The 115343-nt window shown below is 60.8% G+C and carries 82 protein-coding genes and 3 pseudogenes (2 of these 85 cut by a window edge); 41 read left to right on the top strand and 44 right to left on the bottom strand.

Features of this window, described 5'->3' with window-relative positions:
- A protein-coding gene (locus tag ACSC1S_RS20135; protein ID WP_435365880.1) for a cytochrome P450 crosses the window boundary here: on the bottom strand, positions 1–709 show its 5' portion. 602 nt of this gene lie to the left of the window's left edge; 709 of the gene's 1311 nt are visible here — the first part of the coding sequence; the start codon lies at positions 707–709; the stop codon falls past the left edge of the window.
- 77 nt (positions 710–786) lie between these two features.
- A complete protein-coding gene (locus ACSC1S_RS20130; protein WP_435365879.1) occupies positions 787–2121 on the bottom strand; it encodes an MFS transporter in 1335 nt (444 codons plus the stop codon).
- A 138-nt stretch (positions 2122–2259) separates the two neighbouring features.
- Here ACSC1S_RS20130 and ACSC1S_RS20125 point away from each other — a divergent pair, with 138 nt between their 5' ends.
- The 6 genes from ACSC1S_RS20125 to ACSC1S_RS20100 all read left to right on the top strand — a co-directional run bounded on the left by ACSC1S_RS20125 (position 2260) and on the right by ACSC1S_RS20100 (position 8254).
- Positions 2260–3987 carry an adenosylcobalamin-dependent ribonucleoside-diphosphate reductase gene (locus ACSC1S_RS20125; RefSeq protein ID WP_435365878.1) on the top strand — a complete coding sequence of 576 codons (1728 nt, stop codon included), beginning with the start codon at positions 2260–2262 and terminating at the stop codon, positions 3985–3987.
- 49 nt (positions 3988–4036) lie between these two features.
- Positions 4037–4258: a hypothetical protein gene (locus ACSC1S_RS20120; RefSeq protein ID WP_435365877.1), complete on the top strand. Its 222-nt coding sequence runs from the start codon at positions 4037–4039 to the stop codon at positions 4256–4258.
- A 342-nt stretch (positions 4259–4600) separates the two neighbouring features.
- On the top strand, positions 4601–5026 hold the full coding sequence (locus ACSC1S_RS20115) for a DUF4870 domain-containing protein (protein ID WP_435365876.1): 426 nt from the start codon (positions 4601–4603) through the stop codon (positions 5024–5026).
- Positions 5027–5199: 173 nt separating this feature from the next.
- Positions 5200–5730 carry a DUF3592 domain-containing protein gene (locus ACSC1S_RS20110; RefSeq protein ID WP_435365875.1) on the top strand — a complete coding sequence of 177 codons (531 nt, stop codon included), beginning with the start codon at positions 5200–5202 and terminating at the stop codon, positions 5728–5730.
- A gap of 61 nt (positions 5731–5791) precedes the next feature.
- Positions 5792–6790, top strand: a complete 999-nt coding sequence (locus ACSC1S_RS20105) for an MBL fold metallo-hydrolase (protein ID WP_435365874.1) — start codon at positions 5792–5794, stop codon at positions 6788–6790.
- 90 nt (positions 6791–6880) lie between these two features.
- Positions 6881–8254, top strand: a complete 1374-nt coding sequence (locus ACSC1S_RS20100) for a nicotinate phosphoribosyltransferase (protein WP_435365873.1) — start codon at positions 6881–6883, stop codon at positions 8252–8254.
- A 45-nt stretch (positions 8255–8299) separates the two neighbouring features.
- Here the strand turns inward: ACSC1S_RS20100 and ACSC1S_RS20095 are convergent, their stop codons facing one another.
- From ACSC1S_RS20095 to ACSC1S_RS20055, 9 genes are all read right to left on the bottom strand, one after another.
- Positions 8300–8920 carry a hypothetical protein gene (locus tag ACSC1S_RS20095; protein WP_435365872.1) on the bottom strand — a complete coding sequence of 207 codons (621 nt, stop codon included), beginning with the start codon at positions 8918–8920 and terminating at the stop codon, positions 8300–8302.
- A gap of 80 nt (positions 8921–9000) precedes the next feature.
- Entirely contained in the window at positions 9001–11919 is a 2919-nt protein-coding gene (locus ACSC1S_RS20090) for a lamin tail domain-containing protein (protein WP_435365871.1), read from the bottom strand.
- A complete protein-coding gene (locus ACSC1S_RS20085) occupies positions 11916–20387 on the bottom strand; it encodes a hypothetical protein (RefSeq protein WP_435365870.1) in 8472 nt (2823 codons plus the stop codon). The genes ACSC1S_RS20090 and ACSC1S_RS20085 overlap by 4 nt, the downstream gene beginning before the upstream one ends.
- Positions 20384–23026 carry a hypothetical protein gene (locus ACSC1S_RS20080; protein WP_435365869.1) on the bottom strand — a complete coding sequence of 881 codons (2643 nt, stop codon included), beginning with the start codon at positions 23024–23026 and terminating at the stop codon, positions 20384–20386. The genes ACSC1S_RS20085 and ACSC1S_RS20080 overlap by 4 nt, the downstream gene beginning before the upstream one ends.
- Positions 23019–23171 (bottom strand): hypothetical protein, encoded by a 153-nt coding sequence (locus ACSC1S_RS20075; protein ID WP_435365868.1) that lies wholly within the window; start codon positions 23169–23171, stop codon positions 23019–23021. The genes ACSC1S_RS20080 and ACSC1S_RS20075 overlap by 8 nt, the downstream gene beginning before the upstream one ends.
- Positions 23171–27322: a hypothetical protein gene (locus ACSC1S_RS20070; protein ID WP_435365867.1), complete on the bottom strand. Its 4152-nt coding sequence runs from the start codon at positions 27320–27322 to the stop codon at positions 23171–23173. The genes ACSC1S_RS20075 and ACSC1S_RS20070 overlap by 1 nt, the downstream gene beginning before the upstream one ends.
- A gap of 93 nt (positions 27323–27415) precedes the next feature.
- On the bottom strand, positions 27416–31138 hold the full coding sequence (locus ACSC1S_RS20065) for a DUF6603 domain-containing protein (RefSeq protein ID WP_435365866.1): 3723 nt from the start codon (positions 31136–31138) through the stop codon (positions 27416–27418).
- 1 nt (position 31139) lies between these two features.
- Positions 31140–34088, bottom strand: coding sequence for a hypothetical protein (locus tag ACSC1S_RS20060; RefSeq protein WP_261652894.1), 2949 nt, complete (start codon positions 34086–34088; stop codon positions 31140–31142).
- Positions 34089–34146: 58 nt separating this feature from the next.
- Positions 34147–37641, bottom strand: coding sequence for a PKD domain-containing protein (locus tag ACSC1S_RS20055; protein ID WP_435365865.1), 3495 nt, complete (start codon positions 37639–37641; stop codon positions 34147–34149).
- Between the two features lie 575 nt (positions 37642–38216).
- Between ACSC1S_RS20055 and ACSC1S_RS20050 the strand changes: the two genes are divergently transcribed.
- From ACSC1S_RS20050 to ACSC1S_RS20040, 3 genes are all read left to right on the top strand, one after another.
- The gene (locus ACSC1S_RS20050) at positions 38217–39908 is read left to right on the top strand and encodes a bacterio-opsin activator domain-containing protein (protein ID WP_435365864.1); all 1692 of its coding nucleotides are present in this window, start codon (positions 38217–38219) and stop codon (positions 39906–39908) included.
- 1508 nt (positions 39909–41416) lie between these two features.
- Positions 41417–42244 (top strand): ParA family protein, encoded by an 828-nt coding sequence (locus tag ACSC1S_RS20045; protein WP_435365863.1) that lies wholly within the window; start codon positions 41417–41419, stop codon positions 42242–42244.
- Positions 42237–42698 carry a DUF7970 domain-containing protein gene (locus tag ACSC1S_RS20040; RefSeq protein ID WP_435365862.1) on the top strand — a complete coding sequence of 154 codons (462 nt, stop codon included), beginning with the start codon at positions 42237–42239 and terminating at the stop codon, positions 42696–42698. The genes ACSC1S_RS20045 and ACSC1S_RS20040 overlap by 8 nt, the downstream gene beginning before the upstream one ends.
- A 767-nt stretch (positions 42699–43465) precedes the next feature.
- On the opposite strand, the gene ACSC1S_RS20035 is transcribed toward ACSC1S_RS20040, so the two are convergent.
- Entirely contained in the window at positions 43466–44803 is a 1338-nt protein-coding gene (locus ACSC1S_RS20035) for a hemolysin family protein (protein ID WP_435365861.1), read from the bottom strand.
- Positions 44804–44989: 186 nt separating this feature from the next.
- Between ACSC1S_RS20035 and ACSC1S_RS20030 the strand changes: the two genes are divergently transcribed.
- The gene (locus tag ACSC1S_RS20030; RefSeq protein ID WP_435320358.1) at positions 44990–45226 is read left to right on the top strand and encodes a hypothetical protein; all 237 of its coding nucleotides are present in this window, start codon (positions 44990–44992) and stop codon (positions 45224–45226) included.
- Positions 45227–45414: 188 nt separating this feature from the next.
- On the top strand, positions 45415–46539 hold the full coding sequence (locus ACSC1S_RS20025) for a mechanosensitive ion channel family protein (RefSeq protein WP_435365860.1): 1125 nt from the start codon (positions 45415–45417) through the stop codon (positions 46537–46539).
- 77 nt (positions 46540–46616) lie between these two features.
- Here the strand turns inward: ACSC1S_RS20025 and ACSC1S_RS20020 are convergent, their stop codons facing one another.
- Together ACSC1S_RS20020 and ACSC1S_RS20015 are read right to left on the bottom strand one after the other, a co-directional pair.
- Entirely contained in the window at positions 46617–48887 is a 2271-nt protein-coding gene (locus tag ACSC1S_RS20020; protein ID WP_435365859.1) for a heavy metal translocating P-type ATPase, read from the bottom strand.
- A gap of 400 nt (positions 48888–49287) precedes the next feature.
- Positions 49288–49698 (bottom strand): ester cyclase, encoded by a 411-nt coding sequence (locus tag ACSC1S_RS20015; protein ID WP_435365858.1) that lies wholly within the window; start codon positions 49696–49698, stop codon positions 49288–49290.
- Between the two features lie 320 nt (positions 49699–50018).
- Here ACSC1S_RS20015 and ACSC1S_RS20010 point away from each other — a divergent pair, with 320 nt between their 5' ends.
- Positions 50019–50627 (top strand): helix-turn-helix transcriptional regulator, encoded by a 609-nt coding sequence (locus tag ACSC1S_RS20010; protein ID WP_435365857.1) that lies wholly within the window; start codon positions 50019–50021, stop codon positions 50625–50627.
- A gap of 53 nt (positions 50628–50680) precedes the next feature.
- Positions 50681–50851: a hypothetical protein gene (locus ACSC1S_RS20005; RefSeq protein ID WP_435365856.1), complete on the top strand. Its 171-nt coding sequence runs from the start codon at positions 50681–50683 to the stop codon at positions 50849–50851.
- 58 nt (positions 50852–50909) lie between these two features.
- Here the strand turns inward: ACSC1S_RS20005 and ACSC1S_RS20000 are convergent, their stop codons facing one another.
- Positions 50910–52721, bottom strand: a complete 1812-nt coding sequence (locus tag ACSC1S_RS20000) for a hypothetical protein (protein WP_435365855.1) — start codon at positions 52719–52721, stop codon at positions 50910–50912.
- A gap of 255 nt (positions 52722–52976) precedes the next feature.
- Between ACSC1S_RS20000 and ACSC1S_RS19995 the strand changes: the two genes are divergently transcribed.
- From ACSC1S_RS19995 to ACSC1S_RS19985, 3 genes are all read left to right on the top strand, one after another.
- Positions 52977–53402, top strand: a complete 426-nt coding sequence (locus ACSC1S_RS19995) for an ester cyclase (RefSeq protein ID WP_435365854.1) — start codon at positions 52977–52979, stop codon at positions 53400–53402.
- 380 nt (positions 53403–53782) lie between these two features.
- Positions 53783–54109: a hypothetical protein gene (locus tag ACSC1S_RS19990; protein ID WP_435365853.1), complete on the top strand. Its 327-nt coding sequence runs from the start codon at positions 53783–53785 to the stop codon at positions 54107–54109.
- A gap of 66 nt (positions 54110–54175) precedes the next feature.
- Complete coding sequence (locus ACSC1S_RS19985) at positions 54176–54502, top strand: SHOCT domain-containing protein (RefSeq protein WP_435365852.1); 327 nt, start codon at positions 54176–54178, stop codon at positions 54500–54502.
- A 9-nt stretch (positions 54503–54511) separates the two neighbouring features.
- Here ACSC1S_RS19985 and ACSC1S_RS19980 read toward each other — a convergent pair whose 3' ends face one another.
- Positions 54512–54895 carry a DUF411 domain-containing protein gene (locus ACSC1S_RS19980; RefSeq protein WP_435365851.1) on the bottom strand — a complete coding sequence of 128 codons (384 nt, stop codon included), beginning with the start codon at positions 54893–54895 and terminating at the stop codon, positions 54512–54514.
- Between the two features lie 300 nt (positions 54896–55195).
- Here ACSC1S_RS19980 and ACSC1S_RS19975 point away from each other — a divergent pair, with 300 nt between their 5' ends.
- Complete coding sequence (locus ACSC1S_RS19975; RefSeq protein WP_435365850.1) at positions 55196–55591, top strand: DUF302 domain-containing protein; 396 nt, start codon at positions 55196–55198, stop codon at positions 55589–55591.
- A 53-nt stretch (positions 55592–55644) separates the two neighbouring features.
- Here the strand turns inward: ACSC1S_RS19975 and ACSC1S_RS19970 are convergent, their stop codons facing one another.
- Positions 55645–56538 carry a hypothetical protein gene (locus ACSC1S_RS19970; RefSeq protein WP_435365849.1) on the bottom strand — a complete coding sequence of 298 codons (894 nt, stop codon included), beginning with the start codon at positions 56536–56538 and terminating at the stop codon, positions 55645–55647.
- 63 nt (positions 56539–56601) lie between these two features.
- Complete coding sequence (locus tag ACSC1S_RS19965; protein WP_435365848.1) at positions 56602–57981, bottom strand: hypothetical protein; 1380 nt, start codon at positions 57979–57981, stop codon at positions 56602–56604.
- A gap of 321 nt (positions 57982–58302) precedes the next feature.
- Here ACSC1S_RS19965 and ACSC1S_RS19960 point away from each other — a divergent pair, with 321 nt between their 5' ends.
- The gene (locus tag ACSC1S_RS19960) at positions 58303–58893 is read left to right on the top strand and encodes a hypothetical protein (protein WP_435365847.1); all 591 of its coding nucleotides are present in this window, start codon (positions 58303–58305) and stop codon (positions 58891–58893) included.
- A 54-nt stretch (positions 58894–58947) separates the two neighbouring features.
- On the opposite strand, the gene hepT is transcribed toward ACSC1S_RS19960, so the two are convergent.
- The 3 genes from hepT to ACSC1S_RS19945 all read right to left on the bottom strand — a co-directional run bounded on the left by hepT (position 58948) and on the right by ACSC1S_RS19945 (position 60959).
- Complete coding sequence (gene hepT / locus ACSC1S_RS19955) at positions 58948–59394, bottom strand: type VII toxin-antitoxin system HepT family RNase toxin (protein WP_435365846.1); 447 nt, start codon at positions 59392–59394, stop codon at positions 58948–58950.
- The gene (locus ACSC1S_RS19950; RefSeq protein WP_435365845.1) at positions 59394–59870 is read right to left on the bottom strand and encodes a nucleotidyltransferase family protein; all 477 of its coding nucleotides are present in this window, start codon (positions 59868–59870) and stop codon (positions 59394–59396) included. Before ACSC1S_RS19950 ends, hepT begins: the two co-directional genes overlap by 1 nt.
- Before the next feature lie 87 nt (positions 59871–59957).
- Complete coding sequence (locus ACSC1S_RS19945) at positions 59958–60959, bottom strand: BtrH N-terminal domain-containing protein (RefSeq protein ID WP_435365844.1); 1002 nt, start codon at positions 60957–60959, stop codon at positions 59958–59960.
- Between the two features lie 359 nt (positions 60960–61318).
- On the opposite strand from ACSC1S_RS19945, the gene ACSC1S_RS19940 reads away from it, so the two are divergent.
- Together ACSC1S_RS19940 and ACSC1S_RS19935 are read left to right on the top strand one after the other, a co-directional pair.
- Positions 61319–61960 (top strand): MaoC/PaaZ C-terminal domain-containing protein, encoded by a 642-nt coding sequence (locus tag ACSC1S_RS19940; protein WP_435365843.1) that lies wholly within the window; start codon positions 61319–61321, stop codon positions 61958–61960.
- Between the two features lie 112 nt (positions 61961–62072).
- A pseudogene (locus tag ACSC1S_RS19935) lies at positions 62073–62486 on the top strand (MFS transporter); the annotation flags it as partial.
- A 486-nt stretch (positions 62487–62972) separates the two neighbouring features.
- Here ACSC1S_RS19935 and ACSC1S_RS19930 read toward each other — a convergent pair.
- Positions 62973–63425, bottom strand: a complete 453-nt coding sequence (locus ACSC1S_RS19930; RefSeq protein WP_435365842.1) for an OsmC family protein — start codon at positions 63423–63425, stop codon at positions 62973–62975.
- A 248-nt stretch (positions 63426–63673) separates the two neighbouring features.
- Positions 63674–64735, bottom strand: coding sequence for a zinc-dependent alcohol dehydrogenase family protein (locus ACSC1S_RS19925; protein ID WP_435365841.1), 1062 nt, complete (start codon positions 64733–64735; stop codon positions 63674–63676).
- 98 nt (positions 64736–64833) lie between these two features.
- Here ACSC1S_RS19925 and ACSC1S_RS19920 point away from each other — a divergent pair, with 98 nt between their 5' ends.
- Positions 64834–65034, top strand: a complete 201-nt coding sequence (locus tag ACSC1S_RS19920) for a hypothetical protein (protein ID WP_435365840.1) — start codon at positions 64834–64836, stop codon at positions 65032–65034.
- A gap of 141 nt (positions 65035–65175) precedes the next feature.
- Here ACSC1S_RS19920 and ACSC1S_RS19915 read toward each other — a convergent pair whose 3' ends face one another.
- Positions 65176–65799, bottom strand: coding sequence for a universal stress protein (locus ACSC1S_RS19915; protein ID WP_435365839.1), 624 nt, complete (start codon positions 65797–65799; stop codon positions 65176–65178).
- A gap of 140 nt (positions 65800–65939) precedes the next feature.
- Between ACSC1S_RS19915 and ACSC1S_RS19910 the strand changes: the two genes are divergently transcribed.
- Positions 65940–66728, top strand: a complete 789-nt coding sequence (locus ACSC1S_RS19910) for an N-acyl homoserine lactonase family protein (RefSeq protein ID WP_435365838.1) — start codon at positions 65940–65942, stop codon at positions 66726–66728.
- A gap of 105 nt (positions 66729–66833) precedes the next feature.
- On the opposite strand, the gene ACSC1S_RS19905 is transcribed toward ACSC1S_RS19910, so the two are convergent.
- Complete coding sequence (locus ACSC1S_RS19905; RefSeq protein WP_435365837.1) at positions 66834–67106, bottom strand: HalOD1 output domain-containing protein; 273 nt, start codon at positions 67104–67106, stop codon at positions 66834–66836.
- 102 nt (positions 67107–67208) lie between these two features.
- The gene (locus tag ACSC1S_RS19900; RefSeq protein ID WP_435365836.1) at positions 67209–67754 is read right to left on the bottom strand and encodes a hypothetical protein; all 546 of its coding nucleotides are present in this window, start codon (positions 67752–67754) and stop codon (positions 67209–67211) included.
- 166 nt (positions 67755–67920) lie between these two features.
- Here ACSC1S_RS19900 and ACSC1S_RS19895 point away from each other — a divergent pair, with 166 nt between their 5' ends.
- Positions 67921–68286, top strand: a complete 366-nt coding sequence (locus tag ACSC1S_RS19895) for a hypothetical protein (protein WP_435365835.1) — start codon at positions 67921–67923, stop codon at positions 68284–68286.
- A gap of 97 nt (positions 68287–68383) precedes the next feature.
- On the opposite strand, the gene ACSC1S_RS19890 is transcribed toward ACSC1S_RS19895, so the two are convergent.
- The 3 genes from ACSC1S_RS19890 to ACSC1S_RS19880 are packed head-to-tail and all read right to left on the bottom strand — an operon-like array spanning position 68384 to position 71099.
- Positions 68384–69235 carry a DUF7982 domain-containing protein gene (locus tag ACSC1S_RS19890; protein ID WP_435365834.1) on the bottom strand — a complete coding sequence of 284 codons (852 nt, stop codon included), beginning with the start codon at positions 69233–69235 and terminating at the stop codon, positions 68384–68386.
- Positions 69232–69690: a DUF8163 family membrane protein gene (locus ACSC1S_RS19885; RefSeq protein WP_435365833.1), complete on the bottom strand. Its 459-nt coding sequence runs from the start codon at positions 69688–69690 to the stop codon at positions 69232–69234. The genes ACSC1S_RS19890 and ACSC1S_RS19885 overlap by 4 nt, the downstream gene beginning before the upstream one ends.
- Positions 69687–71099, bottom strand: coding sequence for a DUF58 domain-containing protein (locus ACSC1S_RS19880; RefSeq protein WP_435365832.1), 1413 nt, complete (start codon positions 71097–71099; stop codon positions 69687–69689). Before ACSC1S_RS19880 ends, ACSC1S_RS19885 begins: the two co-directional genes overlap by 4 nt.
- A gap of 98 nt (positions 71100–71197) precedes the next feature.
- Between ACSC1S_RS19880 and ACSC1S_RS19875 the strand changes: the two genes are divergently transcribed.
- Positions 71198–73261 (top strand): hypothetical protein, encoded by a 2064-nt coding sequence (locus tag ACSC1S_RS19875; RefSeq protein ID WP_435365831.1) that lies wholly within the window; start codon positions 71198–71200, stop codon positions 73259–73261.
- A 48-nt stretch (positions 73262–73309) separates the two neighbouring features.
- On the opposite strand, the gene ACSC1S_RS19870 is transcribed toward ACSC1S_RS19875, so the two are convergent.
- Together ACSC1S_RS19870 and ACSC1S_RS19865 are read right to left on the bottom strand one after the other, a co-directional pair.
- On the bottom strand, positions 73310–73813 hold the full coding sequence (locus tag ACSC1S_RS19870) for a hypothetical protein (protein ID WP_435365830.1): 504 nt from the start codon (positions 73811–73813) through the stop codon (positions 73310–73312).
- Between the two features lie 111 nt (positions 73814–73924).
- A complete protein-coding gene (locus ACSC1S_RS19865) occupies positions 73925–75235 on the bottom strand; it encodes a serpin family protein (RefSeq protein WP_435365829.1) in 1311 nt (436 codons plus the stop codon).
- A 480-nt stretch (positions 75236–75715) separates the two neighbouring features.
- Here ACSC1S_RS19865 and ACSC1S_RS19860 point away from each other — a divergent pair, with 480 nt between their 5' ends.
- From ACSC1S_RS19860 to ACSC1S_RS19850, 3 genes are all read left to right on the top strand, one after another.
- Complete coding sequence (locus ACSC1S_RS19860) at positions 75716–76741, top strand: DUF8471 domain-containing protein (RefSeq protein WP_435365828.1); 1026 nt, start codon at positions 75716–75718, stop codon at positions 76739–76741.
- 548 nt (positions 76742–77289) lie between these two features.
- Positions 77290–78618, top strand: a complete 1329-nt coding sequence (locus tag ACSC1S_RS19855; RefSeq protein ID WP_435365827.1) for a glycosyltransferase family 2 protein — start codon at positions 77290–77292, stop codon at positions 78616–78618.
- A gap of 255 nt (positions 78619–78873) precedes the next feature.
- Entirely contained in the window at positions 78874–79752 is an 879-nt protein-coding gene (locus ACSC1S_RS19850) for a glycosyltransferase family 4 protein (RefSeq protein WP_435365826.1), read from the top strand.
- On the opposite strand, the gene ACSC1S_RS19845 is transcribed toward ACSC1S_RS19850, so the two are convergent.
- Entirely contained in the window at positions 79747–80421 is a 675-nt protein-coding gene (locus ACSC1S_RS19845; protein WP_435365825.1) for a hypothetical protein, read from the bottom strand. The two genes, ACSC1S_RS19850 and ACSC1S_RS19845, sit on opposite strands and share 6 nt — an antisense overlap.
- 1019 nt (positions 80422–81440) lie before the next feature.
- Positions 81441–82838 carry an oligosaccharide flippase family protein gene (locus tag ACSC1S_RS19840; protein ID WP_435365824.1) on the bottom strand — a complete coding sequence of 466 codons (1398 nt, stop codon included), beginning with the start codon at positions 82836–82838 and terminating at the stop codon, positions 81441–81443.
- A 57-nt stretch (positions 82839–82895) separates the two neighbouring features.
- Here ACSC1S_RS19840 and ACSC1S_RS19835 point away from each other — a divergent pair, with 57 nt between their 5' ends.
- Genes ACSC1S_RS19835 through ACSC1S_RS19820 form a run of 4 tightly spaced genes read left to right on the top strand, consistent with a single transcriptional unit; the run spans position 82896 to position 87500 of the window.
- Complete coding sequence (locus tag ACSC1S_RS19835) at positions 82896–84305, top strand: sulfatase family protein (RefSeq protein ID WP_435365823.1); 1410 nt, start codon at positions 82896–82898, stop codon at positions 84303–84305.
- Positions 84274–85431: a glycosyltransferase gene (locus ACSC1S_RS19830; protein WP_435365822.1), complete on the top strand. Its 1158-nt coding sequence runs from the start codon at positions 84274–84276 to the stop codon at positions 85429–85431. Before ACSC1S_RS19835 ends, ACSC1S_RS19830 begins: the two co-directional genes overlap by 32 nt.
- Positions 85428–86525 (top strand): glycosyltransferase family 4 protein, encoded by a 1098-nt coding sequence (locus ACSC1S_RS19825; protein WP_435365821.1) that lies wholly within the window; start codon positions 85428–85430, stop codon positions 86523–86525. The genes ACSC1S_RS19830 and ACSC1S_RS19825 overlap by 4 nt, the downstream gene beginning before the upstream one ends.
- A 54-nt stretch (positions 86526–86579) precedes the next feature.
- A complete protein-coding gene (locus tag ACSC1S_RS19820; RefSeq protein WP_435365820.1) occupies positions 86580–87500 on the top strand; it encodes an NAD-dependent epimerase/dehydratase family protein in 921 nt (306 codons plus the stop codon).
- A 624-nt stretch (positions 87501–88124) separates the two neighbouring features.
- Here ACSC1S_RS19820 and ACSC1S_RS19815 read toward each other — a convergent pair.
- On the bottom strand, positions 88125–89615 hold the full coding sequence (locus ACSC1S_RS19815) for a sulfatase-like hydrolase/transferase (RefSeq protein ID WP_435365819.1): 1491 nt from the start codon (positions 89613–89615) through the stop codon (positions 88125–88127).
- Between the two features lie 19 nt (positions 89616–89634).
- A pseudogene (locus ACSC1S_RS19810) lies at positions 89635–89733 on the bottom strand (IS1595 family transposase); the annotation flags it as partial.
- 88 nt (positions 89734–89821) lie between these two features.
- Here ACSC1S_RS19810 and ACSC1S_RS19805 point away from each other — a divergent pair.
- The 4 genes and pseudogenes from ACSC1S_RS19805 to glmU all read left to right on the top strand — a co-directional run.
- A pseudogene (locus tag ACSC1S_RS19805) lies at positions 89822–90055 on the top strand (IS630 family transposase); the annotation flags it as partial.
- 69 nt (positions 90056–90124) lie between these two features.
- Positions 90125–91318: a sugar phosphate nucleotidyltransferase gene (locus ACSC1S_RS19800; RefSeq protein ID WP_435365818.1), complete on the top strand. Its 1194-nt coding sequence runs from the start codon at positions 90125–90127 to the stop codon at positions 91316–91318.
- Between the two features lie 21 nt (positions 91319–91339).
- Complete coding sequence (gene glmS, locus ACSC1S_RS19795) at positions 91340–93151, top strand: glutamine--fructose-6-phosphate transaminase (isomerizing) (RefSeq protein ID WP_435365817.1); 1812 nt, start codon at positions 91340–91342, stop codon at positions 93149–93151.
- A gap of 48 nt (positions 93152–93199) precedes the next feature.
- Entirely contained in the window at positions 93200–94396 is a 1197-nt protein-coding gene (gene glmU, locus ACSC1S_RS19790; RefSeq protein ID WP_435365816.1) for a bifunctional sugar-1-phosphate nucleotidylyltransferase/acetyltransferase, read from the top strand.
- Between the two features lie 51 nt (positions 94397–94447).
- On the opposite strand, the gene ACSC1S_RS19785 is transcribed toward glmU, so the two are convergent.
- The 4 genes from ACSC1S_RS19785 to ACSC1S_RS19770 form a co-directional block, all read right to left on the bottom strand.
- Positions 94448–96088 (bottom strand): sodium/phosphate symporter, encoded by a 1641-nt coding sequence (locus ACSC1S_RS19785; protein ID WP_435365815.1) that lies wholly within the window; start codon positions 96086–96088, stop codon positions 94448–94450.
- 582 nt (positions 96089–96670) lie between these two features.
- Entirely contained in the window at positions 96671–96952 is a 282-nt protein-coding gene (locus tag ACSC1S_RS19780) for a hypothetical protein (RefSeq protein WP_435365814.1), read from the bottom strand.
- Positions 96953–97300: 348 nt separating this feature from the next.
- Positions 97301–98461: an outer membrane protein assembly factor BamB family protein gene (locus ACSC1S_RS19775; RefSeq protein ID WP_435365813.1), complete on the bottom strand. Its 1161-nt coding sequence runs from the start codon at positions 98459–98461 to the stop codon at positions 97301–97303.
- Between the two features lie 433 nt (positions 98462–98894).
- The gene (locus ACSC1S_RS19770) at positions 98895–99884 is read right to left on the bottom strand and encodes an MBL fold metallo-hydrolase (protein WP_435365812.1); all 990 of its coding nucleotides are present in this window, start codon (positions 99882–99884) and stop codon (positions 98895–98897) included.
- Between the two features lie 389 nt (positions 99885–100273).
- Here ACSC1S_RS19770 and ACSC1S_RS19765 point away from each other — a divergent pair, with 389 nt between their 5' ends.
- On the top strand, positions 100274–101746 hold the full coding sequence (locus ACSC1S_RS19765) for a S8 family peptidase (RefSeq protein WP_435365811.1): 1473 nt from the start codon (positions 100274–100276) through the stop codon (positions 101744–101746).
- Positions 101747–102031: 285 nt separating this feature from the next.
- The gene (locus ACSC1S_RS19760) at positions 102032–102514 is read left to right on the top strand and encodes a hypothetical protein (RefSeq protein WP_435365810.1); all 483 of its coding nucleotides are present in this window, start codon (positions 102032–102034) and stop codon (positions 102512–102514) included.
- 941 nt (positions 102515–103455) lie between these two features.
- Here ACSC1S_RS19760 and ACSC1S_RS19755 read toward each other — a convergent pair.
- Together ACSC1S_RS19755 and ACSC1S_RS19750 are read right to left on the bottom strand one after the other, a co-directional pair.
- Positions 103456–106953, bottom strand: coding sequence for an ATP-binding protein (locus tag ACSC1S_RS19755; RefSeq protein WP_435365809.1), 3498 nt, complete (start codon positions 106951–106953; stop codon positions 103456–103458).
- A 107-nt stretch (positions 106954–107060) separates the two neighbouring features.
- Positions 107061–107489, bottom strand: coding sequence for a DUF5518 domain-containing protein (locus ACSC1S_RS19750; RefSeq protein WP_435365808.1), 429 nt, complete (start codon positions 107487–107489; stop codon positions 107061–107063).
- Between the two features lie 281 nt (positions 107490–107770).
- Here ACSC1S_RS19750 and ACSC1S_RS19745 point away from each other — a divergent pair, with 281 nt between their 5' ends.
- Together ACSC1S_RS19745 and ACSC1S_RS19740 are read left to right on the top strand one after the other, a co-directional pair.
- Complete coding sequence (locus ACSC1S_RS19745; RefSeq protein WP_435365807.1) at positions 107771–108292, top strand: hypothetical protein; 522 nt, start codon at positions 107771–107773, stop codon at positions 108290–108292.
- Positions 108293–109658: 1366 nt separating this feature from the next.
- Complete coding sequence (locus ACSC1S_RS19740) at positions 109659–110150, top strand: hypothetical protein (protein ID WP_435365806.1); 492 nt, start codon at positions 109659–109661, stop codon at positions 110148–110150.
- Between the two features lie 246 nt (positions 110151–110396).
- Here ACSC1S_RS19740 and ACSC1S_RS19735 read toward each other — a convergent pair whose 3' ends face one another.
- Positions 110397–111251, bottom strand: coding sequence for a VIT1/CCC1 transporter family protein (locus ACSC1S_RS19735; RefSeq protein ID WP_435365805.1), 855 nt, complete (start codon positions 111249–111251; stop codon positions 110397–110399).
- A gap of 475 nt (positions 111252–111726) precedes the next feature.
- On the bottom strand, positions 111727–111900 hold the full coding sequence (locus tag ACSC1S_RS19730; protein WP_435365804.1) for a hypothetical protein: 174 nt from the start codon (positions 111898–111900) through the stop codon (positions 111727–111729).
- A gap of 672 nt (positions 111901–112572) precedes the next feature.
- On the opposite strand from ACSC1S_RS19730, the gene ACSC1S_RS19725 reads away from it, so the two are divergent.
- Positions 112573–113289 (top strand): single stranded DNA-binding domain-containing protein, encoded by a 717-nt coding sequence (locus tag ACSC1S_RS19725; protein WP_435365803.1) that lies wholly within the window; start codon positions 112573–112575, stop codon positions 113287–113289.
- Between the two features lie 43 nt (positions 113290–113332).
- Here the strand turns inward: ACSC1S_RS19725 and ACSC1S_RS19720 are convergent, their stop codons facing one another.
- Positions 113333–114478 carry a Fic family protein gene (locus ACSC1S_RS19720; RefSeq protein WP_435365802.1) on the bottom strand — a complete coding sequence of 382 codons (1146 nt, stop codon included), beginning with the start codon at positions 114476–114478 and terminating at the stop codon, positions 113333–113335.
- Positions 114479–115025: 547 nt separating this feature from the next.
- On the opposite strand from ACSC1S_RS19720, the gene ACSC1S_RS19715 reads away from it, so the two are divergent.
- Positions 115026–115343, top strand: the 5' portion of a protein-coding gene (locus tag ACSC1S_RS19715) for a DUF5789 family protein (protein ID WP_435365801.1). It continues 15 nt past the right edge of the window; the window shows 318 of its 333 coding nt (coding positions 1–318); the start codon lies at positions 115026–115028; the stop codon falls past the right edge of the window.

The raw sequence follows: 115343 nt of genomic DNA, 5'->3' as shown, positions 1-115343 counted from the left end.
TCTCGTCGAAGCCCGAGTCCGGGTCGTCGCGCAGCGCCGCAAGTCGCGCGAGGAGGCTGTCTTCGGCGTCCCCGTCACCCGAGTTCTCGAGGATGCGTCGCGCCCGGTCGCGGAGTTCTCGTTCACCCCGGTGGAAGCCTCGCCGGGCCGGGGTCGGAATCCAGTTCGGAAGTGCCCAGGTGGCGGGTTCGAACCAGAGGTTGAGGGCGTAGGCGGTCTCGGCGAGGTCGTCGGCTTCTGCCTCCGAGAGCGACTGCCCGAGGACGACCTCGAACAGGTTGTGCAGGGCGAGGGATTTCATCTCCTCGTCGATGCGGACCGTCTCTCCCGAGGGCCAGCCATGGACCCGGTCCGCGGTGATGTCGACCATGGTTTCGGCGTACTCGTGGATACGGGTGGGGCTGAAGAACGGCTCCATCGCGTGGCGCTGTCGTCGCCACTGTTCGCCCTCCACCGCGAGCAGTGCATCGCCGAAGGCGACCTGGAAGTCGTCGAGCTTCGCGAACGCCTCACGGTTCGTCAGGCTCGTCTCGATGTGGTCCGGGTGGGCGAGGACGTAGACGTCTCGGCCCGGAAAGCGCATCTGGAACGCGTCGCCGGTCGACTCGACCGACCGTTCGATGAAGCCGAACGGGTCGCTGGCGAAGGAGGCAGCGTGGCCGACCAGCGGGAGGCCCGATGGGGCGGGCGGGGTACGACCCTGTTTCATTCGTTCCCCCGGTTGGCGCGTATCGACAAAACAGTTCTTCTCCGTCGACAGGTCATCGATGGCGCGGTCGTCGGCCCTCAGCCAGCCACGGGCTGCACGCGTTCCCGGGCGATCCGGCCGAGTAGCAGGAGGATGGGGACGAACAGCACGCCAGCGACGAGGAACGGAGTCCAGTACGCGACCGCGACGTACAGCAAGCCTGCAAGCGCGGGCCCGAACGTTCGAGCGAGGCTCCCCGCGGACTGTGTGAGGCCGAACGCGCCGCCCTGCTCGTCGGACCCGGCGTTCAGCGAGACGAGCGCGTTCAGGGAGACGTTCGTGAGGGCGTTGCCGAACGCGAGCGGGGTCGAGACCGCGGCTAGCGCGACCGCGCCCGACTCGACCGGTCCCAGAGCGGGGAACACGGTCGAGGTCACGGCGAAGGGGACGAGCGGCAGTGTGACGACCTGGATACCGGTGCCGGCGAGTGCGAGTCGGTACTCGCCGAAGCGCTCGGTCAGCGGGCCGACCAGCCCGCCCTGCACGATAGCGATGAGGACGCCGATGTAGGTGAGTAAGACGGCGTTCTCGGCCGTCCCGTAGTCGAGCTTGTCGTTCGTGAGGAAGATGAACTGGCTCTCGAACGCCGAGAAGGCGAAGCTGGCGAGGAAGAAGGCGATGACGAGTGAACCGATGTCCGGCGAGGTGACCGCGTCGTAGAGTTGGCGAAGGCGAGAGTCGCCTCCGGCCGCAGTCGTGGGCTCGCGCCGGGGCGGCTCGGGGAGAACGACCGCGGCGAGGGCGAGGTTGGCTGCGGTCAGCACGGCCGCGGTGAACGACGGCATCGTGAACTCCGTGACCGGGATGGCGGCCGGGAGTACGTCACGGAAGAGCGCCAGGGCTGCCCCGCTGGAGACGACGCCGGAGATGGCCGGCCCGAAGACGAACCCGAGGCCGAAGGCCGCCCCGAGGATGCCGAGCCCCTTCGCGCGGTCCTCCGGCGGCGTGATGTCCGCCATGTAGGCGTTCGCGGTCGCGATGTTGCCACCCATCGCCCCGGCGAGTGCGCGGGCGATGAAGAGCACGATGAGGCCGTTCGTCGCACCCAGTACCGGGCCGAGTTCGCCTGCGATGCCGAACAGGGTCCACGCGAGGACGCTCCCGAACAGCGAGATGAGGAGGACCGGACGACGACCACGTTCGTCAGAGAGGCGGCCGAGGAGGGGCGCACCGGCGAACTGGAACAGGGAGTAGGTCGCGATGAGCAGGCTCCCGGTGAACTCGTTCGCTCCGAACGCCTTCGCGTAGAGCGGGATGACGGGGATGAGGATGCCGAACCCGAGGAGGTCGATGAAGATGACGAGGAAGAGCGTCCCGACCACGCGTCGCCGGTTCATGCCAGCGACGGTCGACTGGTCGTCCTCGTCTGCCATATCTGTCGATTCGAGGCCCGCTACCTAACCGTTCTCACTTGGGTGTCGACGTTGCCGTCGCCGCAGTCGACCGGTCTCCTCAGTGGGGCGTGGAACACCGTTACGCTTCCAGCACGCCATTATCGGGTGTGAACAGCCGTGTCGACGCTCAGTGACCCCGACCCGGTGGCACGGACCGTCCTCGAACAGCGGTGCCTCCGCCGTGACGACCGGGGGAAGGTTGCCGAGACGCCTGGGGAGCTACTCGAACGCGTCTCGAAGACCATCGCGAGCGTCGAAGCGCGCTACGGGAACGACCCCGCGGTCGTCGCCGACGAGTTCGCGGGGATGCTCGACGCGCTCGAATTCCTGCCGAACTCGCCGGTCCTGATGAACGCTGGGACCCAGCGCGGCCAGCTCGCCGCCTGCTTCGTCCTCCCCGTCGAGGACTCGCTCGACTCGATTTTCACCGCCGTGAAGGACGCCGCGCTCATCCACCAGAGCGGGGGTGGGACCGGGTTCTCGTTCTCGAAGCTCCGGCCACAGGGTGACGTTGTCAAGGAGACCGGTGGCGTCGCCAGCGGCCCGGTGAGCTTCATCCGCATCTTCGACGTTGCGACCGAGCAGGTGAAACAGGGTGGTCGCCGTCGCGGGGCGAACATGGGGGTGCTCGCGGCCTCACACCCCGATATCGAGGCGTTCGTCACCGCGAAGGCCGAGGAGGGCATTCTCAGAAATTTCAACCTCTCCGTCGCGACCGACGAACGGTTCTGGGACGCGCTGGAACGGGGCGAGCAGTACGACCTCCGCAACCCGCGGAACCGCGCGGTCGTCGGCCGAATCGACCCCGACGCGTTGCTGGACGACATCGCGGCCGCTGCCTGGGCCGCGGGCGACCCCGGTCTCGTCTTCCTGGATACCGTCAACGCCGCGAACCCGACACCAGCGATCGGGCGCATCGAGGCGACGAATCCCTGCGGAGAGACGCCGCTGTTGCCCTACGAGGCGTGCGTTCTCGGGTCGGTCAACCTCTCGCGGATGACTCGTGACGGGGCCGTGGACTGGGACCGGTTGGAGCGGACGGTCCGCCTCGGCGTCCGCTTCCTCGACGACACCATCGATGCCTGCGAGTTCCCGCTCCCCGAGATAGCGGATATCGTCTCGCGGAACCGGAAGATAGGGCTGGGCGTGATGGGATTCAGCGACCTGCTCGTCGACGTGGGTATCCCGTACGACTCCGCGGACGCGGTCGCGATGGCCGAGGAGGTGATGGGATTCGTCTCGGAGACCGCCTGGGACGCGTCGGCCACCCTCGCGGACGAGCGCGGGGAGTTCCCGAACTTCTCCCGTTCGGTGCTGGAAACGCCGGTCCGCAACGCCACCACGACCGCCATCGCACCCACGGGAACCATCTCGCTCATCGCTGGCTGCACCTCTGGTATCGAGCCAATCTACGGCGTGAACTACGAGAAACACGTCCTCGGCGGGCTGGATATCCTGAACTCCAGGTTCGTCCGGCTCGCGAAGGACCACGGCTTCTACTCGGAGTCACTCCTGGAGTCGCTCCGGGAGCAGACCTCGATACAGGACGTCGAGGTGATACCCGGGGAGGTTCGGGAACTCTTCCAGACTGCCCACGACGTCCCGGGGATGCGCCACCTCGAGATCCAGGCCGCCTTCCAGCTTCACACCGACAACGCGGTGAGCAAGACCGTGAACCTGCCCGAGTCGGCCACACCCGAGCACGTCCGTGACATCTACGAGCAGGCCCGCGACCTCGGCGTGAAGGGTATCACCGTCTTCCGGAGCGGCTCACGGCGCGAGCAGGTTCTCGGTGGCGACCCCCTGAAGGAGGAGTGCGTCTCCGAGTGCGTCGAGTTCGCGTGAGAATCTCAAGGACGCCGATTTGAGTCCTCGGCTCCTACATTCAGGAGCTATGAGGACCGTAGACGCGCTCAAACCAGTGTTCCTCGAACCGCGCGACGACTACTGGGAGATACACGACGCAGATAACGTCGCCGTCGACAACCAGCGCGAGTACACCCTGGTCCCGTTCGGGACGGCACAGCAACTCCAGAACGCGTTCTTCTGCGAGGACTGCTTCCCGCACCGGGCGGCGAAGGAGCAAGACGAGCGCAAACGGGCCCCGTCGGCCTGAACCTCCGGTTTTTCGGTCTCGAATCGCCGCCAGCAGCCGCTCCATCTCCGTTTCGACCCACGCCGCGAACTCGGGTTCTGGCTCGTCCACGAACTCGCGGTCGGGGCAGGCGACGTCGACGACCGACGCGAGTCTGGGGTCCATGGCAGGGACCGTACACCCCTGAAACGTGTTTTCGGATGGTTTGTGGCGGTTTGACGGGGGCTGGGACTCCCGACACGAAGTACGTCGCCTCGCGTTAGAAGCCGGTGGGGGTGAAACGCAGTGGCATATGAGCCGAGTACTCATTCAGACAGCCGGCGAACGAGGGCGTGACTACCGCGGTTCCGAGGGGCGCTGACGATGGCAGCCGACAGCCAGCAAACGGTCGACCCCGAATACGGGAGCGGCGACCCGACGATGCGGACGAATGCGGGCGGCTCCGGCCTCTCGCCCAACGTCGCGGGAGCACTCGCGTACGTGTTCGGGCTCCTGAGCGGAATCGTGATGCTCGTCGTCGACGGCGACGACGACTTCGTGCGGTTCCACTCGATGCAGAGCATCGGCCTCTCGGTCGTGATATTCGGCCTGTACCTCGCGCTCGGCATCCTCACCGTCGTGCTGTCGTTCGTCCCGGTGGTGGGGCGGATACTCAGTGCGTTGACCGGCCTGCTGTTCCCGCTGCTCGGGTTCGGCGGCTTCCTGCTGTGGGTGTTCCTGCTGTACCAGGCCTACCAGGGCAACCGGTTCGAACTCCCCATCATCGGCCCGTTCGCGGCGTCTAACTGACCAGCGACCCGTTTTTCCACGCAGTGTGACACACGAGGTACTTCGAGTCCGGCTATATCGTGGCTGCACGTCGAGTACTGGGCGATGTCGATGCAGCAACAGTCAGTCGGCGTGCGATTCACCCCGACTACCAGTGGATTCCGACCGGACGAGTGTGTCGAGAGGCAGGTGCGATGAGTGTGCAATGGAGCGGCGTCGTGTTCGGACTCCTGTTCCTTGTGGCCGGCGTCGGCGTGGCCGGCTTCACCGTCTACGGCGAGTACCAGGACCAGCAAATCGCGGACAACGCAGCGAGCGTCACCGGGTCGGTCGTCGGGACCAACATGGAGTCCGCGACCGAGGTCGACGACGGCGAGACGGAGGTCGAGTACTACCCTCGCGTCGACTACGAGTACTCGGTCGACGGAACTGCCTACAAGGGCTGGCGGATCTACGCGACCACCGACCTCGACAAGGAAGCAGGGGAGCTGCCGGGCCGTGACTTCGACTCGCGGTCCACCGCCCGGAACGTCCTCGCACAGTTCCAGGGACAGGACACCGTGACGGTCTACTACGACCCGGCCGACCCCAGCGTGGCGTTCCTGATTCCCCCACGGTTCGACCTGTTGACCGCCCTGGGCGGCGGGGCGTTCGGTGCGATCTTCTCGTTCGCAGGCATCGCGACCGCGATTCAGGCCTTCCGCGGGAAGCTCGACTCGAACTGACCGACGTACCGCCTGCGCCGAGCGGAACACGTTTGCCACGGGGCCACCGAGTTGGGGGCGAATGCCCGACGTTCGACGCATCTCGGTCTCGACCGATTCCAGTGGCAGCCCCGAGGGCGGGAACAGCGCCTACCTGCTGCCCGAGCGTGGCGTCCTCGTCGACCCGGGACCACCCGGAGACGAGACGTGGGACCGGCTGCGAGACGGTATCGAAGATGCAGGGCTGGGCCTCACTGCTATCGAGCACGTCCTGGTCACGCACTGGCACGCCGACCACACCGGGGCCGCCCCGCGACTCGCCAGCGAGGCCGACGCGACCCTCTGGATGCACGAGGTCGATGCACCCTTGCTCTCCGACTACCGCGAGGCTCGAGCGCGCCGACTCGAGCGCGATGCTGGCACCCTGGAACTGTGGGGCGTCCCCCGCGACCGCATCGACCCGCTCGTGGAGTTCGATTCGCGGTCACCCATCCCCGACTCCGTCCCGGTCCGTGAACTCGGCGACGGCGAGTCCGTGGAGGGTGTCGAGGTACTGCATACGCCGGGCCACACCGCTGGCCACGCGGCCTTCGTGCTCGGAGACGAGGCGTTCGTCGGTGACGCCATCCTCCGAACCGTCACACCGAACGTCGGTGGTGGTGACACCAGACAGGAGAACCCGCTGTCGCGGTATCTGGAAACCCTCTCGCGACTCGAAGAGCGCGTTGCGGTCGCGCATCCCGGCCACGGGGGCGAGTTTGCGCTCTCCGACCGAACTGCGGAACTCAGGAGCCATCACTTCGAGCGGGCCGAGCGTGTCTTCGAGGTGCTCGTGAGCGACGACACGGGCGAGTCGGTGACTCCCTGGGAGGTGGCGACGGCGCTCTTCGGCGAGATGGCCGGCTACCACGTCAAGTTCGGCGCGGGCGAAGCGTTCGCGCACCTGGCGCATCTCGAGGACCTCGGGCTCGCCGAACGCGTCGCTTCGGACCCCGTCAGGTTCGCGCTCTCAGACGAAGCAGCGACGGGAACCGCCCCGGTTCGACAGGCCTGGAACGGAGAACCGAAGGCCCGAGACTGATTCTGGCGGCGGTCACTGGAATCCAGTGCCACTCCGGGCGTCGACAGTCAGGCACGCGGTTTTGCCCGCGGACGAACTAGGTCTCCTACGATGTCGTCCCCGACGTTCGGCTATCTCACGCCCGAGAACCTGGCCCTGTTCACGGACCGCTACGAGCTGACGATGCTGCAGGCCTATCACGCCCAGGGACACAACCCCAGGGCCACCTTCAGCCTGTTCTTCCGTGACCTCCCGGACCAGCGAGGCTATGCCATCGCGGCCGGGCTCGAACAGGTGCTCCACTACGTCGAGACGCTCGAATTCGGCGACCGGGCGCTGACGTACCTCGCGGAAGCGGGCTTCTCGGACCCGTTCCTCGACGAACTCGCGGACTTCTCGTTCTCCGGTGAGATATGGGCGGTCCCGGAGGGCATACCGGTGTTCCCGGACGAACCGATTCTGGAGGTGACGGCCCCGATATTCGAGGCACAGCTGCTGGAGACGGCGGTCATCAACCAGGTGGGTTTCCAGACGCTCGTCGCCACGAAGGCGCGGCGGATGCGCGATGCGGTCGAGCGCCTCGGAGACGGGCAATCGCTGGTCGACTTCGGTTCGCGGCGTGCCCACGGGACCGACGCCGGGCTGAAGGCGGCGCGAGCAGCCTACATCGGTGGGTTCACCGGGACCTCGAACGACGCGGCTGCAGAAGCGTTCGACATCCCGGCGTTCGGCACGATGGCGCACTCGTGGATCCAGAGCTTCCCGACCGAGCGCGAGGCCTTCGTCGCATTCGTCGAGGAGTACGGCGCAGAGAGCACGCTGCTCATCGATACCTACGACACGATTGCCGGGGCCGAACTGGCCGTCTCGGTCGCCGAGGAGCTGGGTGTTCCGCTGGGTGGCGTGCGCCTGGATTCCGGTGACCTCGTGGCGCTCTCGAAGGAGGTCGCCGACATCGTGGGCGATGCGGACATCTTCGTCTCCTCGGGGCTGGACGAGTTCGAGATAGCCGAGTTCCTTGCACGGGGCGGCGTGGCCGACGGTTTCGGGCCTGGCACGAAACTGGTCACCAGCGCGGACCAGTCCTCGCTGGACGCGGTCTACAAACTCGTGGCCGTCGAGCACGATGGCGAGATGCAGCCGACCATGAAGCTGTCCTCGGGGAAGGTGACCTACCCCGGGCCCAAGAGTGTTCGGCGCGTCGAGGAAGACGGGAAGCCGGTCGAGGACGTGCTTGGAATCCGTGGCGAGGAAGGGCCGGGAGCGGAACTGCTGCAGCCCGTCGTCGAGAACGGGACCCTCGTCGGCGAGAGTCCCTCGCTCGACGTCTGCAGGGACCGCGCACTCGACCAGCTGCGACGGTTCGACGAGCGATACCGGTCGCTGGAGCGCCCCGAGCGGTATCAGGTCAGGGTAAGCGACGGTCTCTCGTCGCTGACCGACGAACTCCAGCAGGCGCTGGAAGCCCAGCTGGAACGACGCTGAATCGGCTTTTCACGCTGACTCCCGACGGGTCTGCGATGCCGTCGGTCAGGCCATCGAGAGCACGCCCGCGACGAGACTCGGCTCCATGAGGAACACGGCGAAGCCGAGCGCGCCACCTCCTGTGAGCGCGAGCAGGGCGTACCAGGGCTCGTACCGGATGGTCTTGAACGCCTTGCTGCTGTAGCGTTTGTAGCCGAGGCTCCCCATCACGAACGCGACGACGATGGTCGTCACCACCTCGGTCTGGCCATGTGCGTACAGCCAGGTGCCAACCAGCCCGACGACCACGCCCAGTTCGAGCGCGTGTATCTCGTTGTGGGTGACACTCCGAACGCCCTTCGAGAGCGGGATGAACGACGGGAGGGTGAACGCGACGTTGTGCTTCGAGGTGCCAGAACTGGTCGTCGTGACGGCCGCCTGGCCACCACCACCGCCACCGCCACTGGTACTGACGTTCGTCCCACCGGCCGCGTTCTTCAGGCTGCCGCCAGCGCGGCGCTTGACGAGCCAGCGGACGCTGGCGACGCTCAGCAGGCCGCCGCCACCGTACATCGCCGCCGTCGTGGGGTTGAGTGTACCCCGGACCTCGTTCACCATCTCGGCCAGCTCCGGCGGGAGCGACTGGAGTGGGACACAGAGCGCGGAGAGGAGCGTCGCGAGCAGCATTGGGTACAGAGTTCTTTGCAGGGTGGAAATAACGGGACGCTACGTGCTTCGTGTCGCGACGAAACCGGAGAAGGAAGGCCTCAGTTGCGGTTTCCAGCCGACACGTCGGTCTCGTCGGGTTCGACGAGGTCGTCGTACCGGAGTCGACTCGCGGACTCGCCGCGGCCGGTCGAGACGCGACGACTCGACCAGAGGTGGGTGCTGCCGTCGGTCCAGCGCGCCAGCTGGTAGTGTCGTTCGACCTCCCGACCGGCCCGGGTGACCTCTTCCTCGTAGAGTCGGAGTGGTTCCTCGGTGTCGAGGATGCGACCGCGGGGCGTCGGCAGTCGCTGCAGTGGGTCGCCCATGGAGTCGGCGTCCAGGAGGAGCGAGAGCGCGAGCCGGTAGGTGTCCGAGGCGTGTTCGTCCGCCTGCGAACCGGTCTTCGGCCGCACCGGCTTCATCGCGAAGAAGTGATCCGGCACCGAACTGGCCAGTTCGTACTCGGGCAGGTCGACGGGCGAGTGGGTGACGACCGACCGCGTCACGAAGCGCTCGTCGGGGCTGCCATCGCCGGCACGCCGAACGACGGCGGTCCCGACTTGCTGGTCCCAGATCGGCGCGGACAGGCTCTGGTTCTCGGAGAGCCCGCCGAGGTAGACGTGGTCGTCCTCGGGCAGTCCCTCCGGCGCTTCGCCGGTGTGGATGGTCACGCTCTCGTCGGCATCGAGCGTCACGGACTCGTCGGCTGCGGGCGCGAACCGGTACAGTTCGTCGGTTGCCGCCCCGACCTTCGTCGTGCCGACCGTGGCTTCGACAGTCCAGTCGGTCACGTTGAGGGGCGCGTCGCCCACGTTCCGGAGGATGAGATGCTCGTCGGCCACGTCGGGACCGGCGACGACCCGGTCGATGGCGAGGTCTGGCTCGCGGAACTCCTCGCGCTCGAGGGGCGAGCCGACCGGGCTCTCGACGCGTTCTTCGACCGCGAAGGCCAGGTTCGCCATCTCGTCCCGGGTGAAGGTCACCCGCTCGACCGCGTCGCTGGTGCGGCTCTCCGAGAGCGTCGGCGGGAGGAACAGCCCTGGCTCTCCGTCGTCGGTGACCGACTCGGGCAGGTCGGTGAACGAGAACGCGTTCCAGCGGTCGGTCGATTTCGTCGCGGCTTCGAGCGTCGTCGTCTGGCCGAACGTGTCCGTGACGGTGAGGTCGGTGATGCGGTTCAGCGTCCCGATGGGCGTCGGCAGCGAGAACAGGAACCAGTCGTCGCTGTGGACGAGACTGAAGTCGAGCAGGAGGAGCTTCGACAGCTCTTCGGGGCCGGCCGGAATCTCGTCGAGGTTCACGGCACCGTCCTCGAACTCCCACCAGCGCGAGGCGGGCATCCCGCGGTAGCGCAGCCGGCTCAACGTCACGTCCCTGGTCTCGGACTCGGTGAGCGTCCGGTCGGTGTCGGCTGCGGCCGGGGGCGAGAGCGTGTCGAGGGGGCCGCTGGCGACCGAGAACGAGTGCCAGTCGAGGTGGCCGCCGGGGTACTCCTCGGCCTTGAGGACGGTCTCGCTGTCCGCCGGGCCGGTCGCGACCGAGAACTGGTGTTCCTGTCGGTCGTCCTGCCACGACGGGTTCGCCCCGGACTCGGGCTCGTCGTAGAGGTCCGCGTACCAGTCGACGTAGCCCGTCGCAGCTCGCTTGAAGCCGTCAGAGAGGGACTCTCCAGACGGAAGCGGCAGGTCGGTTCCCGAAGACGGCCACGAGGGCGCTTCCCAGCCGGGGGCGTCCCGGATGCCCGGAACGCCCGCAACGAGCGCCCGGTAGACGAGGTGGCCGTCGACGGCCCGCCCGTCCGTGAGGGAGACGAAGCGACGGTCGGCCGGGTCGAGCGATTCGTCTGGCTCCGCGAGCAGGAACCGGTCCGGATCGTTCGCGTTCGGGTCGATGAGGTCGCCCGCCGCGTAGCTCTCGCCGTCGGCAGCTGGCGTCACGCCCTCCTCGGCGAGGAACCGGAGGTAGGTCTGACCCGCGTCGGCCCGGAGGCGCGCGGGTGGCGCGTCGTCGTCGATGAGGCTGGTCGTGACGGGCTCGCGTTCCACGAGCACCTCCAGCGGTTCGCCGCGGTAGGGTTCAGCATCGCCGGTGACCGTTTTGTCCGGCCCCGACTCGTCCCCTGTGCCATCGTCGCTTCCGTCTTGCATCGCCTCGTAATCGGCGAGCACCACCTGGGCGATGCGAAGGACTTCCAGCAGGTGTCCCGTGGTGTCCTGCGAGCCCGCCTGCACGAGGACGGCGAACGTCGTCACGGCGGGTTGCCAGTTCGTCTGGTTCTGGGCGTAGGCCACGAGTTCGGAGACCAGCTGGCTGACACTGTCGCCACCGACGGTCCGTTCGCCGCTCGGCTGGCCGGCGAGGTAGTTCGTCGCCCGGTCGAGGTACGCGGTGTCACCCGGTTCACCGGCTTCCGGCAGCGGGGTCGTCAGGTACGCAAGGGCCTGTTGACGGGCAGACGGGGTCTGGCCATCTTCAGCCTGCAGGTACGATTCGAACGCCGCCTGGGCAGCCTGGGGCTTCCCGCTGCCGTCGCCCTGCGCAGTCCGGTGGGCTTCGAGTGCCGCGGTCACGGCGTCGAGCCGGGAGCGCTCTTCGGCGACCGGCACGGAGCCGCCACCGAGTGCGGGCGGTGGCGTGATGGGCAGGTCGAGACCGTCCTCACCCGGGAACACCTCGGAGGCGTCGATGCCGCCGAGTTCGTACCGGCTCAGGTAGTCACGGGCGTACGACACCGCCGCCGTGACCGGCGAGCCGGCGTCCTCACCCTGGAACTCGCCGACCTGCCACTGCCGACAGAGGAGCCACGCCGGGTCGTGGACCTCGGCCCGCATGGGGCGATTCAGCCGGGTGTCCCGGGCCCGCGGTTCGAGCCGGGTCCAGAACGTCGCGGAGTCGGTCCACGCCTCGACGTCGAGGGGGCTTGCGGTCCCGGTGGTGTTCACCTGCTGTGGGTCGAGGTCGAGTTCGTCCCCGCTCATTCGCCATCACCTCCGTTGGCCGCCCCGCCGAACTGGCTGGCGAGGTCGGAATCGAGGTCGAAGTCGACCGTCGGCGTGTCGGGCACGTCACGGGTGTTGTGCGGGAACGCCAGCGCGGGCAGCAGGTGGCCGAGAACTCGCTGTCTCGGGTCGCTCCGTGGTTTCCCGATGACGTTCAGGTCGACCCCGCGCATCTTCGCGAGGTCGATGCTCTCCAGGATGGTCCGCAACAGGGCGTCCGTCGACCACGGCGCGTCGCCGCCTTCGGGCGGGACCGCGAGCAGGATTGACTGTGGCGGCTCCGTACTCGGGTCGTCGTAGTTGACGGCGACGCCGGTCTTCTCCTCGGTCGAAGGCACGGATTCGCGCCAGTCGTCGACGAGGAAGCCCGCGAGGTGTGCGCCGGGCTGACCGTCGGAGCCGCCCGGACTCGGCGCGACCGGGTGCTCCTCGTGGAACACCGTCGGGAAGGTTGTGACCATCGATACCTGTCCGCGCTCCGGGGTCTCGTCCAGGCCGTCGATGCCGACCCAGTCGTCGGTCTCGCGGTAGGGCAACTGGCCGACCGTGAGGCCGTCCCGGAGCAGCCGACCGGAGACCATCTCGGCGTACGACAGGGTCTGCTGGAGTGCCGCCGGGCGCTCCCGGACCCGGGCCGCCCGCTGGAGCCACGTCTCGGTCTCCATCGGGGCGGCATCGGCGAGCAACTCGTCGACGTGCGCCGTTGCGAACGTCTTCGAGAGCTCTGCCTGGTTCGGCGGCGACAGCGGTGGGAGCACGACGAACGACTCGCCGAACAGTGCCGACAGGCGGTCCAGTTCTCGCTCGGCCGCTTCCGTCACGGCCGCGCTGTCGGGTCGCGTGCTGGTCTCCCCGGCGAGCACCGCAGCCGCCGTCGCGTAGTCTCCGGCACCCTGGACCAGTCGCTGGACCGCCGCAGTCTGTGCGCTGGCGTCGTCGAGGCGCTGGTGCAGGCGCTCTCTGACTCCCTGGGCCTGTGCGACCAGCGTCCGCTCGTCGGAGGGCTTGCCGCCCGTGGCCGACTGCGGGGTGCTCGCGTACACACCGAAGTACGACGCCCGGAGCAGCGGGATGCGGAGCGTCTCCAGCAGGCAGCGACGGAAGGTCTCGTCGAGTCGGGTCGACCGGGCGACGGCCGCCAGCGGTTGCACCGCGGTCTGGACCTCCGAGGTGAGGCTGCTGGTCGTTCGCGTCCACCACGCCTCGAAGTCGGTTCGTGCCGCAGCGGCCCGGAACACTGGCTCCGAATCCGGCTCTCTCATGCGCTCCTCAGCGATGGAGCTGACCTGTCTGAGCCCGCGGAGGACCGCGACGAACTCCGTCGAGGGCGTGGCCTCGTCGGACTCCCTGCCGTCGACGCCAAGGTCCGGGTCAGCGTCCTCGAACCGCTCGTCGAAGCGCTCGAAGCGCCGCCACGGCTCCTCGCCGTCGGTCTTCTCGTGGAAGTGTTCGATGGCCCCGAGCATCGATTCGAACGCCTTCTTGGTCGGTTCGACGTGGTCGATGTCGTCGAGTTCGTCGAGCGGTTCCTCGAGCAGTTCGAACAGGTGGTCGAACTCGTCTTCGCTCCGGGCCGCCGGGAACTCCTCCAGCACGTCGAGCACCTGTTCGGCACCCTTGACCGCGGTGTCGTAGGCTGGTGGTTCCATCTCCTCCTCGACGCGCTGTTCCTCGAGTACTTCGGCGAACGCCTCGCTGTGTTTTACCGCCCGGTCCAGGCCGGGGAGCGTCCGCAGTTTGCGGTAGTACCCCGCCAGCGCGACGAAGTCGCTGTCGAGTGCGACCCAGTCACCGTCGGTCAGTGACTCGGGGTAGGCGACGAACGTCCGGAGGCGGTCGAGGAACGCGACCGGATCGTCGAGAACCGCCTCGAATTCGGTGGCGGCCCAGTCGGCGTTCGCGAACAGCAGGTCGAGGTGGACGAACGCGCGCCGAGCAGGGTCGGACCCGCTAGCCTCGACAGCGGCGACGAACTCCGGCGCGAACTGCAGCAACTCGGTATCCGTCGCCCGTCCGGCCGGGTTCCGGAGCAACTGGGCGAGCGCCGTCCGGACCGCCGCGAGCCGGCTCGCGTCGGCCGTGGGCCAGAATCTGGCGTCGTCGACGCGGTCCTCGCCGCCGGTCTGGTCGATGGCGTCGACGACACCGGCCGCAGTGAGCGGTGTCAGCGCCCTCGCGACCGTCTCGGCGAGGGTGCCGAGGTCGAGCGTCTCCAGTTGTTCGAGCGCGCCCAGCACCGCCAGGTCGTCGTCGGACACGTCGAGGGCCGGCCTTGGTGCTGTCCCGGTGTTTCCGGTTCGAGCGTCGACGCTGGCCTTCCACTGGCTGAGGAGGGAAATCTCGTCGCCGATGGCGTCCCAGTCGGTCGACTCCTCGGCGAGTCGCGCCTGAAGCACGGCAGCCGGCGACTCCGGGGAAAGCGGGTCGAGCGCGGGCTGTTGCCGCCCGAGCCAGAGGAGTCTCGGCAGGACGGTCAACTCGTCGAGGAGGTCACGCAGGTCGATGTCGGCGGCCGGGTCGCGGACGTGACCGTCGGCGTCGTACACCGTGTTCCCGTCCTGGTCGGTGGCAGTGACCGTGAACGAGGTTCCCGGGTGCACGTCGGTCAGGTTGACGGAGAGGCCGAAGGTTCCGTCCGCCTGCGTGCTGGTCGTGATCGAGGTGTCGAACGCGGTCGGTTCGTCGCCGGCCTGCGTACTGGAGACCGTCACGGAGACCTGGGTCGCAGAGGAGAGCGACGTGGTACAGGTCAGGTCCTGGCTGGCTCCGCCCTCGTCCGCGGGGTCCAGCACGTGGACACTTCGGGGTTCGACCACGCGGCCGACCTCGCTGTAGACGATGCGGTCGCCCGACTGGGCGACGACAAGGAACTGCGCGCCCCGGGTGAGGTCGTGGCAGTCGAGATCGACCGAGAAGACGCCATCGGCCGTGGTCTGGACGGAACGGGTCTCGACGAACTGCGCCGCCAGACCGGTCGTCACCTCGTCCGCGCTCGTGTTCCCGAGCACCGTCACGTCGAGACTCGTCGCCTCACCGAGGCCGGAGTCGCAGGTGAGGGTCTGCCCGGCCAGCGGTTCGAGGGTCAGTGCCTCGTCGAATTCTTTCGGATTGGTCGGGCCCGCGGGGAGTGCTTGGAGGAACCGTTCGAGTTCGGCTTCGAGCACGGAGTCGCCCCCAGCCCCGGTCGCCGAGGCGACCTGGGTGCAGGCTTCCTCGATACCCGAGATGGGCACCTGTGACCGGAACGCGGAGATCGCGTCCTGGAGCTGGCCGACCTGTTCGGTGACGGTCGGGGGCTCCCTGGCGGCTTCCTGTTTCTGCTTCGCGTCGGACGCGTCGAGGGCCGTGTCGAGCAGGTCGAGTCGGTCGTCGACCAGTGCTGTCACGTCCGCGAGCGCGGCTTCGGCCGCCGTCGCGCGGTCGCTGAGGGTCGCGAACGTGGCTGAATCGTAGCCTGGGCCGGTCTGCTCGGCCGGGTGCGCGAAGTCGTCGGCGGTGGCCGGCCGCCCATCGGCGAGCGTCTCTCGAATCGACCGGACGAGTTCGAGGAGGTCGGCTGCACTTACGCGAGCGCCGCCGTCTTCGCGGAAGCGAAGTTCGACCGTCGTGTCCGCGGGAATCGGTGGATGCCCGCCCGCGGCGGTCGTCGGCTTCTCGTCGCGGTTCCGGCGAAGGTAGAACGCGAGGCGCTGTTCGAGCTGGGTCTGGGCCGTCTCGTCGTCCTCCTTCGAGAAGGCGACGACGTCGAGTGGCGACAGCAGGAGTTCGTCGAAGGTGAGGCTGGTGTCGGCGACGAACTCGCGCTCGGTCGGTTCGGCGGGCCAGGCACGATACAGGACGAGGCAGTCCCCGGGGGACCCCTCGGTGAACTCGACCGAGAACCCGTCGTCGGAGACGCTCGTCAGTTCCACCGTCAGCGTGCTCGCGCCCGCCGTGGGGACCGAGACGACCGAACCGACCTCGGTCGAGGCGGCGACCGTTCCGTCCGTGACGGAATCGGCGAGGCTGACCTGCCGACCGAGACCAGTCGTCAGCCCGTGGCCGATGCCAGCCGGGGAATCAGCCAGGGAGACAGACGCTCCTGCGGTCATGTCCGTCTCGGTCACGCCCGGAACGGCGACGAATTCGACGGCCCCGGGGCGGAACCCACCGTCGAGTGTGTTCTCGCCGTCGGCAAGTACGCCTACTTCGGGGGCCGGCTCGTCTGGTGGGGAGGCCATCGCGACGTAGGTGACCGGGCGTGCAGTCGAGCCAGTGGTCTTCGCCGTGAGCGTCAGGTCGGTCCCGAGGCCGGTGCACTCGAGCGACCAGTCACCGGGAAGGTGGACGACTCGGTCGTCGCGGGCCGTTCCGGTCGGCGCGGCGTTTCCAGCCGGGTCCTGCGAGAGCGAGAGGGCCTGCTGCGTGAGGCCGTTCGAGCCCGCGGTCGCGTGTCCGTACGAGAGCCCGACCCCGCCCGTGGTGGCCCGGGTGGTCGCGCCCTGTGCGCCCAGGGGGGCGGCGTCGACCGCGTCGGTGGCGGTCAGGACGACGGTATCGGCATCGATGCCGAGCGATTCGGTGTGTGAGCCACTCGCCGTCTCGAAGTGGCCGACCTCGACGAGCCCGGGGTCCGTGACCGCGAGCGCGAGGTACTGGACGGTCACCGCCCGGTCGGTTCCGGTGACGGAGACATCGAACTCGAAGCCCTCGGCCGTCGTCTCGGCGACGGTGCCGCGGATGGAGACGCTGTCGTCCCCGGCGAACGCGAGGTGGAGCGCGTCGTCGGTGTCCGCGGTGCCGATGGTCTGACCGGCCTCCGTATCGTACACGGTCGATACCGACTGCTGGGTGAGGGTCCCGTCACTTGCTCGCTTCGCGGAGCCGTGGCCCCAGCCGTGGTGGGTCGGAGCCTCGTCCTTCCCAGTGTTCGTGTCTTTCGACGATTCGGCCGCGACCGAGGCGGTGAACACCACCACGTCCGGTTCGAACCCAACGTCCGTCACCGAGACGCGGCCCGAGGACTTCGGGGTGCGGAAGGAGTTCGCGGCGAACTCGCGTTCGTCGGTCCATCGGTAGGACGCTTCACAGCCCACGTCGGCCGGGTCGGGGAGCAACTCGCCGACCCACGAATCGAGGTTCGGTTCGGCTCCCTTGCGGGTCTGGAGGGGCAAGGCGTCGTCCTGGCCGACGGCGGGAACGTCCGGGCCCTCGATGACCGATTCGTCGGTCGGGTCGACGTCATGGCCGGGTTGCGCGAGACGCGCTTCGTCCTCGGCGATTTCGGGAATTTCGGGTTCGTGCGTGAACTCGTCATCACTCGAATCGACAGGTGGCACGGCCGGATGGGTGAATGCAGTGTCGTCCTGCCACGCACTCGGCGTCGTCGCACCGTCGGCGTCGCCGAAGGTAACGAGCAGGCGATGCGTCAGACCCACCGACGTTCGCGGCGTGTCGATGACCTGTGGCTCGGGAACTGCCTTCCCGGCCGCCAGCGTCTCCAGCGAGCCCGCAGCCCGGGAGTAGTTCCCCTGCGTGAACTGGTGAACACTCTCGGCCGTGAGCACGTCGCGGACCGCGTCGACCGCCTCGAACAGGTGCCAGAGGGCACCCGCGACCCCCGGATTCTCCGACAGCGGGGGCAGGCCGTACTCGGACTGCCTGTCGCGGTAGCCCGGTGTCTCCGGGCGCTCGTCGGTGTCGGGCCGCCGCGGCGGCGTCGGGTCGATGGTGTGGGTCCCGTCGTCGAAGGTCACCGAGCGGTAGAGCTTGTACCCGTCGACCACGTCGCTCCGGGCGGATTCCTTCGACGGCTCGGGGCCGCCGAGCGTCCCGGTGAACGTGGGATAGGCCTGTCTGAAGTCGTGGATGTACTGCTGCTGGTTCGCCTCGTGCAGGCCGCGCTCGAACCGGTAGCCGAGCAGTGCGCCGAGTGGCTGTCCCTCGCGGACCCCCTCGAGCACCTGTTTCGCGATGCGGACCCGGTCGGCCGAGAGGTCGACCGCCGAGAGGTGCCCGTCGTCCTGGTTCTCGAAGGCCCTGTGGCCGCCGCGGAGAACGGCCGCGGTCGTCGCCTGACCGAGGGAGGGCGCGTGGACGAACTCGCCCTCGGCGTCGCTCTCGTCCGGGTGAAGGTTCTCGACGAAGCCCCACGCCCCGACGTGGATGCCGGCAGAACTCTCGGGCAGGGGGACCGAGGGCGAGACCGGCTCGGTCGAGGGCTCGCTGACGAGGTCGTTCCCTGCGTCGAGGACGTATTCTTTCGTTCCTTCGGCTACCTCTTCGAAATACTCCTCGGCCTCGCTCGGCATGTCTACCGTCTCCGTGACGCTGGTGTCTGTGAGGTCCTGTGTCTGCCCGTCGCCCTCATCATCCTCGTCGGCTTCGTCGGATGTGGACGACGCCGGCGGCCAGTCCGGAAGCCCGGCCGGCGGGACGTAGGCGTCCGAATCCTTCCAGACGTTCTCGCCTGCGTCGTTCCGGTAGGTCGTGGGTTCCGGCAGGTACCAGTTGTCCTGTTCGTTGCGATGCTCGGCGAGTCGCCGCGTCGCGAGCGACGTCCACCAGGCGTCGAACCGGTGGCTGGCGAGGTCGAGTGTCCCCCTGAGGAGTCGGTCGAGGCCGTCGGGGTCGATGGCCTGCAGGTAGCGCAGGCTGTGACCGACCTGTTCGAGCCGCGGGTCGTCGGCCGCGTCGACGTTCCCGAGGTCGAACGGGGTCTCCGGCTCGAACGAGGATTCGTCGACGTGGAACGTGTTCGGGTACTGCAGCCGGTCGAGGAACCGGTTGAGCGGCATCGAATAGTCGTCCGAGTCCGGCGGCTGGATGTTGATATACACGTCACCACCGGTCTCTGAGCCAGCTTCGATGCTGACCTCACCTTCGAGGAAGGACTGGCGCAGGGCCGCCGAGTACCGGGCGCGCTGCAGGCTGAACCGCAGGAGGTGCCGGCCCACCGAGCGCATCATCGCGGGGTTGTCGTCGTACCGGTCGTCCATGCCGAGTTCGTGCAGCACCTCGAGTTTCTCGAAGCGGGCCCGACGCTGGCGCATCGGGTAGAACATGTCCTCGCCGACGCGCTGGTAGGTGAACTGCAGGCCCTTGCTCCGGAGCAGTCGGGGGGTCATCCCGAGGGTGTAGATGGCGGTTCCCGGCTCGTAGTTCGCGAGGGGTCTCGGCCCGTCGAGCAGCGAGTAGGTCTCGTCGCCGATGTTCTCCAGTCTGGCGTGTCGGGTGAAGAGGTCGAGTTCATCGCCGTCGTCCGTAGTATAGGGGCGTTTGAACTTCGCGAGGACCTGTTTCAGCCGATTCTCTCGTCGCGCTCTGTCTGCGTCTTCGGGGTCGCCACTCCCGTCGAAGCCGCCCTGTCCGCTTCCGTCCTGGGGCGGGTCGACTGTGCCGGGTTGGCCGCCGTCGATGCCGCCGGACCCGGACTGCCCGCCACCGAATCCGCCGCCGGGCTGGGTCGTCCCGCTCCCGGGCCCCATCCCGCCACCGGGCGGGCCGCCACCTTCCGCCATCTCTCTGGCCTTCTCCAGACGCTCGCGGTCGGCCTGCTGCTCGATGTCCTCTTTCTGCCCCTCCGTCAGGAAGTCGTTCGCCTCGATTATCTTGTCGAGTTCGAGGTACACCTCCTTCTTGAACTCGTTCGAGACCCGGCCGTTGCCGTCGAACTCGAGCTGGGTCCCCATCTTCCGGACCGTGTCGTAGTCCTCGGCGAGCAGCGCCCGGATGTGGTCACCCACCCCGTCGTCAACAAGCGGGAGCACGTCGTCCTGCGGGTCGAGGTCCTGGAAGAGCAGGTTCGCGACGTGCACGTCGAGCGCGCTGGTCGGGAGATCTTCGCTCTCGGTGAGGGCCTCGACGGCCGTCTTGAGGGTCTTACGCTGTTTCTGGAGCGCCTCGGAGCGGCTAGTCCCGAGGACGACCTCCCGTTCCCAGTCCGCGTCAGACGATCCGTCGGTCGGCGGCCGCGTGTATGAGTCGCTGACCGGGTCCCACTGCCACTCCAGCAGCCGGAAGTTGGTCATCGTCCGCTTGACCACCTCGGCTACCTCAGAGTCGGGGCCGCCGATGAGCGCGTTGAGAACCGTGTCGTCGTACAGCTTCAGAACTTCGCCGGGAAGCGACGATGGAACCCCGTCGCTCTCGTGGGTCCGCCGGTCCCGCCCGGGAGTGTCCAGGCCGAGCACGTTCGCGAGTGACTCCTCACCGGTGAGGTAGCGCCGGTAGTGATGGGCGTGGCTCGTCGCGGTCATCGCGAGGATGTCGCTCAACTCGGCGGTCGTCCCGGCACGGCCGACGTGGGGCACGCCCGGCTCTTGCTGGGTGTGTTCTCTGGTCGCGCCCTCGGCCCAGGCCGACCGGAACAGGGTGAGCCAGCGCGCGAGGTGTCCGGGGTCGTCGGGCGTCCCGACGAGGTCGTCGTCCCGGGCATCGATGCCGATGGGCTGGTCGTCGTCGCTCATCGGAACCAGCCTCCTTTCTCGTCGGCCGCATCGTCGCGGTCTTCTTCGGTCTTCTTCCCGACGGAGTCGGCCGATTCCTCGTCGATGGCACGGCCCGCCGAGTCGGTTTTCACCGACGAGGACGCGAGTTCTTCGCTGCTGTAGTTCGCGTTCAGTTCGTCGGTCGAGAGGACGGTCGATGCGTCGTCGGGGCTGTAGTGTGTCGCTATCTCTTTGCTGGAGAACACGGTCGCGGTCTCCTCGGGGGTGTAGGTCTTCGCGAGGTCGGCGTTGGAGATGCTCCCCTTGGCGTCCTCGGGTCGGTACGTCTTCCGGAACTCGTCGGTCGAACCGGCCGCGAAGTCCCGGGCGGGGTCGTCGCCTTTCAGGGAGGACTTGTCCGTTTCCTCGGTCGGCTCCTCGTCGTTCGACCCGCCGAGGCCGATGTCTTCGAGCGACCAGTCCCTGGTTCCCTTGCCACCCTTGCGACGCGGGATTTTGACGTTGCCACCCGGACTCGTCCGGTCTTTCGAGTCGGGTACGAGTACGTCCGAGAGGTCGGCTCCGGCCCAGAGGCGGTCGTCGCTGTCGGGGTCGCTGATGGCCGCGGGGAGGACGCCATAGGGCTGGCGACCGGCACGGAACGTCGGCAGTGGGCCGCCCGGGCGGACGTACTCGATGAAGTGTCTCCGGTACGCCTCGTACCAGCTTGCGGGGTCGTCCCCGTCGAGCCAGTCCGAGATGTCCGGCTGGCCGTCGGTGTCGAGCTGGTCGAACAGTGGGGGCGTCTCGCTCGTCCCGTCGTAGCGGTTCGGCCGGAGCATCGTCTGCAGGTAGTACCCGATGGTGCCGGACCACAACGCCGAGTTGGCGTGCCAGGCGTCGAGCTGGTCGGTCGCGTCGGCGTCGGCCACGTGAGCGAAGACGTGGTCGTCGTCGCCGAGCGAGGACGGGTCGATGGCCAGCGCCCGGGCGAGCAGGTCCCCGTCTGTCACGTCGCCGTGTTCCACCAGTGGTGGGGCCGCCTCCACGTCGACCGTCTCCTCGGGGTCGGTCCGCGACCGGTAGCCCGCATTCTCGTCGGCGTTGTTGGTCGGGGTCCCCTGCGGGACCATCGCCAGCCCGTTCGTGTAGTGCTGGGCGTCGAAGAGCTCACGGAGGTCCCGGGCGGTCTGGTCGGCGTCCATGCTGGCCTTGACGCCGGTGACGACCAGCTTCTCGAAGTAGCCCGAGTCGAGCGGTTTCGAACCGGCATCGAACACGTCGTCAGACGTGATTCGCAGCGCCATCCCGGCGCGTTCGGCGGCGTCGAAGTCGACGAGCCAGTCGATACCTTCCTCGGTGCGCGTGGACTCGGGCGTCTCGTCGACAGCCTGCATCGCGACCGCCATGGCACCTGGGTCCGGGCCGATTCGAAGCGGTTCGCGGATCGCCCCACCGCGGACGAGGAACGTCTCGCGGTTGTCGGATTCCTCAGCCGGCGACCAGACGCCGTAGATCAGCCACTCGTCGGGGAGCAGTCGAGCCACGGGAGCGCGGGTCCACGAGCCGGGGCGGCCGTCCGGCTCCGGGAACGAGAGCCTGCCGACAGACTGGGCCGTCGCCGTCTCGTCGAGCAGGAGGGACCAGTCGGCGTCGTCCGACTCTCCGCCGACCTCGGGCTTGAGCGCGTGGACGACGAATGACGCCCGTTCGCGGCCGAAGCGCTCGACGAGCTGGCCCCACGCCCGGGTCCGAATCGCCTGCTTTCGCTCGGCAGGGTCGGTCGGGTATCCCTCGTCGGGAAGCTCGGCGAGCATGGTGACGAGTTCGTCGTGGCGCTCTGCGGGCAGGTCGGTCGCGAACTCGGTTGCGGTCGGGGATTCGACGGTCGCGTACCAGGCGTACGCCCAGAAGTTCTGGCCCCACTGGCGCTCGGTGTCGCTCAACTGGGGCTCGTGGCTGTCCTCGTGGATGCGGTCGGGGTAGACCCGCACCAGCAGGTCGCCGTCGACGAACCGGGTCTCCAGGCGGACCGGGAGCAGCGCGATGGGCTCGTCGGACAGCGTCTCGACCGTGTCGTCGTGGGAGTCGAGGAACGACTGAATCGTGCCCGTCGACTGGCGCTTGTGGTCGCCGTCGTCGGTCTCTGTGTACTGGTCGTTGAGGCGGTCCTGAGCCTCGTCGCGCCAGGCCCGAGCCGCGGTCACGAGCGTCGAAATCACTGCCCGGAGGTGCCCGGCCATCGCCCGGTCGTCGGCGTTGGCGAGCGTCGCGAGCGTCTCTGCGGGAGGAACGTGGTCCGTCGTTCCCGTCACGAACTGCTCCAGATGGTCGATGAACCGGGTGACGGATTCGTCGCCGGAACCGGTCCGGTTGGCTGCGCTCTCGTAGGCACGGGCGACCGCGAAGAAGTCCCGGGCGGTCCCGTCGTGGTCGAGGAGTGGTTCCGTGAGGTAGGCGAGTTCTGACCGTCTGGTCTGGGCGGTCTGGGCTGGCCCGGGACCGGGTGAGAGGAACCGATTCGCAGCTCGCTCGACCGGTGTCGGGTCGGCGTCGCCACCGTGTTTCCGGGCTTCTGCGAACTCGGTGACCGTCGAGAGCAGGTGACTCGCCCGGGTGAGTTCGTCCTCGGCGGTCCGGAAGTCGGCCCGGATTTCGGCGACGGACTGACTACTCATCGGCGACCTCCCGGGAGACGACTGCACCATTGCCGTCGTCGTCCAAGTTCCCGTGGTCGGCCGGCTGTTCGAAACACTGCAGTCCCAGGGTCGTCTGTCGTTGTTGCATGAAAATCGGGTTCTGTGGGGTCAAATCGGTCGCCATCACTGGCCCACCTCCGGGGCGAGCAGGTCGTCGGCGTGGATGGCCACGCGGACGGGGCGTTGCCAGGTGATGCGGGCCATGTGGGCGCTGTTGCGGCCCCACTCGGCGAACGCGTTCGCGAGGTTGGGGTACTCGCTGGCCGGGCCGGACTCTTCGTCGGTCCACTGGTCGACCTGCGTGCTGGTCACGCACCACGTCTTCGCCTCTTGCCCGTTCGCGCCTGGCGGGCTGTCCCAGAGGTCGATGTAGGTGACGAGGTCGTCGGCGTCTTTCTCGGACTCTTCTTTCTCCCAGGGGACGAGGTGGTTCCACGAGAGACCGTTCCAGGCCGGCGAGTCGCCGTGCTCCCTGAGGACATCGACGTCGACCGGCACCGTCTCGATCGGGCTATCGCCGTCCCTGACGCTGATACCAGCGGGGGCGGACTTTCGATGGTCCGCGTCGCCGGCATCGAGGCCGAACCGGGTCTCACCCATCGGTTCCTCGAAGACGAAGAACCAGCCTGGGTCGCCCTCGTCCGGATTGCCGACGGCCTCGCTCGGGGGGAGTTCGAAGCCCAGGAACCGGATGTCGGGGTCGAGTTTGCCCTGGAAGATAGGGAACTTGACGTCTGTCACCTCGTCGTTTTCGTAGGCTTCTTTGGTGACGTGGCCGACCTCTTCGAGCTTCGGTGACCGGCCCTCGCGGTCCGACTCCTCGTCGTCGTCCGGGTTTGACCGGACCATGTAGATGGTCGTGTCGGGGAAGCGGCGCAGGAGTTCGCCGCGGATGACCAGGACGACGCGACTCTCCTGGTCGTCCTCGAAGGTCGCGACGTCGTCACCGGAACCGGTGCCGTTCTCGCCGAGCCGGTTCTGCCACTCGTGCATGGGGGCCACGTCCGGGCGGTCGTCGGCCGTCGAGAACGGGTTGCTCGTCTTGTCCCAGAACGTGTCGAAGTAGGTGCCCTTTCTATCGGTCGGGAAGCGCCGCCAGAGCAGCTCGCGGGAGAACTCGTGGTTGAGGCCCGCGACGAACGCCTCGACGAACGCGGGGTCCGTCGACAGTGCGCCGATGGAGTCCCGCGGGATGTCTCCGACGCCCGGCATGAGGTACTCCTGTGAGATGGCTTCGAGCGCCTCGGCCATCGGGTCGGGGAAGCGAGGGGCCCACGCCACCGGCTCGATTGGGTCTTCGCGGTCAGAGAGTTCGTCGGCGAGGCCGCCAGCGGCCTTGATGCCCCCCAGAACGTTCGACGTGACCGTGATGTCGGGGTCGACGTGGTCGAGTATCTTCGACGGCTGGGAGCGGTCGTAGGAGTCGCCGAACTGGATGCCCGGCCCGAGTCCCGACGGTGGCGTGAGGACCTCGGGGCCGAGGCGGAGCGCGGTTCGCAGGCGCTCCAGTCTGTCGAGCACGGACTGCATCTCCGCGGCAGCTGCGTCGACGCGTCGAACCAGATCGGGCACGTCGACGGAATCGGGACCCCCGTCCGGACCGCCCGGGCCCCGGGGCCGTCCGAGGTCGCCGCGCGACGGATCTAACCCCTGCTGCTGGAGCGATGTGATGACTTCGTCGAGGCTGTCGACAGCCGCCTCGTGGTCAGAGCGCAGGCCGTCGACGAAGCCACTCTTGTCCTCAGAGACCTGTGCCGGCGTGGCCTCGGGGTTCGTGCTCAACAGGTTGTCGAGCGTCCGGACCAGCGGCTGGAAGGTGTTCGTCTTGACCGCGTCGGCGTGGGATTTGACCGTCTTCGGTGGCGGCGCGGTCCCGGTCCCGCGGGTGGCCGTGTCGAGGTTGGCTGAGAGCTGGCGCATCTGGAATAGCGCGGTCCCCGCGTGGTCGATGCTGCTCTGGACCTGCACGTCGACCTTCCGGACCGCGAACGCGGTCGGGTTCGCGGGGGTGACCGCCGAGAGGTCGATTCGGCGAATGTCCACGTCGGGGAGGGTCTGTGCCCACGTCCCGAGTCTGGCCACGCGGGCGAGTTCGGGCGTGATCACGTCGGTTCCGGTCGGGAACTGTGCGGGCGTCTGGCGCGACTCCCCGGGCAGCGCGATACCGTCGTTCGGGACGGTCTCGGGTGCGCCTGCGGTCTGCCTGGCGATGTCCGGGTCGAGCGAGCCCTGTCGGAACTGCCAATTGCTGGGTGCGCCTGTCGCCTGCCCGGTCGGGTCGGTCTCCATCGTGCCCGAGGTGAACTGCCACTGGGTCGTCCCTGCGCCGGCGCTGGTCGGGTCCAGCCCGAGCGTCTCCTCGTCGAGCGCGGGCGTGTCGCCGAACGTCGGCATCGAGTCGCCGGTGAACATGGGCCCGAGCCCGCCGTTTCCGCCGCCAGTATCGACTCCCAGGCCACCGTCTGGCCCGTCGATTCCTCGGATAGGCCCATCGATGATGGGGCCGATGTCCACCGCGTCTCGGCCGAAGTCGAAGCTACCGCCGAACCCGGCTCCGGGAATCTTCCTCGCGCTTGCGAGGTCGTCGATCGTGGTGACCCGGGGCCGGAGTTCGGTCTTCAGGGTCGCCGGGGTGACCTGCTTCGTCTCGAAGTCGGTGGCGAGCGAAGTCGGGGTCACGTCGCCAGTCTGGGCCGAGACGTTCGCGTTCCGAAGGAGCGGCCCGTTCGGCCGCGAGAGCCGACGGAACGTCGGCGTCAGGACGGTCTCCGGCAGGTCGGCCATCTGCCTGAACTCGGCGTCGAACGACCGGAGCGCCTCCGCCACGTCGGTTCCGACCGTCGTCCCGATAGTCCGGTGAAGCGGCTGCGTGAACTGCAGGAGCCGGGCCGCGTTCTTCTCGCCGGCCAGGCCGACACTGGCGACCAGTCGGTCGTGGATATGCGAACTCGCGGCGCGGGCCAGTTGCCCGCCCGCGAGGGTGCGGTTCATCGCGTCGAGTTCACCGACCTGGTCCCAGGCGCGGGCCATGTAGTCCTCTTGCCGGTCGCGGATTACCTCCGAACCCAGCCCCGCGGCGATGCGGTACCGGAGCGACTCGTTGAGGTCGCTGAACCAGAAGTCGTCGTCCGGATCGAGCTCTCTCCGGTCGGCGTGCCACTGGCCGTAGAGGGGCGCGCCGACGACCGGGAGGTCCTGTTGTTTCGCCAGCTCGTATGGCTGGTTCAACAGCTCGACGAGTTCTGCCTTGTTCTGGAACTCGTCGACCGTCAGACTCGGAGATTTCAGCGCGCCCGTCTGGTAGACAGGCTCGTGATGGCCGAGGCGGTCGGGTCCCGGGTCGCGCACGTCGACCTCGCGACGGCCCACGTCCGAGTCCGAGAGTCGCACCGGCTCGAGACGGCTCGCGAGTTGCTCGAAGTCGCCCTCGCCGCTGTGGAACTCCCAGTGGAGGTATATCGGGAGTTCGACCGGGTCCGCGCTCTCGTCGGTCCACGAGAAGTCGATGGACTTGCCAGCCCCTTCGTCACCCTTGCTGTCGTCGTAGGGTGCACGACCGAGGCCGACCCGTCGCCCGGGTTCGAACGTCGGGACGACTGCTGCGATGTACTTCGTGTTCTCTTCCAGGTTGCGCGGACAGACGAGGCGTGAGACGGCGCGCTCGGGATGGTCCCGAACGACCTTGCTCGCCGCGGTGGTGTCACCGACCACCTGTGCGTGTGCCCACGCCCAGGACTGCGCGAGCGGGGGCAGTTCGGCCGTCGGTGCCGTCAGCACGGGGAGGGGATTCGTCCCCGCACCCGCAACCTCGACGCCCTTCGCGTCCTTCGGAACCACGACCAACGTGAGCCAGGGCCGATTCCGTGACTTGCCGCCCTCGCTCGTGTCGGCGCGCTCCGGGCTGAACAGCCACGGGAGGTCCGGCCTGCTGAACTCGACTATCGGGAACAGGTTCGGCGGGAAGCTGTTGCTGTCCGGCTCGGGCTCCAGTCGGCTCACCTGGTCGCGGTCGATGCCGATGACGTCACCGGGGCCGTACATCCGGACGTCCTGGCTCGGCCGGTCGAGGTCTCCGTTCGCGATTGCCTCGGGCTCCTGGTCCCAGGTCTCGTCGTCCTTCCCGCGGGCCGCCAGGGTCAACTCGACGCCGACGGTCATCGGGCCCGGAATCGGGTTCGAGGAGCGGTCGCGCTCGAACGGTGTCGACGGCCGGAACCCTTCGCGGACCATCGGAAGGAACCGGAAGCGAGCGCCAGCGCTGGGGTCACTCGCCATGGGTACCACCTCCGCAACCCGCGGTGTTGCCCCAGGCCGCCCGGGTATCCAGTCTGCTGCTCGCCACCGCCGTGAATGGTAGTCGTCGAATCATCACCTGGAACCCTCCAGACTGGCCGCGGAAACGACCTGCAGCCGTTTCTCGTCCACCTCCGCCTCCCTGGCGAAGCGCTTCAGTTCGACCTGTGCGCGCCCCTTCGAGGTCCCCACGTGGAGCCCCGGCCGGACCCGCTCGGCCTCGCTACTGTCGGCCACTGCAGCGAATTCGCGTGTCTCTGACTCGTCGGATTGGCCGTCACCGTCGTCCCCGCCATCGTCGAAGCCGACGAAGTCTGTGACGACCGGCTCGAACGTGTCCACGTCGACGACCACGTAGTCGTTCTCACCGACACCGAACAGGCCGCCGTCACTGGTATCCGTGTCGTCGACGCCGAACAGCCCCTCCGAGGTGGGCTGGACGCCGCGCTTGCCCTTCGAGAGTTCGTGGGCGGTGAACGCGGTGTGGGCCGTCCCTGCCTGCCCGTCGTCCACTTCGGCGAGGTTCTTGCCACGGTGGCCGCTCGCGTCGTCGTACACGACCTCCTCGTAGGTGAACGCCGCCTCGGTCACGTCGTCCCTCTCGCCGTCACCGCCGACGACCAGCCCGATGTCGCCGGCCGTCGTCCCGGCCTCCAGGTCGACGAAGTCGTCCGATTCCAGCTTCTTCGCGTCGTCCATCTTCCGGAACGCTGCGGGCGCGAACTCCTCCTCGACCGGCTGGCGGTCGCGGTCTCTGACGCCGCCGAGTGTGACACCTGCGATGCGGAACTCGTCGTAGGTGGTCGGTCGCGCCTCTCCGAACTTCTCGATGTGGTAGTTAAGCGGGACGACGGTCTGGCGAACCGTCAGCGTCCCCAGCGGATGCGCGATGATCGGCTGCTCGGGTTCGACGTCGCCGGCACCACTGCCGCCCTGGGCGGACTGGCGAGCCTGCTCGCGTGCCTCGGCGCTCTTCGCGCTCCGCAGCGTGGCGATGGCGTTCCCGTCACCGGGCAACTGGGCGTCCCAGTTCTTCGGCTCCGCGAGGGCGTCGACGAGTTCCGGCAGCACCTCCGCCGTGGGGAGTTGCTTGGTCTTCGCGTCCTTCCCGAGCGTCACGTCGAACTGCTTCGAGACGTCGAAGGGGCCGACCGAGAACTTGGCCTTCCCCCGGAGGTTGAACGGCGTCGGTCCGGACATGGTCCCGTCGATGCCGACGGTCAGTTCCCAGCCCTTGAACGCCACGCCGAAGTGCGCGAAGAAGTCGATGATGAACGAGAACGGGTTGAACCGGAACAGCGCATCGAAGCCAAGTCCGCCCCAGATAGACAGCGGCCCGACCTCCAGTTCGGCGTTGACCTGTGCGCCCACCTGGAACGTGTTCGAACTGACCGCGAGGTAGCCCGTGAAGTCGATGACCGGTTGGCCACCGGGCACGTCCAGACTCACCTTCACGCGGTCGAGCTTCGGGAACCCGCCCGGTTGCTCGTACCTGGGATTGAACCCGCCGATGGAGAGCAGGAACTTCGAGTCATCGCCCCACGAGGAGCGCAGCGCCATGTCGCCCGACATCTTCCACTGCATGATGCGCGAATCGTACAGCGAGGCGTCGAGCGACAGCGTCTTCCCGGGAATGTCGATGATGCCGACCACGTCGAGGTTGATCTGGATGGGCGGGTACGGCACCTCCGCTGGCAGCCCCTCGGGGCGCTCGATTTCGAGGTTGGGGAGGGCCATCTCGATCTTGCCGAGGATGGCGATGCGGAAGCTCGGAATCTCGAGGACGACACCGACAGAGGCCTCGATGATGGCGGGCGTGCCCCAGCCGATCTTGAGCATCGGCCCGAACACGTGAGTCCCCCGCGTCGGCGGGAAGATGGCCCGCACGTCCGAGATGATGCGCTGGGCGTTCTCCACCACGTCTTCGGGGAAGAGCACGCTGTCGAGGTTGCCCTGCCTGACAACGTCCTGCAGCGGCTTCTTGCGGAACTTTCGGTTGATACCGAGCATCCCACCGACGCCGTTCAGCGTGAAGCCAAAGCCTAGCTGGACGGCGTCGAACTCGCCAGCGACGATGAGCATCATCGAGAAGCCATCGGAGCCGTCCGGCAGCTCGGTCGTGATGAGCCCGACCACCGAGATGCTTAGCCCGCTCGGGACGGTGAGCTGGCCAGTCCCGGCGTAGCGCTCGTTCTCCGGGTCGAAGTCGAGGTAGCCCCCGCCAGTGACCGGCCCGGCAGCGATGTCGAGACCGACCCCTTCGGGTGGTTTGAAGCCGAGTTCGAGGTCGACTACGCCCATGTTCCCGTCCTTGTTTTCGGGGAACGAGAGGTCCGTTTCGAGGCCGATTCGGGTGACGGTGCCGACGATGGGCCCGAGTTTGACGGAGGCAGAGGCGGCAGCCTGGACGGTTATCTCGCCGGTTTCGGCGTCGAGGCCGAGCGAGAGGAAAATCTCCTTGATGTCCAGGGGGCCGAGTCCCTGGTGGATCGGGAGTGCCACTTCCAGGGTCGCACCGCCTTCGAAGTACAGCCCTTTGAGCGACGACCAGCCGACAGTCACGTCGAAGTCGCTCCCGACTTCATCGGGCAGGACTTTCTCCAAGAAGCCGCCTTTCGGGCGGACCTGGACTGAGCCGGACGCGGGCAGTTCGACCGCGACGGTTCCGGAGTCCCCATCGTAGTCGAGTGCGGTCGAGATGGAGACAGACCCCAGTGCGAGGAATGAACCATCGGGTTCGCCAAGCAGAACCTTTCCTGGGCTGTCGCTGGTGGACTCGGGTTCGTAGGAAAGCGCGGCGTCGGCGTGGTAATCCCCAGTCAGGCCTGCCCCGGAGACGAGTTGGAACTCGGTTCCGTCTCCGGTCGGACGGACGGCGAACCCGACCGACTGGTTCGTCTCGATACCAGTCGTCAGTGTCCAGTCCTTCCCGAGCGACAGTGACTGCTTGAACCCACCTGTCGCGTACGCCTGAAGGAGGAGACCAAGGGGGTCGTCCTCCTTGAACGGCATCGGTGTCAGTTTCACGCCAGCACGCGAGGAGAACCCGTCGCCGACAAGTTCCAGGAGGGTGGTGTCGAGCTGGGTCGGCGCGTCCGACTTCGGAAACGTCGGCGGCGTGGTCTTCTCGTACGAGAGTGTATCCAACTGGTTCACGTCTGCTTCGTCGACGATGCTCGTGAGGCCCTGTTCGGTCGCAAGGTGCCCCACGAAGCGGAGGAACAGCTCGTCCCGTAACGCGTCGGTCCCCCATCCGAGCGTCTCCTTCGCTGCCGTGTTGGGGTCTTGCACCGCCTCGGCGATGCCGGTCAACTGTATCTCCTCTTGGCCCCTGCCGTACCCTTCGGTGACGACGCCGACGATGGCCAGGAAGTCGTGGACGTGTGGTCTGTAGAGGTAGAGGTAGCGCACGACGAGGTGGTCGAGCAACGCATCGCCGAGTTCGCTCACGTCCGGACTCTCGAACTCCAATTCGTCGAGGGATTTGATTGACTCTATCAGCGTCGAGACCGCCCCGACGAGGTCGCCGACCTTCGCAAGGTCATCGGCACCGAACCCATTCTCGACTATCTTAATGATGGTCTCCGCAGGTTCGACGAAGTCCCGTTCGAACTCCTCGACCACCTTCTCGACCTCCTCATCGACGAGGAGTTCCCCGATTCCTGCCCCGTCGAGAAGGTCGACGACGCCGTCTGGAGATTCTGTTGCTTCGATGACTGGCTCAACGACCCGAGTGAGTTCTCGAGCTAGCACCGATTCGGTTCCGCCGCCGGAGGGTTGAGTTGATTTCTGGCTCATCTTAGATGGTCTCCTCGATGTATCTGAACTCGCGTGGTGCCGGAACCGTATCGAGGAACGTCCCTCGTGCTGCTGAGTCCATCTTCATCATCTCCTGAGCTTGCTCGTGTTCGAGGTAGATGAATTCCAGAAACGGGTAATGGAAGTTGGTCGTAATCGTGTCTTCGGTGAAGCCGAAAACGTTCACGGACCGGTCGGTGACCGGCTCAAGTTCGCTTTTCCAGCGCTTGATGTTGTCCTCGTCAACGATGACGATTTCTTTGATAGTGTGTGTGACGCGAACACCGGTCCGAAGGGGGGTTTCCGTCTCCGGTTCGTTCGCGTATTTATCTGGAAACAGCTGTATCAGGTGAAGCGGTGGTTGGGCCCCTTTGGTTTGCACTCCCTTTTTCAGATCATCCACATTGCTCGCGGCGTTCTCGACGTACGTGTCATCGTCCGCGTAGTCCACGTAGGGAGACCCATCTTGCACCGTGTACTGTTTACTCAGTGGTCTGATGACGATGTACCCGGTCTGGCTCACCTTCGAATTCTTCGACGCGGCGGCATCGGGTTTGAGTTTGATCACTCCCTTGTGGTTGTCGTCGTCCCAGTAGAGTTCTGCATCGCTCTGGTTGAGACCGATTGGACGAGCAAGCGTCGCCAGTGCCGATATCTGTCCGAAGAAGTTCTCATCCCAGTCCCTCCCGACGGCTTTGGGAAGCTCGTCTTCCTCATCTGGACTTGCCAGCTGTAGATAGTTATCGGGGTACTTGAATCCGAAGTACGGTTGTGTCGTATCGTTGATCCAGTCGTTCGCTTTGAGGTTGTTTTTGGTCTGGTTCGCTTCCGAACTATCTCCAAAGTGACAGTATTTCACCCACTCTTCGAGATCTGAGTCGGTTGCCCACGCCAAGGCCAGTACGCCGACCGCAAGAAGGCCGGTACCAAGGACGACGGCCTGTCCATACCCGGGAACCCAGCCGACGGAACTGCTCGCGAAGAATGCGTAGGTGAAGCAGCCCGCCGATGCTCCCAATATGGCGTAGCCAGCCATCTGGTCGTAGTCGCCGTCGAGGTACTCCGAGTACGAGTAACAGAAGTTCTTGATGGTCTCGTAGAGGTTGAAAACCACGGCGAACTTGCCAGCTATCTTGACCGCGCTCGCCTCGCTCAGTGTTCCCTTCGAGACCAACGATGTCACGTCCTCGATGGCACCCAACCCCGCGACGAAGCCCCGTACTGTGTTGACTAGTGAGACGACCTCCATCGCCTTCTGTCCAGCACCGGATTGTGATTGGAGCGTCTCGTAGGTCTTGATGCCTGCGCTGACGAGCCCGACGACGCTGAAGCCGACTTTCCCCGACGCGGTGACCGTCGCCGTCGCGTCGTCGAACCAGTCTGTTCCATCGGTGAGGGACCAGCCCCAGCTCATGACGCTTGCGGTGATTTTCTTGGCCTCTCCTGAACCGATGTCGTATATATCGTGAGACGATTTCAGGGTCTGTATCTCCGTCTCCAGCCGGTTCGAGACCTGCTTCAGATTCCCGTTCGTGGAGACGCCGAGTTGTTTCGCCAGTTTGTACAATTCACCCGACTCGGCGTTCCCGCTACGGAGCTTCGAGAGTATCCCGTCATAGACGGACTGCAGTTGATCGTTGCTCATCAGTCGAGACAGGTACACCTGGACGAACGTCTCGACGTGTGATTTTCGTGTGTTCACGTTCGTCTCTCCGAAGTACTGCTTGTCACCATCCCACGACGTGACGGTCTTGTACGCAGTGTAGTAGTGCCAGCCTCCGTGGACGAAAGTCGCGACGAGTTTGTTGAATGCCAGCACGTCCTTCTGGCCCCATGGGCTCTGCTCTCCCGGCCCAAGTATCGGACCGTACTGCTGGTTCCCGGAAGTGTTCCCGGTTAGTCTCTCGAAATAGTCTCCCTTTGGGAGGTCCTCTTTGACAAGAAACGGTCGTTCCCTATGTGGGTCGGTGACCGGGGTTCCCCTGCTGAGGAACGCTGGGTCGACGATTCGGTTCGGTGGGAAGATGGCGAAGTTCTGGTAACGTTGGGAGGTTGAACTGGGCGCGGAGTGGTACTGCTTCTCGAACTGTTCTGCGAGGAACATCTTCCCTGTGTGGCTCTCGAAGAGCCGATCGGTGAGGGCCTGGAGCGTCTTGAGCTGTTCAGTGAACGACCGGGGTGCCGTGTCATTGAGGACCTCGTCGATAGCATGATTCTCCTCCCGGGCACCGTCTCCGTGGAGGAAATCGTCGTAGAACTCGTTGTATGTCATCGACCCGATGGCCGAGCGAAAGTCGGATTTGATAGCCGAGATGCTCTGGGTCGGGTCGATTCCGAACCGCTTTGCGAGTGTCTTCAAGCCATCCTGCTGTTTACCGGTCAATGATTCCCCGAGAACCGTGTTCATGTTTTTGAGGGCAGTCTCGTCGAGTGTTCCCAGGAAGTGGCCGTACGGGTAGGCACCATCCCCGTACTCTGGTTTCCCGAACTTCATGTAAGAAACGAGTCTGCGTGCCTTTTCCTCCACTTTTAGCTGTTTTCCGTACAATTCCCTCCCGAACTCGATGAACGTGTTCGAGAGCGCCCCCCGGTCGAACGGGTCCTTCGAAGATTCGTAGGGAAGCTTGTCCAGCGCGAACGCGTCCTTGAACCCGTAGTCGTGCCCCCAGACTATCTCGAAGTCGTCATCGACTTTTCCCTCACTCTGGAGTTGTTCCACCCATCCGTTTGACAATTCGTCCATCGTCTCGGTGACGCCGAGGTGCTCGTACACGGCCTCGCGGGTGTCCGACCCACCCTTCTTGTAGGATGTCCCGACGATGAGGTCCCGTATGACGTTGAAGAGGGCGTACTCGCCTGGATTCTGGTTGACGTGAGACTTGTACGACTCGAGAGCGTCGATATACTGCCGATGATACCGCTTCGCCTCCGTCAGCGGGCTCTCACTCATCGTTGCCACCAAGTATTGGTTCGCCAGTCGTCTCCCTGGAATCGACGTAGAGTCGTGTTCATAGTTCTCCCTCGTGCGGCCACGCCCGGTAGAAAACCACCGGCCTGACCTCGCTCGCGGTGTTCCGTCGTCCGGTACTCACACCAGTCGTCTCGACCTGGAATCCCGTCGAAGTCGTTGCCGACACCAGCACGTCGTCACGCCCAGTCACGTGCCCGTCGTCGTCCAGAGCAAGCACACGGGCGGCAGCCGGGGTGCCCTCGGTCCGCACACCCGAGGACATCCCGCCGTCTGCCGCGGCGTGCTGGGCACCTCCCTCATCAACCACCGGTGGCAGGACCCGCCCAAAGACGTCGTCCGGTTCGAGCGTCCCGTGGAGCAGGTGGTGGGCGACGCCGCCGTCGGCGTCGGGCATGGCGACGCCGTGGGACCAGCCGAAGCCGAAGGAGTGGTCCGCGACGACCTGGTCGGCACCCAGCACGTCGAGGTTACAGGTGGTCAGCTCGACCATCGCGGGGTCGAAGCCGACCTCGATTCTGGTCGGGTAGTCCGCGTCGGGTGCGGGGACGCGGAAGTGGCCGACTGCGGGGGTTCGGTGCTCGGCGGTCTCGACGGCGAGGTAGGTGACCAGCGGTCCACCGGTCTCGCCAGCGGCGACCTCGTCGTAGGTGAGTTCCATGGTCTCCCCAAGGTCGGTCACCCGTGCAGATGTCCGGTCATCGAGGGAGTCACCCACGCCGTCGAGCAGGTGGAGGGCGCGGTCCTGGTAGCCGGCGTAGCCGTTCCGGACCACGGTTCCAGGTACGACCGTGCTGTTGGCGACGTGTTGCTGGACCGCGCCCGCGGGGGTCGTGACGGCCTCGCCGTGGGAGACGCCGATTGCCCCGTCGGTGACCGATGCTGTGTCGGCCGCGGTGACCGCGTTGGTCGCGGTGAGGGAGACGAAGCTGGCGTCGATGCCGAGATCGACCGACTGGACGCTGGGTTCGGTGGGCGTCGGGAAGTAGCCGACCTCCACCGCGGCGTCGTCGTCGGTCTTGAACGCCTGGAAGAGGACGGTGAAGCCCTCGGCCTGCTGGCGCTCGGGGAGTGAGTCACCATCGAAGGCGATCTCGAACCCGCCCGCGGTGGTCTTGGTCACGGAGCCAGCGAGCCCGCCTGCCGATTCGTCGTCGTGGACGAGGAGGTCGACGACCATCCCAGTCTGGTTCGCGCCGACCGCGCTTCCCGTGGTCCTGGCGTCGGTCGCCACGCTGACGACGTTCTGGGTGAGGGTGCCGTCGTCTGCCCGGGCGAGTTTCCCGTAGGTCCAGCCGTCGGTCCGCTGGACCTCGTGGTCGCTCCGGGAGACGTTGTTCGTCGCCGTGAACAGGACGAGGTCGGGCTCGAACCCGAGGTCGGTGACGGCGACCGTCTCGCCGGATTCCGGCGTCTCGAAGGTCCCGCTCGCGAAGTCGGAGATGCCACCGCCAGCTGTTCCGCCTGCGGCACCGCCTTTCGGGAGGTGCGATGGGATGTCGAGGTCGTCGTCGGGCGTGGTCCGGGGAGTTGGCTTGGGGTTCGGCGTCGGCGAGGACCGGAGCCGGCAGGCGAGATAGCCCATTCCGAGGCCACCGCCGACGCCGGGGATGAGTATCCACGGCGGGAACGGGAACTCGACGAAGGACCCACCGGGGATGCCCTGCAGTGGTGTGTCGTCGGGTTCGAGCAGCTGGCGACTTCGGTCGGTCGCGCCGTCGTCGTCGACCACGATCAGGCTAGGCGAGACGCTCGTCTCGTTCTGGTAGGTATGGGTCACGACCGGCTGCTGGGTCGTGGTGTCGGTGGTACCGTCACCGTCGAAGTCCCAGTGGTAGGTGACGACCTGCCCGTCGGCGTCAGTCGCGTTCGAGGCGTCGAAGGTCACCTGCTCACCCCCGCTGGGGACCGAGGGGGTGACCGTGAACGTCGCAGTTGGTGGCTGGTTCTCCTGGGTGACGGTCACGGTCGGGCACTCCACCTCAGAGGAGCGCTCGCTCGGGTAGGTGAACACCCGGACACGCGGCGAGTACGTGCCTGGTTCGTCATAGATGACAGTCGTGGTCGCGTTCTGCGTGAAGTCGCCGTAGGAGCCGCTCCCCGTGTCGAACTGGTAGTCGTCGGCGCGTTCGGACGCGCTCGCGTCGATGGTGACCGTCTCGCCCACCTGGGCGGACTGCGGGGTGACCTGACAGCGGGCGATTGGTTCTTCCCCCGGGTTCACGTCGACCACGCCGGTCGTGTTCCCGGTCGCCCCGGCGCTGTCCTCGACGGTGAGTTGCACGAGGTAGGCGTTCGGGCCGCTGTAGGTGTGGGTCGTCGTCGGGCTTGACGTGGTGTTGTCGACAGTGCCGTCGCCGTTGAAGTCCCAGCGGTAGGTCTGGATGCTCCCGTCCGGGTCGGTCGAGGCCGAGGCGTCGAAGGTCACCGTTTGCCCGGTCCTCGGGCCGATGGGGGAATGCTCGAACTCCGCGGTCGGTTCGACGTTGGACCGGGCGACGGTGACGGTACCGCAGTCGGTCGTATTGCTCCGTTCCGACGGGTTGGCCCACACGCGGACGCGAATCGCGTACTCACCGATCTCGTTCAGGGTGACGGTGCGCTTGGGCTCTGTCGTGAAGTCACCGAAGGAACCGCTCCCGGTGTCGTACTGGTACTGGTCGGCGTTTGTCGAGGCAGAGGCGTCGATGGTAACCGACTGCCCAGGTTCGATGCCCGTGCTGGAGAGCGAACACCGCGCCACCGGGTCGGGTTCGATGATCTCGATGTCCCGTGCCGTCGTCGCGGTGTTCCCCTGGTCGTCGACGACCGTGAGTTCGGTGACTGCGTAGCCAGCGCCGCTCTCGTCGTACGCGTACTCGTAGGTCGCGACCGAGTCGTTCGTCACGAAGTCGGTGACGCCGTCCCCGTCGAAGTCCCAGCGGTAGGTCTGGATGGTCCCGTCGGGGTCAGACGAGTCGCTGGCGTCCAGCGTGGTCTGCTCTCCGGCGACCGCAGGCTGAGGCGAGTAGGTGAACGACGGCGTCGGGCTTGCCTGTGGCGTGTCGACCGGGAACTCGATGGTCGTGCTGTCGGTCCCGCCGTCGTTGTCGTGGACGGTGATGCGGACGAGCTTGGTCCCGGGCGTCTCGTAGGTGCGGGTCTCGGTGCCGTCGATGCCGAGTTCGGTGCTCTCGTTCACCTCGTAGCTGCCGTCAGCGCCGAAGTCCCACTGGAGCACCATGATGTCACCATCGGCGTCCACCGACCCGGTCGCGTCGAAGGTGACCGTCTGGCCTGTCGTGGGGTTCGCCGGGTCGTACGAGAGCTGGGCTGACGGTGGTTCGTTCGGGGCGACCTGCATCTCCGGGCAGGTCGCGGTTGCGCTCTGCTCGCTCGTCGAGTTGTACGCGTACACAACCGGCTGGTAGGTGCCTTCGGAGTAGCTGGTCGTGTAGAACTGGTCCTGCGTGAACTGGGTGTCGGGTGAGCCGTCGCCGTCGAGGTCGTACCGGTACGAATCGGCGTTCTCGGAGTCGAACGCGTAGATGCTCACGGATTGTCCCGGCTCGGGGTACTGCTCGGACAGTGAGCAGGAGGCGGTCGGTGCGACCAGTGACCCATTGGTGTCGACCGTAGTCGCTGGTGCCCCTGCAACTGTCGGGCCAATCAGAGTGATGCCCGTGAGGACGACTCCGACGAAGAGGAGAGTAACGAGGAGCCGAGATGGCTTGCCGGGTGCTGTCAGTGCAGTTGGTCCGGCCAGAGCTGCTGGTCCGGTTGGTCGTTGTGTTCCGTGGCCGGGGTCATCGGTCATCGGCGGCCGCCCTCACTGCAATTCACAGGGTAAAACCGACATGTTTCGGTTCGTATGTGTTTTCTCGTCTTTCGCGAGTGTTCGTCGGATTCGATGCGAGTCTCGACATCGATTCCGCGACTCGCGCACTGAACCGAACGGGGTGGGTAACCGTTCAAAACTGCGATATCGCTGTTCTTAGTGCCACGAAACCGCTGCTCGCGTTCCACCCCAGACATACACCAACGAGACGAGAGTCATCGGTAATAATGTAGACGCTACGTGCTTCGTGTCACGGTCACAATCTTGAAATGTCCTGGTTTCGTGTACCGATTATGGATTTTCGGAGGGGCGAACAGGAGGGTGTTCCGCTGCTCCCGGATTCGACGGGGGCGGCGACCGTCGCGGGCCGGACGTTCGAGACGGTGGCCGGGTCGTTCGCAACGATGCATGGATACGACGACCCGGCACCGCTCGTGGGGGGACACGTGACTGCACCGTATGTGGAGTCCGACCACGATGTTCTCGAGCAGGCATTCGGGGACACGTTTGCTGGCGAGGGTTCCGAACCGAGGACTGTCCGGGTTCGGCTGCGCCAGGATGGCGGCTCGATACCGTGGGTGGACGAGGGGGTGGATGGACAGGGTGCAGTCGTTCACCTGGCGTTCTACCGGACCGGCGTGGACACCGCGGCAATCGTAGCACGCCCCGCATCGGCCTGGCAGCCCCATGGACCAGCCCCTGTTGACGAGGTCTCTCGTTATGGCCGTGGTGGACACGGGAGGGGGCGCAACGAGTGGTCGGACCGGGTGGACGACGACCACCTGGGTCGCCGACGTGAGGAACTGGCCACCCTCAACCACATCGGTGCCGTCTTGTCGAGGATCGTCAGTGAACTGGGCCAGACCGGCACCCGTCGCGATATCGAAGCCATCACTTGCGAGTCGCTGGTCGATTCGTCACGGTACCGGTTCGCCTGGATTGGCGACCGGCGCGCTGGGGCGATGCACGTTCAAGCGTGTGCGGGGGAGGACGCTGGCGTGCTGGAGTCGGTCGCGACCACTGACTCGGTCGAACTGGGAGACGTCCTGTGCGAGCGCGTGTACGAAACTGGCACGAGTCAGGTCGCGCACGATATCGGAGCTGACTCCTCGTGTGGTCTGTGGTCAAAAGAGGCCGGCACGGGCGGCATTCGTTCTGCGCTTGCAACCCCGCTCTGTCACGGCGGGTCGATGTATGGTGTGCTGACGGTCTACTCGGAGGAGTTGGACGCGTTCACACCCCGGGAGCAAGCGTGGTTCGAAGTGCTCGGAGAGACGGTCGGCTTTGCCATCAACGCCACCGAGAGCAAGCGGTTGCTCTACGCCGATGCGGTCGTCGAACTCGAGTTCCGCATCACCGATTCGGGCGTCTTCCTCGTCCGTGACTCGGCCCGGTTCGAATGTAGCCTCTCGATGGAGGGGTATCACGTCACCCGGTCGGGGTCGTGGCTGGTCTACGTCTCGTCCTCGGGGGTCGACCCCGGCCGTCTTCGTGAGGCCGGCCTCGAAGATTCTAACGTCGAATCAATCCGGGTCATCCGTGACGAGCCCGACGATGGGTTACTCGAATACGCACTCGAACGGTCAGAACTGTTCGAGTTGCTGGCCGAGGCCGGTGCGATGCTGGGCCGAACAGAGGCAATCGATGGTGTTTGCCGATTCGTGCTGGAAGCCCCGGCCGACATCGACGTCCGGGCACTGGCCAGGCGCGTGACCTCGGTTCTTTCTGGGGGCGAACTGATCTCCCAGTACGAACGGGACCGGTCCGTCGCGGACCAGTTCGACCTCGGCGCGCCGCTGGATGGGTTAACCGACCGCCAACGCGAGGCCATCGAGACGGCGTACCGAGCTGGCTACTTCGACTGGCCCCGCCAGAGCACTGCCGAGGAGGTTGCCGCGTCGATTGGAATCGCGCCGTCGACACTGCATGCCCACCTTCGGAAAGCAGAGCGATTCGTTCTTCGTGCTATTCTGGACGAGCGCTGAGTAATCCTGCAGGGGCTTGTTCGTGACCGAGTGCATTTCGATGGGAGTGTGCACAGTTTACACTGTGTGGGCGGTGTGAACTGTGTGAAAATCCGACGAGGTCTGCACTGCCCTTCCGTCGCAGGTTCGACCAAGCTGAGACAGATTTCAAAACGTTGCCGATGCCTGACCGTCTGGGAGTCGGGACAGCGATCGGGTTTCGCCTGTCGTCACACCGAGTGAGCTGTGGGCACCTCGTAAACGGCCTACACAGTTTGCAATGTTTGCACTGTCTGGATTGGCTACGGGATCTCTGCAACCGATACTCCATGGACAGTGTACACTGTGTGAGCTGTGCACACTGTGTAGAACGCTTGGGCTGTGTATGCTGTCCACGATGCGTACTATGGTAATGAATGTCTGAAATGTGTGGGCAGTGTAAACTGTGTAGAATGTTCGGACTGTGTGTGCTGTCCACGATGCGTACTATTGAGTCGAATATCTGGAATGTGTGGGCGGTGTAAACTGTGTGGAATGCGTGGACGGTATGGGCTGTGCACGATGCTCGGACAGCTCGGTGGTCACCAGACCGCGAACACATCTGAGAAGGTCTGCAATGTCTACACTGTCTACAAGGTCTCCACGATGTGGGCCGTCTTCGCTGTGTTGGCTGTTCGTACGGTGTCCGTGAACTACACCGCTCCAGCTGTGCGTGCTGTCCATACGGTCTACGAATCCCACACGGTGTACACATTGTGCGATGTGTGGAATGCGGCCGCGTTGTATACCGTCGAGACAGGGTGAGCAGTCCGGGCAGTGAACGGCAGCTACGCTGTCCTCGAAGTCCACATCGTCCGCACCACCTGGACTGTTCGTGGTGGCAATTTTCGAATTTCGGCTATTCTATGAGAATTACACTGTCTACACAGTGTGAACATGATTGCTGCAGACGGCATCAAAAGCACGCCTACAGTACTTTCGAAAGAATCAGACTGAACTACACGGTGTGCAATGTCCGAACTGTCCCAAGATGATTTCCAACCGCTACTGATCGCTCTCGTTCCCAGCTGGTTGCCTGTCCGCACACTCTGTGTGGGCTGTTGAAACCGTCTACACTGTGTGGACTGTCCAAACTATTCCCACAGTTGGCCTCTCCTAGTGGCGGCTCTGCTGGGCGGTCGATGTCCAGTAACACAGTTTGGGCTGTCTACACGGTTCGGACTGTTCGAGATGTCGGGGATGTGCAAACCGCGGTCGACGTGTTCACGTTCGAGACTGCCGACGCTCTATCGGCATTTTACACAGTCTACACTGTGTGGACTGTCTTGACTGTCTGAACTGTCAGCGATACCGTTAAGTCACCGGGTGGAGACGGTACTGACCGTGCGGAACGCCCGCACTGCCCGGACGGCCCACACAGTGTAGACATTCGACACGGTGTCGACTGTCCTCCCTGTGTCGGCGTTGGGGGCCGTATTGGCCTCCCGGGCAGTGCGAACCGTCTACACAGTGTACACATTCCACCACCAATGACCACACCACGCGCGGTAAGCGTCGCCCTACAGAAAGGCGGCGTCGGGAAGACGACGATCGCCATCAATCTCGCAGAACGACTCGCGAACCGAGGTCACAACGTGTTGCTCGTCGACCTCGACCAGCAGGGGAACGCGACTGAAGGCCTTGGCCTGGCCGAGGCCTACACAGCCGACACCCACATCGGGGACGTGCTCGTCGACGATGGCGATGCCACACTCGAGGACATCATCCGGGAGACCGAGACCGTCGACGTCCTCCCCGCGAACGAGGACCTCGATGGTGTCGAGAACACGATTCGAAGCGCGACCTTCGGCGAACTCTGGATTCGGAACAAGGTCATCGAACCACTGCTCGGTGAGGAGTACGACTACATCGTCATCGACTCACCCCCGAACCTCGGGCCGCTCTCGGACGCTTCACTCATCGCGAGCCAGCACGTTATCGTCCCGCTCCGGATGAGCGAACCCAGCGTGAGCGGGTTCGAGCGCATGTTCAAACAGCAGATCGTCCCCATCCGTCAGGAGATCGACCTGGACATCCTCGCCATCGTTCCGAACGCGACCTCGGGGACCAACGAGGAGAAGCGCATCATCACCGACCTCGAGGAGTCGCAGTTCGGCGAGTACCTCCCAGGGTTCGGCCGCTCTGCACACTTCGACGACCCGGACTCCCCGGGGCCGGGTATCCGCGAGCGCATCGCGTTCCGGCGGTCCTGGCGTGAGGGCCAGCCCCTCGCACAGTACGACCCCGAGAGCGACATGCTCGGCAGGCTCGACGAGCTTGCCGGCGTCGTGGAAGCGGGAGGTATCGAGGATGCCTGACGACAACCGATTCGCGGGGCTGAGCGAGGTCGTCGAGGGTGACGAAGCGGAGACGGAGGAGTCCACGGAACCGGAGCCAGAACCGGAGCCGAGTGTGGAGGAAACGGAGTCCGTCGAGGACACCGAACCCGAGCCTGAACCCCCGGGGTCTGAGGCGAAAGACGGGGATTCCCCGGAGACCGAAGCCAACACGGACGAGAGCGACGACGAAGAAGCTGAAGACACCGACCCGGCCGCGTTCCCGTTCGACGCGACCAAGAAGAAGACCGTGTACGTGCGCGAGCAGACTATCGAGGGGCTCGAAGACGCACAGGCGCTCGTCGATGCACAGCTCCGGACCGAACACGACGTTCGCAGTCTGACCGGACGCGAGTTCTACGATGCGGTGTTCAGAGTGGCTGCGTCGGACACTGACGCGCTCATCGATGAGATAATCGACGCTCGCGAGGAGTAGAAACACCTGTTATACACCGTATATCGCGATACGGAATCTCCTGGGCCCGTAATTGAGGCGGATGGTCTCCATGCATACGGCCGACGCAGTTTGATAGTGTACTCAAACACCACGTCAGTCGCCGATAGCTGGCGTTCTCGTCAACCAGCCGTCTGCGAAGGCACGAACCCCATGTAGGGACACCCTCTGTCGAAACGGCCTGCTCGCTCAGATTTCAGCCATCCTACGAACCCTTATCCGCCTGTCGCCCACATGCTACCCTAGACGATGGGATTCTTCAAACGCGTCGGAAGGCAAGTCGAGCAGTTCAAGCAGACGGCTACGGACACCGCTGCGAAGGAGTCAGACTACCAGTGTGAAGCGTGTGAGGCACGCTTTCATACCATGCACGAACAGTGCCCGGAGTGTGGGGGTGAGTCGATCGTCTCGATACACCCTGAGGAGTGACGCCCCGGGACCCAGGTAAGTCCAACTGGAGAACGTGCAGGAGAATTGCCAGACAGTCCGGATAGAACCTCATCCTCTCGCTCTTCGAACCGAGTAGTAGTGGTTGACCCTCTCAGAACGGACGCCGACTACGGTTCGAGAAGCGGGCCGACGTCCCGTATCTCTCTGCCGAGTGGCTTCCGAAGTCCCAACTCATCACCGTCATTCAACGGAGAGCGTCGGAATCAAATGGGACCGATCATGTCCGTAGTGCCCGATCAGACACTCCGACGTATGGCCGCTCGAATCGCGCCAGGGCTGTCCCGAACTGGACGCAGCCGTTACTCGTCGTCGGTCTCCTGCATCGCCTTTGCCGACTGAATCACGAGTCGTTCGATTCGGTTATCCTCGACGGCATCGACCTGAAGGACGTAGCCGTTCGCCTCGATCTGATCGCCCACTTCGGGAACCCTGCCGAGGCGACTGAAGACCAATCCACCGATCGTCTCGACATCGTCGCTCTCGAATCGAGAGTCGAGCTGGTCGTTCACGTCCTGGATGGGAACCCCTCCGTCGACGACATACGCTCCGTCGCTTCTGTTCTCTATCGACGGCTCCTGCACACCTGTATCGAATTCGTCCTGGATATCGCCCACGATCTCTTCGAGGATGTCCTCGATGGTCACGATGCCCTCGAAGACGCCCCACTCGTCGACGACGACTGCCATCTGGCCTTCCCCACGCGTCTGAAAGTCGGCGAGGATCGCGTCGATCCGACGCGTTTCCGGGACCGTGAGGACTGCTCGTGCGAGCTCACGCGCTGTGGCCGTGTCCTGCCCGGTCTCGACTTCGGTCGCTCGCAGGATGTCCTTGGCGTGGACGAATCCAAGCGGTTGATTCCCGTCCTCGTCGAGCACGAGATAGCGCGTGTACGGCCCGGTGGCGGCAACAGACCGGAGTTCCGAGAGCGGCATCGAGGCAGGCACGGTCTCCACGTCTGGGCGCGGAACCATGATCTCGCGGGCGACCGTATCCCCGAGTTCGAAGACGCTCTCTATCATCTCGACTTCGTCGAGGTCGATGTGTCCGGTCTCCTCCGAGCGGCTGAGGATCATCCTGATCTCCGATTCGGAGTGCGTTTCCTCGCTCTCGGACGCCGGGGAGACACCAGCCAGGCGAGTGAAGTAGTTGGCCGTCCCGTTGAAGACGATGATGCCGGGCACGAACAGGTAGTAGAAGAACTTCATGAGTGGGGCGACGAGGAGCGCGACACGCGTGGCCTCCTGGATGGCGAACGTCTTCGGCGCGAGTTCACCGAACACCACGTGGAGGAACGTGATGAACCCGAATCCCAGGACGAACGCGACGAGGTGGACCACTTCCGCAGGAAGCACCTGGCCGAGGATGGGGTCGATGAGCGCTGCGACAGCCGGTTCACCGATCCAGCCGAGACCAAGCGAGGAGAGCGTGATACCGAGTTGACTGACAGCCAGATAGTCATCTAGATTCTGGATGACCTCCTGGACGAGTGCTGCCCCCGGTTTGCCGCGTTCGACGAGTGCGTTCACCTGCGTGGGACGGACTTTGACGAATGCGAACTCTGCAGCGACGAAGACCCCGTTCATGATGACGAGGAAGAAGGCGAGGAGCAGTCCGCCGAGAGAGATCAGGTCTACCATAGTCAATCTCGGACGCGCGGACACTTGTAGGGACGGATACCGCGCTGGACTTCTGCGGTCAGCGTTTCCACGACTCGCAGGTGTTCACGATGCCGATAGCGTCCCTCCTCGCTCTCTATTGCCCGATAGTTAAAACCCAAGTCGTAAATGAGCGCAGGCAATCCCCCTTAGGGAGGTTATTAACTGATGAGTTTGCTTGATTCGTTCGGTTCGTTAGTCAGTAGTATCGTCGCGTCGATCGTCTTGCTGGCATTCTCGATTGCCAGCTTCTTCGTGACCGTGTTCATCGTGCAGGTCGGGGCAGGACTGGCCGGGTACTCGCCAAGCGGCGATTTCGTCGTCCTTTCAGCCGCACTGCTGGCCACCGGGGCGATCGTTGCCGGTGCCACTCCCATGACGAGTCTGAGCGGCGCGACCGAATAACGCCGCAGCAGTACTGGTCGGCAGGCCACCTGTCTTCATCGAGTAGCAGGGCCTGCAATGGGTCGAACTCCCGGTGGAATCTGTCCGTCTCTGACGGTTCAACAGAGCGAGATTCTCAACAGCTACCTGCGGAACACGACATCACCCGTTCTTTATCAACGTAGCCCGTCTTTGACTTTGAACGTCTCATGCGAGGAATCTCGTGGTGTCTGCTGCCTCTTCAAGTCCCGCTCCAGTCCAGTCCTTCGTCCGACGAGACCCTGACGATCATCGCCGGCGCAATCGTCCTCGGCGGGGTGATCTGGTATCTCGGAACGTATCTTCAGTCCTACGTTCGAACCGAGTTCGCCGAAATCGTGCGAGCGGGCCTTCTCCTCGTCCTGGCTACGTTCGTCTCCTACGTCCTCTTGAACAGGTGGAATGCGACGACCGACGCGCTGGAAATCGCAGGGTTCGTCCAGATCGGTGTCGACACCGGTGTCCGGGTACTTCTCTCGGTCGTTCTCTTCGTCGCCGCGTACACTGTTACACGTGTTCTCAAAGGATTGCTTCTGGGCGGTACTCGTTTCACAACTCAGGTAACATCGCCACACCAGCGTCGTGTCAGCTTCTACATCAGTCAGATCGTCCTCTACACGCTCGCGGTGTTTGGAACGTTCGCACTCTGGGGGTTCGAACTGAGCAATCTCCTGTTGAGTGCCGGGGTTCTCGGGATTATTCTCGGCCTGGCATTCCAGAGTACGCTCGCGTCCATCCTCGCGGGGTTCGTCCTGATGCTTTCACGACCGTTCGATGTCGGCCACTGGGTCAGAATCGGCGAACACGAAGGCTTCATCACCGAAATCACGGTCAATCACGTCCGGCTCCGAAACCTCGATGGTGAGCACGTCGTCCTCCCGAACGAGGCCGTCGGGAATCGAACGATCATCAACCGAAGTGTGGAGGGAAAGCTCCGACAGCGTGTCGAAATCGGGATCGATTACGACATGGACCCCGAGCGTGCGGGGGATATCGCGCTAGACGCGATTGCAGCCCTTGACGAGATCATGACCCAGCCTGCGCCCCAGGTCTTTCCGCTTCGATTCGATGATTCAGCCGTCGTACTCGAACTCCGGTTCTGGATAGAAAACCCAACACCACAGCGAAAGTGGCAGTCGGTCCAGGCGGTCATCCACAGCGTCAAATCCGCGTTCAAACGAGAAGGCATCAAGATTCCCTTCCCGCAGCGGGAACTCACAAGGAGAGGGGCGGGCGACGCAGTTCGCATCCGGGATGCTGAGCCAGGTGAGACCCGGAGAGACCAGTCGAAGTGAGTCCAGTCAGTCCGCGAAGTCGTCGTCGTACAGACGTTCTCTCCTCACGGTAGTCTCGACTTCCCTCCCGGGCTGGTTCAGCTCGAGACCGACAGGTCCACTGCTCCGAGGCGACGCGCGTTGATGGCGACGATGACCGTCGAGAGCGACATGAGTACGGCACCGATCGCCGGAGAGAGCAGGATGCCGATGGGGGCGAGGATACCTGCGGCGAGCGGGAGCGCGATGACGTTGTAGCCGGTCGCCCAGACGAGGTTCTCCTGCATCTTGCGGTAGCTGGCCCTCGAGAGCCTGATGAGCCGCACTACGTCCACCGGGTTGTTGTCGACGAGGATGATGTCGCCCGATTCGATGGCCACGTCGGTCCCCGACCCGATGGCGATGCCCACGTCTGCTCTCGTGAGGGCCGGCGCGTCGTTCACGCCGTCGCCGACCATCGCGACGAGTTTTCCTTCGGACTGGAGCTGGGCGACCGTCGTGTCCTTCTCCTCGGGCAGGACCTCCGCGAAGTACTGGTCGATACCGAGTTCTTCGGCGACGGCCTTCGCGACGTCCTCGGAGTCACCGGTCAGCATCGCCACCTCGATGCCCATCGCGTGGAGCGCGTCGATTGCCTGTCGGCTCTCCTCTCGGATGACGTCTGCGAGGGCGAAGGCCGCCGCCACCTCGGCTTCGTCCCGGATGAGGTAGATGACTGTCTGGGCATTCGAGCCAGCCGCCTCGGCGAACGCCACGAGGTCCTCGGAGCGCTCGACACCGAGCCTGTCGAGAAGGTTCGGGCCGCCCAGGTGGACGGTGTCACCGTCGACCGTTGCTTTGACGCCGAGGCCACGGAGGTTCTCGAAGTCCGAGACGTGGGCCGGTCGAACACCACGTTCTTCGGCTGCCGTCCGGATGGCCCGGGCGATCATGTGTTCGGAGTCACCCTCGACCCCGGCTGCGACCGCGAACGCGCGGTCCTCGTCCCAGTCGACGGCGTGGACGGTGCCGCCGTCTTCACGGTGTGCGTCCGATGCGACCAACACGTCGACGACCCCCTGTTCGCCCTTCGTGAGCGTCCCCGTCTTGTCGAACATCACCGTATCCAGGTTCCGGGCCTCCTCCATGGCGATGCGGTCCCGGATGAGCATCCCGTTTCTGGCTGCGGTCGACGTGTTGATGGCGACCACGAGCGGGACGGCCAGCCCGAGCGCGTGGGGGCACGCGATGACCAGGACCGTCACGACGCGTTCGAGGACGGCGACGCTGAAGCCGGTCGCGATGACCCAGGCGAACCCGGTGAGGGCCGCGACGGCGAGGGCGACGTAGAACAGCCACCCTGCGGCGCGGTCGGCGAGCAACTGCGTCCGGGATTTCGACTGCTGGGCCTCGTCGACGAGGCGCATGATGCCCGCCAGTGCGGTCTCGTCACCGGTCTTGGTGACGCGCACCCGGAGGCTGCCGTCCTGGTTGACCGTCCCGGCGACGACGTCCGAGTCGGGCTGCTTGTCGACGGGGCGGGACTCACCGGTGATCATCGACTCGTCGACCGAGGACTCGCCCTCGACGACCTGTCCGTCCGCTGGGACGGATGCCCCCGGACGGACCAGGACTACGTCGCCTTCGGTGAGTGCAGAGACGGGCACTTCGTCGGTGCTACCGTCCTCGCTGACCCGCTCGGCCGTGTCGGGCATGAGTTTCGCCAGTTCGTCGAGTGCCCCAGAGGCCTGGCGCACCGAGCGCATCTCCATCCAGTGGCCCAGCAGCATGATGTCGATCAGGGTGACGAGCTCCCAGAAGAACGGCGTCGTCCCCTCGATGAACAGGCTGGCGATGGAGTAGACGAACGCGACGGTGATGGCGAGCGAGATGAGCATCATCATCCCCGGTTCGCGGTTCTGGAGCTCTGTCCGGGCCATCGAGAGGAACGGCACTCCACCGTAGGCGAAGATGACTACCGAGAGGACCGGGGCGATCCAGACGCTGCCCGGGAACGTGGGCGCAGTGTAGCCGAAGACGCCCTGGACGAACTCACTGAAGTAGATGACCGGAATCGAGAGGACGAGCGACACCCAGAAGCGACGTCTGAACATGTCCTCGTGACCGCGGTGGTCCGTGTGTGCCCGGTGGCCGTCGCCGTGTTCATGGGCGTCGTGTTCGTGGGCGTCGTGTTCGGGCTCGTCCGCAGCGTGGTGTTCACCGTCGTCGACCTGCTTGCTGCGGTCTGCGGCTGCTCGTCGGTCCGTCTCTCGCCTCGACGATTTCACCCGCTGCTGGCAGACTCGACAGCACTGGACCGTCCCTCCGGATGTCGGACGAGGTTCTGACGGGTGGTCGTCATGGGATTCGTGGTGTGGATGATGGCTCATGTGGTCTATAGGTGGCGTTTCTCAATGGTTCTGATGGGTCCTCGACATCGGCCGACGTGTCGCGCCCAATCGACATTCCGACGGCGTCCACAGTGCATTCCCCCCGTTCTGTGGTGGTCGTCTGTGTACACTGGTAACTACGCCACCCATTCTTATCCGGATTCTCCCTTCGATTCATCGAGTGACGGGAGTGGTATTCATTGCAATCTAAGGTCCGTTAGAAACGCTTCGCCGCTGATTCTGCCCCTGTTCGCATCCAGTCGTCGAACCCCTCTCTCAAGAACGAGTGTCTTTGCCCCGCGACTCGCGCTCGCGTAGGCAGCTGCAGACCCGTTGGGTCCTGTCCCGCCGACCGCTCCTTCGACGTGTTCGACGGGATCGGTCTCTCCCCTTGGGGCGCTTACTTGACCGTTTCCGGGAGTGCGCCGAGTTGGCGCAGCAGTCCGAGGGAATCCCACTGACTCTCGGAGCGAACGAGCTTTCCGTTCTCGAACTCGTCGAGGCTTATCCCGCGGACCTCGCATTTCTTGTTCGTGGGTGCGACACCCATGAACTCCCCTTTGTGGGTCCCGGCCATCGTATGCGGGGTGACGACCTTGTTCCCCTCGGCGATCTCCTCGTCGAAGGTGATCGTCAGGTCGGGGAACGCGGTCCGCAACTCCTTGACGAACGTCCGGAACTGGTCGAGGTCCATCGGGTCAGGGCCAGTGACGCCGATCGCCTGGTATCCTGGATCGAAGTCCGTGTCGAGAACCGAGAGGTCCCCTTTCTCGAGGAGGGTCGTGTATATCTCTTCGGTAGTTCGCTTCATCTCCGTGGGTGTGGGCGAGCCGGTAGACATGGTGCTTTACCATGCTACCATATGCTGTGTGGCGGAATAACCAAAATGGGTGAAAACGGTGACCTTCTCGGCGACACCCACGATTGGCAGAGCGACCTCGCGGAGTTGCTCCCAGTCCATTGCATCCACGAGGCGGATGAACGGGTAGCTCACCTGGTCTCGCTCACGTTCGTGGTTCGATGTCCCGTGTCCGCCCAGGATGCAATCTTGTGCGCGACGACCAAAACTGGTAGAAGGACAGACCACGAAGTATGGCGTATGAACAGGCGAGACCCCACGTGGTGTCGTACATGAACAGGAACCGGGCAGACCTCGTGGTCGGCTCCCTCGTCGCCGGCGTCTGGGTCGTCGGTGGCGCGCTCACCTGGCAGGCGTACCAGCAACAGCAGACGTTCGACGAGATGGGGTCGATGATGGGGTCGTCGATGGGGGCGGTTCACGGCACGAACCCGCTCTGGTACGTGCTCGGGACACTCCTGGTCTCGGCTCTCGTCGGTGGGGTCTACCTGGTGGTCCGCCGTGACCTCCCGCTCGATGATTCGGGCGCGGAGCGTCCGTCAGCAACTACGAGCGGAATCGAGGCCGAACCGAGCGAACCAACCGTCGAAGGTGAAGCCGATGCAGATGAGGAGGAAGACACGGACCCGACGTCCGCAGAAGCACAATCCCGCCGCGTACTGGACCTCCTCCCCGAGGACGAGCGACGAATTCTCGAGCCGGTACTCACGTCACCCGGCATCACGCAGATCGAGCTACGCGACCGTGCGGACTTCTCGAAGAGCAAGGTCAGCCAGACCGTGAGTGCGCTCGAAAAGCGCGGGCTGCTGTACCGCGAACGGCAGGGGCGGACGTACCGGATATACCCGAGTGACGAACTCGAACAGAGCCACACCCAGTAATTGCTGGGAACCATTCACAAACCATTTTCTCGCGTGCGGCCCAACCCTGTCGTATGTGCTACCGTCACATCCCCGAAATGATCGCGGAATACGAGGCCGGGAAGCGGGAGGAGGCCGGGGACGATGCGGACGACGGCGAGCAGCAGGTGTCGACCGACGGTGCGTCGAGCAACTCGGAGAAGCGGGGGTTGCTTGGGAGGGTCAGGGCGCGACTCACTGGGTGATTTGGTACGATGTGGGGGAAGTGTTGTATCTCCCCAGCTTCGGAGAACGCCTATCCTCTCAGTTTACCGCTTTTGACAGCTCTGCCCCTGCTTTGAACTTCACGTCGTTCGATACCTCGGCCGCGCCGACGAGATGGAGGACCGGCGCATCCAGTGCGGTGACGATACACGACGGAGGCTCATTCGGATTGCCATCGTCGCAATCGCCAGTGCCAGTCTCCTTGGCGAGTGCTTCCCGCGATTGAACCCCCCAGTAGGAGACGTTCCCATCGTCCCTGCACACTGGCTGGGCACCGGCTGGAAGGTAGTCCGCGTCCGGGTCATAGGGGGCGCTGAGAGTGATGTTCCCGTACTTGGTCCGTCCAGGCTTTTTGCGCACTGTGGCGCGCGACTGTAGATCGATGCCACCCTCCTCGATATCCGAGCGTGAGACTCCCGCGACGATGTTGGGGCCATCGCCGACGAGGAGCGTCGCAGTATCCTCGTAGAGTGCGCCATCATCGATCAGCCACCCGCCGGCGTACAGTATCTGGTCGTTGTGGTGAATCCGCCGGAGGTACAACAGCGCGGGCATCGGAGACGGGCAGTCGGCCGGCTGTGCAGCCACCGAACGGACGAGCGTCTGCGAGACGGTGGCCTCACCGGCGCTCCGTTCGTCGCCCCACGAGTCGAGTTTCGCAGGTGCTGTGACGGCTCCGTCATCCGAGACGAACAGTGCCGGTGCAGCGCCATCGACGTCGGGTGATGAGCCGGTAACGACGACGCCGCCCGACGTCTGGAACGCGACGACACATCGCATTCTGTCGCTTTTGTCGGTGCCACGACCTTCTGTGAGCGTTGCCGAGAGGAGGTCTCGACACGATAGCGCTCGATGGACGGCGACGGTGTGGTCGCTCTCAGCACACCCCTTGGCGTTGTGGTCGCCGATGAAGTACTCCAGGACCCGCTGTGGGGTGAGTTCATCGCCCAATGCGGGCCCGTCACCACGGACGCGGGTATCGGGAAGGCTGACGACGAACCGTTCGCCGATTGTGGGCTCCCCTCCGAGGTAGGCATAGAGTGATTCCGTGCCGTCTCCGAGTCCGTCGCCGTCGCTGTCGAGGTCGTCGTGGATGCGGTCGATATCGCCCTGGACGATGCGACGGGTCTGCTGGAGGGACTTCCTCGCGCTATCCCAGTCACCCGCGTCCACGGCGTCGCTCGCGTCCTGGGCGAGTCCCTTCCGTACGTCGGCGTTCTCGAAGACGGTCCGGCAGGTCTCCGAGGGACAGCCTTCGAGTCTCTCCCTGACCTCCGTTGTCCCGTCGATGAACGCGTCGAGGGATGCCTTCGCGTCGTCGTTCGACTGACTGTCCACGGCCTCGATTGCGGCGTCAGCGTAGATTAGTAGCGCCCGCTCGGTATCGAGCACCGAGACGAGCGTCCCCGTGTCGTCGTCATCGTCATCGTCGTCGGGCCCGGGCCACCAGATGGTCCGCGGTTTGTTCGAGCGCGAGGAGTTGTAGTCCTGTGCCTTCGTGGCCGTGCTGGTACTCCAGCCGTCGATCTCGATGGCTCGAGAGGCGGCCTGGATGGTCGGTGGGACGTATCGGACGTCGGCCGGGTCGCTTCGGAAACTAGTGAACGCACCACCAGCGTCGTCACCAGCTGGGAGTGTGGTGGAACCGGCGTAGAAGGCGGCAGGCGATGCCTCCGTGGTCCCGAGGGCCTCGTCGCTGGCGCGGTCTACCAGCCCGTCGAGCGCAGTACAGCCAGCGAGGCTCCCGAGTGCAACAGCGCCACCGGCTGCGAGGACCGCTCGGCGTGTCGCCAGAGGGGTAGTGCCGGGAGTATCCACCGCTTCGAAAGTTGGCCGACGGTTCTCATCCATCAGTATGACTACACGGCTTGCATGGGGATATAGGTTAGTAAAATAATATTTTTACCATCTTGATAATTTTGGGCCGGGCGACCCTGGATTCGGTGGAGAACCGACCGCTCAGATTCGCGCTCCGGACAGGGTATCTCCAGCCGCGTAGTCGCCAGGCTACCCACCTACAACGCGGCGGCGCTCCACAATCTATCGACGCCCGGCTCTCTTCCGCGCCGAAGGAACGGTTATCGTTCTGCTCGATGTACTGAACGTATGTCAACCAGTCTTGAGGAAGCGAACAAGGCCGTTGTCGAGCGGGTGTTCAGCACGTGGAACGAGCAAGACAAGGCTGGGTTCGCGGACTGTCACGCAGAGGATGTCGTCATCCACGGGGCGGACGACGTGAACGGGCTCGAGAACCTGTTGACGGTCCAGTGGGGCTTCTTCGACGCGTTTTCGGACACCCGTCTCACGCTGGAGGAGTGTCTCGCGGAGGGTGACCTCGTCTCACTCCGATATACTGCCAACGGGACGCACGACGGCACGTTCGAGGGGCTCGCTCCCACTGGCACCGAGGTCGAGTTCACCGCGATGGGAATGGTCCGAGTCGTCGATGGAAAGATCACGGACAAGTGGGTACAGTTGGATATGCTCAGCCTCCTCGCCCAACTCGACGCGATAGAATCCCCAGTCGTCTGACTCGGGATAGCTAGCGTTCCGCTGCCCTGTGACCGAAGTGTTCGAGTGACCGATTCGCGCCCTCTATCCAGCACGACACCCACAACCTGTCTCGGAGTTCCAAGGTGGACTCCACGACTTCGGTCGTCGGCCGGTGACTCTACAATCCGGTTCTTGCTCGGTAGCCGAGCCTCAGGTTTCGAACCCTGGGTTGTCCTTTCCCGGCCGGTTCAGTCGCTGGGGGTGTGTGGTGCCCCCGTCGAATCCTGGACGCACGAACGGTCTCGTCGAAGAGAAACGATTAGAACGCTCTATACACGTTCTCGAACGTTCTCCTGCGTGTGTTCACACCCACGCCGATAACCCCAGAGGCATCGTAGGACTACTTGAGGAGAAGGACAATGACCAAACTCAACGTCGGCCGCTGGCTGGTAGTATCGTTCGCACTCGTCGCCCTCGCGTTCGGGGTGTCCGTGGTCGGTGCCCACGGTGATGACGCGGCCGCAGAAGACGCGCCCCCGTACGACGGGACCGCCGCGGAGTGGGCGACCTGGATGGAAGCGCACATGACCGAGCACATGGGTGAGGGTGCCGTCGAGTGGATGGAGTCGCACATGGGTGGCTCCATGGACGAGATGGGCCGTGGCATGGCTGACGGCGCTCACGGCCCCGGGATGGCTGATGGCACCCGTGGTCCCGGGATGGCCGGTATGGGACGCGGCTGCTGAAGCCCGTCTCGTGATTCGGCCTCGCTGACTCGCACGACGAACACAGACACACTCCGCTCACAACTCATGATTCAACTCACCGACCTCTCGAACCGCATCGCTCGCCGAATCGCTGGACTGGCCGTCCCCCTGCTCGTGGTCGTGGCCCGGCCGATCGCTGCCCAGCCGAGCGGTGACTACGCCGCGATGATGGGCGGTGGCGGCAGCTGGGGGCTCTTCGGTGGCCTGATGGGACTCTGGGGCCTGCTCTGGATGGGACTGCTGTTCGGCCTCCCGCTCGTATTGGCCTACTCGCTCCTCGCGGGTCGGGCAGACAGGCGCGCAGAACGACGGTACTCGGGTCCCCGCGCGGGCCGCAGTAACGATGAACAGCGCACGGACTCGTCTCGATGAGGCAGGCGCTCAGAACGAGGTGAACTCCTCGACCGAGCCGTCCTCGTGCACGGCGTAGACCTGCCATGCTTCCGTCTTTTCACCGGGCATGCCCGGTGACCCGCTCGGCATCCCTGGGAGCGCGATGCCCGCGATCGCTGGTTCGGCTGCGAGCAATTGCTGGACGACCTCGTAGGGCACGTGTCCCTCGACGAAGTAGTCACCCCAGTCGACGGTGTGGCAACTCTGCACGTTTTCGGGGATGCCGTACTCGGCCTTGATACCGCTCAGGTCCGCCTTGTTGACGACCTCGACCGTCGACCCGAGTTTGCCCTCCAGGTAACCGGCGTACTCGTGGCAGCAGGCACACGTCGGACTCCGGTACAGGGTGACCGCGTTCACCTGCTCTGACACGGCAGGCTCTGGGGACACGTCAGACTGCCCCGACCCGAGACACCCGGCCAGGAGGCCGACGGCCGCGACGCCAGCTGTTCTGAGAACCGTTCGTCGCAGCGGCCCCGATGTTTCGCTAGAACTGGTCATCGTACTCTTACATAGAGAGACGACAGGATCGGTATTGTCGGTTACCCTGATTTCCTGAGGAATCGACCGCCTGAGAGCCGATACCGACCGTGAGTGCTGGGCGTTATGAACCTATCAGCGAGCCTACCGCCGAACCACACCGTTAAGCCCGGTGAACCAGTAGTGTTGTGTATGGACTATACTATGCAAGTCGAAGCGCCCGGTACCTTCGACGAGACCATCGACGCGACACTCACAGCGCTCGAAGACGAGGGATTCGGCGTCCTCTGTGACATCGACGTGCAGGCGACGTTCGAGAAGAAGCTTGGTGAGGAGTTCCGCAAGTACCGCATCCTGGGCGCGTGCAACCCACCGCTGGCACACGAAGGCCTGATCGCCGACGTCCAACTCGGTGCGATTCTGCCGTGCAACGTCATCGTCTACGAGACCGACGAGGGCGACGTGATGGTGAGTGCGGTCGACCCCAAGCAACTCGTCGGTATCGCCGAGAACGAGGCGCTCGACGACATCGCCGCAGAGGTCCACGAGCGCTTCGAGCGCGTGCTGGCGACCGTCGCCGAAGCCTGACGGTGGACCCAGGCGGCGCACAGGGCAGTACTGCCATCCGGTTTTTCATTCATTCATTCGGTTGTCGTGGTCCCCCTCGTCACGGTTCGCGTCAGCGTCTCGTTGCCCCAGCGCAGGACCACGGTCATCTCGTCACGCTGGGAGAAACGAGCGTCGACGGCGAACGTTTCGGTGACTGACTCGTCTTCGGGAACCTCGATTGCTATCTCGGGCTGGTCCGACATGGCAGCATCTCCGAGTTCCGCGATGAACGTCCCGTCTCGGGCACCCACGTTGGCGACGGTGACCGACACCGAGAGTTGTTCACCCTCGCTGGCGTGGGCTGGCATGTCGAACGCTCGAACCTCGAACCGTGGTGGATTCGCGAGTCGCTCGAGGTGTGCCTCGGAAAGTTCCCAGCGGACAGTCGGTTGCTGTCCGTCTTCGGCACGCCAGACGATCGGGGCCGCCGTGGGCGCAGGGTCGAACGGAACCGGAAAGGCGTAGGTCTGTGCGACCTCGTCCTCGTCGTTCTCACCGATGGCGTAGTTTCGGCGTCTGTCGGTCTCGTCGTCCTGTGGGCTGGATTCGACACCGATGTCGAGGGTGGCCGGATCGGGAGCGTCAGCGCCGGAAACCCGGACGGTGGCGACCACGAACTGTGTCGTCTCCCCGCACCGCGGGTCCGTATGCGTGGTCCCGAACTCGACGTAACAGCGCTGGACGCTGACGTGCTCGACGACGACGGACCAGCCGGCTGGACTGTCGTATGGCTCGCCAGCCGCGAGGGTGACCGCCTCGGGCTGTGTCGTGGTCGTTCCGCTGGTCGTCTCCGTGACGGGTTCCGAACTCGTCTGGGGCTGTGTGTCGGTACCGAGAGAGCGGTCGGAGAGACACCCTGCAGTCCCGATGACGAGGGCGGAACCGACCGTCTGGAGGAAGCGACGGCGTGAGCTGGCGAGGGACATGGCTCGGGCGTTATTGGTCGAGCTGCTGGCACATACTTTGTGGAGGAAGTGGCCCTGTCGCGCTCAGACCTGGTACCAGTTCACCGGCTTTCCGGCGTACTGGTCGGGGATGTCGCCGATGCCCCAGCCGGTCCCGGTGGTCTCGATGTACGCGTAGTCGCGGCCATCGAGGCGGTACTTGTACGCGCCGTCGTGCTCGTACCAGAGCCCGACAGCCATGTGGCCCGGGGGCTGGATGAGCACCACGTCGTAGCCGTAGGGGTCGGCTTCGAGGATGCAGGCGAGGAGGATGGCCGTGTCCTCGCAGTCGCCTTCGAGGTCGACGAGTGTCTCCATCGCGAACTTGGTGTAGTCGTCGTAGCCCTTGCTCACGTCGTCCGCGACGTACGGAAGGGACTGGACGAAGTCGATGGCGAACTCGACCTGCTGGAACGGGTCGGTGATGCCGTGGGAATCGGCCGCAGAGACCAGCAGGTTCGCGAGCTCGTCGGCTGCCCCCTGCAGTAGCTCGTACTTGACGTACTCGTGGCGTGAGCGCCCGCGGGAGCGACTCGCTGCGTGGTCGTATGCGGATTTGAACGCGAGGAAGCTCACCGTCCAGGCCGTGCCCGCGGTCCGGCCCGCGAGGGTCTGGAGGTATGCACCCTCGATGCTGTGGCGCGAGGCGCGGTCTTCGACCGTCTTCTCGAGTTCGCCGCTGTTGGGGGCGCGTCGGACCTCGTCGTCATCGGGGTAGATGATGAACGGGTCCGTCTCCATGATGAACTCGGTTCGCTTCGCGGGGGCAGAGCGGATCTCCGCATCGCCCGGGAGCACGATGGCGACGTAGTGCAGCCGTTCACCTCGGGGGGCGGTGTCGAGGTTGAGGTCGACCGAGACGGTCGTTTCGCCTTCCGAGCGGACGAACCGCTCGCTCGTGCCCTCCGCCACGAACTTCTGGCGAGGATAGACGAACGCCCCGACCCACACCTTCGCCATCTCGCTCTTCAGGGCCGGTTCGTTCGGGTACACATCGACGGTGACGGTGTCGATGCTGTAGCGGCTCACGTGCGTTCTGTCCTGCCAGTATTCGTCGGTCACGTCGATGGAGCCGTCGTCGCTCTCCCGCGGGGGCACCGGCTCCGGTGTCGTGGTCTTGGCCGGTCCAGTCGTGTTCGAGGAGTTCGTCGTGTTCGAAGTGGCCGTGGTGTTCCCCTCCGCGGCCAACACGCGGTCCGCCTCGGGCAGGGACTGTGGTGGCGACGGGGCCGGTTTGAGCGAGACGAACGGCACCTGCTCGACCGTGCGGTCTACCTGCGCAGGGTCGTCGACGAAGTCGTCGCGGTCGAGGAGTCGGGAGTAGCTCCCCACGTCTTCGGCCGGCGGCGCTTCGACGGTGGTGAGGCACCCGCTGACGAGCGGGACGCTGGTGGCGATCGCGCCCAGCAGGTGCCGTCTATTCATGTTACCGACCTTTAACGACCGAAAGAGTATAAATGATACTGTTGACCATTGTCAAACCTTGGTGGATTGATATTCGGAAACCGCAAGACTGCGGTGGGGTGGTGGTGCCCTGGGGTGTGATGCTTGTTGACACAAGTTGCCGCTTACAAGTGGCACTACTCAGGGAGATGATGGTCGATGAGCCCCCGATAGCGCAGGCTACAGTTCGGATTCTCTCGCCGGACTGGTTGAACGAACGACTGGCCTGGGCAAATTCGACGGATAGGCTGGTCGAATTCGACGAAAACGGCAGCAATCTTGATAGTCAAGGGCCGGCGAGATATGGGAACGACCGAATTCACCGGTTTCCCCATGCTCCCCCTAGTCGTCGCCGAGAACTTGCCCTGGTGGCTCGCGGTGCCACTGCTGCAGCTCATGCTGCTGGTCAGCGGCATCCTCATCGAGAAGACGTACGTCAGCCGGGTCACTCCCATCACCGGCGCGATGGCCCTGTTCGTCCACGTCATTGTCTCCGGGTCGTCGGACCTGTGGGTCGGGCTGTACCTCGACCTGGGCATCGTCCTCGGGCTGTTCGGCCTCTACGCGTACATGGAGAACATCCCCGTGGAACGGCCGGAGTTCAAACTCCTCTCCTTTTTCGCCTACGGCCCGCTCACGGTACTGCTCGTCATCGTCCTCCCCCACTGGCTGCTTGCCGTGGCACTGGTCGTGGGTGCCGTGGTGAACTTCAAGCTCATCGAGGAACTCCAGCCCGCGAAACCGTACTATTACGGCCACCCGGACGACGAACACGACGAGGGCGGCGCAGGGATGGACGACATCATCGCGCTGGTCCAGAAGCGGGTGCGCGACCTGTACGAATCGGTCGACCTCGAGACGACCGAGCCGAAAGAGGGTGACAAGGCGAGTTAAGTTGGAGTACCGTCGAAAAACGCCAAGCGAACAAACTCCCCGGCGAATCAACAGTTAGATTGCATCAACTCGCTCGAGGTATGCTCGAACCTCGTGGAGATACTGGCGGTAGCGCTCCAAGTCCTGCAATGCGCTGTAGACGATATCGTGATTGAGTACCTCACCGTATTCATGAGCGAGGACGTTCCGGAACAACGCTGCTTGTTGCATCTCTTCTGAAACGGCCGCAGATAGGACGTCGACTTCGTTTAATCGTTGCATCGAACCGGGGTTCGAATTCGGTGCCCTGCCGTCGATGTCTTTCAGGAGCATTCTCGCGATGTCGATACAGGCCTGCGTTGCCTTCTCGAACCGCCGCTCAACGATATCTCGGGTTTCGATGTCTTCTCGGTATTGCTCACGAGAGATGACCTGCTTCGATGCGAGAATCGTTAAACACTCTTCGACGAACTCGACCTTTTCGACGAGTGTTTCGACACGGTCTGCGTCGTGGACCGGCATCAGGCCTCACCGTCGACGAGGTCGTCGATATTCGCCAGCGCAGCATCGAAGCGGGCACGGAGTGACTCGGTCGAGGTATCGGTCTGTACCTGCTGCTCGAATTTGTCCTGGAGTTGTGCTGCTCGCTTGGGTGTCCCGACCAGAAGGATTCCATGCTCAAACGCTGCTCGTCCTACCCTGGGCTTCAGGTCCGAGACGAGCGAGAGGTCGATGTCGTTTCGGTCGAGTGCTATCGACAAATCCGACATGAGTCTGAGAACCGCTGTGCCCGTGTCCTCGACCGAATCGAATTCGACTACGATGTCGATATCGCTCTGTGCATCGGCCGTCCCCTCGACTTGCGACCCGAAAAGAACTGCAAGCGAAACCGGATGACGCTCCATGACGCTCCGGACTGTCTCGATGTCCACTACCCGCTCCGACGGCTGCTTGCGTGACTTTGACCCTGATGGCGTCGAATCGGGATGGTCGGACATCCTATCCGGAGATAGACCCACAACGATAAAACCAGTTTTGGTGGTTCGATCTCCGGAATCGTCTCGGGTGCTCGTGGAGACAACGGCTCAGAGTCGATCCCGAATCGTCTCGTACAGTGCTTCTTCCCGGTCAGCCACGGCGAGCATCTGTGACCCGGCCTCCTCGTACGCCTCGCGTGTGTCCGATTCGTCCTCGGCCAGCCCGGCACGTTTGAGGCTCTGGCCGATGGTCGACCAGTCCTCGGCAATCTCCTCCGCCTCGTCGACGATGGTCTCGTCGACGACGTCCGTGTGCGCGGCGGCCTCGTCGAGGAAGGGCGCGAACAGGCCACGGAACGCGCCGCCACCGGTGCCGCGCTTCTCGACGTTCTGGTAGGCGAAGCGGGTGCACCAGTTCGCATCCGGCAGGTCCTCCCAGTTGGGAAGCTCCCGCCCGAAGGCGCGGATACCGTCGAGTCCGTGCGTGGCTGCGCCCGCGAAGGACAGTGATTCGGGCTCGAGCATCGTCGTGGTCGTGAGGGTGAGGCCGTCGTGGATTGCGTCCGTGATCGGTCGGGTCGGTTCTTCCCCAGTGGGGGCAAGCCAGTGGTTCTCGATGGGGCCGAAGAAGCCGTGGTCGGAGTCGAGCGAGTCTGCGAGCTGGTCGAGGGGGAGGCGCTGGATGCCGTCGAACTCGCTGTCGGCGAGCAGCACGGCATCGTCGTCGTACCCGACCGCGACGACGGTGTGGGGGCTGAAGTGGACGTCCGAATCGAAGTACTCGAGATAGTAGATGTCCACGAACAGCAGGACCGGTCGGCCCGCGTCGAGGTGGTCTCTGATACCCGCCCAGGCGTCATCGAACGACTGCCCGCGGCGCTCCTCGAAGGCGATACCGAGGTGGTCGTAGAAGCCGGACTCCAGCCAGGGGGACCGACCCACGAACTGCCGGGTCGGGGAGTCCTCGCTCTCGATGTAGCTGAACCCGAGGCCGGAACCGATGCCGAAACACAGCGGTTCGGAGAGGCCCCACTCGCGGTAGTCAGAGACGTCGCGGAGGGAGGTGGACCCACAGTGATTGCCGGTCTCGTGTGCGAATCCCTTGAGCATAGTCACTGTGAGTCGCGCCGGTGCGAAAATCGTACCGACTCGTCCTTGCACCGACGACGGGGAGATGTGGGCTGTGGCTGTCTCACCCCGCGGCCGGGTCGTGACAGACGGGACAGACGGTCTGGTCGTTCCTGTGCTCCATCGCCGACCGGGTGCCGGTCCAACCGCACATCGGACACTGCACGGGCTCGGAGTTGGCCATGTACCGTCTGGGACGTGTCGCTCGCGGCCGAAAAACGTGGTGCCGATGTGGCTAGCGCCCGGCAGTCCAGCCCCGGAGTCGTCCGGGCAACCGCGATAGGGGTGGACCCCGTACTCGACAGCAGTGCCTCGAGGGGGAGTCACTGGAGTCAATATCCATGCCAATCGACCCAGTCTGCGGGATGGACGTCGAGGGAACGGACGCCGAGACGGTGCGGTTCGAGGACGAGTCCTACGCCTTCTGCTCGGAGGACTGTCGCGAGCTCTTTCAGACGGCTCCGGCGGAGTACGTGTACCGGCCACAGCCACATCTTAGCCATGTGGGTTCGGTGACGGTCCCCCGGATTCCGTACGGGCGAGCCAGGGGAGCGTTCGACCTGTCGATTCAGCATCCTGGGCAGCTCTCGGTCGGAGACCGCGTGACGTTCACCAGGTCACTCACCGAGGCGGACGTGCGCACGTTCGCGGAGGCGACCGGTGACACCAACGCCCTCCATCTCAGCGACGCCTTCGCCACGGAGACACGATTCGGGCACCGGATCGTTCACGGGACGCTGGTCTCCGGACTCATCAGTGCGGCACTCGCGTGCTTTCCGGGATTGACCATCTACCTCTCCCAGAACCTCGAATTCGAGCGGCCAGTCGACATCGGGGAGACGATGCACGCCACCTGCGAGATACTGGAGGACCTCGGAGAGCGCCGCTTCGAACTCTCGACGCGCATCGAGAACGATAAGGGCGAGACCGTCATCGACGGCACGGCAGTCGTACTGGTCGACCCGCTCCCGAGCCTCTCGTGAGGCTGTCCACACAGTGCCCGAAGGAAAAACGGTGTGGACCGTGTACACAGTCTACACGGTTCAGTCCGCAGTATCTCCTGCGGGAGCGTCCCGGTCGACCTGCAGCGGGTTGCCCGACGACATCGCGGGGATGTTCCTCGCGGCAGCGGGCGTCCTCGGGATGGTGTTCGTCGAGGGGTACCTCCGGTGGGTCGCCATGGCCGCCGTCTCCGGCATCGGGATGGCACTGCTCTATCCGAACCTGATGACGGTCCCGAGCGACGCCGCGCACCCGACGTGGCGCTCGGCCGGGATGGGCGTGTATCGAATGTGGCGCGACTCGGGCTACGCCGTTGGAGCCATCGTCATCGGGCTCTCGATGGAGTTCGGGAACGCCGAGGCCGCGTTCTACCTGACCGGGGTGTCGATGCTGGTCTCCGGGGCGGTCGACTACCTGTGGATGGAGGAGACCCACCCCGAGTTCGGGACGCACGAACCACCCGCGCCTGCGCCGGAGTCACGAGGTCGGACAGTATCGGACGATTGATCTCCGGTGAGGGCTCTATCTGGCGAGGCCAGTAAAACCTCAAGTATCGGCTATATGTACTGACACCGAATGGATGTTGGGGGGTAGACTCCACCTCAGTGGTGGAGCGGGTTGCCCCTGAACATGAGAGATACAGCTCCCTGTAACAGGTCTCAGCGTCTCGAAGATGCGAGTCGGTATTTGAGGGGTAACTGCATGTTCGACAATGATGCAGTCAACGATAACTGTATTACTTGATATCTGTTCATGATTGATTGTTCGGCGCCTGTGATTGTTCTTCTATGGGTGATAGTGCAGGTCTCTGGGTGCTTGTGCGGTAATATCAGCACCCGCCACTACTGGACTGACAGTGTCAGTTCAGGATAAGGCTCTAGAATGCTACTGAAAATACAGGCTCGGCGTCAGAACTCGGTGACGACCTCGACGCCCTGGGTCTCGTACTCGCTCATCGCGGCGACGCGGTCAGACACCCCGTCGAGTGATTGTTCAAGCCACTTCGATGGCCACGTCTGTTGGAGTCGGATTGTCGATGTTGTCGCCGACTGGACAGCGTTCCTCGACCTCCACGCCTAACGCATCTAGAGCTTCCTCGTCGGCGTCAGATTCAATTTCGATCCGGACGTTGATCTCCTGATAACCCGCTCGGACGTCTTCGTCGATGCCCAGAAACTTCCGTGGGTCGAGGTCGCCTTCGATCTCTATCTTGACGCTTTCAAGGTCGATCCCGCGCTCTTCGCTGACGGTGTGAACCACGACGTTGAGACAGCCGGCCCACGCTCCAATGAGGTATTCGACAGGGTTTGGTCCGTCGTTCGTACCCCCCAGTGACGATGGTTCATCAACGACGAACTCGAACTCACGCGACTCGACGACCGTCTTCGTCTCACTTTCACTTTCGGCGGATACTGCGAACCGTTCTATGTGGTCTGCCTCGCTCATGGAGTAGGTCGACGAGACGCCACTGCATCAAGCGAACGACCGTGGCCAGATACACTGCCGTCCATGACGCTCGTTCTCACCGATTTGCGGTTGAAAACGACTCAAACTCCTGGATTGGTGCAAATGGGGATTCGGGCGGAGGTCATTCATCTCGGCAAGTATTGAAATCGACATCGCTGATGGACGCAGGTCGCATTTCAGGAGCCAGTCAGTGTCCTAGCACTTCCAGTACATGGACAGGCTCGGGGTCAGAACTCGGTGACGACCTCGACGCCCTGGGTCTCGTACTCGCTCATCGCGGCGAGCCGGTCTGAGACCTCATCCAGTGAGACACGCTTGGTCACGAGTGCGGCCGGGTCGAGGCGTCCCGAGGCCATCATCGTGAGCAGTTCGTCGTACCGAGAGGGCGGCATCCCCCGCGAGCCGAGGAAGTCAACGTCCCAGCGCGTCATCGCGTCGATGGGGAGCGAGACCTCGCCTTTCTCGGCCTCGGTGGTCAGCCCGAGCTGGACGTGTGTCCCGCGTGTGGCGAGGCACTCGACGCTGTTCCGGCAGGTCTCGGCACGGCCGAGGGCATCAACGGACACGTTGGCCCCAGTGTCTGTGAGACGCTGAATCTCGGCCGGCACGTCGTCGACCTCGGTGGCGTTCACGATGGCATCCGCCCCGAGGTTTTGCGCCATGTCGAGGGGTTCCTCCCGGACGTCCACGGCGACGACGCTGGCTCCGAGCGCCGACGCGATCTGCACGCCTGCGAGTCCGAGGCCGCCACAGCCGTGGACGGCGACCCAGTCGCCACCTTGCACCTCGGCACGGTGCGAAAGGGCGTGGAACGCGGTGACGTAGCGACAGCCCAGTGCGGCCACGTCCTCTGCAGATACTTCGTCCGGGAGACTGACCGCGTTGAAGTCGGCGTGGGGGACGTGGACCTGTTCGGCGAATGCGCCCGGTGCGTCGGCCTCGAACCCGAGGGCGTAGCCGTCGTCGCAGACGTTCCCGTGGCCGTTGCGACACTGCGGACAGGTGCCGTCGCCGAGGTTGAACGGGACCGCGACCCTCTCACCGACCTGGATCTCGGAGACCTGGTCGCCGACTTTCACGACGGTTCCCGCGGGTTCGTGGCCCAGTACCTGCCCGAGGGGGACCTGGTCGTCGGCCCACTCGCCGTGGCCCTGCCAGGCGTGCCAGTCGCTCCGGCAGATGCCACAGGCGTCCACGTCGATGACCGCCCCGTGCGGAGCCGGTTCGGGTGGATCGACGGATTCGAGAACGAGTGGCTCACCGTAGGCCTCGAGTCTGAGTGCGCGCATGGCAGTGCAAAGCCACGCTGGCTGCTTAACAGTTCAGCGACCCTGTTGGAAATTGAGACAGCAAACTGATTACCGGATGAACTCATCGACTAGACAAAGTGAAGCTCGTACCTGCGCTCAAATGGACCGGTCAAGTGCTGGGAGTGGAACTCCTTCTCGCGTTCTTCATATTCGAACCGAGCGTCTGGGAACACAACCAGTTCGCCTTCGAGAAACTTGTCGTGTTTATGGTATTCTCGATTCTCGCCGCGGGCCTGCTGTTGTTACGAACCGTTGATAACTCACTGGCGAACAGGTAGGAGTAGACTGGAGTCCTCTCGGTAGTGGAGAGTTGGTCACGTCGGTAGGACGCGGTTCTGCCGACCGACTGTTGCAGTGAGAACGGTAGCAAACCAGAAGGATTCCAACAGCGCCAGTTCAGTGAACCCCCCGATTCTGGGTCATTCCTTTCGACGGCCGAGCACCCGGGTATCGCCGCTCCGGTTGTCGACGTAGACGGTCCGACTCTCGCCGTCAGCGTCCGCGCGGACGACCCACAGCGGCTCCTCGCGGTAGGGGTCTTCGTCGACCGAGATGTCCGTGTAGCCCTCCTCGCGCAGGGCCTCGACGGACAGGTCGATCGCTTCCGCTGCCGTCTTGACCACGAAGTCCGACTTGTCGAGCCGGACGACGAGCGTGGGTGTGTCGACGGTCCGGATGACCCGCTCCGTGACGCTCCCCAGCAGGTAGCGGTCGACGCCCGTCCGGGCGTGGGTCCCGAGGACGATGAGGTCGATGTCGTTCTCCTCGGCGTACGCCCGGATGCGCTCGTGGGGTGCGCCGACCTCGACGGCGGTCTCGACCGTGACGTCGTGTTTCTCGGCGACGTCGGTCACCTTCGCGAGTGCCTCGTCACTCGATGGTGGATTCGGTCGCCCGTCGAGTTCTTGGAAGTCACGCTGCGGGCTCTCCACGTAGAGCGCATGGACTGTCGAGCCGAATCGCTCGGCCAGTTCGAGTGCGTGTTTGGTGGCGTTCTCGGAGCCGGGGCTACCGTCTGTCGGAACCAGGATGTGCTCGTACATGGTCGATACTCCACCTGCTTCTTCGGTCTCCCTGCTGATATATGTGGGACCTGGTTCCATCGTTGTGAGAATGTGCCAGCAAGCGCGCGGACTGGCTGGTCTCCAGAAACCGTTTCCGGGCTGGCCACTCATTCATGGCTATGTCGAGTATCGACCTCACGCCCGTCCCTCGCGGGCACATCGTCGCCGACGAGTCGTTCATCTTCGAGGGGGCATCCGTCGCGACCGCCTCGGACCCGAATCCGAGTCACGAGCGTCGGCGCTGTCCCGTCTACAATGTGGTCATCGACCACCCCGACGCGACCATCCTCTGGGACACAGGCTCGCATCCCGACGCGGGTGATGGGCACTGGCCGGCCGACCTCTACGACGCGTTTACCCACGAGGACACGCGGCCTCTGTCCGTCGACCTGGAGTCGGTCGGGTACTCGCTGGAGGATATCGACGCGGTGGTCATGAGCCACCTGCATCTCGACCACGCGGGGGGGCTGTACAATTTCGAGGGGACCGAGGTTCCAATCTACGTCCACCGCGACGAGTTCGAGTTCGCGTACGTGAGCGCGAAGACCGCCCACGGCGACGAGGCGTATCTGGAAGGCGACTTCGACCACGACCTGAACTGGCAACTCGTCTCGGGGCCGCGCGCCAGTCCCGTCCCCGATGTGGACCTGTTCCACCTCCCCGGGCATTCACCCGGACTCGTCGCGACGGTCATCGACCGTGCGGAGGGAGCCGTCATTCTGGCTGGCGATATCGGCTACGTCGAGGAGAACTGGACTGAACGGCGGCCGATGGGCGGGTCACTGCTCTGGAACAAGGAGTTGTGGCTGGAGAACTGTGCCCGGTTGGACGACCTGGCGACGCGGTTCGACGCGACGGTGGTCGTGGGACACGACCCGGATGCGATGGCGACCCTCGACCAGCTGTAGGCCAGGCAGCCAGTGACGGACAGTGTCTGGGAATCTGAACCTGCGAGGAGAGAAGCAAAAGAACGAGAGCGGGTACGGTGTTGGTATCGGTTCGGAGGGAGCGGCTCAGGACACCGAGTCGACGTCGATGGTTCCGTCGGAATAGACGGTGACGAAGCAGTCCGCGTAGCCGAACGCGACACTGACATCGAAGGCCGTGTCGTCGGGCTCTGTGTCGAGGACCTTCTCTAAGGCGTCGGTATCGATCACCTCACCGATCGGTGGCAATTCGAGCGGATCGACGTCGCGAAACTCGGCAACTGCCAAGACGATATCGACAAATCGGTCACTGGAGTCCCCACACCGGACCTGGCCCGAAGCCGACTGGATTTTCTCCATAGCAATACTCTACAGGTACTATCGATATCTTATATATTTGCTGGTTACCGCCCGGTGATGATCGGCGGAAAACACGGGGCATCGGCCGGTATCCTTAAGAAATCACAGCTCTCCGGGGTTCCGCTCTTCGGTGTCGTCCTGCCCGCCGTCCGTGTACTGCACGTTCCCAGGTCGGGTGTCGCGCTCGTTCCCGGTGAGGAACGCCATCGCCTCGGCGAGCGTCGCGTCGTCGCCGAGCGTGTCACGGACCTGTTCGAGTTGGGTCGCGATGTCGGACGAGCGTCTGCGCGACAGGGTGGATATCACGCCCGGAACGACCCACATCGTGGTCAACATCCCGATGAGGAAGTACCAGGGCTTGCCCTGTACGGCATTGCTCACGCAGTTATCCGGGGCGGACGAACACAGCCATTCGCCGTTCGGGAACCCGAGTGCGAATATCAACAGGTAGACCATCAGGCCGAGCGCGACCGCGATGTGCCCCCGGAGAATCAGCATCGCGAGGACGATTCCTGCGAAGACGCCAAGCTCTGTGGAGTGTACCTCCAGCGGTGAGCTGAACCAGGAGTGGATGTACCAGTCGAGGCTGAAGTGGGTCGAAAGCAGGTGCTCGACGGCAGCACTCCCCCCGGGTGCGAGGGCCGTCATTTGGTATCAGTATGCTATATTCAGGGATAACCACGGTACTTACAGGATGGTTCGGGGATGACCCGATACGAGCGGAGACCCGACGTAGTCGAATAGTGTCGAAGCTAGCCCCTGAACGGCGTGGGGTAAGAGATTTTTATCCGGTGTGTTTGGGTCGCCTATGGTGATGGACCTGCTCATCGGTCTGGGGATCGGCGGCTTCCTCCTGTTCGTCGGGACTGCGTCCTGGTACCACCCGACACTGTTTCTCGTTCTCTTCGACCGGTTCGCTGTCGACCCGTGGCCACAACTCTTGTTCACCCCAGCGGCATACCTCGGCGGACTGTTTCTCACACTTACGCTGGGGCTGAATCTCTACTTCGTCCAGGCGTTCGTCGGTCTGGCAATCGGCGCGGCGATATTGCTCCGTCACGAACGAAACCCACGAAACGACGATGATCTCTGGCCCTCCAGACCCGCGGGAAAGGGATTCCTCGGTATCGGAGGGCTGTTCGTCGCTCTCGGACTGGTCGCGATGAGCGGTCTACTTTAACTGCAGTACAGTCACCCGCCAAGGCGACGTCTCGATGGTACCGGCGCGACCATATCTCTCGGCAGAAACTGACTGACGTGACGTACTGGATTGTGCCTCAGGCCTGCGGGTCCCAGGTGAACGTGACGGTCCCACCAGTGTCCGTCGGCTCGACCGAGGCGACCGTCACTGGCTGGTCGAACGACGCGGCCAGTCCGACGCCGAGGAACGAGACGACGGGGTGGTCCGGCCGGTCAAGGCCGGGGATGGCGAGCCCGCCGATGGCAAACGATGCCCGTCCCCCCTCGCGGTCGACCTCGGGCTCGACGGAATCCGCGAGTTCCAGTTGCTCGACCACGCCGTCAGCCAGCGCAAAACTCGGGTCCTCGAGGTCGCCGACGGTCGAGGCACGCTCGAACTCTCGGTAGAGCGACTCACCGCTCGGGGTGAGCGCGACGCCGCGGCCGGTCTCGTCCTCGGGAACGACGAAGGTGTCGCGCAGGTCCTCGGGGATGACGTAGTTGGCGTGCAGCGGGAGGAACAGTCGACCGGTCCCCTCGCGAGTGACGTAGACGTGTCGGTCCTGGAGACCCAGTTCGTCGATGAGGTTCTCTGTGACTGCGGTCTGTGCGTCTACCAGTGACTCGGTGACCGTGGCTGAGAGCACGCGCTCTGGCGTGAGGTAGTAGGTCAGGACGCCCCCGAAGACGCCGATCGCGCCGACGATGACGAGGACGTCGCGGACCGAGGGGAGTATCGCGGCGACGGCCAGCGCGAGCAGGCCGACGCCCGCGAGGGCAGCAGCCGTCTTTCGATAGGTCGCCTGGGTGGCGCGCCGGTACTCCTCGCGGAGTCGGCGGTTCTCCTCGCGGAGCACCTCCAGTTCGGCCGTGAGTTCGTCGGAGTCGACGGCGTCGCTGGCCGTGTCGCCTGTCGTCGCATCCTCGGCCTGCGTGAGGTCCGTGCTCATGCGTCGACCATCCCCAGTGTCACCTTCTGGTATCGGTGGACCGCGTAAAGAACTAGCGCTACTCCGGCGACCAGTCCCAGGACGAGCAGCCAGCTCGCGATGTCTGTTCGGAGACCGTACGTGTACCCAGCCAGCCCTGCAGCACCGACAATGGAGGCGACCGTCACTGCCTGCCGACCAGCTGCGGTCCGCAGTGACGGGAGGCTGTCGAGGAGGAGGACGAGCAGGCCAGCCTCGGCGAGCAGCAGTCTGACGCCGAGGGCTGGCTCGAACAGCGCCGCGAGGGAGACGTGCCCGAATGCGACCGCCAGGGGTGCAGGGGTGAACGCTGCGGCGATGACCAACAGGCCAGCCGCGACGATGCCCACGGGAGACTGGAGGACGAATCCCGCGCTGGCCAGCAGGATGCCCACGATGGCGAGCCAGCGACTCTGGATGGTGTGTCGCAGGTTCATCGTCTCGCCCCCTGTCGCTGCTGGAGCACCGACTGGACTGCCTCGCCGGGCGTCACCTCGTAGGCGTCGACCCGCTCGAGACCGCCAAGTTGTCTGCGGAACTCCTCGAAGTCACGGTACTCGCGGTACGTGGTCTCCGCATCCGGCAGGCCACGCCCCTGGTAGAGGCTGCCCGGCGCGATGAACGCCGAGGTGTATCCACCGAGTCGCCTGACGAGTTTCCCGGTCTCGTACACCTCCGCACGATTGGTGTCGTCCGTGAGCAAGAGGACCCACGGGTCACCTGACACCCTCGACAGGGTCGTCCTGACCGCGGTGAACAGCGGGTCGGATTCGACACGCTCGACGTACGTCTCGGCGTTGCCGACGTAGGGCTCGAGCGTCCGCCCGAACGGAGATTCGTCGGTCGCGAGCCGTGCGGCAGTCTGTCGCGTCGCCTCAGCCTGACGGGTCGGGGTCCGTCCAGTCGGTGCCTCGGTCGGCTCCAGGTCGTACAGCGCGGTCTCGATTCGCCGATACTGTTCGATGCCGGCACCAGGGTGGATTCGGCTGGTCACGCCCTCGTCACCGACCGAGACCAGTCCAACCGGGTCGTCCATGTCCCGGGCCCGGTCGAGCAACCAGAGGGCCACCTCTCGCAGGTAGTCGAACCGAGTTCGGCCCGCTTGTCCCGCTGCGGTCGAGGCCCGATGGTCGAGGAAGATGACGGTCTCGCGGTCCGTGCTCGACTCGAACTCGCGGATGTACGGCTCGCCCCTCCGTGCAGTTGCCTTCCAGTCGATTCGGTTCCGTGGGTCTCCTGGGAGGTACTTTCTGAGCTCGCCAGGGTCGAGGCCGCCGCTCCCGCGATTCGCCTCATGTTCGCCGTACCCGACGGATATCTGGTCCCCTCCGGAGCCGACCCGTGCGTCCCGTGGCGCGTTCGGCTCGACCCGGAACGACTCCGTATTCCCCTCGGTGACGGTCGTCTCGAAGAGGCCGTAGGAATCGCGGAACGTGAGTGTGGGTTCGCCTACGGTGTAGCGGCCCGCGACCGACGCCGTACAGGCAACTGCGAGGGAGGTACTGTCGCCATCGATGTCGAGTGTCGTCTCGCCGGCCGTCTCCGCGGCGAGGGGCACGTCGAGGTCGACGCGACGGAGCGGGCCACTGTCGTCGGGGAGGGAAAGGGACGCGCGAATTCGGACGGGCTGTGATTCCAGGACGCGACGCGGCGTGAGTGACTGGGTGACCGTGGTCTCGTCGAGGACCGCGTTCGTCTTCGTGACGAAGGCGATCTGGTGGGCGAGCAGCCAGGACCCGACTGCGACCCCACCGAGGACGAGGGAAAGCTCGGAAAGCACGGCCCCAAGGCCGACCAGGGATATGGAGACCCCTGCGGTCGCCCAGAACCGCCGCGTCGCTCGCATCACCCCAGCAGAATCGCCCGCCCGCATTGAAACTGACGGTCGTTTCGGAGACCGATGGCAAAAGAGGTTTTACCGGACCGTACCGAAGGTGGCGACGAATGGAAGCTGCTCCGTCGGGTCGCGCCCTCCTCTCCGTACTGCTGGTGCTATCCTTGGTGACACCCGCAGTCGTCTCGGGGGCTGGCGGGCCCGACGGGGTTGCGAGTGGCGAGGCTGGCCCTGTACTCGACGTGGGACTCCAGCCGAACAACTCGACGGAGCAGCCCCAACACAGGAACCCGGACGAGGTGAGTCAGAACGGCGATTTGGGAGCGGTCGAGGGCTGGTTGTCGCGCGAACTCGCTGGCTCGTTACGAGAAAGTACGGTCCAGATCAGCCAGGGAGAGTACGAACGCGCCCGCGGTCTGGTGGGCGACCAGTACAACGACTACCTCTCACAGTACGTCGACGTAGCTGGGCAGACCAATTCTGAGGGCGATAACCGTCTCGCCCAACGTCTGCAGGACACACAGGAAGAGCAGCGCGAGTACGCGAACACGAGTTCCGAGTACGAGGAGACGTACGAGGCGTACCAGGAAGCGAAGCAGAACGGGAACGAGGAGCGGGCCCGCGAACTCGCACGCGAACTCGACCGACTCTCGAACCAGCTCTCCGCGACGAGCCAGAACCTGACCGCAGAGTACGAGGGCCTCGGGAACGCGACTGGAGAGGACTTCACAGAGGCACAACAGCAGATCGAGAACGTCACGACGAACGTCTCCGAGCAGACCGAGCAAGTTCGACAGGCTGAGTTCACCCAGACCACGCTCTCGGTCGAGACGACCGCCTCGACGGTCGCCTTCGACGACCCGATGGTTGTGACTGGGCAGTTGCAGATCGAAGACAACCGGCCGCTCCCAGAGACAGTGACACTCCAAATCGGGACGCGGAACCGGACGGTTTCGGTGGACGAGACGGGTCAATTCGAGACGACGTATCGACCGGTCGGGGTCGAGACGAACGTGTCGAGCGTCTCAGTTCGGTACGTCCCCGGTGAGTCGAGTGCGTTCCTCGCGTCTACCGACTCCGTTCCTGTTACAATCGAAGCCGTGACGCCGACGGTCCAGCTGGAGTCCGTGCCCGGGTCGGTCCGATACAACGAGACCGTCGCCGTCTCGGGGACCGTGACTGTGGATGGGACGCCAGTCCCCGGGACGCAGGTCGCGTTCTCCCTCGGCGGTCGGACCATCCAGACTCGAACTGATTCGGCGGGGACGTTCTCGGTCAGTCGCCGAGTCGACGCTGGAATCGAGTCCGGCGAGCAGTCGATGACTGTGCAGGCTGGGACTGACGGATTAGCGGTCGGTCTGTCGACGCGAGAAGCGATGCTCACTGTCGCCGAGACGGATACACAACTCTCGCTTTCGGTGACGCCGGATCAGGACGTGGTACAGGTCGCCGGGAAACTGGAAACGGTCGAAGGCGATTCCCTGGCGAACCAAACAGTTGTCGTTCGGGTGAACGAGACGACCGTCGCGACGCTCGAGACTGGAACCGAGGGTCGGTATCGGGAGACTCTCGAACTCCCCTCGGGTTCCGATGGGTCCGTCATCGTTTCGGCAGCATTCGATGGCCAGGGGACGAACCTTGCGTCTGCAGACATGGAGCAGACGATATCACTTGGAAGCACAGAAGGGGGGTTCCCGGTGCTCCTGATCGGCGGCGTCACCGTGGTTGTGCTCGCACTGGGTGGTGTCGGATTCGTTGTCGTGCGCCGTGGGCGTGTTACCCAGACGGAGATCTCACCGGAGCCTGTGGACACTGACGATACCGAGAGTACTGCGGTCTCCGCTGACGCCGACCCGGCCAGAGATGCCAGTGCCTTGCTCGCTGCGCTTCCAGACCGTGCAGACCAGTACGACGACCCTGATGGTGTCGCCATCGATGCCTATCTGAGTATTCGAGAGTACCTTCCCAGAGTCGTGGACGTGTCTGAGACGGCGACGCACGATGAGTTCCGGAAGACCGTCACAGAAGCAATGCCTGACCTCGACCGTGAACTGATCATCGTCGTCGGTGGCTTCGAGATTGCTGCGTTCGCTCCCGAAGAGCTCTCGAACGAGGACGCGACCCGTATCCCCGAGAGCGCGGAGACGATTCTTGCTCGGTTCGACGAGAACTGACGGTCGAGAAAATCGAGTCGTCGAGGAACGGAGACGGTGGTTTCTGTGTCAGAGGAGGTTGGGGAGGACGTACCAGACTGGCTCGGAAAGGCCAGTGATGATTCCCAGTATGAGGCCATAGAATAGGTGGGCAGCCACAATCGAAACAACCGTGTGCTCTTTGATCGGCCCGTCTCTGGACAAATTAAGTTCTGGGAACGTGACGAAACCGGCAGCACCGAGGAGGGCCCAGGGTACCAAGAGCAGGATTCCGAACGCCAGTCCGGTCGCGAGTGTGTTCGGGACGGTCGTGATGTATTTAGCCTCCAAACCGAGGAGACCGTGGAAGAACGTCGGGAAGAGCGCACCGACGAACGCGCCGTAGAACAGGTAGAGGAGGACTCCCGAAACATCGTGGTCGTACGGATTACCGTCACCGATTGTCTGAGCAAGGAACTGGTCGGAAGGGAGTGGTGCCTTCGAGTTAAACTCGTCTAGTAGCGCGGCCATTCCAAACGCCGCGATTCCACCCCCCAGTAGACCGATAATCGTAATTGGATGTGGCCAGGCCATGCCAAATCATCCCCTCCGGACCTTATGAAGGTATGTGGCTGGATGCTGTCGGAGGACGTTCAATCGGGTTGTCATCTGCCGATAGAATGACGGATTGGCAACAAATATAGCTTATTGCAGAGACGCAGCGTCGACCAGCCGGCCCAGGAAGACGACTGAATCGGTCTCGCGGTGCCTGATGGCGAACAGGAACGGCCTGTCAGCGACGAACTCGAAGGGATCGAGGGGCGCAGACGTCGTCCCAACAACGACACCCGTTGCGGCCGTCGCCTCGGTCCCTTTCTCGTCGACGGCGACGAAGCTCTCGTGGAGGACGTCCGTGATCGCGAGCTTTTCGCCCTCCCCGGATTCGAGGAGGCCCGAGAAATCCGCCTGCATGGGATCGAACGCGTCCGGCATTCCGAGGTCTTTGAGGGCCTGGTTCAGGCCGACCTTCGAGCCGAAGGTGAACTTCGGGAGGACCACACGCCCCGCCCGGGACTCGAGCGCGTCGAACAGGCTGTGCAGGCCAGCTGAATCGAGCGATTGTTCGAACGCCTCGAACTCGCCCTCGGGTGGCAGGACGACGACCATGCTTGCCTCGCCACCCTCGTAGGGGAGTTCGACCGCCTGCACACCGTCGACCTCGGCGTAGGGGAACGAGTGGGACTGGCGCATCAATCGGACCGGTGAGTCGCTCCCATCGAGTGCGGTGAACGTCCCGTCGACAGTCGCCTCCTCGGCGAAGGTGCTGGCCCACTTCGCCTTGAAGTAGACCGCGTTGGTACCGACGAGTCGAGTCAGGTGGTCGATGGAGCCCTGGGGAAGCAGCTCCTCGATACGGTCTTCAGTCTTGTCGGCGACCCAGTCGTTGATGGTCTCGCGGGCTGCTTCGGATTGGGAGGCGAAGTCGAGCGTGCGCAGGCCAGCCCCGTAGTTCAGTGCGATTGTGTCGAGGTAGTCCTCGTCGAAGGGGTAGTCCGTCTGGCCCCAGAGGGCGTTCACGATGTCGAGCCGGAACGCTTCGTCTTCCGCGTCGTCTGGTGTGTCCAGGGCGAGGTCCAGCCGATTGAACGTCGGGTGGAGGTCTGACTGGTTCTCGAGGTAGTGTAGCGTCTCGGCGATCTGCGTCTCCGTCTCGCCACGCGCACCGGCCCATATCATCGCCATCGCGAGCGAGATGCTGAGCGGCGAGGTGAACAGGTTATCACTGGGGTTTGCTGCGACTCGGTTGTGGTGCAGGTCGAGCGCGAACGCGGTGTTCGCCCGGACCTGTTCTCGGAGCATCTCGTCTGAGACGGTCGGGTCGGTGTCGCGGGGCAGGTCGGAGGCGAGGAGTCCTGGCGTCATCTCGGGGCCGCCGTCGCCGAGACAGCCGGCCAGTGCGGGAATGGAGAGCGCACCCGCGAGTGCGAGCACGTCTCTGCGGTGCCAGCGGTTCATGTCGGTACAGAGGACCTGTGAGTATATCTCGGCTCGCTTACTTAAAACCGCGGTTTGAGCCTGTATTCGAGAGAAACCGGTGATGGAATCGAAACCAGTAGTTGAAGCTCGACCCCATGGCCTCTGCTCGTTCGTTGGTAGAAGTCGTTGGACCGTCGCGAGGCAGCGCGACGGCCCCAATTGCACTGAAATGCAGGGTTTCTCCGACCGCTCCCGTGTGACAGACCGGGTCGTTTGGGAATCGGTCGGGGGTGATTTCCTCACCCTCACTTTCTCAAAGGCGACCCCCAGTAATAACGGGGCATCTATCTCCCCGGTAGCGAATTTACCCCGGACTCGTGCAATCGGATGGAATGTCGTTGTGAGGGAGGTTGCTGGATTTGGGACCTCTTTGGACCGTTCTCAGCAGTCCCAGGCTGATGGAAGCTGTCGAGATGACAACCACACCGCTTAACCATACGGGGGCGATACTGGCGCACGATGGCCGAGGACCCGGACTGGCGATTGCTCCTCCCAAAAGACGTCCGCGAGATGCCCGCCGACCTCGCGATGGTCGTCTTGCTGACGCTCGCGACGACGCTTTCGGTTTTCCTGCCTGTGGTCAAGGAGACGCCACTCCGTGTCGTCCTCGGATTACCGTTCGTGCTGTTCCTCCCGGGCTATGCCTTCGTGGCTGCGTTGTTCCCCGAGGAGGGTGAGTCGCCTGTCGAGTATGGCGACCTCGAGGATGATCCGTCGAATCATGGCTCCGGTATCGACGGCATCGAGCGCGTTGCGCTCTCGTTCGGCCTCAGTATCGCGCTCGTCCCACTCGTCGGGTTGGTGCTGAATTTCACCCCGTTCGGGATTCGTGAAGCGCCGATTGTGGCTAGTCTGGATCTGCTCGTATTGGGGTCCGTGGTAGTGGCTGCGAATCGCCGGCGAGTACTGGATCCCGATGAGCGGTTTCAGGTTCCGTACCAGGAGTGGTTCGGGGCTGCTCGCCAGGAGATGTTCGAGCCCACTTCGCGTGCGGATGCGATTTTGAACGTTGTGCTCGTGGTGAGTATCCTCATCGCGATGGGGAGCGTAGCATATGCGGTCGCGGTTCCGAAGTCTGGCGAGCAGTTCACCGAGTTCTACGTGCTTACTGAGGACGAAGACGGTGAGCTCGTCGCGGATGGGTACCCGACCGAGTTCGTTCTGGGAGAGTCCAAGCCCATCGTTGTGGGGATGCAGAACCACGAAGGCGAGACGGTTCGCTATTCGGTGGTAATTGAGCAGCAACGTGTCGAGTTGGTTGATAACGGGACGAACGTGACTGTGCTGGAGGAGACTGAGTTGGAACGATACAGTATGCAGGCCGAACCGAACGGGACGGTGATGCAGAACGTGTCCCTGGAGCCGACGATGACCGGTGAGCGGATGCGTGTCGTGGTCTTGTTGTACAAGGACGGTGTACCCGCCGAGCCGACGGTTAACAACTCCTACCGGGAACTGCATTTGTGGATTAATGTCTCGGAATAACACTCTCCTATAATTATAGTGGAAAATACTACCTGCGTTGGGAGCTATTTAGCTCTATTCGGGTTTGGAAATTATCATAGGATATTAGAGGCAGGTCGTTGATAATAGGGCTGTTTTATGTTTTGTGTGAATTTGATTAATCTTAACTGGTGGTGCGAATTGTGTACTGAATGATGAGATTTTAGTACACAAGCTCCGAGTTTGGCATATAATTCACATCTGTCGCTCGTGGTGCACATACGCCTTGCCGTTCGGCTGGCAATAACATATTTACCCTGTAGAATATACTATGAAAGTGATGAGTCGATTTCCGAGACGTGCACGAGGATCCCGAATAAAGTGCATTAACTGTAACGCACCGGTTACAGAAACTACTGATAGCGAATTTGTTTGTGTAGAATGCGGTGGGTCTCCAATACGTTTTCGAAAAACCAGTGATTAGAAAGTGTTAGCTACATCAATTCAGTTCGGTCTAATGCCCATCTAAAAATGAAATAGTGGTTGTTGGTTGACTTTATAGGATTAAAAATTTAAATAATAGTATAAGAATGGAGCCGACACAGAACTCGAAGAATGGTGTCCTGACAGCTAATGATTCCACCCTAGAAAAGCCTGTAATTGGCCTAGTAGCAACTGAAGATAATGGGGATAGTCTTCTTAGATGCATGGTTAGAGCTCGAGATAAGGACTATCCACTTATTGTCACACATAATGACAATGGGGAGTGTGAAGCATTGAGGCTTGCTGCAATGATTGGTGCAAATATTATTGACCCGATTGTAGCAAACCCGAGCTTGGACGATCACAAGAGTCTGTTCCACTCGGTTGCTCAATCAAAAGGAGCTCCTGGTGTAATTGTCCATGAGCCGACAATAAACCGTATCGATTTTGATCTTAGCGAGGAAGTGCTTAATCGAGAGGGTTATTGTGTAGATGGAATATTACAAGATGATGATTTAGAACTGAATTCAGAGACATTGGCTGCGATCCCGGCTTACAATGAAGAATCTTCCATAGGAGACGTTGTAAAAAATGCGAGTGAATATGTTGATTCTGTTTTAGTGGTTGATGATGGCAGTAAGGATGAGACGGCCGAGATAGCCCGTTCTGCTGGAGCAGAGGTCGTGGAGCACAAAGAGAACTCTGGATATGGAGCATCTCTCAAAACAATATTCAAAGAGTCCTATAAGAAAAACACCGACTTACTTGTAATATTGGATGGTGACGGCCAACATGATGAGGAGGACATATCAAATATAATTGGTGAACAAGAAGGCACGGACGCAGATATTGTCATTGGGAGCCGATTTGTCGAAGGGTCAGAGACAGACTTTCCAAAATATCGTTTGTTTGGGTTAACAATAGTTAATCTATTAACGAATTTTAGCATGGGTTCTTTCAAAAAGGATGAACGGATATCTGATACTCAAAGTGGGTTTAGATTATATAATGCAAACGCTATTGAATCGCTTGCCAAAGATTCGACTATAGGAGACCATATGGATGCAAGTACTGATATATTGCATCATGCCCACGAGAAAGGCTACAAAATAGAAGAAGTTGGCACGACGATCGACTATGATGTCGAAGATGCTAGTAGCCATAATCCTGTATCTCATGGCTTCATTCTTGTTGCAAACATATTGAGAACGGTGGAACAGGAACATCCTATTACGATATTGGGAATCCCTGGATTCATATGTTCCTTCGTTGGTTTGGGCTTTGGTTACTGGACACTTTTGAATTATGTCAGTTCGGGACTTTTTCCAATTGGTTTGGCCGTGATATCTGGTTTTTTCCTATTGGCAGGCATCCTAGCATGCTTTACTGCTATAATCCTACATTCACTCAATACTCACATTGAAACGCAAGTTTGATTATAATTGCCGTATCCGAGTCCTGCTTATTTGATGAAGTATAGTAGGACTTATGCGACCGGATAGTTAACTTCTACTCAGTGTAATATGCCCTTTCAACATAATGTATCATTTTTCATCGGGGATTCGATTCCATTTAATGTTCGTCAGGACCTTATAAACATCGGCTGGATGCTGAATCAACCTAGTAATTATTCTGTTGTTGTCTTTGGCAAAGATCATGACTTGACAGGGCTGCGTTCGTATTTTGACATTGTGCAGTTACAGGATGGTAAATATTTGAAGAAGATGAAAGTCTTATCAGAATATTACAATACTAACACACCAAATGCCATCATGAATGTCATTAACCCTTCTATTCACCCTCTTTTTTTATATCTTGCTACGAGGGGTGTTGACTCCACTATCATCTATAGGTATAGCGGGGACCGGTTCTATACCCACCGGGTGGTCAAGCCTTGGCAAAAGCCAATTAATTATCTTGTGAACAATATGGTGGGAAGACTCTCTCTTTTGGTTGGGGATAAGTTTGTAACTCTGGGTCCTAACGGTACTTCTAGACTCGAGAGGCGGAATATCAACACAAGCAATGTAGTAGAGCTTCCACCCACTTTTGATGAAACTAGGTTTAATGATACACGATCTACAACCCCAATTCATATTGAGGGTAAAACTGTGTTATTCGTGGGCCGATTATCCTATTTAAAGGGTCGGAGGTCGATTGAGAAGGTTATACCTAAAGTAGTGGACTCGGACCCAACGTTCAATTTTGTTTTCATTGGCGAAATTCTAGAAAAGTTAGATATACCTGAACGGTATAATGATAATGTGCACTATGTTGGTCCTGTAGAACCTGATCATGTAGTTGATTTCTATAATGCTGCGGACGTCCTTATTCAACCATCACTTAGTGAAGGTTTTGGGAGGACCGTCCCAGAGGCATTGCTTTGTGGTGTTCCTGTTATCGCACGAGATGTTGGTGAGATGCCGAAATTAACTAACAATATTTTTAACACCGATGAAGAACTTTGTTCTATGGTTTTAAACCATCAAGGACTCCCGCTCGACAACGCTGATCATTTACTTAGGAGTAACCAGCGTGAATCCCACCTTGAGTTTTTTGAGAGTTTATGAATAGTGTATCGTCACTTCTCCATTGCTATATATTTTTACAAAATCATCTGAGTTATTTATTCGACTGAAATCCCCCGATTTATATGCCCACTTAGATTGGTAACCTGGGAAGACCGTGGGATAATAGCTTTCCGCTCCTGGCCCAAGGAACAAATATGAACTGTTTTTTCCGCTAAAGTCCAAAGATTCAGGGGGGGGACCTGTTTTTGTGTCTGATGTATCTGCTTTGGGGTTACCTGTTACCAGTTGCTCAAACCGATCCATGTCTCGAATAATACTATATACTTTGCTCTCGGATTTTGTATTTATTATCCAATCATGACCTTCAATCTCTGTTTCCGAAATAGAGTAGTTCACTTCTTTAGTTAGTGGCGCAGGGTAAATGGATAGGATCGACACAACAAGTGATAGGATAGTAATGATATAAATGATGTTTTTTACCTGAATATCTATATTAACTTCTTGAACCAATTTTGTACTAAACCATACTGTGATTAGACAACCGAATGCGACACTGTAACGCCAAGCTCTTTCATATCCTACAATAAAAGTCCCCACTAATAATATGCCAGATGCTAGAATAAATGTAGAATACATGATTATTAATACTAGCTCTTTATCCCAACTTTTGTTGACATTCTTTGCGTTCCACAACACCAGCAATATCATAGTTGCACTGGCAAGCCCTATTAGGATTGTAGGGCCAAAGCGGATGGTAAATTGGACTATAATATCGAATATCTGGACTTGGTTTGAGCTCGCAATCGAAGAAAACTGAGAGAACTGGGAATTCAATTCTGGCTGCCCCTGTTGCGAATTACTAGAAATGTATGAGTACACTACCTTTTGTAGCATAAGTTGGAGTCCTGTGACCGTAGTTACCCACACTGAGATTAGAATGGTAAGGATATACACCGTTCCTGTGGAGTTGAGTAGCGCACTACGATTTCTATAACCGCCGATTATGCGTGCAGATAATAGAAGGAATAATATGAAGATCGCAACCACAATGTGGTAGAATAGCAGGGATATGCTGGTTAAAATAATAAGCATATTTTTCCGCCTACCCGGTTTCATACTGAATAGTATAAATATCGGGACAAATGACAAGAAAAATGCGCTCATATATGGGGACAACTGAGTCGTACCTGACCCGAAAACAGGAATTAAAATAAGTGGTAGTGCTGAATTCTGTAGATTAAATTCTGCTCGAATTATTAATGGAAGGTGGCTGAATGCCAGTAAGACAAATATGGGTGGGATAATCAATCCGAGCTTCAACGGTTGGATTCCTGTTATTTGTGATAGAGTACTGTAGAATATATGTGCACCAGGGTAAAGGTCATTATTTACAACCCCGATTTGGACGATTTGTCTTGTGTGAGCGATGTGTGTTAGGGCATCTCCACGACCGTACGCATACACGCTCGAGAGCAATGGTATGGAGCATAAAAGCGTGCTACATAATACGGTAGTGACGACACCGACCTTCGTATTGATGAGGAACATCAAAAATGAAACTATACTCAAGAGAATCAGGAGGGTTATTGTCAGTGAATGTTTGGAATAAAAGCTTAAGGAATATGTGCTTTCGGACAATGGCGCAAGCATCGCTGCTATGGAGATTATTAAAAAGTATACTATTACAATTATTTTTGTCGCTTTGGAGCTATTCAAGTCGTGTCCTTTCATATTACGTTAGATTTGATTTTGTTCCCTATCGGAGAAAGCATGACTGACGACAAGTATATTATTCCACCTATTAGGATTATACCGGTTAAATTTATCGCTGTAATGGCGAGCTGGGATTTTAATAGCAGTAGACCGATTATCATCAGCCCCGAGGCTATGGCATAGGACAGCAGTTCAAAAGTTTCCAATCGGAGGCCAATATGATCATTCACGTAATTTGCGCGAATGAGACTCATTAACATGTACGATGCTGTTGTCGCTATAGCAGCACCGGTAATACCTAATCTTGGTATTAAGATAATATTTAATATTCCATTTGATAAAACCCCGAAAACCATTGCATAGGCGACTATATCCTCTTCACCAATTGCTTGTAATGTTCTCGCATATAGCTCACTTGGGCCTTGTATTATCCGTTGGAACATTACTATACACAGAGCAAAATATGCGATCGTAAATTCGCTACCGAAATATATTCGAAGTATCTCTTTGCCGACCACCAAAGAGCCAAAGAACGCACCAACGGATAATAGTAATGTGGCTGGGAAATAATCAGAAATCAATCTTGAAATTTCAGAATATTTTTCTTTTGAATCCCATGTACTAATCTGGGGGAAAATGCTTGTGTTTATCGAACTAAGGAGTAAGGTGGTGGTTGTTGAGATCCTCCATACCAGTTCATATGCGCCAACATGCCTCTGCGAGAGAAAAAGTCCAACTAACAACACGTCTAACCAGGTGAAAATCTTCCACCCACTTCCTGAGATTGTGTCGAACTTTGCATACTTTATTAGAGCTTTGCTGGAACGTAAAGTAGGCGGGTGATAACTGAACGAATTTATGCGAACCACGTAGACCAGTCTAGCGAATACGGCTAACATGTAGCCATATATTAATGCAAATGGACCATAATCGACCTCCCAAAAGAGAAATGCTGCAGAAATAAAGATTGTTTGATGAATAATCTCTAAGATAGCGGTCTCGCCTACGCGATGTTCAGCATTCAATATCTTTGTATAGAACCCCACCAAGTCTTCCATGATGACTGTAACCAGTAAGGGTAGCGCTACTTTCAATCCAACAAATTCTTCTATTTGAGGTTGTAAAATTATTATTGACCCCCCAATGACTATATATGGGATTGATTTTATTGCTAGTCCGGTTGAATGCACCTCGTTTTTGTTCCAGTTACCACTAATCCGTTTCTCTGTGGCCCCGTTAATGCCTAATCTCACAACAATTGATAAGACTCCAGCTAGCGTCTGGAAAAGAAAAAATATCCCTAACCCCTCCGCCCCGATAAGGTCTGCAAATAAAATAATAATTAATAATGAAATCGCGTAGGATATAGTTCGTGCAGCAAATAGCTTTCCAGTAGCACGCCCGATGTCCATTTGAACATTATTTTAATTCGGGTGTTTTTTATACTTTCGAAAAGTAATTTGTCGTCGATGCAAACCAAACCAAATCTGATATTCATTATACTGGATACTACGCGTGCGAAGACATTCAATAAGGGAATCAACGAGGGTTGGCTCCCTGGCTTCGCAAAGATCCTCGAGGAAGGCGTGTATTTTGACCAAACATATGCCAATGCTCCGTGGACCCTCCCCTCACATGCTTCTATTTTCACGGGGAAATATCCGTCAGAACATAAAGTGGATGTTGGTAGTCCACAGCTCGATGTAAAAGAACCTGTGCTGAGTGAAATACTGAACTCAGCAGGATATACGACTGGGGCTATCTCTGCAAACCCTTGGATTAGTAAAGAGCATAACTTTGATAGAGGGTTTGATGATTTCACTAATTCATGGGATTTTGATTGGGACAGTGTTGATCTCTCGTTTGTCTCTGAACAAGATGGCCGAATTGCACAGGTAAAATCCTTACTTGAAAATGTTCCACCTAAAAAAATCCCCAGAGCGGTTCTTGATGCTATGTTTGCAGTATTATTGGCTGACCGTAAAGATAATGGGGCAAAGAGATCTATAAAAAGAGCAGAAAACTGGATATCCTCCACTAACAATGATTCTCCATATTTCTTATTTATGAATCTTATTGAGCCACATTTAGACTACCGGCCTCCTAAAGAGATTGCAGACGTATTTTTACCAGAAAGCTGGTCCTACGAACAAAGTATGCAAATTGTACAGGAACCTTGGGAATATGTGGTTGGAAACGTTTCAATCACTGACGAAGAATTCGGGATTCTACGGCAGCTGTACAAAGCAGAAATAAAGTATCTTGATAAGTTGGTGCATCGGTTATATAAAATGGCCACCGCTTTGGAATCAGACACGTTATTCCTAATCTCCTCAGATCACGGAGAGAATATTGGTGAGCATGGGTTGATGGATCATCAATATAGCTTATCAGATACACTGATTCATGTCCCATTGATTGCTTCTAGCCCATCAGTGGATATTAAACCAAACAATGGCATGGTGGAGCTGAAAGATCTGTTTCATAGTATTCGTCGGTTAGGTATTGAAGATACTGAATCCTTCCACCTCCCAAATCGCAACAAAGTCTTCTCCGAATACTTAACACCTCAACCAAATATGGCTTCATTGCAACAGCAGACAAATTCACCGCCCCCGAATGGACTGGACCAATCAAAGAGGGCAATCCGTACTCCACTGTGGAAGTTGATTGAAAATAGTGGCTCGTCACCAGAACTCTATGACATGAAGAACGATATTGGCGAGAACGAGAACCTAGCCAAACAAAAAGAACAAAAATTATCCAACCTCCTCGACCAGCTGGTATCTTCGTTAGGGCCATTCGAAAATAACATTAGTGGTGCTGATAACCTCCAATCTGACGTGAGTGAGAGACTCAAAAACCTTGGGTACATATAATATGATGAATAAAAAGGCGGATGGTATCGAGGAACGTTCTAATAAAGTATCTTTGCTACTTCCGACATTGTTTGTTGGTGGCGCAGAGAAAGTCAGTCTTAATCTTGCGGGAGAATTCCACCGAATGGGTTACGATGTTGACTTAGTACTATCGGAGAAAAAGGGTGAACTACTTTCTGAGGTTCCAAAAGGAGTTAATGTTGTTAACTTAGATGAGTGGACTCCGTTGTTCTCGGGTGTGGTTCCTAGTACACCCGCCCTTGCATACTATCTGAGAAAGATAAGACCAGATACTGTGATCTCTGCTCTCACGCATAGCAATCTGTCTATAATCCTTGCTTCCAGAATTGCAGGATATCCTGACAATTTAATAATAACTGAACATCTTCACACGAGTAGCCCAAGTAGGAAACAGGAAGTGGCCTTTGAGCTCGCTAAGTTTCTATATACGGAGGCAGATGAAATTGTTGCAGTCTCAAAGGGTGTAGCAGAAGGCGTGTCATCCAAGTGTGACATTGGGATAGGACAAATAAAAACAATAACTAACCCTGTTGTTTCACCAGATATCCATAGGAAAAAGAAAGAGCCTATTGAACACAGATGGTTTGACAGGGAAGTCCCGGTCATAACAAGCCTCGGGCGCCTTGCAGATCAGAAAGACTACCCGACACTGCTTCATTCATTTAAAAAACTCCTATCTAAGCGTGACGCAAGATTAGTTGTTATTGGGACGGGTGAGTTACGTGAAGATCTCGAAGATTATAGTGAGCAACTCGAAATAGACAATAAAGTTGAATTCACGGGGTTTGTAGACAATCCTTATAAATACTTATATAATTCTGATGCCTTCGTGATGTCGTCAAAAAAAGAAGGACTTCCCACTGTGTTGATTGAGGCGTTAGCTTGTGGTTGTCCTATTATTTCTACAGACTGTCCGAGTGGTCCACGTGAAATCTTACAGAATGGAAAATACGGTCGGTTAGTGCCTGTTGGAGATAGCATGGCATTGGCTGAATCGGTCGATGATGTCTTGTCGGATCCTCCCTCCGCGGAGCGTCAATTTACACGTGCCGAGGATTATTCGGTAAGTGTGGCAGCTAAGCGATATCAGGACCTTTTCAAATGAAGATAGTACTAATAAACCCAGCAAAGCAGATACGGAAAGAGATTAAACAACTATCTACAATTTTCTCTGAAGAAGAATACCAAGTCACGGTACTTTCACCCAGTGAACCTACTACCATTATCCAGGGAAAAAATGTCTCCCACAAGAGGGTTCACACATGGGAGGTACCTGGTGTTAGGTATACAATTCCGTCTCCTTCTATGGTAGCTAACATATTCAAAGAAGTGCGTGGTTCAGATGCTGTCATTGCGGCATCACATATATATCTCCCATCATTCATTTCCATTTTGATTGCTAGCTTGTTTGGGAAAAGGAGCATAACTATCGTGGATGCTTTACCTGGTATCAGCTGGACATATGGTTCAACAATTGTGGATATAATCGCAAAAATATATATGCTCACAATTGGTTCATTTACTTTATCTATGTCTGATAGTGTTGTTTGTTTAGGCTCTTATCTGTTGGATGATTTATCCAGGTTCGTTCCTAGGGATAAGGTACATGTTGTTCCAAATGGAGTTGATGTGGATGAATATCCCATTCCGGAGAGTAACGACACCGATGAATACATAAATTTATTATACGTTGGGAGACTCGATCCTGTAAAGAATATATCTTCCTTGATTTATGGTGTTAAATATTTATCCGAAGAATACAATGTATATCTTGATATTGTTGGCGATGGCACCCAATATAGCTATTTCAAGTCAAAAGCAGACTCGATGGGTATTGGTGATATAGTAACTTTCCATGGCTGGCAGAAAGATGTAAATAAATATTATAACAAAGCAGACGTATTTGTCCTATCATCTTTGTCGGAAGGCTTGCCGTCAGTCGTTCTGGAAGCTCAAGCATCCGGTGTTCCGGTAGTGTCGACGGACGTTGGAGGAGTTAGTGAGATGATCGGATCTGGGACTCTTATTGAAGAATCGAAACCAGAAAACATCAAAAGAGGTATCGCACGATTGATTGAGTCCGGGACATTGGCTCCGCAACCAAAAGCTAGGAATCATATTAAACAAAATTTTTCTATTGAGGATATGTCTGATAGATATAAGGAGTTGGTAGAGCTGGGGATTGAACATTCTGATTGAACTGTATTAGAGGAATTCAGAAGTTACAAGCAATTCCGAATAATCAAACTACTCATGACGATTCCGAGCATATCAGATAAAAAAATCCTCGTTACAGGAGGTGCTGGTTTCATTGGGAGTCATATTGTCGATGCTCTTATTGATGATAACGAAATCATCGTATTAGATAACTTTTCTAGTGGGGACCGAGTCAATATCCCCAGTTCTGCGAAAGTTATTGAAGGTGATATCCTTAATAGTAATGTAGTTGCTGAGGCGATGGAAGATATCGATATAGTTTTTCATCAAGCAGCTCTAGTTAGTGTGAATAAATCGGTTAAAAACCCGGTCTCCTCTCATAATATAAATGTTTGTGCTACACTGAATATATTGGAGAACGCTAGAAACGAAGATGCCCGAGTAGTAATGGCATCAAGTTGTGCGATTTATGGACAACCGTCAGAGATTCCGATACCTGAGTCTGCTGCTTTAAACCCTTCTTCACCGTACGGTCTTGATAAAGCAGCAATCGACCAATATGCTCGAATTTACCACGAGTTATATGGTTTGGAAACAGTAGCACTTCGGTATTTCAATGTATTCGGGCCCCGCCAACAAGGGGGAGAATACAGTGGGGTAATTAGTATATTCGTTGATCAAGCGCGTACAGGTGGTCCAATTACGATTGACGGAAATGGAACTCAAACTAGAGATTTCATCCATGTGAATGATGTTGTACGTGCTAACTTGTTAGCTGCAACTACAGACCAAGTAGGGGAGGCTTTCAATGTAGGCACCGGGACTCAAACAAGTATTAAATCATTGGCAGAAATTATAAAAGACATCATTGATTCAAAAGTAAATATTGTCCACAGGGATCCCCGATCTGGGGATATTGAATGTAGTGAAGCGGATACAAGGAAAGCTAGTTCACAGTTGGATTTCGAATCTGAGATATCTTTGAAAGAGGGGCTAAAGCAGTTCTTGAAAAAGTAGATGTCGATAATGGGTTCTGTCCAGATTAGGAACAAACAGGGCAAATAGTGATTTGTGCTATTCTCAAACATTCTCAAAAATAATTTAGACACTGCTACGTTTGAACGATGGAAGCATAGAGTCGGATGGCGTATGTCCTGACGGCTGTCGCCATCAGGCCCCGCTGGCGAGATTTAACTTAGAGATACAGAATCGATTCTTCAGATTGCTATGCGTAGATAGCTCGTTTCGTCGCGTTGCTCGATTGCTATGGAGCTGTCCCGGAGGCTGCATTTCTCTCCAGGGAATCTGTGAGAACGAAACTGTTCCGAGTCGGTAATTCTGGTTGATGCGTTCCGCTTTAGATTTTATTCTATAGATTAGGTCTATGCGGTCGGGTCGACTGTACAGTGAGATACCTGATTAGAAGTGGGCTCAAACAAACAGAATGATAGTTAATTGTTTCCACAAATTTTGGGTGAGCAGTCGGTTGACCGTCCGTAAGAGGATTGCGGTGTTCGTTCATTACTATAACTTTTCTCGATCAGATCAATCGCTTGGCGGTCGAACTCCAAGTCAGGAGATTAATGAAACCGTTTCGGTCTTCCATGTCTGTCAGCCAAACTGTCGACAGACGCTCGGGAGTTACGCGTAACCGAGGTCAGAAAGACGCTCCTTTACAGAATCGTCGACGCTGTCCTGAGATCCCCTCAGAACATCTGTTGACTGGAATTGTCCGAACGCCGTATCGACAATGTTTTCAGCATCGACCTCGGTACCGATTACATTTCCTTGGCTGTCAATTTCAATTGTCTCCTTAGATTCTCCACATTTCATGTGTTTTAATATTGTCTCTTTCTCCGTTTTATTGTAAACAACACGGGCATCGTGCCAATACGGTTCCATCTGCTCCTCTGTAAGTGACTTGCGGGCACGTTCCGCTGAGTACTCATCGAGTCCTGCCATTGACGCCACTACGTCGTGATGATCAAACGATGGTTCGTCGCCATCGAGTAACTGCTTCACAGCTGCTGGGAACGACGTTAGGCTTACTGGCTTGGCGATCTCTTCTTTGCGTTTTTGCTGCGGCGCTTTCACCAGCAGTGGGACATGGAGTAGTGGTTCATCTATACCCCCGCCGACTCCGTGTCCAGAGCACGGCATGTCCCGAATATAGCTTCTTTCACCGAACCCTTCCCCGTGGTCAGCAGTGATTACCACCAGGGTGTCCTCCAACATCGATTTTTGTTTCAGGCCTTCAATAATGCATTTTACAGCCGTATCCGCCTGTCGGATGGTGCAGTCGTAAAGCGATTCGATATCTTCCAGCCGGTCCATTTTATCTTCTGCAATTGCGCCCCAGCCGAGCGGAAGGTCATACATCTCTGAGATGAGCGCCTCGTTGCCCCAGAGATTGTGTTCAGGGCGGGGATGGTATGGATAGTGTGTGTCCATCAGGTTAACACACGCTGCCCAAGGTGCATCATCGGGAATCCACGAGAGGAATTCATTGACGAACAGGTCGCCATCCATATCCTCCGGCTTAAACCACTTAGGAATTGCCCAGGGCATTAAAGCATTCGCTTGCAGTATGACAGCATTGACTATCGACCGGACTGGTGTTCGGCTCTTGAGGGTTTCTTGAAGGAACCCGGAGATATCGACACCATCGTTCGTTTTGAAAGAGTAAGGGTCTACAGCCCCCGGAAATGGGAGTCGAGCAGTTCGGCCATCACAGACGGTATCAAATGCGGATTGAAGCCCGACATCTAACTCCGTGAGATACAGGTTTGAGGAAAACACACCCGTTCCATAGCCGTACTCACCTGCGAGGTGCTCCCAAATAGTGTGGCCCGTTGAGAGTGCATGCCCACGATTTGTCAATCCGTGTTCGACCGCGTGCATTCCGGTGAACATGCTTGCGTGGCTGGTGATGCTCTTTGGCGCTGGTGCTATTGCATGACTGTACCTCGTTGCCGATTCAGCGAAATCCTCCAAGAATGGTGTCGTCTGCCGATTGTAGCCATGAAGTGAGGTGTTGGCCGCGCGGACGCCATCTAGGATTACTAACAACACGTTCGGCCGCTGGGTCATATCGTATCCGACGTGGGTGCCTACACTAAAGATTTTGCTCATGTGTAGGACATTGTTGATTTTAATGAGTCGATTTGACAGCGTGTCTGAGTACTTCTCGACCGAGTTTGACAAAGAGCTCGCTCAGTAGTTGAAAAGCACGGAAATACTGTGTCAACTTGGAAGTCTCTGATACGGCGAGAATTTAAGTGATATAATTTAAACAAACCTTAATAATATTGTAAATATTACCTTTATAAAAAACGTGTTTTTTGGTATCGGCCATTACGAACCTGGCGGTCTGTGAAAACCTCATCGTCGTGATGTTACCAGTGTATTCTCCGGAGCCAAATCCAGTCGAGGAGTGATAAAGACAGTTGCAACAACTTCTCAACAATTGTTTCTTTGACTCACTTGAGGAATCCACGACAGCAATTGATATTGCTCTCGTCCAGCCCTTCTTCCAAAAAGTGGGGAATTATATCCAGAATTATCCTCAATGAATCTATATAACAACATGTCTTTTATGTGCCATACGCCATATATAAAGTGCGAAACAAACAACTACCATTATGAAACTGGATTCCGCTGTCGTTCTTGCCGCGGGAGAGGGGAACCGTCTCCGCCCCTTGACTAGCCATCGCCCGAAACCCATGCTCCCCGCAGCAAACCGTCCAATTATTGAATACGTTCTCGATGCGCTAGTGGGTGCCGGAATTAATAATCTTCACATTGTCGTAGGCTACAAACGGGACCGTGTACAGAATCACTTCGGTCCCTCGTACAGGGGTTGCCCTCTAGAATACCATAGACAATCTAAACAACTCGGGAGCGGCCATGCTCTTCTCCAAGCTCGTCATGCGGTTGACTCAGACTTTCTGGTTGTTAACGGAGATGAGATCCTTACTGAAGAACTCGTGTCTGCTGTTCTTGATAAACATAGTTATAGTGACATGGCGACTATGGCCATTCTGGAGAGTAAACAGGCTGCGCAATATGGCGCTGTACGTGTTGAGGGTGACAGGGTTACCGATATAGATGAAAATCCTCAAAGTGATGAATATCATTTATTGAACCGTGGTGTATACGCATTTGGGCCCTCTATATTTTCTGTATTAGAGAATGCAGCAAATAATTCTCGTAGCTTAGCCTTGCCTGACGCGATCGAGATATTAATTGAAGGAGATAGTACCGTCCGTGGCGTTGTCACAGATGGAATTTGGAGCGAAGCCACATACCCTTGGAATCTACTTACAGTTGCTCGGGATATCTTATCAGAGGAAATGATACAGGAACCCGAATGTGATAACCGTATCTGGGTTGCAGAAGGAGCACAAGTACATGACAGTGTAGTCGTTCGCCCACCTGTTGTGATAAGCAACGATGTGGAAGTCGGTCCAAACGCAGTAATTGGGCCTTTTGCGTCTATCGGTGAGAACGTCACTATCGAATCTGGGGCAGTCGTTGAAGACTCGGTCATAGACTCAGACACTCGCATTGGAGTCAATGCGACAGTTATACAAACGGTAACTGGACAGGGTGCGGAAATTTCCGATGGCGTCACAATACCGTCTGGACCTGGAGATGTCCGTATCGGGACGAGAGTTCACGAAGACATCGATTTGGGGTGTGTTGTTGCTGACAGAGCATCCCTGGGTGGGGCAGCTTCTGTCTCTCCTGGAGTGCTACTTGGCACGGCCGTAACAATTAACTCCGGGGCGCATGTGACAGAGAATGTAAATGACGGATCGGAGGTTAAACGGTAGGGGCCATGGGGGAGAGCGATAATGTGCGGCATCATAGGCTGCATCGGACATGACGACGAGACTGTAGATGTGCTCTTAAACGGACTCTCAAATCTCGAGTACCGTGGGTACGATTCCGCCGGCATCGCCCTGAAGCAAGACGGTATCGACATCAGAAAACGGGAAGGGGAACTCGACGAACTCCGCCGTAGCGTCAGGCGCGACAGCGACTCGCTCGCTGGTAGCTTCGGCATCGGTCACACCCGATGGAGTACACACGGGCCACCATCCGATGAGAACTCGCACCCGCATTCAGATTCGCTGGGTCGGGTCGCAGTCGTCCACAACGGGATCATCGAGAACTACCAGGCGATTCGTGACGAACTCCGGAGCGAGGGTATCCCGTTCACTAGCGACACCGACTCGGAAGTTGTTCCGCATCTCATCGCGCGGAACCTCGAACAGGGGGCTGACGCCGAGGAGGCCGTGCGAGCTGCGGTCGACCGACTGGAAGGCAGTTACGCGCTAGCAGTCATCGTCCAGGGGACGGACAAGATCTTCGCGACGCGAAGTGACTCACCGCTTGTCCTCGGGATCGGTGACGGTGCGTGTTATCTCGCAAGCGACGTTCCTGCGTTCCTCGACTACACTCGCGATGTCGTCTACCTCGACGACGATGAGTTCGTTACGCTGACCGAGGACGACTGGTCCATCACCGACCTGAATGGAGATCCGGTCCGAAAGACGGTCCAGACGGTCGACTGGACGGCTGAAGAGACCGGCAAGAGTGGATACGACCACTTCATGCTCAAGGAAATATTTGAGCAGCCCACCTCGCTGCGTCAGTGTCTCAGTGGACGCGTCGATGAGCTGGACCGCCGAATCACCGTGGAGGAACTCGACGACCTTGGAGAGCCGGACGTCGTCCAGTTCGTCGCGTGCGGCACGTCCTATCACGCGGCGCTCTACGGTGCAGAACTCCTCCGTGATGCAGGCATTAACGCCCGCGCCTACCTCGCTAGCGAGTACGCGACCTCACCGGCCCCGGTCAGTCCGGAGACGCTGGTCGTCGGTGTTACCCAGAGCGGGGAGACAGCAGACACACTGAGCGCCCTGCGTGAGGCGCGCAATCGGGGTGCCGATACCCTGGCACTGACGAACGTCGTTGGAAGTACTGCGGCGCGCGAATGCAAGCACGTTCTCTACATCCGGGCCGGCCCGGAGATCGGTGTCGCGGCAACCAAGACGTTCTCCTCGCAGCTCGTCTCGCTGAACCTGCTAGTCGAGCACATCACTGGGAGAGCACAGGTCGACCAATCTCGGGAGTTCCTCAGTGCACTCCGTGACCTTCCGAACGACCTCCAGCACGTCCTTGACGAATCTAACGCGCGCGAGATCGTCGACGAATACGCCGACAAGGACGCGTACTTCTTCATCGGTCGTGGGCTGAACTATCCGGTTGCCCTTGAGGGCGCGCTCAAGTTCAAGGAGATCACGTACGAGCACGCAGAGGGATTCGCCGCTGGCGAACTCAAGCATGGACCCCTGGCACTCGTCACAGAGAACACGCCCGTGTTCGCGGTTGTCACGGGCGATGGTGAACAGGCTCGCAAGACCCTCGGGAACATCAAAGAGGTGGAAGCGAGGGGCGCTCCCGTCATCGTCGTGACCGACGGCGAGAGCGAGGCTGAGCGTTACGCCGACCACGTCCTCGAGATTCCCTCGGTGCACGAGCGTACGGCACCAATGCTCGCGAACGTCCAGCTCCAGCTCGTGTCGTACTATATGGCGGAACAGCTCAGTCGCGCAATCGACAAGCCGAGGAACCTGGCGAAGAGCGTCACCGTCGAATAACCTCTGGCAGCCGGAACGAATTTTACGGTCGGCCGGGACCGGTCACGTATGCAAACTATCGTCCTAGCCGCAGGACAGGGAACGCGGATGCGGCCGTTGACAGAACAGTACCCGAAGCCGATGCTCCCGGTCGTTGGGAAGCCGATCGCCGCGCACACCGTCGAAGCCGCGGTCGAGGCCGGCGCATCACGCGTCGTTCTCGTTGTCGGGTACATGGAGGAGGTCGTCCGCGACTACTTCGGTGAGGAATACGCTGGTGTCCAAATCGAGTACGCAGTCCAGACCGAACAGCGCGGCACGGCCGATGCTGTGCGCGCGGCAGACTCGAAATTAGACGATGCTCCGTTCGCTGTCCTGAACGGCGACGCGCTCTACGACGTTTCGTCTCTCACTGCCCTCTTCGATGAGAAGCCGTCTGTCGGCTCGTTCCGCGTCGAGAATCCCAGTCAGTACGGTGTCCTCCATACTACGGACGACGAAACAACAGCCACCGGTGTTGTCGAGAAGCCCGCTAAACCGCCGTCGAACCTCATCAATGCCGGTGCGTATGTCTTCCCGGGAGAGGCTCGGTCATGGCTCGATGTCGGCGAAAGCGAACGCGGGGAAATCGAACTCACGGATGTACTCTCTAGAACGTGTGACGAGTACGAGGTCAGTGTGGTCCCGTTCGACCGGTGGCTCGACATCGGTCGTCCGTGGGAACTTCTGGAAGCGAACGAGTGGAAACTCGATGCTATCGCGAACGACCGGGAAGGCACGGTCAGCGAGAACGCCGAACTCAACGATCTCGTATTCGTCCACGAGGATGCAGAAGTCCGAACAGGCACGGTCATCGATGGTCCGGTGTACATCGACGCTGGCGCGACGGTCGGCCCGAACGCGTTCGTCCGCGGTTCGACGTACATCGGTCCCGATGCAAAGGTGGGGAACGCGGTCGAGGTCAAGAACAGTGTGCTGATGGACGGTGCAACCGTTGGACACCTTTCGTACGTTGGAGATAGCGTCCTTGGCAGAGATGTGAACCTCGGTGCTGGAACCAAGGTTGCCAACCTTCGCCACGATGACGAACCGGTCGAGACACCGGTGAAGGGAGAACTCACCTCGACTGGTCGACGGAAGTTCGGTGTCGTCATGGGTGACCGGGCGAAGACTGGCATCAATACGAGTCTAAATGCTGGTGTGAAACTGCCCATGGAGGGAACCACGAAGCCGGGTGAAACAGTACTGTCCGACCCCGATTCGTAGCGCTGAATCTGTCTCTACGTTCTTAGCTTCCAAGCCTGATTAGAACAGCCACTAACAACTCTGGTTATGCTCTTGTGGGACGACGACCACGAGCGGGTCTGCGCTCCCTGCCTGGTATACCACGTTCCGTTCTGTAAGCCATGACTCGTACTCCGTGGCTCCGATGGCTTGCGCCGCAGCTGGATACAGCTGTGCGCCTGTAGTGGTCCAGGAGTGCTGCCCTATTGTCGTACACGCAGGCGCTTTCTCGGTTCCTTCGAGCCAGCTTTTCACTCTGGTTACCGACCCTGGTTGTCCACGCAGGTCCTTCTCGTAGTAATTCCTCGTCACTCGAGTAATGTGATCATCACTGTACCACGTCCCAGGTATCGTCGTCGCGGCGAAGGTCGCAGTTTCGAACTCGGCAGGCGTCGTCGTCGCTTGATAGGAGAAGGTCTGCAATCCGCCAAACGCGATGGGCGCTGTTGCGAGCATTCCGACGAACAGGACCACACAGAGCGTTATTTTGAGTTGAGAGTATTCCAGTTCTGCTCTGAGATAGTTAGCGACACCGATGCCCATGCAAGCCATCACAGCGAAGTGGACGAACGTGTGCGCGCGAATCGCCGTTGCCAGGTACTCTGGCGTAAGCCCGGCAGACAGCGAAAAGAATACCAGCGTCGGTGCTCCCACGAGAAGCGCGAGCAGCGTAGGGCCGTGGCGCATGTCTCGTATAACGGTGTGGATGTTCAAACTGGCTACCAAGGTCGGAACTGAGAACAACAGGACGGCTAGCAACACCATCGGGGGCGTCTTCATCGTCCCTGGAAAAACCGGGATGAACAGGTTCACACCGAAGAGTATAATCCACGTGCCGAGCACGGCAGATGGAACCCATCGCTGGAGCCGTTCGGTGGTTGTCGTAATCCAGAACAGTCCGAGAACGAGTACCACTATCCACCCGATGAACAACCCGGGTGCCCCCGAGACACGCGATAGTTCAGCCAATCCAAGCGTCCGGTAGTACAGAACAAGGTACACCCAGAAGGCGAGTACAAGTAGCACTGCCGTAATCCACGAACGCGAAAGTTTGTCCCGGGCACGGACACCAACGACCGCAGTAGCGGTCAGTGCTGCGACTGTCGTGCTCAGGTTATGAATCAAGGGAAACAGGGCGACGAGGAGCGCTGCGATCCAACCCCACAGGTTTCGTCGGCTTCTGATGAACCGGTCCAGTGAAATCGCGAGAATCGGGACCAATAGCAAGCCAGCAACCTCACTGCTGACGGTTGCTGACCGCCGAAGAAACGGGCCTTCGACACTGAGCGCGAACCCTGCTAAGAATGCACAAATTCGGAGTTCTCTGTCCGGCCAGCTGTTTACTCGACCGATGCGACGAACTATCGCAATCGCGAGCAGCGCAGGAACGGAGCCGAGTATGGCAATCATTCCCTGTGCGACGTACAATGGTGGGACTCCAGTGACTGCACTTACACTCCCGAAGAAAGTTGCAAATGCGAACTCGTCGGCCGCGATCAAAGTCGGGTCTGTCGGTACCCTTCCGTGAGCGACGGTTTCTCTGGCGAGTGCAGCCCAGTGGATTCCGTCTGGATTGAACGGGAGTGGGCTCCAGTATAGTGGGAGGGTCCGCATTGCCACCCCAACGGAGAACACAGCGAGTGCGAGCAACAGATAGGAACGTCGTTTAGTCATCTGTGTCCTCCTGAAATACGTCGTCCGGCCCACACGCGAGTTCGAAGCGGTCCTTGCGCACGACTGGTTACCCCTGTAAATCTGTACGGTGGTTCACACGGGCGCATTGAGAGGGCCCCAGGTGATAGACGTAGTCGCGGCCGGTCATCGTGCCTTGATTTCAGTCGCTGATAGAAATAGGTGCTGTCTGTGCTGGAGGACATCGCCGTGGTCGGTTGGCAGTGAAAGAACCGATATATTGAGCAGGTTCTGGTTCCCGGCAGCATCGAGACGTGCATTCACTGACCCAGACCTTTCCCTGAAACGTCTGGGATGATGAGTCGCTCTAACAGGTGGTCTCTGCGATTCTCAGGTCGTTCAGGACTGGGAGAAGCCCCGCAAAGTGGCCTGTGCGGGAATCGACGCTCGAACTAGGACGGGCGTATGCTGAGAGGGCGAAATCCGGGGACAGTCGCAGAAACCAAGAATCGGCTGTCTTCGAGGGACTGAGAGCCTCTGGGTTCGGTATCCACGGAACCATTCAAACTAGACACCAACGAATTCCCCGGGAAAATCTTCAGACACGGTCCACGTCTATCGATTTCACCCCTGAAGAACAACCACTTTCGACGCTGGAAAGCCAGCATTGAAACCGTGTATACCCCACCAGCCGAGGATGCTTCCTCTGATTCCGTCCAGTCGACCACGCTCGACCGGGAGACACAGAATGAACTCTACAGCCTTCGCAAACGCAACGAACTCCTCACGAAACGTGTCGACGACCTCGACGATAAGCTCGCCTTCGCACGAGAAGACCTCGACAATGAACGGCAAGCGCGAGCGGAGGAGCAACTGGAGTTCGAACGTCGGATGGAGGATGCGCAACGCGAGCGAGAGCCTCCTGACCCGGGACAGACCTCGATTCGCTCTCGGCTATCGCGGATAATCGAACGACTCCGAGCATAGGGAACGCTCGAGAGACGAGGCGGCTGACCAACCGATATTTCGAGATGGCTGTCGCTGGGATGGTGTGGTCGGAGGCGACGCGGACACCTGGTACGTCGGCAGGTCGATGCCCGCCCCACATCAACGCTCGCCGGCCTGGTCGCCCTCATCCGAGAGGTCAACCCGGACCTCGGTGTCAAGGAGGCCCAGAGTATGCTCTTGCGGTCGCTTCTACCGCGAACGACACGAAACAACACAGCACCTCCGTGCCTGAGCCCAACTGCTCGTCTACCCGAGCGCGAACAGGTTCCCGTCGCCGTCGGTGATGACGACCATCCCGGAGAGCAAGGCTGGCGTCGCGATGATGTCGGTTGTCAGCTCGAGCCACCATTGCATCGTCCCATCCGTTGCATCGAAGGAATAGAACGTTCCGCTGAGTCCGACATACACAGAGCCGGCTGCGACGGCGGGGCTGGCCTCGGGGAGTCCGACGTTGGTCGACCAGTGCTCCGCTCCGGTCTCCCGGTCCAGGGCTCTGAGTTTCATCGATTCGAGTGTTCGCCCTGCGGTAACGTAGACGGCGTCAGCGACGGCCGGTGCCCCGAGCGTTACACCCCACGTCTGTGACCCGCGCCAGAGGGTCGTGCCGGTCTCGGCATCGAGAGCGAACGGCTGGTCGGCGTTGACGTAGACGACGTCGCCGACCACCGCCGGTGCCGACTCGATCTGTGCGCCGAGGTTGCGCCGCCATCGAAGCGCCCCGGAGGCGAGGTCGAGGGCGTACAGGTTTCCGTTCTCGTGGCCGGCGAAGACCGTCCCATCGGCGACGGCTGGTGGGGCCCGGAATCTCAGTTTCTCGGTTCGGCCGGCGTCGTGCTGCCACTCGACAGAGCCGTCGTCGATATCGATTGCCCGAACGACGCCGTCACCGCCTGCAGAGATCACCATGTCGTCGACGAACGCCGGGCCGTTGCTGCGACCGACCTTGATAGCCCAGCGGATGGCCTGTGTCTCGATATCGATCGCGTACAGGTGGGCACCACCACCGACGTAGACGACGCCATCGTGGACGACGGGGTTGTACCCGATGCCGTCGAGGGAGAGGGTCCACCTGGGCTCACCGGAGGCGAGGTCGAATGCTCGCAGCGTGTTCGGAAAGCCGGCGACGAAGAACGTTCCGTTGGCGATCACGGGGGAGCGGATGGTCGTCTCTCCGATGGAATGCGACCAGCGAACTTCGGGACAGGTCGAGACCCCCGTCGCGTCGGGGTTGTATCCGGTATTCTTGCTGTCGAAGTGCGGCCGCGGCCAGGCCCCTGTCACTTGTGATGCGGCCGACGCATCACTGACGTCCGAATCGCACTGCACCCCGGACGGTGTCGAGCGGCCGAGCCGGGTACAACCCGCGAGTCCACCGGCCAGCGCAGTCACCAGAGCACGTCGGTGCATTGGTCGTCTCATCGTTCCACGAGCTCCACCTTATACCTCAACGACATGACTCTCCTCGAATCGAGGGTGTCAGTTGTGCCTCTGGATTGGGAGCGGTCTGGCTAGTGAGTACACCGATCTCCGCTGAACGCAGGACGTCTGGTTGTTCAACGTCTCGTCCCCGTACGCGATATTGGGTGGAAAGACGCGGGCAACAACCCTGAGTGGATTCGTCGTGAGCAGGCGGCCTGTCAGGCGGGGCTGACATGACTTCACTGCCTGAGGCGTCGGCGCTGGCTCGGCATGCATCCGAAGTCAACGCAGAGAGGCGAGAGTGTCCGTGTGCCTCGACGTAGAAACCGCTCTCATCAGCCACGAACTCGACTTCCGACCCGGACTGAATACCACGTTCCCACGACGACTCCGGGCGGTCGTCCGTGGCAACAGCCGGACCCTAAAACCCGAGTTCCCAGCGTTGAGTAGTGTCCTTCTCCAGACTGTTACTTGCGCTCTCGGCGATTCGGTACGTCCGCCCCTCCGAAATAACGTCGCCAGTCCGCTCCAGGTGTTCGAGATGCGCGTACGCTTCTCCCGGGCCATGGAGGATGTGGATGTCTTCCAGTTCGCCGAAGAGCGCAGCGCTGACGTCCCACGTGTCGAGTGGGCCGGATTCGTCGAGCACGTTCAGCACGCGCCAGGCTCGTTCCTCGTGGTGGTCGATGATGTGCTCGGCTCGGCCAGTCGGGTCGTCGATGGGGTCACGGTGTCCGGGCCAGGCGCGCGTGTACTCCGCGTCCGAAATGCGCCGAAGCGCACGGAGATACTTCTCGAGCGGGTTCTCAACCCGCACGTCGGCACCGCCGACGTTCGGAGTGTAGACGGGGAGCAGTGCATCCCCGGTGAAGACGACCGAAGCGCCATCGAGCGTCGTCTCGAACATGCACAGGCCTGCAGCATGGCCCGACGTGTGCACGACGCGCAGGTCGTGGTCGTTCACAGTGAAGATGTCACCGTCTTCCATCGTGGTGACCTCGGGTGCCTGAATCGTCGTCGGGTCGACCATCCGCTCTCGGAGCACTGCCTGTTTCGGCTCGGGGATACCCCACTCGTCGAAATACCGCTCCTGGGTCGTGTGGAGGCCATTCCACGCCTGCTCGTCTCCCTCCACGAGTGGGGCGTCCTCGACGTGGGCATACACCGTTGCCCCACTTCGCGATTGAATCTCCCCGGCCAGTCCAGTGTGGTCCGGGTGCCAGTGCGTCAGAAAGACGCGGTCGATATCCTCGATGGTGACTCCGTGTTCTTCGAGAGCCGCTTCCAGCTGCGTCCGTGTCGCGTCCATCCAGTCGCCAGTGTCGATGAGCACCGTCTCGGGCCCATCGTGGAACAGGTAGGCGTTGTTGTTCCCCTCGAACGCAGCGTTCGACAGCGTGAGGCGCTCCATACTCAGTCCTAACCTGCTGCTGTCGTTTGAGTGTATCGTGCAGGACCTGGTTCGACAAACCGGCAGTCCAGTGTTGCCCCGGCCCGGACCGGCAACGACTACTCTCGCCTCTACCTCCCCATGCCATGTGAAACGCACCGGGCCGTCCTCTCTGGCCTCGGTGTCGGTGCGATTGGCGTCAACCCGAGGACTGAGTAAATGATGGAAAGTCAACTGGTCGGAACGACAGCTCGAATCCGTATTGCCGTCTCCAGATGAACAATACGATCGCCTCAGGCCTATACTCCGGAGCGGTTCAAACCGTCTCGGATCCCGGCATGTTCGAGAAGGGGCAATCCGCCTGAACGACCCTCAGATATATGACCATTCGCCAGTTACCATTGGCTGGTATGACAGACCATAGCAGACGGCGATTCATGAAGTCCGTAGCGGCCGGCGCGACAGCACTGACGACGATGGGTGTCGCGAGCGCGGCCGACGGCCGAGACCAGTTCGTCGTCGCGGTCCGGGGGAAGGGTGCGAAGAACCGACTCGAGCGAAGTGACGCAGACGTCCTGTCGTCCATCGCAGACGGGCAGGTACTGCTCGTCGCCGCCGCGGACGCGGACACCCTGCGCGGGACCACCGGCGTCGTCGACGTGCGCGAGAACCTCGGCTACCGAGCGGTCGGGCCAGCCGAGACCTCGACCGACGAGTCCACCGACGAGCAGTACGCGCCCCTCCAGTGGGACAAGAAGGACAAGACCACCGGAGCCTTCGAGGCCCACGACACGGCGACTGGCGCGGACCGAAGCGTCGCCATCATCGACACCGGTATCGACACCTCTCACCCGGACCTCCGGAACAGCGTCGAAGATGGGATGCTCTTCCGGGCTGACGGTGCATCCAGTCCCGACGGTTCGCCGACAGTCGCGGGGGATACGACCATCGAAGCCAGGTTCCCGGGCGGCCCCGAGATCGCGTCCTACACCTACCTGGGAGAGCCGGACACGCGCGAACAGGCGGCAGGCGACGACGTCGACTCCCACGGGAGCCACTGCGCCGGTATCGCGACGGCCAAACACGACGAGACGTCGGTCGGCGAGGACTTCGGCATCGCGGGAATGGCCCCCGACGCCGATGTCATCCCGCTTCGCGTGTTCTACTGGAAGAAGTACGAGGGCTATCCGTACGAGGGTGACGAGGTAACTGTCACCGCCCTCTGGACGACCGACTTCGATATCCTGAGCGCCATCGACTACGCCGGGACGATCGGAGCGGACGCAGCGAACATGAGCCTCGGTGGGGGGGTCATCAAGGGACCGTACCACCAGACCAAAGAGCACGTCGCATACCAGCGCGTCATCCAGTCGGCGGTCCAGCGCGGGACCGTCGTCACCACGAGCGCCGGTAACGCCAGCGCCGACCTTCAGCACGAGGGGTACTACACGCTCCCGAACAGCGTGCCGGGCTCCATCAGCGTCTCTGCGACCGGCCCGAACAACAAGCGCGTGTTCTACTCCAACTACGGCACCAGCGACATCGACGTCGGCGCACCCGGAGGTGGGTACGAAACGCTCGAGAAGACACTCGCGACGGATACCGAGTGGCCGTTCCCACTCAACCTCGTCCTTTCGACGGTTCCGCCGGACCTGAACGACGGGACGGCGTACGCCTGGTACGCGGGAACCTCGATGGCCGCGCCGCAGGTAGCTGGCCTGGTCGCGCTCATCCGCGAGGTCAACCCCGACCTCGGGGCCAAGGAGGTCCAGAGTATCATCGAGAACACGGCGAGAGGAAGCGATGGGAAGGGTGACGCCGACGTGGGAGCAGGCATCATCTATGCGCCAGCCGCGCTCGAAGCTGCGGCCGGGAGGCGCTGAGACAGGCCCGACCGAGTCCACAGTCCTGTTCCGGGTCGGCTGGTCATCAGAGAACCCCCGCTCATTTTGTCGACAGGGTGAACAAAACCCGGCTTTCCCCGGGGTTTTGGCGAACGTTTCCGGCTTCGTGAACGACCGCGAACCATTCCACCGCGTTCAGCAGCGTTCAAACCATTTGAAACCGCGAAAAACCGCAGTAGGAGCGTTCAAACCCCTGAACTACCTGAACGGCTCTCCCCCTTCATATCCCTCGGGCCACTGGGGTTCGAGTGGAGGCACCCCACAATGAGACTCTCCAAACTGACCGCGGTCGCCCTGGCTGCACTCCTCGTGAGTGCGGGCACGGTCGCGGCTGCAGCTGGTCCCGCGAACAGTCCCCTGAACATCGGCGACGACGACAAGCCGACCACCCCCGCTGACGACCATGCGAACGAGACAGCCGACGACCACGCAGGCGATGCGCACCAGTCTGGGCAGGCTGGTGACCACGCGAACGCGTCCGCCGACGCTGGTCCCGAACAGGCAGGCAGTCAGGGCCCTCCGATGGACCTCCCCGACGCCGTCCCTGACGACGTTCAGGACCGCGTCGAGAACCTCCACGCACACATCACCCAGTTCATCGACGGCGCGATGGACGCCACCCTCGGCAACGTCATCAGCGGCCTGAACGACGACGCTGGCAGTGATGCCGAGACCGGACCGAACATGACGGACGGTACTGAGACGAGCGCGTCGGCCACGACCACCGCTTCCCCGTCCACCACGTAATCTCGCAGAGACTCAGTTCCTGTTTCTTTTGCGTACCGCAGCGTCGAGAACTGGCACTGTCCAGGTCAGGCACCGACCCCGATGTGGGTCGGTCGTAATGTCCTCTGTAGATGTGAGGATGCTTGAACAGTAACCGGTGTTACGTTAGTACAATCTCGTAGATGCGAAGCCGATTCTATCAGCGAAACGGCTGTATCGTCGTGAATTTGGACCCAGTACGCCGCCAAGATGGTTCCGAACTCGATAACCGAGGTCGGTACGTGGTGAGAAGTCACAAGAGGTGCTATCGAGGATTCTCCGTGACGCCAGACCCAGCCGTTTTCTCCGAAAGGTTGCCTATGCGGGAGCGATGCGAAGAGTGAGAATCGAGGCCGATGTTCGAGGGGATATTCCGAGACGACGGAGGGGTCAATTTGGAACCGTTCAAAAGGCCGAAAACGGTGTTTTTGAAGCTCGTACCGAACGAATCCGGGCTGGCGTATGAACGCGGGAGGCCGGCGTTCGCGTCGAACACCGCTCTGAACATTCCGTCTCCTGTTCCAGTCTCTCGGTTTTCGCCGTACGGACCGTTCGATACGTACAGGTCTTTCAACATAACGAAACCGCTGAACCCCCCGAATTCGGGGCTTTCGAGGAGAACCATCTCGTTGGCTCACACGACCCCGGATGTACCCCCTCTCGATGCTCCCGAACTGCGTTCTGAGTACCGCCATAGCCACTCTTTCGGAGAAAACAGCTGAGTCTGGAACGCCTGAACCGCGCCTAGCCACCCTTTCGACCCCGAAGAAGCCATTATCAGGGTCAAAATGAAGTGCGGACCCCGACCGACCGGTTGATCAGCCATAACGTAACAGCTTACTGCCTCGTTACAGGGGCAGAGTATCTGAACATCTCAGACAATGGACTGTGTCTGGAAACCGGGGAGAATCCGGGTTGGTGAGTTATCGTTCTTTCAGCCGGCCGCGGAGATATTCGACGGGAAACACCTTGGTCATTCCAGGTCTGTCAATGCTAAACTCGTAGGGAGCTGTGCGGTCGCTGTAGGTCTTCTCTACGCGTGGCTCGCCTTCCAGGGGCTCTCGTAACGCTGCAAGGAGTTCGTGACCATCAGCGTGAGTCATGACGATCCAGATGGCTTCCTCTGGCTCGCAAGCCGCCATCTTGTCGTAATCATCTGGTGCCGACCGGCGGAGGTCGTGGTTGATTCGCTCGACTTCGACTGCGAGGACGATGTCGCCGTCACGATCGAGGCCTGCGATGTCCAGCCGGCGGTTTTCGTCGAGGTCGTAGTACGGGACGATACGGTCGACATCCGAGCCCGGGTCGTGGGCGTATTCCTGTTCAAGATAGCGAGTGGTGACCTGGACTGCGAACACGTGCTGGCTGGATTCCTGCAGGTCGCCCTTGCCGTGGCCATAGTCGATACCCTCGCGATAGCTCTCCCCGATCTCGCCTCGTCCATCGGGTGTAACGGTGAACAGGCGATGTGGATGATCGGTATCGTGGCTGAGTAGGCCGTCGTCGATGAGGTCCTGCACTGAATCGCTCTCGATGCCGACGTACTCCTGGAGCCGGAGCATGGTATCGTTGAGCAGGTCGTACTCAGGCTCTGCATACCGCAACTGCTGGGCGTTGTACACCGCCTGGAGGAACATGAGCTGGCGAACAGAGTACTGGGAGACGGCCATCTCCTCGGGCGTGAGCTTGAGGTTCAACGCACAGATTGGGATGTCGTCCGGGTCCACTGAATCGAGCGAGCTACAGCACTCGATGGCGCGGACCATCCCATCGGAACTCGGGTCATAGCGGTTGTTGCACTCACTGCAGCGCAGTGCGTGGATATCTTCCTCGTAGTCGACCGTTGGCGGCAGCCGCTTGGTATAGGGCAGGGCAGTATCGACGCGAATGCCGGCGCTGGATGCCTCGGCGTCGTCGACGAGCGGGTCATCGTCACCATTCGTCGTGCTGGGCTGGCCGAGCGCTAACCCGGCGTCTACCAGGGTTCGGTTCTCTACACCGATGAACGTCTCTTCGAACTGCCATCCTCGTTTCTGGGAGAGGCCAGCCCCAGCCGGGTGCCCTGGCGGTGGCGGTAACGACGCCACTGTGAACGGCCGTGGTTCTGGCAACCCGAATCCCGCCGGGAGTTTCACCAGCCACTGGCCGCGGCGCAAGGCGCGAAGGCGGTTCCCGACCTCGGTCGCGTCCATGTCCTCTGTCGCGAGCCGGCGGGCAAGTTCCCTATCGCTGGGGACGTTCCCCGTGACGACTGTGGAGACATTATTTAAAATCTCGTCGTAGACGTCGCGCTCTCGTCGTAACTGCCCGGGGAACTGCATCGCCAGCGTGACCGAACACCCGAAGCCCCGGGCCTGGGCGAGCAGTTCTTTCAGGAGGTCAGAGATGGCGACGCTCGCGGCTTCTTCGACGTAGAGGTTCACCAGCGGGCGCTCGTCAGCGTCCGCACGCGCTGCCCGTCGACGCAGGGCAGTCCACAGGTTCGAGAGGACGACCAGCGTGAGGACGCGCTGGGCCTGTGGCCGAAGCGAGCCCGTGTCCAGGACGATGACGACGTTCTCGTCGAGGTAGTCTGCAAGATCGAAGTGCGCATCTCCTTCCCCGGGGACGTGGTTGAATATCCTGGCCAGGCGCTGGTCGACGGGGATCTTCTCGATGCGGTTCGCGACGCCCTGCATGATCTCGTCGAACGACCGGGCCTTGTTCGCGACCACGCCGGCGAGCAGTTGTTCAAGCGAGGCATCCGACACGGCGGGCGCGGTCTGGCGCTCGTGAAGCTGGCGAACCGCGGTCTCGAGGTCGCGGTGGGCGTAGGCGTCGCTCCCGCTCACCGGGTCGTACAGTGCCTTGACGAGGTAACGGATGATATCCGGCGAGCGGACCGCCCGCTCGAAGCGTTCGACGCCCATGACCTGGCCCAGTATCTCGAGGTAGTGGTCGACGCTATCCTCGACCGCAGTCGTCCGGGGCACGCCCGCGGCGAGCTGGTCGCGGATATCGAAGAAGGAGAACGCGGGAAGGGTCTGTGAACAGTCGAAGTACAGCACGTTCTCGAGGTGGCCGTACCGTGCAAAGTGCGCCCGCAGGTAGTCCGTGGCCATCCCGTCTCCCTTGGGGTCGATGAGGATGCTCGCGCCGTCGGTGGCGCGGTGGTTTTCCAGCATCGCTGTGGTAAGCGCGGTCGACTTCCCCGAGCCTGTCTTCCCGAACCAGGCGACGTGCATGGGCTGGAGTGCGGGAGGCAGGACGACCGGTTCGTGATGAACCGTCCCGTCCGTGGTCAGGGGGTTCCCCAGGGCGAGCCCGGCACCGCGATATCGGTCCAGCACGGTCTGCGGCGGCTGGGGGACCGACCGACGTTCTCCCGGTGTGGCATCGACGCTTCGCGTGCCATCTGCGGTGAGGGCTGCCCCGTCGAGCAGGCAGAAGCTCCCGAGTTCGTGGACGTCCACAACCAGCCCGGGACTCTCGGGGCGACGCCACGGCATCTTGCTGAGACGCCCGTATTTCGGCTGGTACAGCGTCCGCTCGCGTACGTCCTGCAGGACCTTCTCGGCTGCCGACCCCGTCCTGACTCGTCCTGTGACCTCGTAGCAGGTGTGGCTCACGTGGCTGAGCGCGTCGGCGAGGTCCCGAGCCAGCGCATCGGCCGGTTCCTGACGCCGCTTCCCTGCGACGACCAGCCGGGCGTTCACGTCGAACGAGCGCCGTGGGTCACGCGACGCAAGCTCTTCGAGACGCTCCTCGTCGTCCTGGGTGAGTAGCACCTCCTCCGGAGCCCCGAACAGGGCGGTCGTGAGCTGGTCGCTCACGTGGTCGTGCTGGTTCTCGATGCTCTCGACCCGGGCAGCACGTTGCCCCGACCAGTCCGCACGTGGACGCAGCAGGATCTGGTACACCATCGGCAGTGGAGACTCGGCCATCGCCTCGACGATGCCGGCCAGTGGGACTCTCGCTGTGGCGTCGGTCAGAAACGACTCGAATTTCGTAAGGCGAGTCTGCCAGTCCTTCGGATGGCTGACCCGGCCACAGTACTCGACCGCAGCGAGGGCTCTGGAATCCTGGACGACGCGGTCCGGTGCCCATGTTTGCGAGCTAAACTCGTAGCCATCGGGAAAGAGACTCCGCAGGATGCGCCGCGTGGCGTCGAGCGCCTGAGTGTCGACGCCCACGTAGTACGTGGTCTCCTCGCCATCGCTGACGAGCAGCGCCTCGAGTGTCGGACTCGGACTTCCCCTGAAGCGGTCGAGGAAGGATTCTTTCTGACTCTCGAGTCGCACCTGATGCAACCGCCGGAACTGCGCCACGACCGTCTCTGCGTCGAGCGCCTCGGCTGTGGGCTGTATTCGAACGTACGAGCGCGAGTCGTCGGCCGTGACGGGTAGGCTATCTGTATCTGAGGGTGTGCGTGGGTGTGACATCTGGTCGCCGCGGTCTGGCTGACGAACCCACGTGGGATGATAGCATAAAGTGGTATGTCGTGACACACCCTGGCGTCGCCGACGGTTGACTGTCCGGGGTTCAGTAGCTACAACGCGTTTGCATCAGATCTCCATCGTGAGCCAACGGTGTTCGCCATCCACCCACCAGCTCGTCCGCATACCAGCCCAAAGAACGGAGCAACGCACAGTACCAGACCACTGGCGAGCACGAAGAACACGACCTTGGACGTCGGCCACGCCGCCGGCGACCCTCCTGTCAGGATGGATGTGAGCACTCCGACGACAGCAGCAAGGAAGCCAGTACGGAATCCGGCAGCACTTGAGTCTCTCGAGCGGATTGCAGCGAGGACTCCCGCGACAAACGCACCGAGTGTCATGATACCGCCACCGATAGTCGCCTCCGAATCCGGAAGCCAGTTCACGACGATAGTGATGGGGAGCGAAACGAGTGCACCGAGTATCGCGAACCGCCATGCAATAGACAGAGGCCGGACACGGAGGGGTGACGGGGACATTCGTGTCAAGAAATTCACTGGGCGTCCAGATATGATTTTTGGGGTGTTGGTGAACGCACGCTCTGTATCTCGTACACCTCTATTGACGGCTGTCGAGCAGTTCATCGAGGGTATGCTAAATTCAGGGGGCAGATGTAGCCAACACGTGCGTTAGCTGGGTCGGGAATCTTGCCGTACAGGTCAGTGACCTACGACTGAATCCGTGGGCTTCCTCCTTCCAATCATGTGAATGATTTCAAGCATGTATGAAGACTTATGCCCCGGGTATCGGTTTCGCTGGTATGCAGCAGTCTCGACGTGCGTTTGTGACAGCCATTGCAGGGATAGCCGGTGGCTGTCTCAGTTCTCGCGACCCTTCTCGAACGACAGCAGCGCCCGACTCAGACGCCGACGGAGTTCCTGATCGCGTCGACGACTATCCAACGGATGACCGCAGGGCGTTTGAGGAATTTCGCGCTGAGGGTACTCCAACGCTTCATCCGGGGCAGTTCTCGGCTATCGCACTCACGAACTCGCCAGAGGCCAGCGGCGATGTCTTGCACTACGACATCGCTGTGGAGGGTGACACGAAAATCGATTGCCTCGTCTTTGAACGAGAGGCATACGATGCCTACGTGGACGGTGCCCGCGACGTCTCCATCGTCACTGAATACAGTCGAATCGGGGTTACCGAGACGACTCTCACGAAGACACTCGATGAAGGCGAGTATCTCTTCTCACTGGATTACACCGACCTACTCACCGAACCCCGAGAGCAGAGCGTCACCGTCAGCCGCTTGCTCACGCTTGCTGACCAGCCCTGATGATGGAGCTAGCTGGTACAGGCCCATTGACGACGGCTCTCTGTGGTTCCAGCTGGAGTAATCGGACTCGATTGTTACTGGATTCTTTGTATGCAGCACGCTGGTTGTGCCAGAATCCGAGCAGGTTCCACCGATTGTGCTGCATACAGAGGTCTCGGTCTATCGTAATTCTCTATCTGGTTGCCGCTGCAATTCCAAGTACCACGAAAGCGGCAGCTACCATCGCCATTAGCCCCAGTATCCCCCAGATCCCCCCGATACTAAGTGCTACTATCGCTCCGACAACGGCGATTAATCCTGCGAGAAAAACGGCAACGCGAAATCGGAGATAGGTTCCAATAAGTCGGGTATTCCATAGAAATCGGAGGGGACCAGCCATATCAGGAAATAATCTCGCCTCAACAAATAGACTTTGTCACATACGCACCTCTCGGTCTGTCGGCGTATTCAGCGAACAGGCCCTGAAACAAACGAACGCCGGGTGCTGACTGCATCCTCTGTATGCAGCACGTCGCTTCTGACACTGTTTGAATAGATCCTGGTGCCTCTGCTGCATACACAGCGCGAGTCGGTCACGGATAGACTGCCTCTGGCAGGCAATCCAAAAATGGCTGACATACCCCAAATGATTCATCGTAGTACGCAGTTCGTGCGCCTATGAAACGTCGGACGGTATTAGCCTCATTCGGGACAAGTGTGGTCGCAATTTCTGGGTGTACTGTCCTTGGTTCAGAGGATTCCGATCCAGGGTACCTCAATCAGGAGCCGATAGTTTTCTACCGAGACGATCTGAGACTTTCACTCACCGATCGCCCTGTCCATCTGGGGGACACCATCGAGTTCGAAGTCACGAATACCAGCGATTCGTCCGTCTCCCTGGGATGTAAGAACCCATGGGCACTCCAATACCAGACCAGCGAGGGGTGGAAGCACTTAACATGGACGGGGGATCGGTTCTACCAACTCTGCCTGACTCAACTCGGAGCTGGGAAGTCACTCACTGAGCAAATCACACTCTCGGAGCAGGCACTAGAAGCCGACGCATCCAACCTCCAGCGACCATTGACACAGGGGGCATACCGCTTCGTCCTGATAGGGTCTGCTCCACATTTAGCTCTTCAATTTAATGTCGTTGGCTAAAATCGAAGCAGGTCGAACCAATCTGGGCGCTGCTGATTTCGTCCTCTGTATGCAGCACGTCGTTACTGACAGCTCGCTGGTCCTTGGTCGGGGCCGTGCTGAATAGATTACGCGACTCGGGTACCGACCACTGGTCTGCTGGGAATCGGCTGGTTCGGTTGATTCAGAGGGCTGGGTCTGTCAGTGCAGGGTATCTATTTGGCAGACGCCTGTGAAATCAGGCACAATGCCCTCCAGAGATATTTCGGCAACATTCCAGTCGAGGATTCAGGGTTATCTGAGGTTGCGTGTGGTGGCAGTCTGGAGCGTACTCACGTTCCTGATTGTAGCCTACGCGTACATCGTGGTGATGCCCGGTTATGCGAGGGAGGGACTGCTGGGTAGAGAGATGGTCTTCCCACTTCCGCTGGCGCTTCTTGGCCTCGTTGTTGGCGGTCTCGTGTTCGCTGCGTGGTGCCGTCAGCCTCTGTATGCGGTGGGTAGTATGGTGTTTCTTGGATTGGCGGTGGTGCCGTTCCCGCAAGCGTGTCTTGGAGTTGGATGCACCGGTGTCGAGCGTCTTCACGTGTTCTTTGACTGGTCGATGTTCGGTCCCGCAGTAAGTGCCTCATTCGACACAGGGCGGTGTGCGTTTATCTGTCCGTATCAGGTGTCTCTTCTGCCACTGGTTGTCGGCTATGTTCTTGTCGGTGAGATGTTGTCTCCCGCAGCCCAGTGACGACTCGCTCTGACTCACTCGCACTCTCGGTCTGTCGGCGTATTCAGCAACTCGAAACCGAAACAAACGAGAGTCGCTTGCTGACTGCATCCTCTGTATCTCGCACACTACTCCTGGCAGCTCTCGAGCAGGACGTTCAATCGATGCTGCATCCAACGCGCGTCCGCTGCAATCGTGAAGGCACCTCGTCGGTAGGGGCGCAGACCGAGACATGCGTCAGTCCCTGCGACTAGTGTACGATACCGCTCACCCGACGAGCGTCACTCCGATGAGCGTCCCAACGCCGTACGTGAGTATCGCAGCGGCGAGCCCGATGCCGACCTGTCTGAATCCCGAATACAGGACGCTTCGCCCCGTCAGTAGCGTGATGCCCGCGCCGATCACGAAGAGTGCGAGCGCACTCAGCAACAGACTCACTCCGATCGCTGTGACGCCGGTGAGGAGGAAGAACGGAAGCACAGGGACGATCGCCCCGAGTGCGAAGAGGACAAACGACGTGGCCGCAGCTTCCCATGCCGAGCCGCCGAGTTCCTCAGGATTGATTCCGAGTTCTTCGCGCGCCAGCGTATCGAGGGCCGTTGCCTCGTCACGTATGAGGCGTGCAGCCAGTGATTCAGCCTTGTCCTTCGGAAGTCCTTTCGCCTCGTAGATGAGCGCTAACTCTCGTTCTTCCTCTTCTGGGATCTCGGTGAGTTCTTCGGCCTCGACATCGATCTGGCGCTGGTAGAGTTCTCGCGAACTCTGGACCGAGAGCCATTCTCCCATCGCCATCGACCCCGCACCCGCAATGAGTCCAGCGAGCCCCGTTATCAGAATCGCCCCTGATTCGAGGGCAGCGCCAGCGACACCCATGACGAGACTGAGGTTGGAGACGAGACCGTCGTTTGCGCCGAGCACCGCTGCACGGAGTGCATTGCCGCTCGTGGCGCGATGCCGTCCCTCTAACCGGGCAAGGACGCTTCCTTCGACTCCTCGCCCTGGTACCTCCGCGATGGTCGCCAATAGCCGGTCGTGGGACCGTTCGTCTGCGGGCAATCCAGTCTCCTTCGCTTCGGGCTGTGTCGCGTATCCCCGACCGCCCGCGACTTCCCCCGTTCGCATCGTTGAGAGCACGATTCCCGGCCCGAAACGCCGCGCCAACCACGCCAACGTTCTGGCGCGAATGGTTGGGTTAGGGCTCGATGCGTCCGCACCAGATTCGGCGAGTTTCTCTGCCCAGAACTCTGCGTGTTGGACCTCTGTCTCGGCTAATCGCTGATAAACTCCGGTCAGTTGGGGGTGCGGTTCTGCTTCCGCCATCGCACGATACACGGTCGCACTATCGACTTCGTCTTGCTGATTTTGGCGATAGCGCGCGATGGCATCTTCCTTCCCCATTGGTATTACTGACGCGATAAAGTGTCATAAAGTAGTGCCGAGCGGACCTCTCTCGACGAACACCCTCTGTATACAGCACGCATCTTCTAACAGAATTCGAGGGAGTTACTGCGGTCGTGCTGCATACAGGGCGCGAGTCGGTCACGAACCAATCGTCATCTGGTGGGGAGTAACGTGAGAGACACAGAGAATGAGTTCTTCACCGATTAACCCCGAGTCCCACTACAACAGTTCCAGCTACTACAAGGAGGATTCCAACCCCAAGAAGGGCTCCCAATCCCTCGATTGTCCCAAGAACTGCAAAGAAAATCGCAATCAGTGTCATCTGAGTCCCTGCAAATACGGCTTTCAGATTTAGTTCGTCTCTGCTCATGTGAACAGAAATTCACGAAGAAGGTAAATCAATTCTGTTACGAAGAGTGGCGGATTGCTGACTGCATCCTCTGTATGCACCAGGCCCCTTCTGACAGGGTTCGGAGGAGTTTCTGCGGTCATGCTGAAACCGGCCCCTGTGTGTGTCGACCAACTCCAGATATACTCTCTCTGGCTCTCTCCGCCGACCCGGCCCGCTCGCTCGCCGGCCAGCTCGTCCGTCGACCGCTCCCCTCGTCGGGTCCAGCGGGTTAGTCCCCCGGTCCTGCGCCCTGCGGTGCTCGGACACGGTGGACTAACTCCACTGGCCGCGCTCGACGGCCGGGCCTGGCGCGCGTGCTGGAAATTTTGCACCTGATCCCGCGCGCCGCTCGCGCCCCCAGGGGGCACGAGCGAAGGCGCAAGCGGCGCGCGGAGACGAGTCTCGGTGTTGTGTGTCGATGAAAACCGCGATGTAAGGGTCGCGGTGTCGGGCGTTGCGAGAACGCCTTCGGAGTAGGAAACTCCAATGTCAAGCAAGAACGCACTCGGCAATGAAGGTACGGAAACGGTACTGGCAACTGAACAGTCGGCGCTGGACGCGTGGGCGGCGGCGGAATCGGAGAGAGCGTGGGAGACGGAGACCCCAGAACTGCAGGCAACGTATGCACAGGAGCGGGCGGCACGGGTCGACGTGACCTACGAGGAGAGACGGGGACTGACGCTGGAGGCCGAGGAACGGCTGGCAGCGCGGGAGTGGGAGATCGAACGGACGAGAACCCGGTACGACCGGGAACAGCACTCGGACCGGGAGGCGAGAACTTCGAAATCGGTTGCGACGGGGAGCATCGCGAAGAGAGCAGACTTCCAGGCGCGCGCGGCGTGTGTGGACGAGCGGTTGGATAAGACGAAAGCGGACCCGAGAGAACGGGTGTCGAAATCGAAATTGGGAGTCATCAACCAGCAGGCGGCGCGCATCCATGGAGAGTACGGAAAGTCGTCGCGGGCGGCACTCTCTCGTGAACTGGCCGAGCACGTAGTCGCAGGCAAAGACGTGTTGAGCAGCGCGGTGGCGGTGATGGAGGCGGAACGGACGCGGCGCGGGACGGTCGTACCGATATCGGCGGTCGGGGACGTGAACAGTAGCGAGGTGAGCATTTCGGGAACGGTGCAGACGCTGTGGGAACCGTCGTGTTCTCAGATTCAACAGGTGGGCCTCGTCGAGGATGAGAGCGGCGTGGTGAAGGTGACGGTCTGGAAGCGGTCGCGCCAACCCCTGTTCGCGGAAGGCGATGTGGTCCGTATTCATGCGGCGGCGAAGAGCTGGTACGAGGGTCGGTGCGGCCTGGCACTGACGGGCTGGTCGCGCGTGACCTTCCCCGAGCGCGGGCGGTGGTGGACGAGCGAGTAGTCGACACCAGCGGTCCGTTCTTTTTGCCTCCAAAATTCGAGAACTATCCGAGGATGGCGAACACGTCGACTGCTTTGTACTCTTTCCCGCGTTCTTTGCCAGTCACCTCCTCGATGAGGCCATCTGATTCGAGGTCGTCGACGACCTTGTAGGCAGTCCGACGTGAGACGTCGAGATACTCCACGAGATCTGGTGCCGTGAAGTACGGATACTGGAGTAACTGCCGCGCGAACGTGTCCGTAGTCGTGCTGCCTGGGTACTCCCTTTCGTACCGCTCTTGGAGTTCTCGGAGCCGATGGGTCCGGTCGTACGACGTCTCGGCTTGGCTTCGGAGTCCGTCGAGGAAGAACGTGAGCCACTCGTCCCATGCACCGTCTTCACTCACTGCACGCATCCGCTCGACGTACTCGACCTTGTGCCGATTGAAGAACGCACTCGGATAGATGTACGGACTTTCGAGGTACCCCTCGCTCGTCAAATACAGGATGATGAGGAGTCGACCGAGTCGACCGTTTCCATCCGAGAACGGGTGAACCGTCTCGAAGAAGTAGTGGATGATGGCGGCGTCGACGAGCGGATGGTACTGGCCACCCATCTGGATGTACGACTCAAGAGACTGCATGAGTCCGTTGAGGCCCTCCGGAGTCGGTGGGACGAACGGACGCTGACCTGGCTGTGGGCTCGGTAGATGGACCATGTGGTCACGGAAGTCACCGACGATGTCTCCCTCGTTCCGGACATCCTCGAGCAGCAGTGAATGGAGTTCTTTGATGAACGAGAGCGTAATCGACGCTCCCTTCTCAATTCTGTCGAGGCCATACGTGAGTGCGGTCTCGTAGTTGAGTGCTTCTTTCAGGTCTTTCTCGATGCCCGTGCCAGCTTCGCCTTCGGGGTGTTTTGTGTGATACGCCTCGACGTCTTGGTACGCGACGTCTGCACCTTCGATACGTGCGGATTCGACAGCCTCGATACGAATGAGAGAGGTGTACAGTACTGCGGAGAAGTCGACCGTCGAGCTGATACCGTCAACACGACCGATCTGATACGCGGTGTCAGCCACGAGCTCGTGCGTCTGTTCGGAGAGCTCGAGCGTCGGCTCTACCGGCAGGGGCTCTGGCGAATAATAGGGGTTGGGATGGTAGGGGACGTATTTCCCCGGTGCACTGTCCGGGAGCTCTTTGGTGGGCATTTCCTATGGTTCTACTATCTGCTTCTCTTGGTATAGTTGTTTTTATAGTTGGTATACGGAAGGCTTCTGTACGCTATCTCGTGAAAAGATACACCAGAATAGTATACTTGCGAACCCCGATATGGGTTCTCCGTATACTGGTTATATAAGTCGATATACTAATGGTGGTTGTCTCCAGGACTGCTGTGTCTTGTCGGTGCCTCTATTGCACGTGTAAGGCGGAAGTCCACGGCTTCAGTCGTGGGTCGGTGACTAGAGCCCACCATTCGGGTCGATTTTTCTGTCACGCGAATGGAAACTGGTGTATGGATCCCTTTCAGCGGATTACGAACATACGAAATTCTGGGTCTCGCGCACCTCTTCGCAGGCGGATCGTCTGCAATGCCGTTGGTCATCAAATCTCGATGAACCGCCTCGGGGTCAAACCCCGGGGTACTCGCGTTGTTTTTCTGAATACAAGGAGGAAGTCAACCTCTTCAGGGATGGCACGACCCCGACACCGGCGTGCGTCCACACAGTTATCCGAACCGGGCGCCTACTATTAGGGATGTCAAACAACAAACGAGGCCGATACGAGAACGCAGGCGACGACCACCGAAAACGGCCAGAACGAGCGGAAGAGAGGGTACGTGACCGCGTCCATGAAGCCCGTGCGATGGACGGTGACCCTGGAGGACGCCTTGGTGCCCTCGATGAGGCACTCGAGACCCACAGCTATCCAACCACGACAGACGAACTGGTCGAGGCTTATGGGGACTACGAGATCGAAACGCAGGACGGATTAGAATCCTTCGAAGACGTGCTTTCCCGAACCGAAAACCAGACCTACGACTCTGCCGATGACGTTCGAAGCAGAATACTGGGA

Source organism: Haloarchaeobius pelagicus (genome assembly GCF_051207375.1).
Classification (GTDB): domain Archaea; phylum Halobacteriota; class Halobacteria; order Halobacteriales; family Natrialbaceae; genus Haloarchaeobius.
The sequence above is the reverse complement of the archived record's forward strand: the minus strand, read 5'-3'. Positions and strand labels throughout refer to the sequence as shown.

Bases quoted from the DNA above. Each gene is read 5' to 3' on its own strand.
- ACSC1S_RS20130 (WP_435365879.1), bottom strand. From the start codon at position 2,121: ATGGCAGACGAGGACGACCAGTCGACCGTCGCTGGCATGAACCGGCGA.
- ACSC1S_RS20120 (WP_435365877.1), top strand. From the start codon at position 4,037: ATGAGGACCGTAGACGCGCTCAAACCAGTGTTCCTCGAACCGCGCGAC.
- ACSC1S_RS20115 (WP_435365876.1), top strand. From the start codon at position 4,601: ATGGCAGCCGACAGCCAGCAAACGGTCGACCCCGAATACGGGAGCGGC.
- ACSC1S_RS20110 (WP_435365875.1), top strand. From the start codon at position 5,200: ATGAGTGTGCAATGGAGCGGCGTCGTGTTCGGACTCCTGTTCCTTGTG.
- ACSC1S_RS20105 (WP_435365874.1), top strand. From the start codon at position 5,792: ATGCCCGACGTTCGACGCATCTCGGTCTCGACCGATTCCAGTGGCAGC.
- ACSC1S_RS20100 (WP_435365873.1), top strand. From the start codon at position 6,881: ATGTCGTCCCCGACGTTCGGCTATCTCACGCCCGAGAACCTGGCCCTG.
- ACSC1S_RS20095 (WP_435365872.1), bottom strand. From the start codon at position 8,920: ATGCTGCTCGCGACGCTCCTCTCCGCGCTCTGTGTCCCACTCCAGTCG.
- ACSC1S_RS20090 (WP_435365871.1), bottom strand. From the start codon at position 11,919: ATGAGCGGGGACGAACTCGACCTCGACCCACAGCAGGTGAACACCACC.
- ACSC1S_RS20085 (WP_435365870.1), bottom strand. From the start codon at position 20,387: ATGAGCGACGACGACCAGCCCATCGGCATCGATGCCCGGGACGACGAC.
- ACSC1S_RS20080 (WP_435365869.1), bottom strand. From the start codon at position 23,026: ATGAGTAGTCAGTCCGTCGCCGAAATCCGGGCCGACTTCCGGACCGCC.
- ACSC1S_RS20075 (WP_435365868.1), bottom strand. From the start codon at position 23,171: ATGGCGACCGATTTGACCCCACAGAACCCGATTTTCATGCAACAACGA.
- ACSC1S_RS20070 (WP_435365867.1), bottom strand. From the start codon at position 27,322: ATGGCGAGTGACCCCAGCGCTGGCGCTCGCTTCCGGTTCCTTCCGATG.
- ACSC1S_RS20065 (WP_435365866.1), bottom strand. From the start codon at position 31,138: ATGAGCCAGAAATCAACTCAACCCTCCGGCGGCGGAACCGAATCGGTG.
- ACSC1S_RS20060 (WP_261652894.1), bottom strand. From the start codon at position 34,088: ATGAGTGAGAGCCCGCTGACGGAGGCGAAGCGGTATCATCGGCAGTAT.
- ACSC1S_RS20050 (WP_435365864.1), top strand. From the start codon at position 38,217: ATGGATTTTCGGAGGGGCGAACAGGAGGGTGTTCCGCTGCTCCCGGAT.
- ACSC1S_RS20045 (WP_435365863.1), top strand. From the start codon at position 41,417: ATGACCACACCACGCGCGGTAAGCGTCGCCCTACAGAAAGGCGGCGTC.
- ACSC1S_RS20040 (WP_435365862.1), top strand. From the start codon at position 42,237: ATGCCTGACGACAACCGATTCGCGGGGCTGAGCGAGGTCGTCGAGGGT.
- ACSC1S_RS20035 (WP_435365861.1), bottom strand. From the start codon at position 44,803: ATGGTAGACCTGATCTCTCTCGGCGGACTGCTCCTCGCCTTCTTCCTC.
- ACSC1S_RS20030 (WP_435320358.1), top strand. From the start codon at position 44,990: ATGAGTTTGCTTGATTCGTTCGGTTCGTTAGTCAGTAGTATCGTCGCG.
- ACSC1S_RS20025 (WP_435365860.1), top strand. From the start codon at position 45,415: ATGCGAGGAATCTCGTGGTGTCTGCTGCCTCTTCAAGTCCCGCTCCAG.
- ACSC1S_RS20020 (WP_435365859.1), bottom strand. From the start codon at position 48,887: ATGAGCCATCATCCACACCACGAATCCCATGACGACCACCCGTCAGAA.
- ACSC1S_RS20015 (WP_435365858.1), bottom strand. From the start codon at position 49,698: ATGAAGCGAACTACCGAAGAGATATACACGACCCTCCTCGAGAAAGGG.
- ACSC1S_RS20010 (WP_435365857.1), top strand. From the start codon at position 50,019: ATGAACAGGAACCGGGCAGACCTCGTGGTCGGCTCCCTCGTCGCCGGC.
- ACSC1S_RS20005 (WP_435365856.1), top strand. From the start codon at position 50,681: ATGTGCTACCGTCACATCCCCGAAATGATCGCGGAATACGAGGCCGGG.
- ACSC1S_RS20000 (WP_435365855.1), bottom strand. From the start codon at position 52,721: ATGGATGAGAACCGTCGGCCAACTTTCGAAGCGGTGGATACTCCCGGC.
- ACSC1S_RS19995 (WP_435365854.1), top strand. From the start codon at position 52,977: ATGTCAACCAGTCTTGAGGAAGCGAACAAGGCCGTTGTCGAGCGGGTG.
- ACSC1S_RS19990 (WP_435365853.1), top strand. From the start codon at position 53,783: ATGACCAAACTCAACGTCGGCCGCTGGCTGGTAGTATCGTTCGCACTC.
- ACSC1S_RS19985 (WP_435365852.1), top strand. From the start codon at position 54,176: ATGATTCAACTCACCGACCTCTCGAACCGCATCGCTCGCCGAATCGCT.
- ACSC1S_RS19975 (WP_435365850.1), top strand. From the start codon at position 55,196: ATGGACTATACTATGCAAGTCGAAGCGCCCGGTACCTTCGACGAGACC.
- ACSC1S_RS19970 (WP_435365849.1), bottom strand. From the start codon at position 56,538: ATGTCCCTCGCCAGCTCACGCCGTCGCTTCCTCCAGACGGTCGGTTCC.
- ACSC1S_RS19965 (WP_435365848.1), bottom strand. From the start codon at position 57,981: ATGAATAGACGGCACCTGCTGGGCGCGATCGCCACCAGCGTCCCGCTC.
- ACSC1S_RS19960 (WP_435365847.1), top strand. From the start codon at position 58,303: ATGGGAACGACCGAATTCACCGGTTTCCCCATGCTCCCCCTAGTCGTC.
- hepT (WP_435365846.1), bottom strand. From the start codon at position 59,394: ATGCCGGTCCACGACGCAGACCGTGTCGAAACACTCGTCGAAAAGGTC.
- ACSC1S_RS19950 (WP_435365845.1), bottom strand. From the start codon at position 59,870: ATGTCCGACCATCCCGATTCGACGCCATCAGGGTCAAAGTCACGCAAG.
- ACSC1S_RS19945 (WP_435365844.1), bottom strand. From the start codon at position 60,959: ATGCTCAAGGGATTCGCACACGAGACCGGCAATCACTGTGGGTCCACC.
- ACSC1S_RS19940 (WP_435365843.1), top strand. From the start codon at position 61,319: ATGCCAATCGACCCAGTCTGCGGGATGGACGTCGAGGGAACGGACGCC.
- ACSC1S_RS19930 (WP_435365842.1), bottom strand. From the start codon at position 63,425: ATGAGCGAGGCAGACCACATAGAACGGTTCGCAGTATCCGCCGAAAGT.
- ACSC1S_RS19925 (WP_435365841.1), bottom strand. From the start codon at position 64,735: ATGCGCGCACTCAGACTCGAGGCCTACGGTGAGCCACTCGTTCTCGAA.
- ACSC1S_RS19915 (WP_435365839.1), bottom strand. From the start codon at position 65,799: ATGTACGAGCACATCCTGGTTCCGACAGACGGTAGCCCCGGCTCCGAG.
- ACSC1S_RS19910 (WP_435365838.1), top strand. From the start codon at position 65,940: ATGTCGAGTATCGACCTCACGCCCGTCCCTCGCGGGCACATCGTCGCC.
- ACSC1S_RS19905 (WP_435365837.1), bottom strand. From the start codon at position 67,106: ATGGAGAAAATCCAGTCGGCTTCGGGCCAGGTCCGGTGTGGGGACTCC.
- ACSC1S_RS19900 (WP_435365836.1), bottom strand. From the start codon at position 67,754: ATGACGGCCCTCGCACCCGGGGGGAGTGCTGCCGTCGAGCACCTGCTT.
- ACSC1S_RS19895 (WP_435365835.1), top strand. From the start codon at position 67,921: ATGGACCTGCTCATCGGTCTGGGGATCGGCGGCTTCCTCCTGTTCGTC.
- ACSC1S_RS19890 (WP_435365834.1), bottom strand. From the start codon at position 69,235: ATGAGCACGGACCTCACGCAGGCCGAGGATGCGACGACAGGCGACACG.
- ACSC1S_RS19885 (WP_435365833.1), bottom strand. From the start codon at position 69,690: ATGAACCTGCGACACACCATCCAGAGTCGCTGGCTCGCCATCGTGGGC.
- ACSC1S_RS19880 (WP_435365832.1), bottom strand. From the start codon at position 71,099: ATGCGAGCGACGCGGCGGTTCTGGGCGACCGCAGGGGTCTCCATATCC.
- ACSC1S_RS19875 (WP_435365831.1), top strand. From the start codon at position 71,198: ATGGAAGCTGCTCCGTCGGGTCGCGCCCTCCTCTCCGTACTGCTGGTG.
- ACSC1S_RS19870 (WP_435365830.1), bottom strand. From the start codon at position 73,813: ATGGCCTGGCCACATCCAATTACGATTATCGGTCTACTGGGGGGTGGA.
- ACSC1S_RS19865 (WP_435365829.1), bottom strand. From the start codon at position 75,235: ATGAACCGCTGGCACCGCAGAGACGTGCTCGCACTCGCGGGTGCGCTC.
- ACSC1S_RS19860 (WP_435365828.1), top strand. From the start codon at position 75,716: ATGGCCGAGGACCCGGACTGGCGATTGCTCCTCCCAAAAGACGTCCGC.
- ACSC1S_RS19855 (WP_435365827.1), top strand. From the start codon at position 77,290: ATGGAGCCGACACAGAACTCGAAGAATGGTGTCCTGACAGCTAATGAT.
- ACSC1S_RS19845 (WP_435365825.1), bottom strand. From the start codon at position 80,421: ATGATATTGCTGGTGTTGTGGAACGCAAAGAATGTCAACAAAAGTTGG.
- ACSC1S_RS19840 (WP_435365824.1), bottom strand. From the start codon at position 82,838: ATGGACATCGGGCGTGCTACTGGAAAGCTATTTGCTGCACGAACTATA.
- ACSC1S_RS19835 (WP_435365823.1), top strand. From the start codon at position 82,896: ATGCAAACCAAACCAAATCTGATATTCATTATACTGGATACTACGCGT.
- ACSC1S_RS19825 (WP_435365821.1), top strand. From the start codon at position 85,428: ATGAAGATAGTACTAATAAACCCAGCAAAGCAGATACGGAAAGAGATT.
- ACSC1S_RS19820 (WP_435365820.1), top strand. From the start codon at position 86,580: ATGACGATTCCGAGCATATCAGATAAAAAAATCCTCGTTACAGGAGGT.
- ACSC1S_RS19815 (WP_435365819.1), bottom strand. From the start codon at position 89,615: ATGAGCAAAATCTTTAGTGTAGGCACCCACGTCGGATACGATATGACC.
- ACSC1S_RS19800 (WP_435365818.1), top strand. From the start codon at position 90,125: ATGAAACTGGATTCCGCTGTCGTTCTTGCCGCGGGAGAGGGGAACCGT.
- glmS (WP_435365817.1), top strand. From the start codon at position 91,340: ATGTGCGGCATCATAGGCTGCATCGGACATGACGACGAGACTGTAGAT.
- glmU (WP_435365816.1), top strand. From the start codon at position 93,200: ATGCAAACTATCGTCCTAGCCGCAGGACAGGGAACGCGGATGCGGCCG.
- ACSC1S_RS19785 (WP_435365815.1), bottom strand. From the start codon at position 96,088: ATGACTAAACGACGTTCCTATCTGTTGCTCGCACTCGCTGTGTTCTCC.
- ACSC1S_RS19775 (WP_435365813.1), bottom strand. From the start codon at position 98,461: ATGCACCGACGTGCTCTGGTGACTGCGCTGGCCGGTGGACTCGCGGGT.
- ACSC1S_RS19770 (WP_435365812.1), bottom strand. From the start codon at position 99,884: ATGGAGCGCCTCACGCTGTCGAACGCTGCGTTCGAGGGGAACAACAAC.
- ACSC1S_RS19765 (WP_435365811.1), top strand. From the start codon at position 100,274: ATGACAGACCATAGCAGACGGCGATTCATGAAGTCCGTAGCGGCCGGC.
- ACSC1S_RS19760 (WP_435365810.1), top strand. From the start codon at position 102,032: ATGAGACTCTCCAAACTGACCGCGGTCGCCCTGGCTGCACTCCTCGTG.
- ACSC1S_RS19755 (WP_435365809.1), bottom strand. From the start codon at position 106,953: ATGTCACACCCACGCACACCCTCAGATACAGATAGCCTACCCGTCACG.
- ACSC1S_RS19750 (WP_435365808.1), bottom strand. From the start codon at position 107,489: ATGTCCCCGTCACCCCTCCGTGTCCGGCCTCTGTCTATTGCATGGCGG.
- ACSC1S_RS19745 (WP_435365807.1), top strand. From the start codon at position 107,771: ATGCAGCAGTCTCGACGTGCGTTTGTGACAGCCATTGCAGGGATAGCC.
- ACSC1S_RS19740 (WP_435365806.1), top strand. From the start codon at position 109,659: ATGCCCTCCAGAGATATTTCGGCAACATTCCAGTCGAGGATTCAGGGT.
- ACSC1S_RS19735 (WP_435365805.1), bottom strand. From the start codon at position 111,251: ATGCGAACGGGGGAAGTCGCGGGCGGTCGGGGATACGCGACACAGCCC.
- ACSC1S_RS19730 (WP_435365804.1), bottom strand. From the start codon at position 111,900: ATGAGCAGAGACGAACTAAATCTGAAAGCCGTATTTGCAGGGACTCAG.
- ACSC1S_RS19720 (WP_435365802.1), bottom strand. From the start codon at position 114,478: ATGCCCACCAAAGAGCTCCCGGACAGTGCACCGGGGAAATACGTCCCC.